Origin of the sequence: Streptomyces sp. NPDC102279 (genome assembly GCF_044766365.1) — a bacterium.
Taxonomy (GTDB): domain Bacteria; phylum Actinomycetota; class Actinomycetes; order Streptomycetales; family Streptomycetaceae; genus Streptomyces.
In genome coordinates this window covers 456,579-571,921 of the sequence record NZ_JBIWLU010000005.1, presented here as the reverse complement: position 1 = coordinate 571,921, position 115,343 = coordinate 456,579, and the positions used below count along the sequence as shown (strand labels likewise).

At 71.5% G+C, this 115,343-nt stretch carries 89 protein-coding genes, 2 tRNA genes and 1 riboswitch (1 of these 92 only partly in view); of the genes, 37 read left to right on the top strand and 54 right to left on the bottom strand.

Annotated elements, in window-relative coordinates:
* Positions 1-5 precede the first annotated feature (5 nt).
* Positions 6-1,211: a 4-hydroxybenzoate 3-monooxygenase gene (locus ACIRQH_RS15355; protein WP_404226099.1), complete on the bottom strand. Its 1,206-nt coding sequence runs from the start codon at positions 1,209-1,211 to the stop codon at positions 6-8.
* A gap of 144 nt (positions 1,212-1,355) precedes the next feature.
* Positions 1,356-1,438, bottom strand: a tRNA-Leu gene (locus ACIRQH_RS15350).
* A 415-nt stretch (positions 1,439-1,853) separates the two neighbouring features.
* On the opposite strand from ACIRQH_RS15350, the gene ACIRQH_RS15345 reads away from it, so the two are divergent.
* Together ACIRQH_RS15345 and ACIRQH_RS15340 are read left to right on the top strand one after the other, a co-directional pair.
* Positions 1,854-2,624 (top strand): ABC transporter ATP-binding protein, encoded by a 771-nt coding sequence (locus tag ACIRQH_RS15345; protein ID WP_355872296.1) that lies wholly within the window; start codon positions 1,854-1,856, stop codon positions 2,622-2,624.
* Positions 2,625-2,748: 124 nt separating this feature from the next.
* Positions 2,749-5,277 (top strand): ABC transporter permease, encoded by a 2,529-nt coding sequence (locus ACIRQH_RS15340; protein ID WP_388874350.1) that lies wholly within the window; start codon positions 2,749-2,751, stop codon positions 5,275-5,277.
* An 89-nt stretch (positions 5,278-5,366) separates the two neighbouring features.
* Here the strand turns inward: ACIRQH_RS15340 and ACIRQH_RS15335 are convergent, their stop codons facing one another.
* The 9 genes from ACIRQH_RS15335 to ACIRQH_RS15295 all read right to left on the bottom strand — a co-directional run bounded on the left by ACIRQH_RS15335 (position 5,367) and on the right by ACIRQH_RS15295 (position 16,137).
* The gene (locus tag ACIRQH_RS15335; RefSeq protein WP_388874353.1) at positions 5,367-6,656 is read right to left on the bottom strand and encodes a class I SAM-dependent methyltransferase; all 1,290 of its coding nucleotides are present in this window, start codon (positions 6,654-6,656) and stop codon (positions 5,367-5,369) included.
* Between the two features lie 267 nt (positions 6,657-6,923).
* Positions 6,924-8,318, bottom strand: a complete 1,395-nt coding sequence (locus ACIRQH_RS15330) for an NAD(P)/FAD-dependent oxidoreductase (protein WP_358817571.1) — start codon at positions 8,316-8,318, stop codon at positions 6,924-6,926.
* Between the two features lie 431 nt (positions 8,319-8,749).
* On the bottom strand, positions 8,750-9,691 hold the full coding sequence (locus tag ACIRQH_RS15325; protein ID WP_388874357.1) for an exopolyphosphatase: 942 nt from the start codon (positions 9,689-9,691) through the stop codon (positions 8,750-8,752).
* Positions 9,688-10,245, bottom strand: a complete 558-nt coding sequence (locus tag ACIRQH_RS15320; RefSeq protein WP_388874360.1) for a DUF501 domain-containing protein — start codon at positions 10,243-10,245, stop codon at positions 9,688-9,690. The genes ACIRQH_RS15325 and ACIRQH_RS15320 overlap by 4 nt, the downstream gene beginning before the upstream one ends.
* Before the next feature lie 40 nt (positions 10,246-10,285).
* Entirely contained in the window at positions 10,286-10,762 is a 477-nt protein-coding gene (locus ACIRQH_RS15315) for a septum formation initiator family protein (RefSeq protein ID WP_356172253.1), read from the bottom strand.
* A 158-nt stretch (positions 10,763-10,920) separates the two neighbouring features.
* Entirely contained in the window at positions 10,921-12,207 is a 1,287-nt protein-coding gene (gene eno / locus ACIRQH_RS15310; RefSeq protein WP_358817568.1) for a phosphopyruvate hydratase, read from the bottom strand.
* 352 nt (positions 12,208-12,559) lie between these two features.
* Positions 12,560-13,258: a transglycosylase family protein gene (locus ACIRQH_RS15305; protein WP_388874366.1), complete on the bottom strand. Its 699-nt coding sequence runs from the start codon at positions 13,256-13,258 to the stop codon at positions 12,560-12,562.
* 4 nt (positions 13,259-13,262) lie between these two features.
* A riboswitch (cyclic di-AMP (ydaO/yuaA leader) is annotated at positions 13,263-13,453 on the bottom strand.
* A gap of 183 nt (positions 13,454-13,636) precedes the next feature.
* Entirely contained in the window at positions 13,637-14,605 is a 969-nt protein-coding gene (locus tag ACIRQH_RS15300; protein ID WP_404226095.1) for a transglycosylase family protein, read from the bottom strand.
* Positions 14,606-14,865: 260 nt separating this feature from the next.
* Positions 14,866-16,137 (bottom strand): cytochrome P450, encoded by a 1,272-nt coding sequence (locus tag ACIRQH_RS15295; protein ID WP_388874372.1) that lies wholly within the window; start codon positions 16,135-16,137, stop codon positions 14,866-14,868.
* A 156-nt stretch (positions 16,138-16,293) separates the two neighbouring features.
* Here ACIRQH_RS15295 and ACIRQH_RS15290 point away from each other — a divergent pair, with 156 nt between their 5' ends.
* Complete coding sequence (locus ACIRQH_RS15290; protein ID WP_404226093.1) at positions 16,294-17,499, top strand: globin domain-containing protein; 1,206 nt, start codon at positions 16,294-16,296, stop codon at positions 17,497-17,499.
* Positions 17,500-17,511: 12 nt separating this feature from the next.
* Here the strand turns inward: ACIRQH_RS15290 and ACIRQH_RS15285 are convergent, their stop codons facing one another.
* From ACIRQH_RS15285 to ACIRQH_RS15260, 6 genes are all read right to left on the bottom strand, one after another.
* The gene (locus ACIRQH_RS15285; protein ID WP_404226091.1) at positions 17,512-18,543 is read right to left on the bottom strand and encodes a nucleoside triphosphate pyrophosphohydrolase; all 1,032 of its coding nucleotides are present in this window, start codon (positions 18,541-18,543) and stop codon (positions 17,512-17,514) included.
* Positions 18,544-18,625: 82 nt separating this feature from the next.
* A complete protein-coding gene (locus ACIRQH_RS15280) occupies positions 18,626-19,285 on the bottom strand; it encodes a SurA N-terminal domain-containing protein (protein WP_404226088.1) in 660 nt (219 codons plus the stop codon).
* A 137-nt stretch (positions 19,286-19,422) separates the two neighbouring features.
* The gene (locus ACIRQH_RS15275) at positions 19,423-20,250 is read right to left on the bottom strand and encodes a glycoside hydrolase domain-containing protein (protein WP_358817561.1); all 828 of its coding nucleotides are present in this window, start codon (positions 20,248-20,250) and stop codon (positions 19,423-19,425) included.
* A 272-nt stretch (positions 20,251-20,522) separates the two neighbouring features.
* On the bottom strand, positions 20,523-22,004 hold the full coding sequence (locus ACIRQH_RS15270; protein ID WP_358817607.1) for a serine/threonine-protein kinase: 1,482 nt from the start codon (positions 22,002-22,004) through the stop codon (positions 20,523-20,525).
* A gap of 38 nt (positions 22,005-22,042) precedes the next feature.
* Positions 22,043-22,648: a hypothetical protein gene (locus tag ACIRQH_RS15265; protein WP_358817560.1), complete on the bottom strand. Its 606-nt coding sequence runs from the start codon at positions 22,646-22,648 to the stop codon at positions 22,043-22,045.
* Positions 22,649-22,846: 198 nt separating this feature from the next.
* Positions 22,847-24,874, bottom strand: a complete 2,028-nt coding sequence (locus ACIRQH_RS15260; protein WP_388874384.1) for an N-6 DNA methylase — start codon at positions 24,872-24,874, stop codon at positions 22,847-22,849.
* Between the two features lie 330 nt (positions 24,875-25,204).
* Between ACIRQH_RS15260 and ACIRQH_RS15255 the strand changes: the two genes are divergently transcribed.
* Entirely contained in the window at positions 25,205-25,954 is a 750-nt protein-coding gene (locus tag ACIRQH_RS15255) for a hypothetical protein (protein ID WP_388930774.1), read from the top strand.
* Between the two features lie 71 nt (positions 25,955-26,025).
* Here ACIRQH_RS15255 and ACIRQH_RS15250 read toward each other — a convergent pair whose 3' ends face one another.
* Positions 26,026-26,751: an HNH endonuclease family protein gene (locus ACIRQH_RS15250; protein WP_404226175.1), complete on the bottom strand. Its 726-nt coding sequence runs from the start codon at positions 26,749-26,751 to the stop codon at positions 26,026-26,028.
* A 170-nt stretch (positions 26,752-26,921) separates the two neighbouring features.
* On the opposite strand from ACIRQH_RS15250, the gene ACIRQH_RS15245 reads away from it, so the two are divergent.
* A complete protein-coding gene (locus ACIRQH_RS15245; RefSeq protein ID WP_164370925.1) occupies positions 26,922-27,104 on the top strand; it encodes an Rv0909 family putative TA system antitoxin in 183 nt (60 codons plus the stop codon).
* Positions 27,105-27,370: 266 nt separating this feature from the next.
* Here the strand turns inward: ACIRQH_RS15245 and ACIRQH_RS15240 are convergent, their stop codons facing one another.
* A complete protein-coding gene (locus ACIRQH_RS15240) occupies positions 27,371-28,333 on the bottom strand; it encodes a hypothetical protein (protein WP_404226086.1) in 963 nt (320 codons plus the stop codon).
* A 108-nt stretch (positions 28,334-28,441) separates the two neighbouring features.
* Here ACIRQH_RS15240 and ACIRQH_RS15235 point away from each other — a divergent pair, with 108 nt between their 5' ends.
* Positions 28,442-29,032: a TetR/AcrR family transcriptional regulator gene (locus tag ACIRQH_RS15235; protein WP_404226085.1), complete on the top strand. Its 591-nt coding sequence runs from the start codon at positions 28,442-28,444 to the stop codon at positions 29,030-29,032.
* Between the two features lie 93 nt (positions 29,033-29,125).
* Here ACIRQH_RS15235 and mfd read toward each other — a convergent pair whose 3' ends face one another.
* The 3 genes from mfd to ACIRQH_RS15220 all read right to left on the bottom strand — a co-directional run bounded on the left by mfd (position 29,126) and on the right by ACIRQH_RS15220 (position 36,362).
* Complete coding sequence (gene mfd / locus ACIRQH_RS15230) at positions 29,126-32,677, bottom strand: transcription-repair coupling factor (RefSeq protein ID WP_388874396.1); 3,552 nt, start codon at positions 32,675-32,677, stop codon at positions 29,126-29,128.
* Positions 32,678-33,012: 335 nt separating this feature from the next.
* On the bottom strand, positions 33,013-35,577 hold the full coding sequence (locus ACIRQH_RS15225; RefSeq protein ID WP_358817554.1) for an FtsX-like permease family protein: 2,565 nt from the start codon (positions 35,575-35,577) through the stop codon (positions 33,013-33,015).
* Entirely contained in the window at positions 35,574-36,362 is a 789-nt protein-coding gene (locus tag ACIRQH_RS15220; RefSeq protein WP_355872349.1) for an ABC transporter ATP-binding protein, read from the bottom strand. Before ACIRQH_RS15220 ends, ACIRQH_RS15225 begins: the two co-directional genes overlap by 4 nt.
* Before the next feature lie 473 nt (positions 36,363-36,835).
* On the opposite strand from ACIRQH_RS15220, the gene ACIRQH_RS15215 reads away from it, so the two are divergent.
* From ACIRQH_RS15215 to ACIRQH_RS15205, 3 genes are all read left to right on the top strand, one after another.
* The gene (locus ACIRQH_RS15215) at positions 36,836-38,338 is read left to right on the top strand and encodes an MFS transporter (RefSeq protein ID WP_358817605.1); all 1,503 of its coding nucleotides are present in this window, start codon (positions 36,836-36,838) and stop codon (positions 38,336-38,338) included.
* Positions 38,339-38,935: 597 nt separating this feature from the next.
* Positions 38,936-39,310 carry a DUF485 domain-containing protein gene (locus tag ACIRQH_RS15210; protein ID WP_388874501.1) on the top strand — a complete coding sequence of 125 codons (375 nt, stop codon included), beginning with the start codon at positions 38,936-38,938 and terminating at the stop codon, positions 39,308-39,310.
* A complete protein-coding gene (locus ACIRQH_RS15205) occupies positions 39,310-40,944 on the top strand; it encodes a cation acetate symporter (protein ID WP_404226172.1) in 1,635 nt (544 codons plus the stop codon). The genes ACIRQH_RS15210 and ACIRQH_RS15205 overlap by 1 nt, the downstream gene beginning before the upstream one ends.
* A 299-nt stretch (positions 40,945-41,243) precedes the next feature.
* Here the strand turns inward: ACIRQH_RS15205 and ACIRQH_RS15200 are convergent, their stop codons facing one another.
* The 3 genes from ACIRQH_RS15200 to ACIRQH_RS15190 form a co-directional block, all read right to left on the bottom strand.
* Complete coding sequence (locus ACIRQH_RS15200) at positions 41,244-42,131, bottom strand: cellulose-binding protein (RefSeq protein ID WP_404226082.1); 888 nt, start codon at positions 42,129-42,131, stop codon at positions 41,244-41,246.
* 353 nt (positions 42,132-42,484) lie between these two features.
* Positions 42,485-45,358: an SUKH-4 family immunity protein gene (locus ACIRQH_RS15195; protein ID WP_404226080.1), complete on the bottom strand. Its 2,874-nt coding sequence runs from the start codon at positions 45,356-45,358 to the stop codon at positions 42,485-42,487.
* 7 nt (positions 45,359-45,365) lie between these two features.
* Entirely contained in the window at positions 45,366-46,427 is a 1,062-nt protein-coding gene (locus ACIRQH_RS15190; RefSeq protein ID WP_404226170.1) for an SMI1/KNR4 family protein, read from the bottom strand.
* A 228-nt stretch (positions 46,428-46,655) separates the two neighbouring features.
* Between ACIRQH_RS15190 and ACIRQH_RS15185 the strand changes: the two genes are divergently transcribed.
* The gene (locus ACIRQH_RS15185; RefSeq protein WP_358817551.1) at positions 46,656-47,159 is read left to right on the top strand and encodes a YwqJ-related putative deaminase; all 504 of its coding nucleotides are present in this window, start codon (positions 46,656-46,658) and stop codon (positions 47,157-47,159) included.
* 80 nt (positions 47,160-47,239) lie between these two features.
* Entirely contained in the window at positions 47,240-47,773 is a 534-nt protein-coding gene (locus ACIRQH_RS15180; protein ID WP_358817550.1) for an SUKH-3 domain-containing protein, read from the top strand.
* A 698-nt stretch (positions 47,774-48,471) separates the two neighbouring features.
* Here ACIRQH_RS15180 and ACIRQH_RS15175 read toward each other — a convergent pair.
* On the bottom strand, positions 48,472-49,854 hold the full coding sequence (locus tag ACIRQH_RS15175) for a sensor histidine kinase (RefSeq protein WP_388874411.1): 1,383 nt from the start codon (positions 49,852-49,854) through the stop codon (positions 48,472-48,474).
* Between the two features lie 166 nt (positions 49,855-50,020).
* Here ACIRQH_RS15175 and ACIRQH_RS15170 point away from each other — a divergent pair, with 166 nt between their 5' ends.
* The 7 genes from ACIRQH_RS15170 to ACIRQH_RS15140 all read left to right on the top strand — a co-directional run bounded on the left by ACIRQH_RS15170 (position 50,021) and on the right by ACIRQH_RS15140 (position 55,725).
* Positions 50,021-50,881 (top strand): helix-turn-helix domain-containing protein, encoded by an 861-nt coding sequence (locus ACIRQH_RS15170; protein WP_404226077.1) that lies wholly within the window; start codon positions 50,021-50,023, stop codon positions 50,879-50,881.
* Between the two features lie 14 nt (positions 50,882-50,895).
* A tRNA-Gln gene (locus ACIRQH_RS15165) sits at positions 50,896-50,971 on the top strand.
* 126 nt (positions 50,972-51,097) lie between these two features.
* The gene (gene glmU / locus ACIRQH_RS15160; RefSeq protein ID WP_388930759.1) at positions 51,098-52,546 is read left to right on the top strand and encodes a bifunctional UDP-N-acetylglucosamine diphosphorylase/glucosamine-1-phosphate N-acetyltransferase GlmU; all 1,449 of its coding nucleotides are present in this window, start codon (positions 51,098-51,100) and stop codon (positions 52,544-52,546) included.
* Positions 52,547-52,671: 125 nt separating this feature from the next.
* Complete coding sequence (locus ACIRQH_RS15155; protein ID WP_358817546.1) at positions 52,672-53,646, top strand: ribose-phosphate diphosphokinase; 975 nt, start codon at positions 52,672-52,674, stop codon at positions 53,644-53,646.
* A 202-nt stretch (positions 53,647-53,848) separates the two neighbouring features.
* Positions 53,849-54,442 (top strand): 50S ribosomal protein L25/general stress protein Ctc, encoded by a 594-nt coding sequence (locus ACIRQH_RS15150; protein ID WP_358817545.1) that lies wholly within the window; start codon positions 53,849-53,851, stop codon positions 54,440-54,442.
* Between the two features lie 73 nt (positions 54,443-54,515).
* Positions 54,516-55,127: an aminoacyl-tRNA hydrolase gene (pth, locus tag ACIRQH_RS15145; protein WP_358817544.1), complete on the top strand. Its 612-nt coding sequence runs from the start codon at positions 54,516-54,518 to the stop codon at positions 55,125-55,127.
* A 100-nt stretch (positions 55,128-55,227) separates the two neighbouring features.
* Positions 55,228-55,725, top strand: coding sequence for a hypothetical protein (locus tag ACIRQH_RS15140; RefSeq protein WP_388874419.1), 498 nt, complete (start codon positions 55,228-55,230; stop codon positions 55,723-55,725).
* Between the two features lie 113 nt (positions 55,726-55,838).
* Here the strand turns inward: ACIRQH_RS15140 and ppc are convergent, their stop codons facing one another.
* On the bottom strand, positions 55,839-58,571 hold the full coding sequence (ppc, locus tag ACIRQH_RS15135; RefSeq protein ID WP_358817542.1) for a phosphoenolpyruvate carboxylase: 2,733 nt from the start codon (positions 58,569-58,571) through the stop codon (positions 55,839-55,841).
* A 350-nt stretch (positions 58,572-58,921) separates the two neighbouring features.
* Between ppc and ACIRQH_RS15130 the strand changes: the two genes are divergently transcribed.
* Together ACIRQH_RS15130 and ACIRQH_RS15125 are read left to right on the top strand one after the other, a co-directional pair.
* Positions 58,922-59,935 carry a fatty acid desaturase gene (locus ACIRQH_RS15130; RefSeq protein ID WP_358817541.1) on the top strand — a complete coding sequence of 338 codons (1,014 nt, stop codon included), beginning with the start codon at positions 58,922-58,924 and terminating at the stop codon, positions 59,933-59,935.
* Positions 59,932-60,612, top strand: a complete 681-nt coding sequence (locus tag ACIRQH_RS15125; RefSeq protein WP_355872386.1) for a TetR/AcrR family transcriptional regulator — start codon at positions 59,932-59,934, stop codon at positions 60,610-60,612. The genes ACIRQH_RS15130 and ACIRQH_RS15125 overlap by 4 nt, the downstream gene beginning before the upstream one ends.
* Here ACIRQH_RS15125 and ACIRQH_RS15120 read toward each other — a convergent pair.
* Both ACIRQH_RS15120 and ACIRQH_RS15115 read right to left on the bottom strand, forming a co-directional pair.
* A complete protein-coding gene (locus ACIRQH_RS15120) occupies positions 60,609-61,016 on the bottom strand; it encodes a glyoxalase (RefSeq protein ID WP_358817540.1) in 408 nt (135 codons plus the stop codon). The genes ACIRQH_RS15125 and ACIRQH_RS15120 overlap by 4 nt on opposite strands.
* Positions 61,016-61,831 carry a trans-aconitate 2-methyltransferase gene (locus ACIRQH_RS15115; RefSeq protein WP_388874427.1) on the bottom strand — a complete coding sequence of 272 codons (816 nt, stop codon included), beginning with the start codon at positions 61,829-61,831 and terminating at the stop codon, positions 61,016-61,018. Before ACIRQH_RS15115 ends, ACIRQH_RS15120 begins: the two co-directional genes overlap by 1 nt.
* 159 nt (positions 61,832-61,990) lie before the next feature.
* On the opposite strand from ACIRQH_RS15115, the gene ACIRQH_RS15110 reads away from it, so the two are divergent.
* Positions 61,991-62,488 carry a MarR family winged helix-turn-helix transcriptional regulator gene (locus tag ACIRQH_RS15110; protein WP_164373996.1) on the top strand — a complete coding sequence of 166 codons (498 nt, stop codon included), beginning with the start codon at positions 61,991-61,993 and terminating at the stop codon, positions 62,486-62,488.
* Here ACIRQH_RS15110 and ACIRQH_RS15105 read toward each other — a convergent pair.
* Entirely contained in the window at positions 62,447-63,214 is a 768-nt protein-coding gene (locus ACIRQH_RS15105) for a response regulator transcription factor (protein WP_358817538.1), read from the bottom strand. The two genes, ACIRQH_RS15110 and ACIRQH_RS15105, sit on opposite strands and share 42 nt — an antisense overlap.
* Before the next feature lie 255 nt (positions 63,215-63,469).
* Here ACIRQH_RS15105 and ACIRQH_RS15100 point away from each other — a divergent pair, with 255 nt between their 5' ends.
* Entirely contained in the window at positions 63,470-63,964 is a 495-nt protein-coding gene (locus ACIRQH_RS15100) for an N-acetyltransferase (protein WP_358817537.1), read from the top strand.
* Between the two features lie 74 nt (positions 63,965-64,038).
* Here the strand turns inward: ACIRQH_RS15100 and galK are convergent, their stop codons facing one another.
* The 3 genes from galK to galT are packed head-to-tail and all read right to left on the bottom strand — an operon-like array spanning position 64,039 to position 67,244.
* On the bottom strand, positions 64,039-65,181 hold the full coding sequence (gene galK / locus ACIRQH_RS15095; RefSeq protein WP_388874509.1) for a galactokinase: 1,143 nt from the start codon (positions 65,179-65,181) through the stop codon (positions 64,039-64,041).
* Between the two features lie 12 nt (positions 65,182-65,193).
* The gene (galE, locus tag ACIRQH_RS15090; RefSeq protein ID WP_358817536.1) at positions 65,194-66,159 is read right to left on the bottom strand and encodes a UDP-glucose 4-epimerase GalE; all 966 of its coding nucleotides are present in this window, start codon (positions 66,157-66,159) and stop codon (positions 65,194-65,196) included.
* A complete protein-coding gene (galT, locus tag ACIRQH_RS15085) occupies positions 66,156-67,244 on the bottom strand; it encodes a galactose-1-phosphate uridylyltransferase (RefSeq protein WP_358817535.1) in 1,089 nt (362 codons plus the stop codon). Before galT ends, galE begins: the two co-directional genes overlap by 4 nt.
* Before the next feature lie 179 nt (positions 67,245-67,423).
* On the opposite strand from galT, the gene ACIRQH_RS15080 reads away from it, so the two are divergent.
* The 4 genes from ACIRQH_RS15080 (at position 67,424) to ACIRQH_RS15065 (ending at position 71,012) form a co-directional block, all read left to right on the top strand.
* On the top strand, positions 67,424-69,124 hold the full coding sequence (locus ACIRQH_RS15080) for a sodium:solute symporter family protein (RefSeq protein ID WP_358817534.1): 1,701 nt from the start codon (positions 67,424-67,426) through the stop codon (positions 69,122-69,124).
* Positions 69,125-69,164: 40 nt separating this feature from the next.
* The gene (locus ACIRQH_RS15075; RefSeq protein ID WP_358817533.1) at positions 69,165-69,494 is read left to right on the top strand and encodes a hypothetical protein; all 330 of its coding nucleotides are present in this window, start codon (positions 69,165-69,167) and stop codon (positions 69,492-69,494) included.
* Positions 69,495-69,672: 178 nt separating this feature from the next.
* Positions 69,673-70,059, top strand: coding sequence for a hypothetical protein (locus tag ACIRQH_RS15070; protein WP_388874434.1), 387 nt, complete (start codon positions 69,673-69,675; stop codon positions 70,057-70,059).
* Positions 70,060-70,115: 56 nt separating this feature from the next.
* Positions 70,116-71,012: an NAD(P)-dependent oxidoreductase gene (locus tag ACIRQH_RS15065; RefSeq protein ID WP_388874437.1), complete on the top strand. Its 897-nt coding sequence runs from the start codon at positions 70,116-70,118 to the stop codon at positions 71,010-71,012.
* 78 nt (positions 71,013-71,090) lie between these two features.
* Here the strand turns inward: ACIRQH_RS15065 and ACIRQH_RS15060 are convergent, their stop codons facing one another.
* From ACIRQH_RS15060 to rsmI, 10 genes are all read right to left on the bottom strand, one after another.
* The gene (locus ACIRQH_RS15060; RefSeq protein ID WP_388874440.1) at positions 71,091-71,801 is read right to left on the bottom strand and encodes a LuxR C-terminal-related transcriptional regulator; all 711 of its coding nucleotides are present in this window, start codon (positions 71,799-71,801) and stop codon (positions 71,091-71,093) included.
* Positions 71,802-72,049: 248 nt separating this feature from the next.
* A complete protein-coding gene (locus tag ACIRQH_RS15055) occupies positions 72,050-73,993 on the bottom strand; it encodes a PQQ-binding-like beta-propeller repeat protein (protein WP_404226068.1) in 1,944 nt (647 codons plus the stop codon).
* 79 nt (positions 73,994-74,072) lie between these two features.
* A complete protein-coding gene (locus ACIRQH_RS15050; protein WP_404226066.1) occupies positions 74,073-75,947 on the bottom strand; it encodes a PQQ-binding-like beta-propeller repeat protein in 1,875 nt (624 codons plus the stop codon).
* 355 nt (positions 75,948-76,302) lie between these two features.
* A complete protein-coding gene (locus ACIRQH_RS15045; RefSeq protein WP_388874447.1) occupies positions 76,303-78,108 on the bottom strand; it encodes an ABC-F family ATP-binding cassette domain-containing protein in 1,806 nt (601 codons plus the stop codon).
* 124 nt (positions 78,109-78,232) lie between these two features.
* The gene (locus ACIRQH_RS15040) at positions 78,233-79,135 is read right to left on the bottom strand and encodes a 4-(cytidine 5'-diphospho)-2-C-methyl-D-erythritol kinase (protein WP_358817526.1); all 903 of its coding nucleotides are present in this window, start codon (positions 79,133-79,135) and stop codon (positions 78,233-78,235) included.
* Positions 79,132-80,094 carry a 16S rRNA (adenine(1518)-N(6)/adenine(1519)-N(6))-dimethyltransferase RsmA gene (rsmA, locus tag ACIRQH_RS15035; protein ID WP_404226062.1) on the bottom strand — a complete coding sequence of 321 codons (963 nt, stop codon included), beginning with the start codon at positions 80,092-80,094 and terminating at the stop codon, positions 79,132-79,134. The genes ACIRQH_RS15040 and rsmA overlap by 4 nt, the downstream gene beginning before the upstream one ends.
* Before the next feature lie 171 nt (positions 80,095-80,265).
* Positions 80,266-81,729 (bottom strand): ubiquitin-like domain-containing protein, encoded by a 1,464-nt coding sequence (locus ACIRQH_RS15030; protein ID WP_404226168.1) that lies wholly within the window; start codon positions 81,727-81,729, stop codon positions 80,266-80,268.
* Between the two features lie 496 nt (positions 81,730-82,225).
* Positions 82,226-83,119: a TatD family hydrolase gene (locus ACIRQH_RS15025; RefSeq protein WP_358817524.1), complete on the bottom strand. Its 894-nt coding sequence runs from the start codon at positions 83,117-83,119 to the stop codon at positions 82,226-82,228.
* A gap of 67 nt (positions 83,120-83,186) precedes the next feature.
* Positions 83,187-83,654, bottom strand: coding sequence for a hypothetical protein (locus tag ACIRQH_RS15020; protein ID WP_388874454.1), 468 nt, complete (start codon positions 83,652-83,654; stop codon positions 83,187-83,189).
* 239 nt (positions 83,655-83,893) lie between these two features.
* On the bottom strand, positions 83,894-84,751 hold the full coding sequence (gene rsmI / locus ACIRQH_RS15015) for a 16S rRNA (cytidine(1402)-2'-O)-methyltransferase (RefSeq protein ID WP_388874456.1): 858 nt from the start codon (positions 84,749-84,751) through the stop codon (positions 83,894-83,896).
* A gap of 95 nt (positions 84,752-84,846) precedes the next feature.
* Between rsmI and ACIRQH_RS15010 the strand changes: the two genes are divergently transcribed.
* The 7 genes from ACIRQH_RS15010 (at position 84,847) to ACIRQH_RS14980 (ending at position 98,145) form a co-directional block, all read left to right on the top strand.
* A complete protein-coding gene (locus ACIRQH_RS15010) occupies positions 84,847-86,586 on the top strand; it encodes a dolichyl-phosphate-mannose--protein mannosyltransferase (protein WP_404226058.1) in 1,740 nt (579 codons plus the stop codon).
* A 749-nt stretch (positions 86,587-87,335) separates the two neighbouring features.
* Positions 87,336-89,924 carry a S8 family serine peptidase gene (locus ACIRQH_RS15005; protein ID WP_404226056.1) on the top strand — a complete coding sequence of 863 codons (2,589 nt, stop codon included), beginning with the start codon at positions 87,336-87,338 and terminating at the stop codon, positions 89,922-89,924.
* Positions 89,924-92,878: an FG-GAP repeat domain-containing protein gene (locus ACIRQH_RS15000; RefSeq protein WP_404226054.1), complete on the top strand. Its 2,955-nt coding sequence runs from the start codon at positions 89,924-89,926 to the stop codon at positions 92,876-92,878. The genes ACIRQH_RS15005 and ACIRQH_RS15000 overlap by 1 nt, the downstream gene beginning before the upstream one ends.
* A 385-nt stretch (positions 92,879-93,263) precedes the next feature.
* Positions 93,264-94,892, top strand: coding sequence for a penicillin-binding transpeptidase domain-containing protein (locus ACIRQH_RS14995; protein ID WP_388930739.1), 1,629 nt, complete (start codon positions 93,264-93,266; stop codon positions 94,890-94,892).
* Positions 94,893-94,996: 104 nt separating this feature from the next.
* On the top strand, positions 94,997-96,667 hold the full coding sequence (locus tag ACIRQH_RS14990; protein ID WP_358817503.1) for a penicillin-binding transpeptidase domain-containing protein: 1,671 nt from the start codon (positions 94,997-94,999) through the stop codon (positions 96,665-96,667).
* Positions 96,668-96,772: 105 nt separating this feature from the next.
* Positions 96,773-97,303 carry a YbaK/EbsC family protein gene (locus ACIRQH_RS14985; protein ID WP_388874470.1) on the top strand — a complete coding sequence of 177 codons (531 nt, stop codon included), beginning with the start codon at positions 96,773-96,775 and terminating at the stop codon, positions 97,301-97,303.
* Entirely contained in the window at positions 97,300-98,145 is an 846-nt protein-coding gene (locus ACIRQH_RS14980) for an EamA family transporter (RefSeq protein ID WP_388874473.1), read from the top strand. The genes ACIRQH_RS14985 and ACIRQH_RS14980 overlap by 4 nt, the downstream gene beginning before the upstream one ends.
* Before the next feature lie 39 nt (positions 98,146-98,184).
* Here ACIRQH_RS14980 and ACIRQH_RS14975 read toward each other — a convergent pair whose 3' ends face one another.
* The 4 genes from ACIRQH_RS14975 to ACIRQH_RS14960 all read right to left on the bottom strand — a co-directional run bounded on the left by ACIRQH_RS14975 (position 98,185) and on the right by ACIRQH_RS14960 (position 102,044).
* Positions 98,185-99,345 carry a serine hydrolase domain-containing protein gene (locus tag ACIRQH_RS14975; RefSeq protein ID WP_404226166.1) on the bottom strand — a complete coding sequence of 387 codons (1,161 nt, stop codon included), beginning with the start codon at positions 99,343-99,345 and terminating at the stop codon, positions 98,185-98,187.
* 74 nt (positions 99,346-99,419) lie between these two features.
* Entirely contained in the window at positions 99,420-100,223 is an 804-nt protein-coding gene (locus ACIRQH_RS14970; protein WP_358817500.1) for an ABC transporter ATP-binding protein, read from the bottom strand.
* Positions 100,211-100,972: a cobalt ECF transporter T component CbiQ gene (gene cbiQ, locus ACIRQH_RS14965; RefSeq protein ID WP_358817499.1), complete on the bottom strand. Its 762-nt coding sequence runs from the start codon at positions 100,970-100,972 to the stop codon at positions 100,211-100,213. Before cbiQ ends, ACIRQH_RS14970 begins: the two co-directional genes overlap by 13 nt.
* Position 100,973: 1 nt before the next feature.
* Positions 100,974-102,044, bottom strand: a complete 1,071-nt coding sequence (locus ACIRQH_RS14960; RefSeq protein WP_358817498.1) for an energy-coupling factor ABC transporter permease — start codon at positions 102,042-102,044, stop codon at positions 100,974-100,976.
* A 306-nt stretch (positions 102,045-102,350) separates the two neighbouring features.
* On the opposite strand from ACIRQH_RS14960, the gene ACIRQH_RS14955 reads away from it, so the two are divergent.
* Entirely contained in the window at positions 102,351-102,707 is a 357-nt protein-coding gene (locus ACIRQH_RS14955; protein WP_164374020.1) for an SsgA family sporulation/cell division regulator, read from the top strand.
* Positions 102,708-102,711: 4 nt separating this feature from the next.
* Here the strand turns inward: ACIRQH_RS14955 and ACIRQH_RS14950 are convergent, their stop codons facing one another.
* Both ACIRQH_RS14950 and ACIRQH_RS14945 read right to left on the bottom strand, forming a co-directional pair.
* Complete coding sequence (locus ACIRQH_RS14950; protein ID WP_358817497.1) at positions 102,712-104,928, bottom strand: MMPL family transporter; 2,217 nt, start codon at positions 104,926-104,928, stop codon at positions 102,712-102,714.
* A 160-nt stretch (positions 104,929-105,088) separates the two neighbouring features.
* Positions 105,089-105,679: a TetR/AcrR family transcriptional regulator gene (locus ACIRQH_RS14945; protein ID WP_358817496.1), complete on the bottom strand. Its 591-nt coding sequence runs from the start codon at positions 105,677-105,679 to the stop codon at positions 105,089-105,091.
* Between the two features lie 237 nt (positions 105,680-105,916).
* Here ACIRQH_RS14945 and ACIRQH_RS14940 point away from each other — a divergent pair, with 237 nt between their 5' ends.
* Positions 105,917-109,189, top strand: a complete 3,273-nt coding sequence (locus ACIRQH_RS14940) for a S41 family peptidase (protein ID WP_388930730.1) — start codon at positions 105,917-105,919, stop codon at positions 109,187-109,189.
* Positions 109,190-109,265: 76 nt separating this feature from the next.
* Here ACIRQH_RS14940 and ACIRQH_RS14935 read toward each other — a convergent pair whose 3' ends face one another.
* The 4 genes from ACIRQH_RS14935 to ACIRQH_RS14920 form a co-directional block, all read right to left on the bottom strand.
* Entirely contained in the window at positions 109,266-109,451 is a 186-nt protein-coding gene (locus ACIRQH_RS14935) for a hypothetical protein (protein WP_358817494.1), read from the bottom strand.
* A gap of 141 nt (positions 109,452-109,592) precedes the next feature.
* The gene (locus ACIRQH_RS14930) at positions 109,593-110,477 is read right to left on the bottom strand and encodes an SDR family oxidoreductase (RefSeq protein WP_358817493.1); all 885 of its coding nucleotides are present in this window, start codon (positions 110,475-110,477) and stop codon (positions 109,593-109,595) included.
* Complete coding sequence (locus tag ACIRQH_RS14925) at positions 110,474-111,421, bottom strand: alpha/beta hydrolase (protein ID WP_358817492.1); 948 nt, start codon at positions 111,419-111,421, stop codon at positions 110,474-110,476. The genes ACIRQH_RS14930 and ACIRQH_RS14925 overlap by 4 nt, the downstream gene beginning before the upstream one ends.
* Complete coding sequence (locus tag ACIRQH_RS14920; RefSeq protein WP_388874482.1) at positions 111,418-112,950, bottom strand: flavin-containing monooxygenase; 1,533 nt, start codon at positions 112,948-112,950, stop codon at positions 111,418-111,420. The genes ACIRQH_RS14925 and ACIRQH_RS14920 overlap by 4 nt, the downstream gene beginning before the upstream one ends.
* Before the next feature lie 298 nt (positions 112,951-113,248).
* Between ACIRQH_RS14920 and ACIRQH_RS14915 the strand changes: the two genes are divergently transcribed.
* Complete coding sequence (locus ACIRQH_RS14915; protein WP_404226164.1) at positions 113,249-113,881, top strand: MerR family transcriptional regulator; 633 nt, start codon at positions 113,249-113,251, stop codon at positions 113,879-113,881.
* A gap of 63 nt (positions 113,882-113,944) precedes the next feature.
* Here ACIRQH_RS14915 and xth read toward each other — a convergent pair whose 3' ends face one another.
* Positions 113,945-114,748 (bottom strand): exodeoxyribonuclease III, encoded by an 804-nt coding sequence (xth, locus tag ACIRQH_RS14910; protein WP_358822709.1) that lies wholly within the window; start codon positions 114,746-114,748, stop codon positions 113,945-113,947.
* A 139-nt stretch (positions 114,749-114,887) separates the two neighbouring features.
* On the opposite strand from xth, the gene ACIRQH_RS14905 reads away from it, so the two are divergent.
* Positions 114,888-115,343, top strand: partial view of a GNAT family N-acetyltransferase gene (locus ACIRQH_RS14905; RefSeq protein ID WP_358822710.1) — the 5' portion only. It continues 21 nt past the right edge of the window; only the first 456 of its 477 coding nucleotides appear in the window; it begins with the start codon at positions 114,888-114,890; the stop codon falls past the right edge of the window.

Sequence of the window (115,343 nt, the reverse complement as noted above, 5' to 3'; positions counted from 1 at the left end):
TTCTCCTACGACCTGGGCGTCCCGCCCGGTGCCGCGGCCTCGAAGGGGAAGCCCGTGTAGCCCTCCGCGAGGTCCGCCGCGGCCGACCGGGAGGCGGCGAACCGCTCCAGGCGGGCGAGCTGGAGGCGGTCCTCGAAGGGGCTCGCGGCGGGGTCGCGGTGCAGCAGGGTCGTCATGTCGTACGAGAACCGCTCGGCCTGCCAGACCCGGCTCAGACAGGTCTCGGCATAGGAGTCGAGCAGGGCGGCCGATCCGGTGTCGCGGAGACGGACGAGGGCGCGGGCGAAGGTCACGACGTCGCCGACGGCGAGGTTGAGGCCCTTGGCGCCGGTCGGCGGCACGATGTGGGCGGCGTCCCCGGCGAGGAAGAGCCGGCCGTGCCGCATCGGCTCGTGGACGTGGCTCCGCATGGGGGTGACGGACTTCGCCGTGATGTCGCCCCGGCGCAGCCGCCACCCGTCGGTGGTCTCCAGGCGCCGCTCCAGCTCGTCCCAGATCTCCTCGTCGCCCCAGGCCGCGGGGTCGGTGCCCTCGGGCACCTGGAGGTAGAGCCGGGACACGGCGGGCGAGCGCATGCTGAGCAGGGCGAAGCCGCGGTCGTGGCGGGCGTAGACGAGTTCGTCGTGCGAGGGCGGCACGTCGGCGAGGATGCCGAGCCAGGCGAAGGGGTAGGTCCGCTCGAAGACGCGGATGAGCGCGGCGGGCACGGCCTTGCGGGCGACGCCCCAGAAGCCGTCGCAGCCGACGACGTAGTCGCACTCCAGGACGTCCTCGCGTCCCTCGTACCGGAACCGCACGCGGGGCCGGTCGCCCTCGGCGCCCTCCACGGCCAGCGCCTCGGCGCCGAAGAGCAGCGGCCCGCCCTCCTTGAGCTGGAGCGCGATGAGGTCCTTGCACACCTCGGTCTGCGCGTACACCATCACCGACCGTCCGCCGGTGAGGGCGGGGAAGTCGATGCGGTGCCGCTGTCCGGCGTACCGCAGCTCGATCCCGTCGTGGCGCAGCCCCTCCCGGTCCATCCGCTCCCCGGCGCCGGCGGCCCGGAGCACGTCGACGGTCCCCTGCTCCAGGATTCCGGCCCGCTGCCGCTGCTCCACATAGGTGCGGTCCCGGCTCTCCAGGACCACGGCGTCGATCCCGGCGCGGTGCAGCAGCCGGGCCAGCAGCAGCCCGGCCGGACCGGCCCCGACGATCCCCACGGTGGTACGCATCGGCACGCCCCTTCGCCTCCCTCTGTTCGTATGGTGAAATTTCCTTCACCTTTCCTCTCGGGGAGTCTCCGCCGCCGCACGACCGCTGTCAACGGTTCGCCTCGGGGCGCGGGAAGGTACGGGAGGGTGCGAGGAGATCGGAGGTGCCCGGAGCCGGACTTGAACCGGCACGCCCGCGAGGGGCAGCGAGGTTTAAGCTCGCCGTGTCTGCATTCCACCATCCGGGCAGGCCATGGGCTCCGCATCGAGATTCCGAGCCTATCGGGGCCCGTCCCCCGAACAGCGGGCGGGCGGACCGATGTTGTCTTATTTTATTGACGTCTGAGGGTGCATCAGCACCCGGTACGGGCCATCAGCACTTGCCAGCAGCCTTCCGGACCGTCTCGGCCCCCGTATACGGAATGACGGAATTTCACCGTCCGGGCGAAGCCGGCCCGAGGGTGGCGGGCGGTCCTGCGGCGGAGCGCGACCCGGAGGACCCTCAGGGCAGACCCGTCATCCCCAGGTATGACACAACGGCTCGCGGTGCGACCGGAGTCTGCCCCCGGAACCGGAACAGCGGCTGACTCCGGGGCGCGGATCAGCACGGACGATGGAATCCGTCCCTCGCACATCTCGTCGTCCCGACAGGAGCACCCTCCCGTGACCACCACTCCCCTCGCCGGCACAAGCACCGCGGTCGCAGCCCGCGCCACGGAACTGTCGAAGGTCTACGGGCAGGGCGAGACCCAGGTGGTCGCCCTCGACCAGGTCTCCGTCAGCTTCCGCCAGGCCGAGTTCACCGCGATCATGGGCCCCTCCGGCTCGGGCAAGTCCACGCTGATGCACTGCGTGGCCGGCCTGGACACCTTCTCCTCGGGCTCGGTGCGCATCGGCGACACCGAACTCGGCTCCCTCAAGGACAAGCAGCTCACGAAGCTGCGCAGGGACAAGATCGGCTTCATCTTCCAGGCGTTCAACCTGCTGCCCACGCTGACCGCCCTGGAGAACATCACGCTCCCGATGGACATCGCGGGCCGCAAGCCCGACAAGCAGTGGCTGGACACGGTGATCCGGATGATCGGCCTCGCCGACCGGCTGGGCCACCGGCCGTCCCAGCTCTCCGGCGGCCAGCAGCAGCGCGTCGCGGTGGCCCGCGCCCTCGCCTCCCGGCCCGACATCATCTTCGGCGACGAGCCGACCGGAAACCTCGACTCGCGCTCCGGCGCCGAGGTCCTCGGCTTCCTGCGCAACTCTGTACGGGAGTTGGGGCAGACCGTGGTGATGGTGACCCACGACCCGGTGGCCGCCGCCTACGCGGACCGGGTCGTCTTCCTCGCCGACGGCCGGATCGTCGACGAGGTGTACGAGCCGACGGCCGACTCCGTCCTCGACCGTATGAAGCAGTTCGACGGCAAGGGCCGCACGAGCTGACCCCCGGCCGGGCGTCCCACCCGGACACCCCCGGTACCCCGCACCTCCTCGGCGGCCCCGCACCCCTTCCGCGCCCGCTCGCGGCTTCCCGCGCCCTCCTGCGACTCCTGGACTGAGAAGACCCATGTTCCGTACCGCCTTGCGCACCGTGTTCGCGCACAAGGCCAGGCTCCTGATGACCGTGCTCGCCGTACTGCTCGGCGTGGCGTTCGTGTCGGGGACCCTGGTCTTCACCAACACCATCTCGGACGCCTACCAGAAGAGCTCCGCCAAGGGCTTCGACCAGGTCGACGTCGCCATCCGCCCGGAGAGCGCCGAGGACAAGGGCGACACCGTCGGCGCGACCCACAAGCTGACCCGTCCGCTGCTCGACAAGGTGGCCGGGGCACCGGGCGCCGCCTCCGCGATCGGCGTGGTCGACGGCTTCACCGCCATCGCCGACAAGGACGGCAAACTCATCGGTGGCGGCTTCCAGTCCCAGGGCGGCAACTACTGGGGTGAAAAGGACCCCCGTTACCCCCTGACGGCCGGTCACGCGCCGCACGGCACCGGCGAGGTCGCGATCGACGCCGAGACCGCGAAGCGGGCCGGCTACCACGTCGGCGACACCGTCCGGCTGTCGGTCGACGGTCCCGTCCTCAAGCCCGTCGTCACCGGCATCTTCACCACCGACGACGGCAACGTCGCGGCCGGCGGCAGCCTCGCCCTGTTCGACACGGCGACCGCCCAGAAGCTGTTCCACTCCGTCGGCTCGTACGACGAGATCGACGTCGAGGCCGCCGCCGGCACCAGCCAGACCGCGCTGCGCAACGCGCTCGACGACGTCGTGCCGAAGGAGGTCGCCTCCACGACCACCGGCAGGCAACTCGCCGACGACCAGGCCGAGATGATCTCCTCGTCGATGAGCGGCATGAAGACGGGCCTGCTGGTCTTCGCCGGGATCGCGCTGTTCGTCGGCACGTTCATCATCGCGAACACGTTCACCATGCTGGTCGCCCAGCGCACCAAGGAGCTGGCCCTGCTGCGCGCGGTCGGCGCCTCCCGCCGCCAGGTCACCCGGTCCGTACTGCTCGAGGCCTTCGTGGTCGGCGCGGTCGCGGCCGTCACCGGACTCGCCGCGGGCATCGGCATCGGCGCGGGCATGCGCTCCCTGATGGGCACGCTCGGCGCCACCGTCCCGGACGGCCCGCTCGTCGTGTCCCCCGGCACGGTCGCCACGGCGCTGCTCGTCGGTGTCCTCATCACGATGCTCGCCGCCTGGCTGCCCGGCCGCCGTGCCGCGAAGATCCCACCGGTCGCCGCGATGAGCAGCGTGCACGCGAAGGCGACGACGAAGTCCCTGGTACTGCGGAACACGATCGGCGCCCTGTTCGCGGCCGCCGGTATCGCCGTCGTCCTCGCGGCCACGACGATGGACGGCTCGGACGGCCAGGCCCCCATGGGCCTCGGCGCGGTCCTGCTCATCATCGGCGTCTTCGTCCTCACCCCGCTGCTGTCCCGCCCGCTGATCGCAGCGGCGGCGCCCGTCCTGCGGATCTTCGGCATCTCCGGGAAGCTGGCCCGGCAGAACTCGGTGCGCAACCCGCGCCGTACGGCGGCCACCGCCTCCGCGCTGATGATCGGCCTCACCCTGATCACCGGTATGACGGTGATGGCGGGCAGCCTGCAGAAGTCGATCGACAAGATGGCCAGTTCGGCGATCAGCGCGGACTACGTCGTCTCGATGGCGAACGGCAACACGCTCTCCCCGGACGTCGAGAAGAAGCTCACCGGGGTCGACGGGGTCACCGACGTCAGCCCGCTGCGCAACGCGCCCTCCCGCATCGACCGGCAGACGGAGTACCTGACCGGCGTCAACGGCGCGGCGATCGGCAAGCTCACCGATCTCACCGTCAAGAGCGGCTCGTTCACGGTCGGCGGCCCGCGCGTGGTGGTCGACGCGGACACCGCCGCGTCCCACGGCTGGAAGGCCGGCTCCGCCTTCCGCGTCTCCTACGAGGACGGCAAGCGGCAGAACCTGACCGTCGCCGGGGTCTACGAGGGCAACGAGCTGATCCAGGGCATCATGGTGGACAACGCCACGCTCGCCCCGCACCAGAGCCGTGTCTCCGACATGCAGGTCATGGTGAAGACGGCGGGCGGCGCCTCGGACGCGGCCAAGAACCGGCTGGAGAAGGCCCTCGGCGACAACCCGGCGATCACGGTCCAGGACAAGAAGGATCTCTCCGACAGCATCGCCCAGATGTTCACGCTGATGCTCAACATGCTCTACGGGCTGCTCGCGATGGCGGTCATCGTCGCCGTCCTCGGGGTCATCAACACCCTCGCGATGTCGGTCTTCGAGCGCTCGCAGGAGATCGGGATGCTCCGTGCGATCGGCCTGGACCGCAAGGGCATCAAGCGGATGGTCCGCCTGGAGTCCCTGGTCATCTCGCTCTTCGGCGGTGTCCTCGGCATCGGTCTCGGCGTGTTCTTCGGCTGGGCGGCCGGGCAGCTGATCGGCAGCAAGATGCCGACGTACGAACTGGTCCTGCCCTGGGGCCGGATGGCGGTCTTCCTCCTCCTGGCCGCGGCGGTCGGTGTCCTCGCGGCGCTGTGGCCGGCCCGCCGCGCGGCCCGCCTGAACATGCTGACGGCCATCAAGTCCGAGTAGCGGCCCGGATGCCACGAAGGGTGAGGGCCCCCGTTCCTGACACGGAACGGGGGCCCTCACCCTTCGGTCCTGCGCGGTCGGTCCCCGGGTCAGTTCCAGGTTCGCGCCCGCAGCGGCATCCCGGACTCTCCCGTTCCCTCCGGTGTCTTCACCGCCAGGACCTGGTTGACGCCGATGTTGTTGCGCTCGAAGGCCAGGGCGCTGGCCGCCATGTACAGCCGCCAGACGCGGGCCCGGCCGGGACTCGTGAGGCGGACGGCGCGGGTCCAGTCGGCCTCCAGGTTGGCGACCCAGCGGCGCAGCGTGAGCGCGTAGTGCTCACGGATGGACTCCACGTCGCGCACCTCGAACCCGGCCCGCTCCAGCTGGGTCACGGTCGTGCCCACGGGCGCGAGCTCGCCGTCGGGGAAGACGTAGGCGTCGATGAACTCGTCGACGGCGTACGCCGACTCGTCGCGCCGCGGCCGTCGGCCGATCTGGTGGTTGAGGAGCCGTCCGCCGGGCCTGAGCAGCCGGTTCAGCACCTCGGCGTACTCCAGATAGCGCTCGGCGCCGACGTGTTCGGCCATCCCGATGGAGGAGATCGCGTCGTAGGGCCCGTCGGTGACCTCCCGGTAGTCCTGCACCCGGATCTCCACCCGGTCGGTCAGGCCCTCCTCGGCGACCCGCTTGCGGGCGTAGGCGGCCTGCTCCTGCGACAGCGTCACCCCGACCACGCTCACGCCGTGCTCACGGGCGGCGTGAATGGCCATCGAGCCCCAGCCGCAGCCGACGTCCAGGAGTCGCTGACCGGGCTTCAGGTCGAGCTTGCGGGCGATGAGTTCGAGCTTGTCGCGCTGGGCGCCCTCCAGGGTGCCGCCGTCCTGCCAGTAGGCGCACGAGTAGACCATCGAGGGGCCGAGGACGATCTCGTAGAAGTCGTTGCCGACGTCGTAGTGGTGGCTGATGGCGCGTCTGTCGCTGCGTTTGGTGTGCAGGTGCCGGCGTCTGCGCATCTCCTCCGCGGGCGGCGCGGGCGGCAGCGGCGGCCCGGCCAGCTTCACCAGCCCGCGCACCGCGGCGCGCACCTCCGGGTCGCGCAGGGCCTCGCCGAGCCCCCGTGCGTCCTCGCCGCGCTCCCAGACCAGCCCGGACATGTGGGCGAGCACGGTGTAGAGGTCGCCCTCCACGCTCAGATCGCCGGAGACCCAGGCCCGCGCGAGACCCAGCTCGCCCGGCTTCCACAGCAGCCGGCGCAGGGCACGGCGGTTGCGTACGACGAGCGCCGGAGCGCCGGGCGGCCCGGCTTCGGAACCGTCCCAGGCACGGATACGCAACGGGAGCGGGACTCCCATCAACTGTTCGACAAGGCTCTTCAGCCGCGGCGCGGCGTCCTGCATGACCTACACCTCCGAGACAACACTCCCGAACGCTCCGACACCACGTAAACACCTACCCGCCCCTCGCGCAGTCCCCTCCACGCGTCACGGGTTGGCAAAATACGTGTACGCACCATGCTTTCTGTGCCGGTTCGCCCGCGCTGTCCTCCCCGGCCCCGGCTCCGGCCCCGGCGACCCTCCCGCGGGAACGCCGAAGGGGCCGCCCGCACCACGGATGGCGGGCGGCCCCTTCGGGGCGTTCGGTGACCGGAGGTCAGGAGGCCTCGGTCAGGAGGCCTTGGCCTTCTCCTCGGACTTGGCGGCGGACGCCGGGGCGGCGGCGGCCGGAGCCGGCTTGGCGGCCTCGTAGAACTCCTCGCGCGGCGTCTCCATGGCGCCGAGGGAGACCACCTCGCGCTTGAGGAACATGGCCAGCGTCCAGTCCGCGAAGACGCGGATCTTGCGGTTCCAGGTCGGCATGGCCAGACCGTGGTAGCCACGGTGCATGTACCAGGCGAGACGGCCCTTGAGCTTGATCTTCATCTTGCCCATGACGATCATCGCGACGCCCTTGTGGAGGCCGAGACCGGCCACCGCACCCTTGTTGGAGTGCGCGTACTCCTTCTGCGGGAAGCCCCGCATGCCGGAGACCACGTTGTCGCCGAGGACCTTCGCCTGACGCAGCGCGTGCTGAGCGTTCGGCGGGCACCAGGCGTTCTCGACGCCGGCCTTGCGGGCGGCCATGTCCGGCACCTGGGCGTTGTCGCCCGCTGCCCAGATGTAGTCCGTGCCCTGCACCTGGAGGGTGGTCCCGGTGTCCACGTGGCCGCGCGGACCGAGGGGCAGACCGAAGCGGGAGAGAACGGGGTTCGGCTTGACGCCGGCCGTCCACACGATGGTGTTGGAGTCGACCTCGAGGCCGTTCTTCAGCACCACGTGGCCGTCGACGCAGGAGTCCATGGAGGTGGAGAGGTAGATCTCCACACCGCGGCTCTCCAGGTGCTCCTTGCCGTACTGACCGAGCTTCGGACCGACCTCGGGGAGGATCTTGTCCGCGGCGTCGACGAGGATGAAGCGCATGTCCTCGCGGGAGACGCTGCTGTAGTACTTGGCCGCGTCGCGGGCCATGTCCTCGACCTCGCCGATCGTCTCGGCGCCGGCGAAACCGCCGCCCACGAAGACGAAGGTCAGCGCCTTGCGGCGGACGTCCTCGTCCGTGGTGGAGTCGGCCTTGTCGAGCTGCTCGAGGACGTGGTTGCGCAGGCCGATGGCCTCCTCGATGCCCTTCATACCGATGCCCTGCTCGGCGAGGCCGGGGATCGGGAAGGTGCGGGAGACCGCGCCCATCGCGATGACCAGGTAGTCGAAGGGCAGCTCGTACGCCTCGCCCACGAGGGGGGCGATCGTGGCTACCTTGCGGTCCTGGTCGATGGTGGTGACCCGGCCGGTGAGGACCTCCGCCTTCGGCAGCACGCGTCGCAGCGGGACGACGACGTGCCGAGGGGAGATGCTGCCGGCGGCGGCTTCGGGGAGGAAGGGCTGGTAGGTCATGTACGACCGGGGGTCGACGACCGTGACGGTCGCCTCTCCGTAGCGCATCTTCTTGAGAATGCGCCGAGCTGCGTACAGGCCTACGTACCCACCGCCTACTACGAGGATCCTGGGACGCTCCGTGGTGCTCATGCCATCGAGTATCCACCCGGTCATGGGGGGTCGCTCGTGCGCCCCTTCACAAGCTTGGGCGGGTGCTCTGCTACACTGCGCGGCCCACATGGGCGAGGTCATGGTCCGCGAGGGCGACCGGCGTACGGTTCGTACCCTTGTCAACACCGCGTGAGCTGCACTCCGACCCGTTCGACCCAGGGGACAACTCCCCTGTTTCACCGGCCGGAAACGTGCCCGCAACGCTCCGTCGAAGTCACTCCGGAGGCGACCCGACCCCACCCGGAGGCCCAACCGGCCCCTTCCACGCCCAGCAGGGGTTTTTTCCTTGTGAAGAACTTCACGAACTTTCTCGGCGAGGTTCCTCCGAGGGGCCCTCCGGACCCCCTAGGACCCGCTCATACGCTAGCCGACCTGCTCAGCCGAGGCTACTGATCGGTAATAAAGGAGACCTAGGCCACCGACCACGCGATGCCGTCGAGGATGTCGTGCTCGCTCACGACGACCTCCCGGGAGCCGGTGCGCTCCATGATCGACAGCAGCACGAGGGCGCCCGCGCCGATCACGTCGACGCGCCCCGGATGCATGGAGGGGACCGCCGCGCGCTCGGCGTGGGTGGAGCGCAGCAGCCACTCGGTGATCTCGCGGACCCGCTCGACGGGGATCCGCGAGTGGTGGATGGCCGCGGGGTCGTAGGCGGGCAGCTCCTGCGCGATCGCCGAGACCGTGGTGACCGAGCCCGCCAGGCCGACGAGCGTGCGCGCCTCGCGCAGCGGGACGGTCTCGGCGGCGAGGTCGAGGGCCGCCTCGATGTCGGCGCGCATGGCCGCGATCTGCTCGGCGGTGGGCGGGTCGGTGACGCCGCCGTCCCGTACGAGGTGCCGCTCCGTCATCCGTACGCAGCCGACGTCCACGGAGCGCGCCGCGCGCACCGCGTCGGCGCCGACCACGAACTCCGTCGAACCGCCGCCGATGTCCACGACCAGGTAGGGCTTGGCGAGGTCGTCGCTGCCCTTCAGCTCCAGGGTCGCGCCGGTGAAGGAGAACTCCGCTTCCTGGTCCCCGCTGATGACCTCGGGCTCGACGCCGAGGATGTCGAGGACGCCGCGTACGAAGTCGTCGCGGTTCTCGGCGTCCCGGGAGGCGGACGTGGCCACGAAGCGGAGCCGCTCGGCGCCGTGCTCCTTGATGACCCGGGCGTACTCGCGGCACGCGGCGAACGTCCGCTCCAGTGCCTCCGGCGCGAGCCGTCCCGTCCGGTCGACGCCCTGGCCGAGCCGGACGATGGTCATCCGGCGGTCGAGGTCGACGAGTTCCCCGGTCCGCGGGTCCGCGTCGGCGACCAGCAGCCGGATCGAGTTCGTACCGCAGTCGACGGCTGCGACGCGGGTCACCGGCCGGCCTCGTCGACGGGCTGCGCGGGCTCCGTGGTGCCGGGGACCGTCACGCACGCCCCCTTGCGCCACCACTCCGGCAGCATCGCGATGGTCTCGTCGCCGAGCGGGTTCACGCCCGGTCCCGCGGCCAGTGAGTGGGCGGCCAGGACGTGCAGGCACTTCACCCGGTCCGGCATGCCGCCCGCGCTCGGGAAGCCCGCCAGGACCTCGATGGCGTCACGGCGCGCGATGTAGTCCTCGTGGGCGGCGCGGTAGGCGGCGGCCAGCTCGGGGTCGGTCGCCAGCCGTTCCGTCATCTCCTTCATGACCCCGTTGGCCTCCAGCGTCCCGATCGCGGACGCGGCCCGCGGGCACGTCAGGTAGTACGTGGTCGGGAAGGGCGTGCCGTCGGGGAGGCGGGGCGCCGTCTCCACCACGTCGGGCTGACCGCAGGGGCAGCGGTGCGCGATCGCGCGCAGCCCGCGCGGCGGCCGGCCGAGCTGCTGCTTGAAGGCCTCGACGTCGGCGTCGGTGGGCTCGGTGCGCGGGGTGGTCGGCGGTGGCGTTTCCATGCCGTGAGTCACGTGTCTTTCTGGTCAGTTCAGGGGTTCGTCACTGGTCGGCGGCGTCGGACTTGTCCACGCCGTCCCAGACGTTGGTGTACCAGGGGCGGTCGGCGGCACCCTGGCCGGCGCGGGCCTGCTTCGCCGCGTCCGGGTCGACCACGACGTAGCCGGTCTCGCCGGGCATCACGTAGTGCAGCCGCTGCCGGATCTGCTGCTCGGCGTACGCGTCGTCCTGCCAGCGCGCCTTCAGGTCGCGCAGCTGCTCGACCCGTTGACGGGCCTGCTCCTGACGGTGCTCCAGGTCGGCGACCTCGGCACGCTGGGAGACGTACTGCCGCATGGGATAGGCGAGCGCGACGATCAGGGAGCACAGGACGAGTGCGAGGAGCGCGGCCCGGCCGGTGAGCCGGGAGCGGCGGGCCTGCCGTTTGGTCTGGGAGCGGTAGACCCGGGCCGCCGTCTGCTCGCCGAGCAGCTTGAGCCTGGTCGAGGTGGAGAACCGGTCCCGGTCCTTCACGGCCATGAGTCCCGCCTCCCCAGTACCGGCCCGCCGTGGTGCGGGCCCGTCACGTGCGTACGTCCCCGCACACGGTACGGGACCGAGTACGGGGACGTACGTACGACGCTTCCCAAGCAAGTGGTGCTCAGCCCTAGAAGCGGGGAACCGCCGAGCGCAGTGTGTCAGCCCTTGAAGCGGGGAAATGCGCTGCGGCCGGCGTACACCGCGGCGTCGTCGAGGATCTCCTCGATGCGCAGCAGCTGGTTGTACTTGGCGACACGGTCCGAGCGGGCCGGGGCGCCGGTCTTGATCTGGCCGCAGTTCACGGCGACCGCGAGGTCGGCGATGGTGACGTCCTCGGTCTCGCCGGAGCGGTGGGACATCATGCACTTGAAGCCGTTGCGCTGGGCCAGCTCGACGGCGTCCAGGGTCTCGGTCAGCGAACCGATCTGGTTGACCTTGACGAGCAGGGCGTTGGCGGAGCCCTCCTCGATGCCGCGGGCCAGGCGCTCCGGGTTGGTGACGAAGAGGTCGTCGCCGACGATCTGGACCTTGTCGCCCAGCTTGTCGGTGATGACCTTCCAGCCGGCCCAGTCGTCCTCGTACAGCGGGTCCTCGATGGAGACGAGCGGGTACGCGGAGACGAGCTCCTCGTAGTACTCCGTCATCTCGGCGGCCGAGCGGGACTTGCCCTCGAACTCGTACTTGCCGTCCTTGTAGAACTCGGACGCGGCGACGTCGAGCGCGAGACCGATCTGCTCACCGGGGATGTAACCGGCCTGCTTGATGGCCTCGACGATGAGGTCGAGGGCGGCGCGGTTGGACTCCAGGTTCGGGGCGAAGCCGCCCTCGTCGCCGAGACCGGTCGACAGGCCCTTGGTCTTCAGCACCTTCTTGAGGGTGTGGTAGACCTCGGCGCCCCAGCGCAGGGCCTCGGAGAAGGACTCCGCGCCGATCGGGGCGATCATGAACTCCTGGATGTCCACGTTCGAGTCGGCGTGCGACCCGCCGTTCAGGATGTTCATCATCGGAACGGGCAGCAGGTGCGCGTTCGGGCCGCCCAGGTAACGGAAGAGCGGCAGGTCGGACGCCTCGGAGGCGGCGTGCGCGACGGCGAGCGAGACGCCGAGGATGGCGTTGGCGCCGAGCGAGCCCTTGTTGTCGGTGGCGTCCAGGTCGAACATGGCCTGGTCGATCAGGCGCTGCTCGGTGGCGTCGTAGCCGACGAGCTCCGGGCCGATCTGCTCGATGACGGCGAGGACGGCCTTCTCGACACCCTTGCCGTGGTAGCGGTTGGGGTCACCGTCGCGGAGCTCGATGGCCTCGAAGGCACCGGTGGAGGCGCCGGACGGAACGGCGGCACGACCCGTGCTGCCGTCGTCGAGGCCGACCTCGACCTCGACCGTGGGGTTGCCTCGGGAGTCCAGGATTTCCCGGGCTACGACGACGTCGATGGACGGCACGAGCATCTCCTTCTGGGATGTGACGCGGGTACGCAGGGCTTGGCGAGTCCCTAGTCCTGCGGGATGAGCCTAACCGGCCCAGGGGGATCGGCCAGCCGATCGACCATCCCTTGGGCAGAACTCACGGTACATATTGTTCCCGATCGGAACAAAAAAAGAAATGAAAAACCCCGCTCCGGCGCGTACGGGGGAACACGCGCCGGAGCGGGGAGTCCGTGGGGACGGGGACCCTCGGTGGGGATCAGGCCCGGAGAGCGGGCCCGCGAGGGGGCCGTCCCGCAGCCGGGCGGAGCCGCGGGGCCGGGTCGTGGTCGCCGTCCGCCGAGGGCGACCACGTCCGGCCGGTGTGCGGCCTCGCTCAGCGGAGGTGCAGCTGCTGGCCCGGGAAGATGAAGTCGGCGTCGTCCACGATGTCGTGGTTCAGCTTGAACAGCTTCTGCCAGCCGCCCTTGACGTGCTTCTTCTCGGCGATCGAGCTGAGGGTGTCGCCCTTGACGACCTTGTACTCGCCGTCACCCTTCTTGACCTTCTTGCCGGTCGGGGTGGTGACGGTCTTCTTGGCGGCCGGGCGCTCCTGCGAACGGGAGGCGGGCTGCTCCGACGTACGGGTGTCCGAGCCGGCGGACGCCGAGGAGCCGGAGGAGGTCGAGGGGGTCGAGGGGGTGGAGCTGCCACCGCTGTACGCGGCGCTCGACAGGCCGGTGCCGCAGGTCGGCCAGGCACCCTTGCCCTGCGCGGCGAGGACCTTCTCGCCGACGGTGATCTGCTGCGACTTCGAGGCCTGGTCGGCGGTGGAGGCGTAGGCGGTACCGCCGTACGCGGCCCAGGTGGAGGACGAGAACTGCAGGCCGCCGTAGTAACCGTTGCCGGTGTTGATCGACCAGTTGCCGCCGGACTCGCACTGGGCGACGGCGTCCCACTCGGAGCCGGTCGCGGCGGAGGCGTTGCCCGCGGCCATCAGCGGGGCGGCGATGGCGACACCGGTGACACCGGCGAGCGTGGCGACACGGGTGGCCTTGTTCGGGCGGCGGTGCTTGCCCTTGCTGGAAAACAGCATCGAGTGATCCCCTCACCGACGCCTGCGAGGTGAGCTGTCGGGTTCGGGCCGGTTGAGTTGCCCGGCCGCACGTCCCGGTCCCGTCTCGGGACCACGGCGCGCGGCTTTACCCCAAGCCGTCCCCGGGTGTCTCTCAACTCCCGGTCACGGCACTTACCTTGGGTCCCCCGCTCCTGCCTACGGCGCTTGACGCGACGACTGTTCCCGTACGGCCGCTGGCAGGATTCGGCGTTGCGACCGTCGGGGCCCGCTGTGGCGAGCGGTCACGACCGTAAGCAGTCGATCGCCTGATTTTCAAAGACGATCAGGGCTTCTGAGACTCATGTCTCACTCGCACCAAACCGGACATTCCCCAGCGAACCATGACGCGAACTCCCGCTACTTTTCGACCGTTTCGCTATCAACAGCAAGGCTCTGACCGGGAAGGATGAGGTCGGGATCGATGCCCACGGTCTTCTCGTTCGCGGCGTACAGGTCGGCCCATCCGCCCGTGACGTCAAGGTCGTCGGCGATCGTCCAGAGGCTGTCGCCGGCGCGCACGACGTAGGTGTCGTCGCCGGCGTCGCGCGCGTCGTCCGAGCCGCGCGAGGCGTGCCGTCCGGACGCGCTGTCCGTACGGCCGTCGGTGGCGGCGTCCGTCGCGTCCTCGTCGGCGCTGCCACGGTGCCGCCCGGGCGCGGCGGACGCGTCCCCGGAGGCCTCCGAAGAGGTGCCGCTCCGACCGGACTTGTCCGACTTGCCCGACTTGGATGCATCGGCCGTCGCCTTGTCCGAGCTGTCCGCGTCCTGCGAGTCGCCGGACTTCGCGGTGTTCTCGGTCACCTCCGGCGAGGCGGTGTCACTCGAACCGGATGAATCCGACGATCTCGACGATTCAGTCGAAGGGGAGGAACTGGGCGACGTGGACAGGCCACTCGAACCGGAGTCGCCCGCGTCGTCACCCATGCCCGTGTCGACGTCGACCTCGGCCGAACTCTTGCTGAGCCCGGAGAGCGGTCCGCAGGTCGGCCAGGCGACGAGGCCCTGACTGTCGAGCACCTTCTCGGCGACGGCTATCTGCTGCGAGCGGCTGGCCTGGTCGGGGCTCTGGGCGTACTCGCGACCGCCGTACCGCTCCCAGTTGTCCTGGGTCAGCTGGAGTCCGCCGTAGTACCCGTTGCCGTTGTCGGCGCTCCACGCGCCGCCGCTCTCGCACTCGGCCACCCGGTCCCAGGTGGTCCCGTCGGCCGCGCTCGCGCTCGACGCCCCGAGGAGCGGGATCGCGATGGCCGACCCGGCCACCCCTGCGGCGACGATGAGAGCCGGGGCCTGACGGGGGCGCCGGTGACGGCCGTTCCCGGAGAGCATGCGGAAGCCTTTCGCGTGACAACGGGGTGACTACGGCACCTACGACGAAGTGACGATCGCCGGGGCCGCATTGATGGGTGAACGTATATGGACTCGAACGCTTGTCACAAGTCGATGCAGCGCAGATCACGTGAAGATCACAGATATGACGGCGTGTCAGTTGACGGCGCCCGTCGAGGCGGTCGGCCGGACGCCCTCCCGGCACCCGCGGGGACACCTCCGACACGGCCGGCGTGCTCCCCGGATGAACCGGTTCCGGACTATCCGACCGGGGTGAACTCCACAGGAAGCGTCCGCAATCCGCGCATAATGAGCCCGCCACGCCACCGCAAATCGGCCGAATCTCCGGCGAGTTGGAGGTCGGGGAGCCGGGTGAGGAGGGTGGCGAGCGCGGTCTGCCCCTCCAGGCGGGCGAGCGGCGCGCCCACGCAGTAGTGGATGCCGTGGCCGTAGCCGAGGTGCTGATTGTCACGCCGGGACAGATCGAGGGTGTCCGGCTGCTCGAAGCGCTCGGGGTCGCGGTCCGCCGCGGCGAGGACGACGAGCACGGGGTCGCCGGCGGCGATGTCCTGGCCGCCGATCCGCACGTCCTCGGTCGCGAACCGCCAGGTGGCCAGCTCCACGGGCCCGTCGTAGCGCAGGAGTTCCTCCACCCCCGTCTCCAGCAGGTCGCTCTCCCCGGCCGCGAGGGAGGCCTGGAGCCGGGCCCGCTGCTCGGGGTGGGTCAGCAGGGCGTACAGCCCGTTCCCGATCAGGTTGACCGTCGTCTCGAATCCCGCGAAGAGCAGGATGAAGGCCATGGCGGCGGCCTCGTTCTCCGTGAGGTGCTCGCCGTGGTCGGAGGCGCGGATCAGTGCGGAGATGAGGTCCTCGTCGGGCGCCGCTTCGACGGTCAGCGCCTCGCGCTTGCGGTGGATCAGCTCGGCGAGATATCCGCGCATCTTCTTGACGGACCGGGCGACCCCGCCCCGCGGACCGCCGCCGTGCCGGATCATCATCCCCGCCCAGTCCCGGAAGTCGTCCTGGTCCTCGCGGGGGACACCGAGCATGTCGCAGATGGCGTAGATGGGGAGCGGGAACGCGAACTCGTGGATGAGGTCCGCCGACCCCTTCTCCGCGAACCGTCCGATGAGGTCGTCCGTCAACTCCTGCACCCGCGAGGAGAACTCGGCGACGCGCCGGGGGGTGAACGCCTTGCTGACGAGCCGGCGCAGCCGCGTGTGGTCCGGCGGGTCGATGTTCAGCAGATGCGTCATCAGCTCGGCCTTGCGCTCCCCCGGGATCCCCGTCCTGCCCTTCGCGTGCGCGGACTCGTCGTGGTGCGCGGGGTTCTTGGACAGCCGCTGGTCGGCGAGGGTCTGCCGGGCGTCGGCGTACCGCGTGACGAGCCAGGCCTCCACCCCGCTGGGCAGCCGCGTCCGGTGCACGGGCGCGTGCTCCCTGAGCCAGGCGTACGCCGGGTAGGGATCGGTGGCGAACTCCCAGGTGAAGAGTTCGGGGGCGGGGCTCGCGGGGGTCTCGTGCTCGGTCACTCCCCGACGGTATCCGCCGAGGGCCGCAACGCAGGGGCGGGCCCGTGCGTGGGGGCCGCGTGCGGGGGCGGGGAAGCACTCGTCAGGTTCGCCCGGGGCTGTCCGTATATCGGAGGCTGTTTGACTCGGCCGCTCGGCAGCTCCCACATTCACGCAGTGGACCCCGAAATACTCAAGTCCAGCTTCGCGGTCGTGGAGCGGCGGGCCGAGTTCGCCGTCAAGTACTTCTACGCGCACCTGTTCCGGCACAACCCGGAGCTGCGCGAGCTGTTTCCGACTGACTTCCCGGAGGACATGGAGCGGCAGCGGGACCGGCTGTTCGCGGCGCTCACCTTCGTCATGGACCGGCTCGAAGACCCGGAACTGCCCACCTACTTACGCGATCTCGGGCGGGACCACCGCAAGTACCTGGCCCAGCCGGACCACTACGCGGCGGTGGGAGCGAGCCTGATCGCGGCGTTCGCGGCCGTCGCCGGATCGGCCTGGAGCGGCGAGGCCGAGAAGGCCTGGTCGGAGGCGTACGGGGCGATCGCGAACATCATGCTCCAGGGCGCCTGGGAGGCCCAGCACCAGGGCGAGCCCGGCTGGTGGGACGCGGAGATCGTCGCCCGCACCCGGCACGGCGACGACCTCGTGGTCCTCACCCTGCGGCCACGGCAGCGCCTCACCTACGCCGCCGGCCAGTACGTCAGCGTCAACATGTCGCATCTGCCGGGCATCTGGCGCCCCTACTCCCTCGCCAACGCACCCCGGCCCGACCGCACCCTCGACCTGCACGTCAGCCGGGTCGAGGGCGGGGTGCTCTCCACCGCTCTCGTCCGCCAGACCCGCGTGGGCGACGTCCTGCGGCTCGGCGCACCCGGCGGCGGCCTCACCCTGCGGACCCCGGCGGACCGGCCACTGACCCTCATCGCGGCCGGCACCGGCTGGGCGCCGGTGAAGGCCCTGCTGGAACAGCTCGAACCCGCCCACGAGGCCCGCCTGTTCCTCGTCGCCCGCGACATCGCGTACCTCTACGACCAGCCCTCCGTGGACCACCTGCGGGCCCGGCTTCCACGGCTCACCGTCACCCACATCACCCCCGCGCCCGGCCGCCCCAAGGCCCAGGCGACCGAACGGCTGCTGACCGCGCTGGGCAACCGGGCCGGCTGGACCCGGCACGACGTCTACCTCGCGGGGCCGCCGGACCTCGTCGAGGAGGTCGCCGACACGCTGCCCTCACTCGGCACACCGGACGGCCGGCTCTTCCACGACGTGCTGCCGCCGACCGGCGGGAGCCGTCCGCTGGGCCCGGCGGAATGGCTCCTCGACCGCCCGCGGCCGAGCTGGCACAACCCGACCGGCCGCGCCCCGGGAGTCTGAACCCCCGGCCCGTCAGGCGTCTTCCTGCTCGTCCTCCTGCTCCTCCGCCGGGGCCGCTGCCCGCTCCCGCGCGAGGATCGCGTCCCGGTACGCACGGGCCGCCGCCCGCAGCGCCGCCTCCGGATCCACTCCCCCGGCCTCGGCACGCGCCGCCAGGGACAGCAACTCGTACCCCACGCCCTCGCCCACGGGGAGCGGCACGTCGAGGCCCGCCGTGCGCACCCGGGACGACAGCTTCGCCGCCAGGGCCAGGCCCGGCTGGCCGAGCGGGACGCCCTCGGTGACGGAGGTGCGCCGCTTCTCCTCCGCCTTGGTGCGCAGCCAGTGCTCCTTGACCTCCTCGGGCGTCGTCGCCGTCGCGTCGCCGAAGACATGGGGGTGACGGTGGATCAGCTTGGCGACGATGCCGCCCGCGACGTCGTCGATCGAGAAGGGCGCGTCCTCGTCCTCCTCGGCGATGCGGGCGTGGAAGACGACCTGGAGGAGCACGTCGCCCAGCTCCTCGCGCAGCTCGTCCCGGTCGCCGTCCTCGATGGCCTCGACGAGTTCGTACGCCTCCTCGATGCCGTACTTCGCCAGGCCCTCGTGGGTCTGGCGGGACGACCAGGGGCACTCGATGCGGATGCGGTCCATCACCTGGACCAGGTCGAGGAGACGGGCGCCCGGCAGGTCGTACGAGGCGGGGAGCAGCTCCAGGTCCGGCATCCGCACCCGGCCGGAGCCGGCCAGCCGGGCCAGGCCGTCGGTGAGCCGGGGCTCGCCCTCGCCGGTGGCGACGACGACCAGGGACCGGCCGCCCGCGCAGGCGTCGAGGAGGTCCTCGGCGGCCGGGGACACCTCCTCCACGCTGATGCCCGCCTCGCGCAGATACGGCACCTGGGGATGCGCGCCGTCGGCGCACAGCACCCGGTCCGCGCCGTGCAGCGCCTGCCAGGCGGGCCACGACAGCAGTCCGGGAGCGACCCGGTGGCTGGTGGTGAGCAGGACGATACGGCCGGGATCGGTGGCGGTGGGGCCGCCCTCGGAGCTGCTGGTTGCGTTCACCCCCCGAACGTAACCCACGCCGCCGACGGCCCCGGAAGTTGTCCACAGGCCTGCCCGGGGGCCGGTGCCGCCCCCGCCCGGGTCACGTCGTCTGCTGGGTCCCCGCCGACGTGACCTCGCGCAGCCACGGCGTCTTCGCGTCGACCCGGCTGCTCTTCTGGACGTCCCAGGCGCCGTAGCGCGGGTTCAGGTCGACGTGGAGCTGCTTCGAGGCGGTCGACATCGCCTTCCAGAAGACGGCCTTGCCGTCGGTGGTGTTCATGTCGGCGCCGAGCGCGGCGGCGAGCTTCTGCGCCTCGATCTCGGTGCGCAGGCTGTCGTCGAGACGCTTGGGCGCGACCCCGTAGTTCTGCAGCCAGGCCGTCTCCAGGGCCTTCGAGCCGCCCGCCTGCTGTTCGAGGGCCGACCGCATCTGCTGGGAGTCCTTGCGGGTCACGTTCACCCCCTCGTTCTTCGCCGCCCGGTCGAGGACCTGGTCCAGGACCATGCCGTGCAGGGTGTCGCGGGTGAGCGTGCCGGTCTTGGCGATGGCCTGCTCGTACTGCGCCTCGTCCTTGGTGGCGGCGCGCTGCGCCGAGCGCACCTCGTTCACCCGGCTCTCCAGCTGCGCGACGGTGATCCGCCGGCCTCCGACGACCGCGGCCGCGCCGGGATGGGCGTCACTGCCGCAAGCGGTGAGCAGGGGGGCCGCCGCGACGATCGCGGCGGAGAGGACGAGCGCGGTGCGACGGCGGCGGTGCAAGGAAGCCTCCCGAGGAGATTGTGCGGCGGTGCACAAAGTCTTGCGGTGATCGATGGTAGGCAGTGACCGGCCTCCCGGCCAGCCATTCGACCAACGATTCACGACGACTTCGGGCACCGCCGCACGTCACATCGCGATCAGCCCGTGATCGCGACGGGCGCGTCCCACGCGTCCCGGTCCACGGTGATCGTGTAGGCGCCGCGCGTCTCCTTGCTGTTGACCATGTACTGGTGCGCACGGCTGTGGTTCGTGAACTGGGTCGAACCCCACGGCCAGTCGGTCGTCGTGGTGTTCTGCTTGTCCCACAGCGCGTACCAGAGGTTGCCCGGCAGGTCCGTCTTGTCGCTCGCGGTCGCGATCGCCTTGGCGCTGGAGCTGGTGAACCCGTAGTAGCCGGTGCGGTACGTCTTGGCGTGCAGGGTCTTGTCGAAGGCCCGCACGTACGTCAGCACGGCGTCGTTGCACGCCTTGTTCGTGACGTCGTACGACTCCATGTCGAGGTAGATCGGGCTGCCGGCCTTCATGCCGAGGGCCGAGGCCTTGGCGACCGCGTCCGCGCCGTCGCTAGCGCCGAGCGAGGCGGCCGTCGAGGCGGTCATCTTCTCGGGGCTGCTCCCGGTCTGGCAGGACGGCTGCGCGCCGACGTACAGCGGGACCAGCTTCCAGCCGAGCGCGCTGACCGACTTCACCCAGGAGGCGGTCAGGTTGGGCTGCGCGCAGCCGCGGTTCCTGCCGCCCACGTAGACGGCGGCGGCTCCGTAGAAGCCGGTGTGCCAGGCCTTCATCGCGGACAGCGAGGGCGCGGCGCAGGCGTCGAAGGCGCGGCCGGTGAAGGTGCGCTGCGCGGGCCACGTGGTCGCGGCCATCGAGTTCTGCGCGGCGATCCCCGCTCCGGCGACGACCGCGGCACCGGCCGCGGCCCAGGCCACGTATCTGCGCTTCTTGGAATGCCGATGGCTGGACATGAAAATTCCCACCCCATGGTTCAACTGGGTCGACTGGTTCAACTGGCAAGACGGTTCGAGCGGCACGACGGGTACGGCCGTGGGGCCGGTGCGGTGTGCCGGGTGCGTGGGTCGCACGGCCGCGGCGCGTCCGGACGGCGGGCGCGCACGCGCGCGTGGCGCACGGGAGATGGCAACCTACCCGGCGCGCCCCCTCCGTCCGGGAAACCCCGTATCCGGATCATCACAAGCTTCGGCCAAGGTGGCGCAAAGTCAACGGTGTCCGGGCCCGCTCAGCCCCGCACCTGCCCGAGCCACTGGAGCGTGCGCCGGATCTCCCCCGCCATGGGGTGCCCGGGCCCCCGCAGCCGGTCCACATCGTGCAGGAGCCGGGCCAGCGTGTCGTGGGCGGCGGCCCGGTCCCCGAGCGCGAGCAGCAAGTGGCCCATCCTGCGGCGCACTTCGAGGGAGATCTCCGGGTCCCCGGCGACGTACTGGTTCTCGTAGTACGGCAGCAGCGCGCGGTACTCCGCCAGCGCCGCGGCGGGTTCGCCGAGCTGTTCCAGACACTGGGCGGCGTCGTAGCGGAAGCGCAGCGACTGCGGGTCGGCGTGGCCCGCCTCGGAGGCGCGTTCGTCGGCGAGACGGCGCAGTTCGGGCAGGGCGCGGCGGTACTGGCCGTCGTCCATGAGCGTGGCCGCGTACTGCTTGCGCAGGGTGCGCACCACGGGAGAGTGCTCCCCGTGCTCGGCGGCGGCCGCCGGGAGGATCGAGCCGAGGATGTCCACGGCCTGCGTGATGCGGCCCTCGCCGAGCAGCCGCTTCACCTCGTCCACCGCGCCCGCCACGTCGGGCTTCTCCACCGCGGGCGCGGCCTGCGGCTGGGACGCGGGCGTCCGTGCCCGGTCGGGCCAGGGGGCGTGCGGGCGCAGGAACGGCCGCGTGGGGTCCAGCGGGGCGCCGGTGGGCATGCCGCGCGCCGGCAGCAGCGGGAGGAGCGATTCGTACGTCTCCTGCGCGGAACCCGGGCGGTGCTGGGGGTCCTTGGACAGCAGGCGCAGCACCAGGTCCTCCAGCGCGGGCGGCACCTCCGGGCGCAGCCGGCGCACCGGCAGCGGCGGCTCGTACAGGTGGCGGTGCAGCACGCCGAGCGCGGTCGAACCGGAGAACGGCACGTCCCCGCTGAGCAGTTCGTGCAGCAGCACACCGAGCGCGTACAGATCGGTGTACGGGCCGACCGCGCCGCCCATCGCCTGCTCGGGGGCCATGTAGGCGGGGCTGCCGATGGGCGAGCCGGTGTGCGTCAGACGCGTGGTGTCGGTGTCCATGACGGAGGCGACGCCCAGGTCGAGAACGGTGACCGTGCCGTCCTGCTTGACCATCACGTTCCGCGGTTTGAGGTCGCGGTGCACGATCGGGACGGCGTGCACCGCGCTCAGTACGGCGCACAGCTGGGCGGCGACCGCGACGGCCCACTGCCACGGGTAGGGGTCGTGCTCGGCGAGGTGGTCGGAGAGGTCCGCCCCGTCGACGTACTGCATGACGAGGAACAGCTCCTCGCCCGCGTTGCCCGCGTCGTGGACCGTGACCAGCCCGGGGTGGTCGACCTGCGCGGTCACCCGGCACTCGCGCACGAAACGGCGGCGCAGCTCGTCGGCCTCCTGGCCCGCCACCTTGTCCGGGCGCAGCAGCTTGACCGCGACCCGCCGGTCCAGGCGCTGGTCGTAGGCCGTCCAGACCTGGCCCATGCCGCCCTGGCCGATGAGCGTGGACAGTTCGTAGCGGTCGGCGATCACCCGGCCCGTCGCCACGCTCACCTGCCGTCCCCGCCGTCGGTGCGGCCGTCGCGCTTGCGGAGGTAGTCGCTGAGTTCGTCGAGCTCGGCACGCACCTGGTCGATCCGCACGGGCGCGGGCCGCTGCGGCGGAGGCGGCACGACGGGCGGCTGCGCCACGGGCCCCTGCTGGTGCGGGACCGGCGTCCCGTACGGCGATCCCGAAGCGGCGGTCTGCGGGTAGCCGTAGTGCGGGCCGGGGTGGGCGGCCTGGTGGAGCGGCACCGGGTAGCCGGGCGGGGTGAGCCGGCTGTAGTGGCGGATGTCCGCGAACAGGAAGTACCCGGTGCAGGCCGCCGCGTTGAGCAGCAGGATGATCATCCCGACGTTGCCGTTCGGGCTGCTGAAGTCGTCGGTGTGGTCGGTGCTGAGGTAGGCGAAGCTGATCCCCATCGCCAGGAGCGAACCGAGGAAGATCCACCAGTCCAGGGGCCGGCGGGTCACCAGCGCGACGCGCAGCGTGGACCCCCACGCCAGGAAGCCGATGCTCAGGAGCGGCAGCGCTCCGAAGATCACGCGCAGCACGACCAGCAGCCCGGTCGGGGGTCGCTTCGGCGGAGGCGGCGCGTAGCCGTGGCCGTGCATGGCTGCTCCTGGAGGCCTGATGGGGACGGACGTACGAGTTGGAAGTCCGAGCGTATAGGCCGACAAGGACAACCGGTCCCGGGTTGTACCGAACCGTTGTCGCGCTGATCACTTCACATGTTCCGGCGCTCTCGGCGAGCTCGTGCGGGAAGCCGCCGTTCCGCCCGCCCTGAGCGGCCGTGCCGTCGTCCGCGCGCGTCAGTCGGGGGCGACCGTCCCGTCCGTCAGGCCGTCGTACATGCCCCGTACGAGCTGCTCCCCGAGACGGCCCGCGCGCCGCAGCGCGTCCTCGAACTCGGCCAGGGCGCGGAAGCGTTCGCCGTACAGGAGCTGATCCTCCAGGGGCAGTCGCGGCAGGTGCAGCCGCCGTACGTCGAGCCGGGTGGCGGTGGACGCGTAGCTGCTGGCCTGCCGGTTGTTGGCGGTGCCGCGCAGGAAGCCCGCCAGGAACCACGGGTCCAGCGCGGTCCGGTCGGGGCGCAGGAGCGTGAGGTTGCGCCCCAGTACCGCCCCCGCCGTGTCCGCGTCGACCACGCGTGCGACGGAACCGCCCCCGAGCACGGGGACCACGACGTCGCCCGCCTCGACCGGCACGGTCTCCTCGTCGCCCTCGGGGAGACTGCCGGAGGGGGCGGTCCCGGCGAGCACGTCGTGGTCGGTGAGCACCCTCGCGCGCGCGGGGGCACTGCTTCCGCCCGTGCGCAGCAGAAGGGCTCCCCCGCGCGCGAGTTCGCCGACGGTGATGAGCGGCCAGCGCACGGCGGGGGTGTGCCGCGCCTCGGGGGGCGTGAGACCGGCGGCGAGCCGCAGGGTGTCACCGAGGTCCTCGCGTACGCTCGCGAGCCGCTCGGAGCCGCCTCCCGCGGCGGCCGGCGGCAGATGGCGGGCCGGCGCCAGGTCCACGTCGTCGTCGAGGAGTTCGATGACGGGCACCGAACGGCTGAACCCCGGCTCCTCCCGCGCGCTGCCCGCGCGCTCGAAGGGCCGCCACGCGTCGAGCACCGCACCGCGCACGGCGGCCCAGTCGAAGGCGCGGCCCTCCCCGGCGGACGCCCCGGTGTCCACGAGCAGCAACTCGGGCTGCGCGGGGGCCTTCTCGGGACGGCGCAGCACCCAGACGTGCAACGGGATGTTGTACGGGGGCGCAGCACCGATCGGCAGCGCGATCACGGCCCGCAGAGCGCCCCGGCGCAGCAGGTCGGCGCGGATACGGCGGCCGGAGCGGCGCGAGGCGGCGGCGGGCGGCATGAGGACGACCGCGGTACCGCCGTCCTTGAGGTGGGCCAGCGCGTGCTGCACCCAGGCCAGTTCGGACTCCGTACGGGCCGGGAAGCCGTACTCCCAGCGGGCGTCGTAGGCGAGTTCGTCGTGTCCCCAGTTGCGCTCGTTGAACGGCGGGTGGCACAGCACGACGTCGGCGCGGAGGGCGGGATACGCGTCCGCGCGGAGACTGTCCCCGGCGGCGGTCCGCACGGCGGCCTTGCCCTGGAGCGCCAGCCGCAGCGCGGAGAGCGCCGCGAGCTCGGGCGCGCTGTCCTGCCCGAACAGCTCCTGCCCGGGGCGGGCGGCCACGGCACGCAGCAGGGCGCCGGTCCCGCACGCCGGGTCGAGTGCGGTGCGCGCCGGTCCCGCGAGGTCCGCCATCAGCGTGGCGAGGCCGGCGGGGGTGAGCGTGTACTGACGGGGGTTGGCGTCGAGGTGGCGTCCCAGCAGGAACTCGTACGTCTGCCGCGCGCCCAGCTCGGCGGCCAGTTCGGCGGCGCCCCGCAGCAGGGGGGCGGAGGTGAGCAGCTCCGGGCCGGCCGGGGTGTTCACAGCGCGTTCGCGCGGGGGGCCGAACCTCGGGGTGATCACCTGGTCGAGGGCGGCGGGCAGCAGCGCGGCGAGCCGTTCGTCGGAACCTGCGCCCAGTTCGAGCCAGTCGGTGGGGCGGTCGTGGATGAGCAGGAGCACGCAGCCCGCGTGGACGAGGGCGGTGACGGGGCCTGCGGGGTGACCGGCGAGCTGCTGCCAGACGCGTTCGCGGAGCGGAACCTCGGCGAGTTTGCCCTGGTCGCGCAGCCAGGCCTCGACCTCGGTGAGGGCGAAGGAGGGGCTGGTCTCGGTGCCGCCGACCGGTTTGGGGAAGTCGGCGTGGCGGCGGCGCCAGTTGCTGACGGCCGCGCGGCCGACCCCGGCGAGCCGTGCGATTCCGGCGGCGGTCACCTCTGTCGCGTTGTGCTGCACCCGCCCGGCTCCCCTCGTTCTGGTCGGCGCCCCCTGTGACCCCGGCGGCCCGTCGTCGCCCCCGCACCGCACTCCCGTAGTCCCGTTAGTTCCGGTGTTTCGGAATTTCGGTGCTTCGGAATTTCGGTGTCCCGGTGTGTGACGCCGAGCATACCGGCGCATGCAAGATCTACCCCTTCACAGGCGTGTACACAACCTCTTCCGTGAACCGTGTTGACTCGGTTCACAGGCTCTGCTGTTATTGACCCATCGAACGGCCAGGCCGCCGGAGCGATCCGGTCGTCCCTGCCTTTGCCGACACCGCCACCCACACCACGCCAAGGAACTCTTATGCGTCGCACCGCACTTGCCGCTCTCTGCCTCGCCGCCGCGGCCACCGCCGGTCTCACCGGTTGCCTGCCCGGCGAGACCAAGGCGGACAGCAAGCCGAAGGGTCCGTTCGCCGGTCTGTCCGGGGGCGAGATCGCCGACCGGGCCGTGAAGGCCACGAACGGCGCCGCCTCACTCCGGATGAAGGGCGACGTGCCCGACGACGAGGACGGCGGCACCATCCGTATCGACATGGCCCTCAGCAAGAAGGGCGACTGTGCCGGCACGCTGGGCATGGGCGGCCAGGGCAAGGCCGATCTCATCAAGACCGGCGACACCGTCTACATGAAGTACGACGAGGCGTTCCTGCGCGCCCAGGGCAAGGGCGACTCCAAGGCCGACACGGACGCGGTCGTGAACATGCTGGCCGGCAAGTGGACCAAGATGTCCGCGACCGGCTCCGACGCCAAGGACATCGCGGGCTTCTGCGACCTCGACTCGGTGCTCGCCGGCGCGGAGGACGTGAACTCCAATGCCACGCGCGGCAGGACGACCACCGTCGACGGGACCGAGGCGATCATCCTGCACGAGAAGGACGGCAAGGACCGGTACACCCTGTACGTCGCCACGAAGGGCAAGCCCTACCTGCTGCGGGTCGACAGCACCTCGGCGAAGGACCCGGGCACGATCACCTTCGGCGACTACGACAAGCCGGTCCCCGCCGCCAAGCCGACCGGCGACGTCCTCGACATCGACAAGCTCGGCAGCTGACCGGCTCGGACACCTTGTGCGGCACCTGTCCGGCACCCGGCCCGCAACCGGCACGGCGCCCGGCACGATCGCTAGTTCGCGGTGAACCTCTTCGGGGCGTCGGTCGGATTGCCGCCCGAGGGGAGCTTCTGGCCGGAGCAGCCGGACAGGACCTTCTTCATCGCGGCCTTCTCGGAGGCGGTGACCCACAGCCCGTACTTCTTCTTCACGGCCACCTGCCCCGCGACGTACGTGCAGCGGTAGCCCTTGTTCGGCGGGAGCCAGGTCGCCGTGTCGCCGTCGCCCTTGCTGCGGTTGGCACTCGCGCCGACCGCGGCGAGGTTGAGCGGGTCGTTGGCCAGCGCTATCCGCTTGCTCGCGTCCCAGTACTTGGCGCCCTTCTGCCAGGCGTCCGAGAGCGCGACGAGGTGGTCGATGTCGACGAGGCTGCGCCCGCGGGTGAAGGTGACGTCCTTGCCGCCGTAGGGGTCCGGTTCGAGGACTCCGTTCGACACCTTGCACTTGCCGTCGCTGAACTTCACGTCCTTGAGGTCCCGCTTGAGGATGTCGTCGCGGGTGTCGCACCGGTTCGAGTCGGTGTCGGCCCAGGCCGTACCGAACCGCTCCCTGCTGTAACCGGTCTTGGGGGCGCGCCCCTTGACGGTGAGCGAGTCCACCGCGGAGAGCGCGGCTCCGCCACCGCCACCGCCCGCCGTCTCCTGCGGTCCCGCGGAACCCATGGCGTCCTTCTTGCAGCCGCTGACCCCGGCACCGAGCACGATCAGCACCGCCGCGGCAGCAGCCGCCCCACCCCTCATACGCACGACAAACGCCCTCCCCTTCGCCTCCCCGGGTCCGCCCTGCCCGGACGTGCTTCCCCTCTGCCCAACCTATCGGGGCCTACTCCCTGGTCATACCCGACCCAACGGGCAATTGGCGCACGCCCGGCGTATCGTCGGTGGTGAGTCACCCCCGGAAGGAGCTCTGGATGGGCATCTTCGACAGGTTCAAGAGCAACCGCGCGGCGCAGGACAAGGCGAAGGACATGTCCGACGCCGCGGAGAAGCAGGTCAACAAGAAGACCGGCGACAAGTACACGGACAAGGTCGACGACGCGCAGGGCAAAGCCGAAGGCGCGATGGGTATGGACCGTGACCGCGACCGGCCTTGACAGGTCTTGACCGGCCCGGACAACAGCCATATCCGGAGCGGTGCCCGCTCGGGCACCGGCCGACCTCGCCAGTCCGCCGCGCACCGAGGTGACGGTGTCTCGGACGGCCCCAACAGGTCAGTGATCCCACGGTCGGTGTGAACCGACCGATGGCCCTGACCCGCCTCGTGCGCCCCGTACGTCCCGCCCCACCACGGTGTCCCACCGGGTGGGGCCGGCGTCGTCGCGGCCCGGACGCGAGACGGGTCGCGGGTGGCTCGTACGTCTCACACCTTCCCGATCCCCAGCGTCGTCTCCGAGGGCAGCAGCCCCGAGCCGATGACGGCCACCCAGAACTCGCCCAGCGCTGACGCGAGACACTCGACGGCCTCCGGACCGATCGACTGCCATGGCCCGGCGGCCAGTTGGTCGGTGCGGTCCTCGACCTGGCGGCGCAGCGCACGGCCGGCGTCCGTCGCGACACCCTTTTCGTCCACCAGGCCACGGGCGGCGAGCCGCTCCCGGCCGGCCGCCCATTCCCGCGGGCTCCAGCCGCGGCTCTCGAAGCGCTCGACCGGGGCCGCGCCGATCGCCGCGAACGAGACGAGGGACTCGACGGGGTCGAGACCGGCGACGAGCAGGGCCGCGAGATGGCCGTCGCCACGGTGTTCGCGCAGGATCGTCGCCGCGTGCCACAGCTGGAGGTGCGGGGCCTCGGGCCAGTCCAACGCGGCGTTGGCCGCGGCGAGCGGGCGGCCCGCCATGTCGGCCGCCTCGGCCGCACGCCGGGCCAGAGCCGCCGCCTCGGCCATCACGGGTCCGGCGACACCGTCACCCATCAGAGCCCGATAGGCCCGGTCGACGGATCGTTCCCGCGCGGCGAGCACCTCCTTCGGACCCGCCGTCCGCCAGGCCGACTCGACGTGTTCGCCGACCATGCGCGGGCTGAAGCTGTAAAAGGCGGAGGCCACCCGCTCCGGCCCGACGGGGCCCAACGGGGCGGCACGGTAAGGGAAGTAGCTGGGCCAGCGCTCCTCGGTCCCGAACCCGAGCGCGACCGCCTCCTCGAAGCTCTCCGGCGCGTAGTACAGCACGGCGTGCAGGGGCTCCAGCAGGTGCCACAGCCGACGCACCTGGCCGAGGTCGACCCCGCCCGCGCCGGCGCTCCCCTCCGCCGCGGCCACCGCGCCACCCCCGGCGCTCCCCTCGGACCGATCCGTCCCGTCGATCCCGCTGACGCTCCCCGACATGACCGCACCCCTTGTCACGTGACGACCCGCTCCACAACTTGACACCGACAAGATTGCCCGACCGTGCCACAACTTGTCAATGACTAGATTCCGCGTACGCTGCTGCCCATGAGCCCCGTCCCGCCCAGCGACTCCGCGCGCCCCTATCACCACGGGGACCTGCGGCGCGCCATCCTCGGCGCAGCGCTCGACGTCATCGCGGCCGAGGGGCCCGCGGCGCTGAGCCTGCGCGACCTGGCCCGCCGCGCGGGTGTCTCGCACGCCGCCCCCGCGCACCACTTCAAGGACCGCACCGGCCTGCTCACGGCGATCGCGGCGGAGGGCTACGCGCTGCTGGCGGCGGCGCTCGACGCGGCCGACGACCTGCGGGACGCGGGCGTGCGCTACGTCCGCTTCGCGCGGGAGCACCCCGCCCACTTCCAGGTCATGTTCTCCCCGCAGCTGCTCCGCGGGAACGACCTGGAGCTGACGGCGGCCAGGGCCCTCGCGGGCGAGCGGCTGCGCGCCGCCGTCTCCTCGGTCTCCGCCGAGGGCCGGGGGGACGACGCCCGGCTCGCCGGCGTCGCGGCCTGGTCACTCGCCCACGGCTTCGCCACGCTCCTGCTCAGCCACAACCTGGACGGCCCGGTGGGCGACCAGGACCCCGACGAGGTCTTCCACGCCCTGACGGGCATGCTGTTCCGCCCCGGCCGGCCCTGAACCGGCCGCGAGGCCGACAGGCGCTGGGCCTTCGGACGGCGGGAGCCCGGCCGTCGCGGACGGCCGGCCGCGCGCTCCCGCCGCCGGGCCGGGCTACGACCCGAGGATCGAGGCGAGGAACTCGCCGGTCCAGCCGAGGAGTTCGCGGCCGACCAGTGGCTTCCCGCCCACCTTCGCCGTCTTCGGGCGGGGGACCAGGAGCTGGTGGGCGGCCGGCTTGATGACCGTCCCCGGGTAGAGGCGCTTGAGACGCAGCTCCTGGGACTCCCTCAACTCCACCCGCGCGAAACGGATGTTGTTGCCCTGGAGGACGATCTCCCCGACCTCGCAGCTCCGCGCCAGCATCCGCAGTCCCGCGACGAGGAGCAGGTTCTCGACCGGCTCGGGCAACTTGCCGTAGCGGTCGACGAGTTCCTCGCGTACGGCCTTGACGTCCTCCTCGGTGTTCGCGGAGGCGATGGACCGGTACGCCTGCAGGCGCAGCCGCTCACCCGGCGCGTAGTCGTGCGGGACGTGCGCGTCGACGGGCAGCTCGACCTTGACCTCCAGCATCGGCTCCTCCTCCACCCCGCCCTCCAGCGCGGCGCGGTAGTCCGCGACGGCCTCGCCGACCATGCGGACGTACAGGTCGAAGCCCACGCCCGCGATGTGCCCGGACTGCTCACCGCCGAGCAGGTTGCCCGCGCCGCGGATCTCCAGGTCCTTCATCGCCACGTACATGCCCGCGCCCATCTCGGTGTGCTGGGCGATCGTCGCGAGCCGCTCGTGCGCCGTCTCCGTCAGCGGCTTCTCCGGCGGGTACAGGAAGTAGGCGTAGCCACGCTCGCGGCCACGGCCGACCCGGCCGCGCAGCTGGTGCAGCTGCGAGAGACCGAAGTTGTCGCCGCGCTCCACGATCAGCGTGTTCGCGTTCGAGATGTCGATGCCCGACTCGACGATCGTCGTCGAGACGAGCACGTCGAACTTCTTCTCCCAGAAGTCGACGACCACCTGCTCCAGAGCCTGTTCCGACATCTGGCCGTGGGCCGTCGCGATCCGCGCCTCGGGCACGATCTCGCGCAGCCGGGCCGCCGCTCGGTCGATGGACTCGACGCGGTTGTGGATGTAGAACACCTGGCCCTCGCGCAGCAGTTCACGGCGGATCGCCGCGCCGATCTGCTTCTCCTCGTACGGGCCGACGAAGGTCAGCACCGGGTGCCGCTCCTCCGGCGGGGTGGTGATCGTGGACATCTCGCGGATGCCGGTGACCGCCATCTCCAGGGTGCGCGGGATCGGGGTCGCGGACATGGTCAGGACGTCGACGTTCGCACGCAGCTTCTTGAGCTGCTCCTTGTGCTCGACGCCGAAGCGCTGCTCCTCGTCGACGATGACCAGGCCGAGGTCCTTGAACTTGGTCTCCGAGGAGAACAGGCGGTGGGTGCCGATGACGAGGTCCACCGAACCCTCGCGCAGCCCCTCAAGGGTCGCCTTGGCCTCGGTGTCCGTCTGGAAGCGGGACAGGGCGCGGACGTTCACCGGGAACTGCGCGTAGCGCTCGGAGAACGTGCCGAAGTGCTGCTGCACCAGCAGGGTCGTGGGCACCAGGACCGCCACCTGCTTGCCGTCCTGGACGGCCTTGAACGCGGCGCGGACCGCGATCTCCGTCTTGCCGTAGCCGACGTCGCCGCAGATCAGGCGGTCCATCGGGACCGTCTTCTCCATGTCGTCCTTGACCTCGGCGATCGTGGTGAGCTGGTCGGGCGTCTCCACGTACGGGAAGGCGTCCTCCAGCTCGCGCTGCCAGGGGGTGTCGGCGCCGAACGCGTGCCCGGGGGCGGCCATCCGCGCCGAGTACAGCTTGATCAGGTCGGCGGCGATCTCCTTGACGGCCTTCTTGGCGCGCGCCTTGGTCTTGGTCCAGTCGGCGCCGCCGAGGCGGTGCAGGGTCGGGGCCTCGCCGCCGACGTACTTGGTGATCTGCTCCAGCTGATCGGTGGGGATGTAGAGACGGTCGCCGGGCTGGCCGCGCTTGGCGGGGGCGTACTCCACCACCAGGTACTCGCGGGTGGCGCTCTGGACGGTGCGCTGCACCATCTCGATGTAGCGGCCGACACCGTGCTGTTCGTGGACGATGTAGTCGCCGGACTCCAGGGTCAGCGGGTCGATCGTCTTGCGGCGGCGGGCCGGCATGCGGGCGCCGTCCTTGCCGGCCGCCTTCTGGCCGGAGAGGTCGGTCTCCGTCAGGACGGCGAGCCGGAGCGCCGGGTCCACGAACCCGTAGTCGATGGAGCCGCACGACACGTGCACGACCGAGGGGCCGATCTCGGTGAGATCGATGTCCAGGCGGGCGGGGATACCCTCGCCGCCGAGGACCTCGGCGGTGCGGGCGGCCGGGCCCTGCGCCTCGGTGACGTAGACGGCGCGCCAGCCCTCGGACAGCCAGCCCTTGGTGTCGGCGAGCGCGCGGGCGGTGTCCCCGCGGTAGGTCTCGGGGGCGTGCATGCCCAGCTTCAGGGTGTCCCCCGCCGCACCCGGGGCGAAGTCGGCGAGTTCGCCGTCGGCGGCGAACGGCGACACGGACCACCACATCATGTCCAGCGCGCGCGCCCGCTCCCGTACGTCCGCGATGGACCACAGCGAGGCGGCGCCGACGTCGATGGGCGCCTCGCCGCCGCCGGCGGTGGCCGCCCAGGACGCCTGGAGGAACTCCTGCGAGGTGGCCACGAGGTCCGCGGCCCGGGTGCGTACCCGCTCGGGGTCGCAGACGACGGCCATCGAGCCCTTGGGCAGGACGTCGAGCAGCAGTTCCATGTCGTCGACGAGGACGGGGGCGAGGGACTCCATGCCCTCCACGGCGATGCCCTCGGCGATCTTGCCGAGGAGCTCGCCCAGCTCCGGGTGGGCCGCGGCGAGTTCCGCCGCCCGTCGCCGCACGTCCTCGGTGAGCAGCAGTTCGCGGCAGGGCGGCGCCCACAGGCCGTGTTCGGCGACCTCCAGGGACCGCTGGTCGGCGATCTTGAAGTAGCGGATCTCCTCGATGTCGTCGCCCCAGAACTCCACCCGCAGGGGGTGTTCCTCGGTGGGCGGGAAGACGTCCAGGATGCCGCCGCGGACGGCGAACTCGCCGCGCTTCTCGACGAGTTCGACACGGGAGTACGCGGCTGCCGCGAGCGCTTCGGCGGTCTCGCCGAGGTCGGCGGTGCGGCCGGTGCGCAGGATGACGGGCTCCAGGTCGCCGAGGCCCTGCACCTGCGGCTGCAGCACGGAGCGCACGGGCGCGACGACGACGGACACCGGGCCGGTCTCCGGGTCGTCGGGGCGGGGGTGGGCGAGCCGGCGCAGCACCGCGAGGCGGCGGCCGACGGTGTCCGACCGGGGCGAGAGCCGCTCGTGCGGCAGCGTCTCCCACGAGGGGTAGTCGACGACGCCCTCCGGGGGGAGCAGGGAGCGCAGGGCGGCGGCCAGGTCCTCGGCCTCGCGGCCTGTCGCGGTCACGGCGAGGACGGGGCGGCCTGCCTCCCGGGCCAGTGCGGCGATCGCGAAGGGGCGCGCGGCGGGCGGGCCGACCAGGTCGACGTGCATCCGGTTGCCGTCGGTGGCGGCCTTCACCGCTTCCTTGAGGGCGGCGTCCTTGACGACGGCGTCGAGCAGACCGTGCAGGCTCATGAAGGGCTTCCATCCCGGGGAGTGGGCAACGCGAGGCGCCCGACACGTGGGACGGGCCGGGGGTATCCAGCGTACGACTCCGCGCCGACTCTCGCGTGGCCGTTCCTCGCGGGGCCCGTCACCCAGCGTGACGCACCCCGGGGCGGGCGGGTCGCGTCACGGTGTTCCCGCCCAGCGGCCGGGGCCTCGCCGGTGGGCCGGGCCCGGTCGCGGGGCGGGTCCCGGACGTGCCGAGGGCCCGGTCCGAGGAGCGTGCTGCTCCTCGGACCGGGCCCGTCCGCCGCGACCCCCGTGCGCGGTGGTCCGGTGCGGCCGTCCCCGGCCGTGATCGCCGGCTACTCGGTGGCGATGGCGTTCAGGACGTTCATCCGGCCCGCCCGGAACGCCGGGATCAGGGCGGCGAACAGGCCCACGAAGGCCGAGCCGATGAAGACCCCGATGATCGTCGGCCACGGGATGTCCAGCACCTTCAGACCCTCCAGGGCGAGGAGCTTCTGGGCGGTGGCGCCCCAGCTCATGCCGAGCCCCAGTCCGAGGAGGGCGCCGAAGAGGGCGATGACGACCGACTCCAGGCGGATCATGCGGCGCAGCTGGCGGCGAGAGAGGCCGATGGCGCGCATCAGGCCGATCTCGCGGGTCCGCTCGACGACCGACAGCGCCAGGGTGTTGACCACTCCGAGGATGGCGACCACGATCGCGAGGCCCAGCAGGCCGTAGACCATGTTCAGAAGCTGGCCTACCTGGTCCTTGAGCTCCTGCTTGTAGTCGGTCTGGTCGCGCACCTGGTACTGCGGGTACGGCTCCATGGCCTTCTTCAGGGCCGCGTAGGCCTGCTTCTGCTGCCCTTCCCTGGCCTTGGCGAACATGATCTCGTTCGGCGGGATCTTGCTCGCCGGCACGTACTTCTTCATCGTCTCGATGCTGGTGTAGCGGGCGCCCTGGTCGATGGCGACGTCGTCGTCCGTGATGGCCGCGACCTCGAGCTTCGCCGTGGAGCCGCCCTTGAAGGCGACGCTCAGGGTGTCGCCGACCTTGACGTGGTGCTTCTTGGCGTAGTCCGAGCCGACCGACATGGCGTTCGTGCCGTACGCCGCCGACAGCTCACCGGCGGTCGTCTTGCGCCGCAGGTCCTGGGCGTACGAGGGGTCGGCCGCGGTGATCTCGTAGTCGTCGACCTTGCCGTCCGGCGAGGTCATCCTGGCCGCGAGGTCCTTGTAGCGGGTGACGTGCTCCAGGCCCGGGGTGTCCTGCATGGCCTTCTCGGCCTGCGGGACGATCCGCTGCTGTCCCTGGACGATGAAGTCCGCGCCGACCGACTTGTCGAGCTCGTCGGTCGCGGAGGCCACCATGGACGAGCCGACCACCGACAGACAGGCGACCAGGGCCAGGCCGATCATGAGGGCCGCGCCGGTGGCGCCGGTGCGGCGCGGGTTGCGCAGTGCGTTGCGCTCGGCGAGCCGGCCGACCGGGCCGAACATCCGCAGCAGGACCGCGCTGATCACCCGGACCACGCCGCCGGCCAGCAGCGGGCCGACGATCACGAAGCCGATCAGGGTGAGCACGACGCCCGCGCCGAGCACGAGCGAACCGTCGCTCGCCTTGTCCGCGGTGGCCGCGGTGTACAGGGCGAACGCTCCGGCACCGGTCAGCGCCAGGCCGATCAGTCCGCGGACGAGACCGGCCCTGCCGTCGGCCGGGGTGCCGGCGTCGCGCAGCGCGGCCATCGGGGAGACCTTCCCGGCGCGCCGGGCCGGGAGATAGGCGGCGAGGACGGTGACGACGACGCCGAGGATCATGCCGATGACCGGGGTGGCCGTCTTGACGGTCAGGTCACGGGTGGAGAGGTCCATGCCCATGGACGACATGAGCTTCATCAGGCCGACCGCGAGGCCGACGCCGGCGGCGACGCCGAGGACGGAGCCGATGAAGCCGAGCAGCAGCGCCTCGACCAGTACGGAGCGGTTGACCTGCTTGCGGGAGGAGCCGATGGCGCGCATCAGGCCGATCTCGCGGGTGCGCTGGGCGACGAGCATCGAGAAGGTGTTGATGATCAGGAAGATGCCGACCAGGAACGCGATCCCGGCGAAGCCGAGCATGGCGTACTTGATGACGTTCATGAACTCGCCGACGCCCTTGCGGTTCTCGTCGGCGTTCTCCTTCTGCGTCTGGATCTTGTAGGACCCGTCGAGCGCGGTGGAGACGTTCTGCTTGAGGCGCCCGTCCGGGACGCCCGGCGCCGCGGTGACGTTGATCTGCGTGAACCGGCCGGTGGAGCCGAGGAGTTCGCGCTGGGCCGTCGCGGTGTCGAAGTAGACGACGGCGGCACCGGGGTTGGTCACCTTGAAGGTGGCGATGCCGACGATCCTGGCCTTGAAGTCGCCGGTGACGGCGATGGTGCGCAGTTCGTCGCCCATCTTCAGGTGGTGCTTGTCGACGGTGTCGGCGTCGACCATCACCTCGGTCGGTCCGCGCGGGGCGTGACCGGAGGTGATCTCCATGGAACGCAGGTCGTTGTGCGTCCAGTTGCCGGCGATGGTCGGGGCGCCGGTCGTGGAGCCCATGTTCTTGTTGTCGCTGTTCACGACGGTCACGTTCATCGAACTGACGGCACCCTCGGCCGACTTGACGCCGTCCGCCTGCCTGGCCTGCGCCAGGGTGGAGTCCGGCACCGACTCGGGCTTGCCGTTCTGCGGGGTGTCGTCGCTCTTCGCCGCCTTCGGCAGCACGGTCACGTCGGACGAGGTGACCGCGAAGAGCTTGTCGAACGTCGTGTTCATGGTGTCGGTGAACACCAGGGTGCCGCAGACGAAGGCCACCGACAGCAGGACGGCCACGGCGGACAGCGCCATGCGTCCCTTGTGCGCGAAGAAGTTGCGCATCGAGGTCCTGAGGACGGTCATGACGTCCGCCCGCGGGAGTCGAAGTCCTTCATGCGGTCGAGGACCTGGTCGGCCGTCGGCTGGTGCATCTCGTCGACGATCCGGCCGTCGGCGAGGTACAGCACGCGGTCCGCGTAGGAGGCGGCCACCGGGTCGTGCGTGACCATCACGATGGTCTGGCCGAGGTCGTCCACCGAGCGGCGCAGGAAGCCCAGCACCTCGGAGCCGGCCCGGGAGTCGAGGTTTCCGGTCGGCTCGTCACCGAAGATGATCTCGGGGCGGGCGGCCAGTGCCCGGGCCACCGCGACGCGCTGCTGCTGGCCGCCGGAGAGCTGGTTCGGGCGGTGCTTGAGCCGGTCCGCGAGTCCGACGGTCTCGACGACCTGGGCGAGCCACGCCTTGTCGGGCTTGCGGCCCGCGATGTCCATCGGGAGCGTGATGTTCTCCAGGGCGTTCAGCGTCGGCAGCAGGTTGAACGCCTGGAAGATGAACCCGATCCGGTCCCGGCGCAGCTGTGTCAGCTTCTTGTCCTTGAGGCCGGTGATCTCGGTCTCGTCGAGGAAGATCTGGCCGGAGGTGACGGTGTCGAGGCCGGCGAGGCAGTGCATCAGCGTGGACTTGCCGGACCCCGAGGGGCCCATGATCGCGGTGAAGCGGCTCCGCTCGATGTCCACGTCGACGTGGTCGAGGGCGACGACACGGGTCTCCCCCGAGCCGTACGCCTTGACGACCTGCCGCGCTCGCGCGGCAACGGCCGTACGCCCTCCAGTGCCCCCGTGCCTGGGAATGGTTACAGCCGATGTCACGGTATGTCTCCTATGTCGGCCAACAGGGCGAGCTGCTGGGCTGCGAAGGTCTCGAACGGTCGGGAAGGACGGCGGTGTTCGCGCTGCCCCCGGTGTGGTGCGCTGCCTACGTCCGTAAGTCTGGTGCCGGCGGAGGGTCGGGCGCGCTGGTGCACGGCCCCGTCTTCTGCTGGGGAAAACCCCACCCCCCAAGGTGTGGTCCGTACCCGGCGAACCCGCCCTCCGACGACGTAAAGCCAGGTTAAGGAAGCACCCCGGCCTGTCTCGTCCTCCGCCGGGACGAACCCTCCCCGACCCGTAGTAAGGAGGTCCCCCTAGGGGACCTCCACCCTTCGGTGGACAACTCCTCGGGGTCGCGTCCACCCCCGGGCCCACCGGAGTCCGCCCTCCCGCGACCCGATCGCCGAGTGGCAAGCTGGTCCCGGCAGACGGACGCAGGGGGAAGGAGTCCCGTGGGCGAGGGGGACACCGGGATACCGGTCGTACGGGAGAAGCCGCCCGTCAGGGACCGCGCGGACGACCGGCGCCGACGTGCCGTCGTCGCCGCGCTCATGCTGGCGATGGGGCTGGCCGCACTCGACTCCACGATCGTGTCGACGGCCGTACCGCAGATCGTCGGCGACCTCGGCGGGTTCTCCGTGTTCTCCTGGCTGTTCTCGGGCTACCTGCTGGCCGTCACGGTCACGCTCCCCGTCTACGGCAAGCTGTCCGACACCTTCGGCCGCAAACCGGTCCTCGTCACGGGCGCCGCCGTCTTCCTCCTCGGCTCGCTGCTCTGCGCCACCGCCTGGAACATGGCCGCGCTCATCGCCTTCCGGGTCGTGCAGGGGCTGGGTGGCGGCGCCCTCCAGGGCACCGTGCAGACCCTCGCAGCCGACCTGTACCCGCTGAAGGAACGCCCCCGGATCCAGGCCAAGTTGTCCACGGTGTGGGCGACCTCGGCGATCGCGGGCCCCGCTCTCGGCGGCGTCCTCGCCGCGTACGCCGACTGGCGGTGGATCTTCCTCATCAACCTGCCGATCGGCGCCGTCGCCCTGTGGCTGATCGTCCGCCACCTGCACGAACCGCAGCGGGCCCCGCTGACCCGCCGGCCCCGCATCGACTGGGCGGGCGCCCTCGCCGTGTTCGCCTGCGGCGGCGTCCTGCTGACCGCCCTCGTGCAGGGAGGTGTCGCCTGGGGCTGGCTGTCGGCGCCCTCGCTCGCCCTGTTCGCCGCCGGACTCGCGCTGGTCGGCGTCGTCGTGGCTATCGAGCGGCGCGCCGCCGAGCCGATCATCCCGGGATGGGTGTGGCGCCGCCGGACGATCGCCGCGGTCAACCTGGCCCTCGGTGCCCTGGGCCTGCTCATGGTCGCGCCGACGGTCTTCCTGCCCACCTACGCGCAGGCCGTCCTCGGTCTCGCCCCGGTGGCCGCCGGATTCGTGCTCTCCGTCTGGACGTTGAGCTGGCCGGTGTCCGCGGCGCTCAGCCAGCACGTCTACCGCCGGATCGGCTTCCGCAACACCGCGATGCTCGGCATCGGCACCGCCACCCTCCTCCTGCTCGCCTTCCCCTTCCTCCCGTATCCCGGTGAGCCGTGGCAGCCCGCGCTGCTGATGCTGCTGCTCGGCGGCGCGCTCGGGCTCTTCCAGCTGCCCCTGATCATCGGCGTCCAGTCCACCGTCGGCTGGGCCGAACGCGGTACGACCACGGCCTCCGTCCTCTTCTGCCGCCAGACGGGACAGACCCTGGGCGCCGCCCTGTTCGGCGCCGTCGCCAACGGAGTGCTGGCCGCACGGCTCGGCGGCGCCGGAGACCTCGACGCGGTGACCCGGGCCCTCGACTCGGGCGCACCGGCCGGACATCTTCGGCACGCGGTCGCCGACGCCGTCCACGCCGTCTATCTCGGTGCCGCGGGGGCCGCCGCCCTCGCCTTCCTGGTCCTGCTGCTCGTCGCACCGCGCCGCTTCCCCGTCCTCAAGGACGCCACGGACTGAACGCGGGCCGGCACCGGGTCACCCGGGAGCCGGGATCCGAACACCGGCGCGCACCCGGCCCGTCGAGGAGCCGCCGGACCGGGTACCGCCCGGACCCGGCACCGCCCGGCCCCGGCACCGGCCGCACCCGGAGAAAGCGCGTGCACACCCCACCTCCCACTCGATGCACTCCGGCCCCACACCTGAAGGCCGGCGAAACCCCTCCGGAACTCCAGCGGAACTCCACAGGTGAACGCGGGTAACACCCCAGGTCACTGAAGTAAGCGCATACCGACCGACCAGTTCGGTGAAACCGCTACGCGCGCGAGCTACCTACGAGTAGCGTGCGCTGCTCACCCCCCAGCTCCCTGCGGTCCCGCACCGGACCCGAGCCACGCAAGGAGAACCGGGATGCCCGACGCATTCTCGTCCCCCGAGCACCCAAGGCCACGTCAGCAGCACCCGCATCAGCCGTACCGGCAGAACCCGCCCGACGGACAGAGTCCGCCGAACCCACCTCCCCAGCCTCCGGAAAACCCCGCGTATCCCGCGTACCGGCCGCCTCGAGCGCGCCCCCCGTACCAACCGGACCCGCCGTACCGACCGGACCAGCCGCAGCTGACCTATCCCTGGCAGCCCCGGCCGAAGCCGCCCGAGCCGGTCCGGCGGCGGGTGCCGCGCCATCGCGCGCTCGGACAGCACAGCGACATCAGAGTGCTGCGCGGCGCCTACCGCCGGCAGCGCCGTGTCGCGACCCTCACCGCGCTCGGCTACTTCACGCTGTTCCTCGTCCTGTCGGCGTTCGCCCCGTCGCTGATGACGAGCACGGTGTCCGGCGGACTGTCGACCGGACTGCTCCTCGGCCTGCTCCAGGTCCCCGTGACCTGCCTGGCGATCGTGCTCTACGAGCACACCGCCCGCCGGAGCGTCGACCCGATCGCCGACCGGATCCGTAAACAGGCCGAACTGGACGCACGGCGGGAGGCGGCATGATGACCGGGTTCAGCAGTTCCGCGCAGACGATGTCGCTGGTGGCGTTCACCGCCGTGGCCACGATCACGCTCCTGTTGTGCGTGATGACCGGCCCGGACCGCGACGACCTCGACGAGTTCTACACCGGGTACGGATCGCTCTCCCCGATGCGCAACGGCCTCGCGATCGCCGGCGACTACATCTCCGCGGCGACCGTGCTCGGCACCGGCGGCGTCATCGCCCTGGCCGGCTACGACGGAGTCGTCCTCGCCCTGAGCACCGCCCTGTCCCTGATGCTGCTGATGTTCCTGCTGGCCGAACCCCTGCGCAACGCGGGCCGGTTCACCATGGGCGACGCCCTCGCCCGCCGCACTCCCGGCCGCGCCGTCCGCAACACGGCCTGCGCGGTGACCATCGTCGCGCTGCTGCCGCTGATGCTCGTCCAACTCGCGGGCGCCGGTGATCTGCTGGCCTTCATCCTCGGCTTCTCCAGCGACTCGCTGAAGACCGGCTGCGTCATCGGCCTGGGTGCGCTGATGATCAGTTACGCGGCGATCGGGGGCATGAAGGGCACCGCCCTCATCCAGATCCTGAAGATCGTGATGCTGCTCGGCTCGGGCGCCGTGGTGGCCGCCCTCGTCCTGAACCGCTTCGACTGGAACCCCGGCGCGCTCCTCGACAGCGCCGCCGCCAACAGCGGCGTCGGCGCCGCCTACCTGCACTCCGGGCTCCAGTTCGCGGGCGGCCCCAACCCCCGCCTGGACATGATCACTTCGGAGCTGACGGTCGTCCTCGGCGGCGCCTGCCTCCCGCACGTCACCATGCGCATGTACACGGCCGGCAGCGCCCGGCAGGTGCGCCGCTCGCTGTCCTGGGCGGTGCCGTGCGTCGCGCTGTTCGTCCTGATCATCAGCGTGATCGGGTTCGGGGCCACCGCCCTGGTCGGGCGGGACGTGATCATCGCGGGCGACCCGCAGGGCAACACGGCCTACCTGCTGGGGTCCCGGAGCGTCTTCGGCGCGTCCGTCTCCACCGCCGAGACCCTGCTCTTCACCACCGTCACCACGGCGATCTTCCTGACCCTGCTCGCCTCCGTCGCCGGGATGATCCTGGCCTGCGCCAACTCCCTGGCCCACGACGTGTTCGCGCACAGCCGGCTCTTCCGGGGCCGCCGCCACGACGACGAACTCTCCCCGCGCCGCGAGATGCTCCTCGCCCGCCTCTCCGCGCTGGCGGTGGGCGGACCGGCCATCCTGCTCGCCACCCTCGCCCAGCACCGCAGCCTGCAGCCCCTGATCACGCTGTCGTTCTGCCTCGGCGCCTCCGCGATCGCGCCCGCGCTCGTCTACAGCCTCTTCTGGCGCCGCTACACCCGGACCGGCCTGCTCGCCACCCTCATCGGCGGCACGCTCACGGTCCTGCTCCTCATGCCCGGCACCAACCTCGTCTCCGGCTCCCCCACCGCGGCCTTCCCGGACGCCGACTTCAACTGGTTCCCGTTCACCACCACGGGCATCGTCTCGATCCCGCTGGGCTTCGCCTACGGCTGGCTCGGCACGGTGGTCTCGGGCCGGCGCAAGGCGGAGGAACAGCGCCGTCAGTACGAGGCGGTGGAGGGCTGGATCCTGGCGGGGGCGGTGCGGAGGGGAAGGTGAGGGGCTCCGGGACCCCTCACCCGCGCACCGGGACGGACGGGCCGGGTGGGACCCCCGTCCCGGAGCGGCGGAGACGGCCTCGCGGAGCGCGCCTCCTGAGCGGTGGCTGCCTCGCGAAGCGCGCCTGCTCCGCGGCGGCGGCGGCCTCGCGGGACGGGGCTACTCCGCGGCGGTGGCGGCCTCGCGGGACGGGGCTACTCCGCGGCGGTGGCGGCCTCGCGGGACGGGGCTACTCCGCGGCGGCGGCGGCCTCGCGGGACGGGGCTACTCCGCGGCGGCGGCGGCCTCGCGGGACGGGGCTACTCCGCGGGGGCGCGCCCCGTCAGGGACGTGAGGCTGCTGCGTACGTGGTCCATGTGGGCCCGTACGTCGTCCCACCGCTCCCCGTGCTCACGCAGCACCCGCTCTGTCTCCCGGGCGATCCGCTCCTCGCGGGCCCGCGCCTCGGCGAGCACCTCGGCCGCCCGCACCTCCGCCTCCTCCTGACGGCGCCGGTCCGACTCCTCCGCCTCGGCGAGGGCACCGGCGGCCTCGGCGAGCGCGGCCTCGGCGCGGGCCACCCGGTCGTCGTGATGCGCCTCGAACGCGGCCTCCCGTTCGGCGGCGGCCCGTTCGGCCTCCGCCCAGCGCGCCGCCTGCTCCTTCTCCTGCTCGACGAGGAGCCCCTCGGTCCGCCGGCGCACCTCACGCAGAGCGGTCAGTGCCTCGCCCCGGTTCTCCTTGACCTCGCGCCGCGCGGAGATCCGTACGTCGTCGGCCTCGGCCCGTGCGGCCAACAGCCGTTGCCGGGCGCGCTCCTCGGCCTCGCCGCACACCTCCTCGGCGTACGCCCGCGCCGCCTCCCGTACCGCGCGGTCCGCCGCCTCGGCCTCCTCCACCGCCGCCCGGGCCCCCTGCCGCGCCGCTTCACGCAGCGCCTCGGCCTCCTCCTCGCCGAGCCGGAAGATCCGCCGGGCCCGCTCGCCGAGTTCGTCGTACGTCTGCGGGGCGAGGCCGGCCACGGTCTCCCGCATCCGCTCCGCCTCGGCCTCCATCTCCTTCTCCAGCACGGTCAGCCGGGCGGCCCGCTCCCAGGCGGCGTCGCGGTCCCCGGAGAGCGCCGCGGCGTACGCGTCGACCTGTTCGGGACGGTAACCACGTCCCCGTACGGCCATGAAGCCGTGCGGCGACACCGATGTGCTGCTCATCCTTTGACCCCTCTCCGCCGACCCACACAAAATGACGATTTGGCGCACATCTTGATGGATCACACGGAAGTGTTCATAACGCGACACTCCGCCCGCAGGTTCGGACGCGAAGAGGTCATTCACGCGTCATTTGAGGTCAGGGGCTCGCGGTGAGGCGGCGCGCCGGGCACGGAAAGAGGGCACCCGACCCTTCGTACGGACCCCCGCACGGCGCGTCCCCTCACGCCGCGCGCCCCGAGCCCCGCACACGCGACGAGGCGCCCGCCCCGTCACCGGGCGGACGCCTCGTCCGTTCTCCGCAGCGGTCCTGCCGCCGCCCCTCCGCTACCGCTACCGCTACCGCCGCACCGCGGCTACAGCAGCCCGTCCCACATCTGCTCCAGCAGGACCGACCACCAGCTCTCGGGCGAACCGAGCGCCGCGGGGTCGAGCGCGGCGAGCTGGGCCTGGAAGTCGACGGTCCAACGGCCCGCCTGCTCCTGGTTGAGCCCGAACCGCAGCCGCCACATCCGGCCGAGCAGCGCGAGGCAGCGCGCGAACTCGGGCAGTCCCGTGTTCACGAACTGCGGCGGCACCGGAGCACCGCCCGGACCGGCCTCCACCGGCACCGCGACGATGTTCGCCGTGCCGTACTGGACACAGATCGCCCGGCCGAAGTCGCTGCCCATGACGAGGTACGAGCCCGCGTCGGGACCGGCCGCCACCCCGCGCTCCTGCGCCAGCTCGGCGAGCGTCGGCACGGGCCGGCCCGGCTGGGCCTGCGCCCAGAAGAACGGCCCCATGTCGAGCGGCAGCCCGGCCACGACCAGGGTGTGCGCCACGATGTCGGGCACCCCCTGCCGCGACACGGCGCCCTGGTCGAACCGGAACACGCCGGGCCCGAACGCCGCCGCCAGCTCCTGCCCGATCGCCTCCGGCGGGACCGGCGGCGCGGGGTGCACCGGCGGGATCGGCGCCCGGACCGGCGCGGGACGCGCGGGCCCGTCCGCCACCTGGTGCAACTCACCCTGATGCGACAGGAGTTGATGCATCCCCTGCTGCCGGCTCGCGTGGTCGGTGCCGTACGGCGCGATGCTCGTGATCCGCGCCTGCGGCCAGGTCTCGCGGATCATCCGCGCGCAGTAGGCGCCCGGCAGTTCACAGGACTCCAGCTCCGTATGCAGTTCCAGCACCTGCTGCGGCGGCACGTTCATCGCGCGCAGTTCGTGCAGGATCTGCCACTCCGGGTGCGGAGTGCCCGGCGCGGACCGGCGGATCAGCTGCTGCTCCGAACCGTCCTGCGCGCGGTAGCGCAACACGGCCTGGTAGCCGGGCCCGACGGTCGGCTGCGCCGCCTGCGGATAGCCGTACGCGGGCGGCTGCTGACCGGGCAACGGCCCGGGGATCCCCGGCGGCGTGCCGGGAGCCTGCGGCGGGAGCGGCGCCCCGGGGCCCCCGACCGGGGGACCTCCGAACACCGTCGCCGCGTGGTGCGCCCCTCCCGGGGGCATGCCCCCGGGAGGCTGCGGCGCACCGGGAGCACCGGGAGCACCCGGCGGCTGCGGAGCGCCCGGGCCGCCAACGGGCGGCCCGGCGAACATCGTCGCGGCATGGTGCACACCGTCACCGGGAGGCGTGCCGCCCGGCGTGTTCGGCGCACCGGGACCGTTCTGCTGCCAGGGAGCGGCCGGCACACCGGGCACGCCCGGGGTGGCCGGCGGCTGCGGAGCGCCGGGACCGCCCACGGACGGCCCCGCCAGCATCGTCGCGGCATGGTGCACACCGTCACCCGCAGGCGTGGCTGCGGGAGGCCGAGGCGCGCCCGAGGGGCCGTCGGGCCCGTCGGGGCCGAGCTGCGGCACGAGACTCGTCGGCACGTACCCGCCCGCGGGGGCACCGGGAGCACCCGGCCCGGGCGGCGGCACGCTGCCCGGCCGCGCACCCGGCACACCCGGAGCGCTCGGCGGATGCGGCGTCCCCGCCCCGGCTGCGCGCGCCCCGCGCGGCGGCTGGGCCTTGCTGGTCGCGGCGTCGGCGATGTCACCGGCGTGCGGCGGCAGCGACCGCGCCGGCGCCGCGGGCGGCGTACCGGGAGCACCCGGAGCCTGCGGAGCGGCGGGCGGCGGCGTGCCGGGCCCGTGCGGGAACCCGTACGCGGGCGGCGTCCCCTGCGGACCACCGGGAACGGGCGCACCGGGCGGCGGAGTGCCCGGACCCGCGCCCGGACCCTGCGGATAGCCGTACGAGGGCGCCGCGGGCGGCGGACCCGCGGGCTCGCCGTGTCCCTGCGAGGCGCCGGACGGCGTACCGGAACCGGGCTGCTCGACCTTCGGGGCCATGGCGGTGCGCGGAAGCTGACTGCCCCCGGACATCAGAGCCGTCTTGGCCTCCGGCGGCGCGGCGGGCGGCGGGGTGCCGGAATCGTCGGAGCCGGTCAGCGGCGGCGCGAACACGGTCGCCGGCAGCGGTACGGAACGATCGTCGCCCGCATCGGCGTTCGTGTCCGTCCCGGCCCACGGCGTCGCGTCGGCGGGCACTCCCGGCGTCGTGTCGCGCAGGCCCGGATCCGCGTCGTCGGAGGTCGCTGCGGCCGGCCACGGCGTGGCACCACCCGGAGCGGACGGCACACCCGGCGGCGGAGTGGCCGACGAGGGAGAGGACGGCGGAACCGGAGCCGACGGCGCGGAAACAGCACGCTCCCCCGGCGCGGAAGGAGCGCCGCGCGCCCCCGAATGCCCCGATGCACCCGGAAGCGAACTCCCGCCCCCCGAAGCACCGTTCACGGACCCGTCCCCCGAAGCGGCGGCAGCGGCGGCCGGACGGGAACCCGCCCCGTCCGACACCGACGACCCCGCCCCCGCACGCCGGTCCGGAATACCCATCCGGTCCGCGGCCTCCTGCAACCACTCCGGCGGACTCAGCAGGAACGACGTCTGGTTCAAATCCACCCGCGCCGCAGGCTCCGGCGCCGGTTCCGGAGCACCGTCCGGCACCCCGTACTCCTCCTCGTACCGGCGGATCACCTCACCCACCGGCAACGCGGGCCACAACGTGGCCTCCCCGCTGTCCCGGGCGATGACCAGCCGCTGCGCGCCCCCGTCGGAACGCGGCCCCTCGGCCCGGTCCTCCGCCCACACCACGAAACCGAGCTCGAACTCCCGCACCCGCACCTCACGATGCTGGTAGCCGGGCACGTCCCCGTTGATCCACTCCTCGGCGCGCTCCTGCGCCTGCGCGAACGTCACCATCGCAAGCTCACTCCCCCACCGAAGAAACGGAGGACACCGAAGCCGCCGCCGGCCCCTCGGAGTCCGACGCGACGGGCACCGCGTACGCGAAACCGCCGTCCACCATCAGATTGGCCACCGTCTCCAGCTCCGGCGGATTGCCCGCGAGCCGGGACAGGAACGCGTCGAAGTCCTCACCGCACGGCAGCAACAACCGCTGCACCCGCTCGGCCGGCGGCCACGCGTCCTCGTCACGGGCATCGTCGAACGCGCAGAACCAGACCGACCCGATCCGGTCACCCTTCACCTTCACCGCCAGCAGACCACCCTGCACGAACCCCACACCCAGGTAGTCCTTGGTCAGATGGTCGCGCAGACACTTGTTGACATACACCAGGTCGTTCACCGCGGCCTCGTCCCGCACCGTGAAGAACGGCTGGTCCACCAGCAGCCCCAACTCCGCGTCGAGCGCGGCACCCACCGGCGCACAACCGCCCGCCGCCTTCAGGAACGACCGATAGGCGCCCGGCAACCGGTAGCCGAGATCCTCCTCGACCCCCTGCACCTGCTCCTCCGTCACCGCCACCGACGACCTCGGCAGCCCGAAGTGCGCGGGCCGCGTCTCCTGCAAGGGCCGCGTCCCCCGCTTCTCCTGGTCCACGGCCGTCGTCGCCACACCACCGTGATGCCGCAGCAACGCCTTGACCTCGACCGGCACCAGCTCCAGCCGCCTGGTCCCCGCCACGTGGTGCCACGTCCACCCGTGCGGCGTCGCCACCGACGGGATCGTGTCCCACAGATCGTGCCCGGCCGCGGCCAGAGCGGCGTTCGCCGACACATAGTCCGTCAGCCGCAACTCGTCGACGCCGAACCCCTCCGGGGGCTCGGCGATCTCCGCGGCAGCACGCGCGTAGAGCGAGAAGTCGGGATAGCCGTGCTCGTCGATCCGCACACCCCTGGGATGGCGGGACGCCCGGACAGGATCCGGAAAATGCACGACTTGCCCGGCATAGGCCGCGTTCGGCGGCACGGCTTGCCCCCCGGCCTGGCGGCTGGGAGGTGCCCCCAGCCCGAGCCGACCTGTCGTCATCGCTGTTGCCCCCTGCGGCGTTCTCAGTAGCTGGATGGAGCCCGGATGTCGACAGCCTATGCGGTCGTACGACACCGGTCACCGGGCCTCCGGTTCCGTGACCAGCCGTCACCCCGCCGTGACCCACAGCCGAAGACCGGGCGTGTCGCGACGCCCCAGCTTCCGCACAGGCCACGGCATTTGGCAGTCTGTCTCCGCACCGGGGGATGCACGGGAGGGAAAAAGATCATGAGCGCGACGCATACGGGCACGTCCGGGGATCCCCGGGTCGGCTGGAGCAGCACCGAGGCACCGCACACCCCCGTCCTCCTGCACCGACGCGACGGCATACTCCCCACCGTCGCCGCAGCCCTCTCCGTCCGCGGCGCCACCCTCACCGGCACCGCCGCCCGCGGCGACCAGCCACCCGCGCTTCACCCTCTGGTCCAGGACTTCCTCGACACCCTCACCAACGCCCAGCGCGACCGCTTCACCGGCCGCTGCGCCGAGGCCATCCTCATCTCCCGGCACATCGCCTCCGCCGACGCCGACCGCAGCAAGCGCGCCGCCCGCAAGCCGATGACCAACGGCGAAGCCCGCAAGGCCCTCAAGCAGGCCAAACTCACCGCCCGCCGCATCCGCGAGGACGGCGACCCCCTGCACGGCAGCTTCGCCGCACCCTGCCGCTCCTGCACCGCCCTCAGCGACCACTTCGGCGTCCGCATCGTCGACCCGTCGGCACAGGACGCCTGAACATCCCCCACCCCCGCGCACGTATCCACCAACGGCGTCCCGCGACGCAACCGTCCCATCCCCCGACGAACGAACGGCAGATGCAAGCAGAACGCTCCTCCTCCAAGCTCACCGCTCCCCCCGGGCCCGGGGGACCCACGTCGACACGCTTCCCCGAACCCGTGGACTCCGCGCTGCGCACCGCGGGATGGCAGCCCGGCCGCTGGGACATAAAGCAGGCCGAGTACTGGGCGGACGCCCTACGAGGCCACGCGTCGCCCGCCGGACACCGGCACGCCGTGTTCCCGGCGGCGGTCGAGGCGTGGGCGGAGTTCGGAGGGCTGCACGTCACCGCCGCGGGCCCCGGACGCCAGGTCGCACCCGCCGCACTCGACCTCGACCCGCTGCACGGACTCCACCTCGCCCGCACCCTCGCCGATCTCGGCCGCGCCCTCGACACCGAGGTCTGCCCCCTCGGCGAGGAGTCCGACTCCCGCGCCCTGCTCGCCATCGACGCCGAGGGCCGCGTCTACGCCCTCGACCACACCGGCGACTGGTACGTGGGCGCGCACATCGACGCGGCCCTCGCCACCCTCCTCGCCGGCACACCCCCCACCCGCCTCACAACGACGTAGCCCCCCAACCTTCCCTCGCCCCATCCACCCCGGCCCCCGCCCCTCAAACGCCGGAGGGGCTGATTCCCCCCCCACCCAAGGGCCCGCACCCAGCCACGCACGACCCACACTCGACGTCCGGAGCGAGGGGCGTCGCTCAGCCACCCACCCCTGCGGTCGACGTCCGAGCAAGGGACGGCACCCAGCCGCCTGAGCCCCGCAGCCGGCGTCCGGGACGGGGAGCCACCCACCCCCAGCACGCGACGGACCGCACCCACCCACCCACGACCCGCACTCGGCGTCCCGGGCGAGGGGCCACGCTCAACCACCCGCCCCCCGCACTCGGCGTCCGGCGGGAGGGCCGGCACTCAGCCACCCACGACCCGCACTTGGCATCCCGGGCAAGGGCCACGCTCAACCACCCGCCCCCTGCGGTCGGCGTCCGGCGGGAGGGGCCGTGCCGGTACATCAGATGCCCGTCGCTTACGTCCGGATCGAGCAGCGATCCCCTTCGACCGACGTCTGATTCAGCGGCGACGGGCGGATGTACCGGCACGGCCCCGACCCCCCACCGGACGGGCACCGCAACCCAGCACCGGAGCGGAGCGGTCTGGTCCGGACCGGCACTGCACAGCACGGCACGGCACGGCAACCGAAACCACAGCCGCAACCCACCACCACCACCGGACGGACACGCCAACCGCAACCCACCCGGAGGGCTACGCCGGGATCACCGCCGACACGCGGAATCCCCCCGCGTCCGTCGGCCCCGACACGAACACGCCCCCCAACGCCGCCACCCGCTCCTTCATCCCCAGCAACCCGTTCCCCCCACTGGGCAACCGCACCGACGACCCCGCCCCCACCTCCGGCGGACACTCGTTCTCCACCTGCATCGCGATCTCGGACATCCGATGCGCCAGCCGCACATACGTCTTCGCACCCGCCGCGTGCTTGTGGACGTTCGTCAACGCCTCCTGCACCACCCGGTAGGCGGTCTGCTCGATCTCCCGCGCATACGCCCGCACGTCCCCCTCGACCGACAGCGCCACGACCATCCCGGCCGCCGCCGACTGCCCGATCAGCTCGTCGAGCTCCGCGAGACACGGCCCCTCCACGACACCGCCCGCACCCGCACCAGCCCCGGACCCGGACCCGTCCGCCGCCCGCGAGGCCGCCACAGCCGCCGCCGCGCCCACCGCCGCCAACGGCACCGCCGACACCGCCGGGACCGAGGAAGAGGAAGAGGAAGAGGAAGCCGACGGCACCCGCGCGTCCCGCCCGTTCCCCGTCCGGAGGACACCCAGCATCTCCCGCAGCTCCGTGAGCGCCTGCCGCCCCATGTCCCCCACCAGCGCGGCGTTCTTCACGGCCTTCTCGGGATCCTTGCGGGCGATCGCCTGAAGAGCGGCCGCGTGCACGACCATCAGGGACACACGATGCGCGACGACGTCGTGCATCTCCCGCGCGATCCGCGTGCGCTCCTCGTTACGGGCCCACTCCGCCCGCTCCTCCGCCCGCTCGGCGAGCAACTGCAGCTCACGCTCCAGCGAGTCCGCCCGCTCCCGCAGGCTCTCCATCAGCCGGCGCCGCGCCCCCATGTACAGACCGAGAAGCACGGGCGGCGCGGTCATGCCGATCGCGGTCGTGATCGACGCGAAGGGGACGAACCAGTCCCCCATCGTCACGTCGCCGCTCATCACACCCTGGTGGGTCCGCACGAACGTCACGATCAGCATGCCGGCGAAGGACATCGCCGCCAGCGCGGCGGTGATCCGGCGCGGCAGCTCGGAGGCGGCGAGCGTGTACAGCCCGACGAGGCCCATCAGGAACCCCATCTGGGCGGGCGTGATCGCGATCGACACCAGCACGACCGCGATCGGCCACTTCCGGCGCACCAGCAGCACGGACCCGGCGATCACCCCGAACACGACGCCGATCGGGACGGGCAGCCCCGCGTCGTGCGCGAACCTGACCCCCTCGCCGCCGCACTCGGCCGCGGACGCCAGCGCGAGCCCCGCGTCCAGCACGGCACTGCGCCACCTGACCCACCACCACGGGCCGGTCCCGGCCGCGGTGTGCTCTTCCCCCGTCGTGGTCATGACTCCAGCCTACGGGCGGGCCCCGCCCCTTTTCCGGTGAGTTTCACCTACTGGCCTACACCACCCACCCCCTCGAACAGAAGCGAAATCAGCAGTTATCCCTCGAACTGTTGGCTGACTCACTGTTCGGCCCCGGAACGTCCGATTCCGTCCGGACGATATGCACATGGCACATGCAGAAAGCAAGCACGCAGATTTCGACGGCCTTCGGGACCAGGCGGTCGCCCTGCGGCGGGCCGGGCTCAGCCTCCGGCAGATCCGGGAGGAACTGCACATCCGCAACAACGAGACCCTCCAGCGGCTGGTGGCAGGCCAACCGCCCCCGGAGTGGACGAAGCGCCCCAACGCGAAGGACGCCCTGCGAGAGCGGGCTCGCGAGCTTCGAAGGCAAGGCTGGACGTATAACGAAATTCAGGCCGAGTTGGGCTGCTCGAAGAGTTCCGTATCACTCTGGGTGCGGCATCTCCCCCGACCGGAGCCTCGCTGCACCCCGGAGGAACAACGTGCACGCATGAACGCGGGGCTGGCTCGCCTGCGAGCCGAGCAGGATCAGGTGCGCAAGGAGACCAAGCGTCAGGCTGCGGAGTCCATCGGAGGACTCTCCGACCGGGAACTGTTCATGGCCGGGGTCGCCCTCTACTGGGCCGAGGGCCAGAAGAGCAAGCCCTACCAACGCCGCGAAACAGTTGCCTTCGTCAACAGCGATCCAGGAGTCATTCAGCTCTACCTTGCCTGGCTGGACCTGCTCGGCGTCTCCCGAGAACGGCTGCGCTTCCGTGTCATGATCCACGAGACCGCAGATGTGGACATGTCGGAGAGGTACTGGGCCGACCTCGTCGGAATCGATGCCTCCACTCTCCTCCCGACAACGCTCAAGAAGCACAACCCCAAGACCGTTCGCAAGAACGTCGGCGACGCGTACCGCGGCTGCTTGGTCATCCGCGTGTTGCAGGGAGCCGATCTCTACTGCCGCATCGAAGGCTGGTGGGGCGGAATCGTGGCCCATACGCAGACCCGACTCGGGTAAGGTCTCAAGGGCCATCCCCCGTGGTGTAACTGGCAGCACACTAGTTTTTGGTACTAGTAGGACAAGGTTCGAATCCTTGCGGGGGAGCCACAGCGCACAGGTCGCTGGTTCGGGCCCTGACACCACAGTCAGGGCCCGCTCTCATATCCCTCCTGATACGCCCCGGTATCCTGCGGATGTCCACACCCCAAGCATCCGAAGCCGAAGGGCATTCCCGTGAGCGCCAATCGCCCGGCAGCCGTCGTCGTTCTCGCAGCGGGTGAGGGCACCCGTATGAAATCGGCCACACCCAAGGTCCTGCACGACATCTGTGGCCGTTCCCTCGTCGGTCATGTGCTCGCCGCGGCGGGTGAGTTGGACCCCGCGCACCTGGTCGTCGTCGTGGGTCACGCCCGCGAGAAGGTCGTCGCCCACCTCACGGAGATCGACCCGGCCGTGCGGACCGCGGTGCAGGCCGAGCAGAACGGCACCGGGCACGCCGTGCGGATGGGCCTGGAGGAGCTGGGCGGCGGCGTGGCCGGCACCGTCGTCGTGGTCTGCGGGGACACCCCCCTGCTCAGCGGCGGGACGCTGCGCGCGCTCGCCGAGACGCACGCCGCCGACGGCAACGCCGTGACGGTGCTGACCGCCGAGGTGCCCGACGCCACCGGCTACGGCCGCATCGTGCGGGACGGCGCCAGCGGCGCGGTCACCGCGATCGTGGAGCACAAGGACGCGAGCGACTCGCAGCGTGCGATCCGTGAGATCAACTCCGGCGTCTTCGCCTTCGACGGGCAGCTCCTCGCGGACGCGCTGGGCAAGGTGCGGACGGACAACAGCCAGGGCGAGGAGTACCTGACGGACGTCCTCGGGATCCTGCGCGAGGCGGGGCACCGCGTGGGCGCGGCCGTGGCGGGCGACCACCGGGAGATCGCCGGCATCAACAACCGGGTGCAGCTGGCCGAGGCGCGCCGCATCCTGAACGACCGGCTGCTCACCGAGGCGATGCTGGCCGGTGTGAGTGTCGTGGATCCGGCGACGACGTGGGTGGATGTGACGGTCACGTTCGAGCAGGACGCGGTCGTGCATCCGGGGACGCAGTTGCAGGGTGCGACGCATCTGGCGGAGGGTGCCGAGGTGGGCCCCAACTGCCGTCTGAAGGACACCAGGGTGGGTGCGGGCGCCCGGGTGGACAACACGGTGGCGGACGGTGCCGAGGTGGGTCCGCAGGCGATGGTGGGGCCGTTCGCGTATCTGCGTCCGGGGACGCGGCTGGGCCTGAAGGCGAAGGTCGGCACGTACGTGGAGACGAAGAACGCGACGATCGGTGAGGGGACGAAGGTTCCGCATCTGTCGTATGTCGGGGACGCGACGATCGGCGAGTACTCGAACATCGGGGCCGCCAGTGTGTTCGTGAACTATGACGGACAGGACAAACACCACACGACGATCGGTTCGCACTGCCGGACGGGTTCGGACAACATGTTTGTGGCTCCTGTCACGGTCGGGGACGGCGCGTACACCGCGGCGGGGTCGGTCATCACGAAGGACGTGCCGCCCGGTTCGCTGGCCGTGGCCCGTGGCCAGCAAAGGAATATCGAGGGTTGGGTGGCCCGTAAGCGTCCCGGGAGCGCGGCGGCGAAGGCCGCGGAGACGGCTGCCCGGGGGACGGAAAGCGAAGGCTGACCGGAAAGCGGTGCGTCTGGGACGGCGTACCGTGATAAACGCACACCCCAGCTGAGACGGCCTCTCGCAACCCAGCTGAGACGACCTCTCGTGCCCACTGAGTAGACCTCTGAGGAGACAGTGCTGTGACCGGGATCAAGACGACCGGCGAGAAGAAGATGATGTTCTTCTCCGGCCGCGCCCACCCCGAGCTTGCCGAGGAGGTCGCCCACAGGCTGGGTGTCGGGGTTGTCCCGACGAAGGCCTTCGACTTCGCGAACGGTGAGATCTACATCCGCTATCAGGAGTCCGCCCGTGGGGCCGACTGCTTCCTGATGCAGAGCCACACGGCTCCGATCAACAAGTGGATCATGGAGCAGTTGATCATGATCGACGCTCTGAAGCGGGCGTCCGCGCGGAGCATCACGGTGATCGTGCCGTTCTACGGTTACGCGCGTCAGGACAAGAAGCACCGTGGGCGTGAACCGATCTCGGCGCGTCTGATCGCGGACCTGATGAAGACGGCGGGCGCGGACCGCATCCTCACGGTGGATCTGCACACGGATCAGATCCAGGGGTTCTTCGACGGCCCGGTGGACCATCTGTTCGCGCTGCCGATCCTGGCGGACTACGTGGGTGCCAAGGTGGACCGGTCGAAGCTGACGGTGGTCTCGCCGGACGCCGGCCGGGTGCGGGTGGCGGACCGCTGGTGCGACCGTCTGGACGCGCCGCTGGCGATCGTGCACAAGCGTCGTGACAAGGACGTGGCGAACAAGGTCACCGTGCACGAGGTGGTCGGTGACGTGAAGGGCCGGGTGTGCATCCTGGTCGACGACATGATCGACACGGGTGGCACGATCTGTGCCGCGGCGGACGCGTTGTTCGCGCACGGTGCGGAGGACGTCATCGTGACGGCGACGCACGGTGTGCTGTCGGGTCCCGCGGCGGACCGTCTGAAGAACTCGAAGGTCAGTGAGTTCGTGTTCACGGACACGCTGCCGACGCCGGGCGAGCTGGAGCTCGACAAGATCACGGTGCTGTCGATCGCGCCGACGATCGCGAACGCGGTGCGTGAGGTCTTCGAGGACGGTTCGGTGACGAGCCTGTTCGAGGAGCAGTAGGCCTCGGTTCCGCCGGTCCTCTAGATCGATTTCTTGTACGGCCTCCCCGCCCCGTAAGCTGTCACAGTTGCTCGGCGAGGGAGGCCGTTCCGCTGTCATCGGCGGGTACGGCGGTCCGTTATCGACGCGCTCTTCGTAGCAGGCCGATGGTTTGGCCGGGTGACCTCTTTCGCCAGGTTTCCCAGTTCTACGAGGAGTGAACATGTCCGAGGTCAAGCTCGCCGCCGAGAACCGCACCGAGTTCGGCAAGGGTGCCGCCCGTCGCATCCGCCGTGAGAGCAAGGTTCCCGCGGTCGTCTACGGTCACGGCACGGAGCCGGTCCACATCACGCTGCCGGGCCACGCGCTGCAGCTCGCGCTGCGTACGCCGAACGTCCTGCTGAGCCTGGACATCGAGGGCAAGACCGAGCTGGCGATCCCGAAGGCCGTCCAGCGTGACGCCATCAAGGGCTACCTCGAGCACGTCGACCTGCTTCTCGTGAAGAGCGGCGAGAAGGTCACCGTCGAGGTGTTCGTGCAGACCGAGGGTGAGCTGGCCCCGGGCAGCTTCCTGCTGGAGCACGTCCTGAACACGCTGACCGTCGAGGCCGAGGCCACGCACATCCCGCAGTCGGTCACCGTCTCCATCCAGGGCCTGGAGGCCGGTGCCTCCATCCACGCCAAGGACATCCCGCTCCCCAAGGGCACCACGCTGGCGATCGACGAGGACGCGGTCGTCCTCCAGGTCCTCTCCGCGCAGGCCGAGGAGCCGGCTTCCGAGGACGACTCCGCGGAGACCGCGTCCGCCGAGGCCTGATCCTCGCCGCCATCCGCAGCTGTGCCGGCCGCCGCTCCTGTCAGGGGCGGCGGCTGTCGCGTATCAAGGACACATGGGAGAGACGGACGTGACGACCGACGCCACCGCGCCCTGGCTGATCGTGGGCCTGGGCAATCCGGGCCCGGAGTACGCCATGAACCGGCACAACGTGGGCTTCATGGTGGCCGATCTGCTGGCGGGGCGGATCGGGGGGAAGTTCAAGCGGGCCGGCAAGGCGCAGGCGCAGGTGATCGAGGGCCGGATCGGGCCGCCGGGTCCGGCGAACCGGCGGGTGATCCTGGCCAAGCCGATGTCGTACATGAACCTGTCGGGTGGTCCGGTGACGGGGCTGCGGGACTTCTACAAGGTGCCGACGGGGAACATCGTGGCGGTCCATGACGAGCTGGACATCGACTACGGCGTGCTGCGGCTGAAGCTGGGGGGCGGCGACAACGGTCACAACGGGCTGAAGTCGATGACGAAGGCGATGGGCGCGGACTATCACCGGGTGCGGTTCGGGATCGGGCGGCCGCCGGGGCGGATGCAGGTGGCGGATTTCGTGCTGAAGGATTTCGCGTCGGCGGAGCGCAAGGAGCTGGACTACTTCGTGGACCGGGCGGCGGACGCGGTGGAGGCTCTGGTGATCGAGGGTCTGGAGCGGGCGCAGAGCACGTACAACTCCTGAGGTCGGGCCGGGCGGCCGAACGGCTCGGACGGCGGTCGATGTGCGGGTACAACTGTGGACTTGTCCCCGCCGGAGTTGACCGAGCGCTCAGCCATGGCCAATGATCCCCGCCATGCCTGCTGTCACCTCCCGTCAGAGCGCGTACGCGGCGCTGCGTCTCGGGCGGCTCGCGGCGATGGGCGCGGTCACGCTGCTCATCCTGGTCGCGGGTGTCTGGGCCTCCTGGGGCACCGCTCAGCACGTGATGCTGGGCAAGGGGCGGGAGCGGGGCACGCTGGCGGTGGTGTCGTGTGCGGACGGGACGTGCTGGGGGCCGTTCACGCCGCTGTCGCCGGGTTACCGGGCGCGGGACCGGGTGAGTATCGACCAGGAGCCCGCGGTGCGGAAGGGCCGGACGTACACGGTGACGGTGAAGCCGGACAGTGACGAGGTGGTCCGCAGCGGTCCGGCGGGTCTGCTGTACGCGTGGTCGCCGCTGGCCGGTGCCCTGTTGCTGGCGTCGGTGGTGGTCGCGGGCGGGCTGCGGCTGACGCGGCTGGGCTGGGTGATGGCGGGTGCGGGTCTGGCCCTGCTGACGGCCGCGTTCGTGGCGTTGTAGCCGCTCTGAGGCAGGTCCTCACCCCCCAGGAGACGCCGAAGGCGCCCTCCCTGTCCGGACGGACGGGGAGGGCGCCTTCGTGTTCCGCCGGGCGGTGCCGCCCGGCGGGGGGCTCAGCCGGTGTTGCGCAGGCCCGCGGCGACGCCGTTGACCGTCAGGAGCAGGGCCCGCGAGAGCAGCGGGTCGGGTTCCTGGCCGGCGGCGGCCTCGTCGCGCTGGCGCTTGAGGAGGGCGACCTGGAGGTAGGAGATCGGGTCCAGGTAGGCGTCGCGGATGGAGAAGGTCTGCTGGAGCACCGGGTTGGTGTCGAGCAGCTTCTTCCCGCCGGTGATGCGCAGCACCTCGCGCACGGTGACCTCGTGCTCGGCCTCGATGACGGCGAACACGTGCTTGAGTTCGTCGGGGACGAGGGTGTCGACGTAGTGGCGGGCGATCCGCAGGTCGGTCTTCGCGAGGGTCATCTCGACGTTGGAGAGGAAGTTCCGGAAGAAGTGCCACTGCTCGTGCATCTCGTCGAGCATGGTGTCCAGGCCGGCTTCGCGCAGTGCCTTGAGGCCGGAGCCGACGCCGAACCAGCCGGGCACGATCTGCCGGGACTGGGTCCAGCCGAAGACCCAGGGGATGGCGCGCAGTCCGTCGAGCGAGACGCCCGAGCCGGGGCGGCGGGAGGGCCGCGAGCCCAGGTGCAGGTCGGCGAGCTGGTCGACCGGTGTGGAGGCGAGGAAGTACGTCGGCAGGTCCGGGTCCTCGACGAGCCGCCGGTAGGCGGAGTGGGCGGCGTCGGAGACGACGTCCATCGCCGCGTCCCAGCGGGCCAGCGCCTCGTCGGACTGGCGGGGCGCGGTGTGCAGAGCGGATGCCTGGAGGGTGGCGGCGACCGTCAGTTCCAGGTTCTCGCGGGCGAGCGAGGGGACCAGGTACTTGTCGGAGATGACCTCGCCCTGCTCGGTCACCTTGATCTCGCCCTCCAGGGTGCCCCAGGGCTGCGCGAGGATCGCGTCGTGCGAGGGGCCGCCGCCGCGGCCGACGGTGCCGCCGCGGCCGTGGAAGAGGCGCAGGCGTACGCCGTAGCGGTGGGCGACGTCGCGGAGCCGGCGCTGGGCGCGGTGGATCTCCCACTGCGAGGTGGTGATGCCGCCGAACTTGGAGGAGTCGGAGTAGCCGAGCATGACCTCCTGGACGTCTCCGCGCAGCGCCACGAGGCGGCGGTAGGAGGGGTCGGAGAGCATGTCCTCCAGGATGGTGTCCGCGGCCTTGAGCTCGTCGGTGGTCTCCAGGAGCGGCACGATGCCGATCTTCGCCCAGCCGGCGTGCAGGTCGAGCAGTCCGGCCTCGCGGGCGAGGACGGCGGCGGCGAAGACGTCGTCGGCGCCCTGGCACATCGAGATGATGTACGACTCGATGACCTCGGGCCCGAAGATCTTCAGGGCCTTCTTGACGGTCTCGAAGACGCCGAGCGTCTTGTTGCCGGCGGCGTCGAGGGGGGCCGGGGTCGGGGCGAGCGGGCGGCGGGAGCGCAGTTCCTTGGCGAGGAGCTTGGCGCGGTAGTCGCGCGGCATGTCCACGTAGCGCCAGGACTCCTCGCCGAGGCGGTCGAAGAGCTGGCCGAGGGCGTGGTGGTGGGCGTCCGCGTGTTCGCGGACGTCCATGGTGGCGAGCTGGAGGCCGAAGGCGGCGAGGGTGCGGATGGTGCGGTTCATCCGGCCGTCGGCGATGAGTCCGCCGCGGTGTTCGCGCAGGGAGGCCTGGATGAGGATGAGGTCGCGCAGGAGTTCGGCGGTGCCGAGGTAGTCGCGGCCGTCCTCGTGGGCGGTTCCCTTGGCGAGGCGGAGCTTGGTGTTCTCCAGCTTCTGGCGGATGCAGGTGGCCTTGAGCCGGTAGGGCTCCTCGGCGTTGAGGCGCTTGTAGCGGGGGCTGATCTCCGGGAGGCGTCCCAGGTCGTTCTGGAGGGATTCGAGGAGGTCGTCGTTGGCGCCGGTGTAGCGGATGGAGTTCGACAGGAAGCCGCGGAGTTCGTCGATGAGGTCCAGGGCGTCGTTGATGCCGTGTTCGTGCTGGAGGATCAGGACGTCCCAGGTGACGTCGGGGGTGACGTTCGGGTTGCCGTCGCGGTCGCCGCCGATCCAGGTGCCGAAGGTGAGCGGCCTGGTCTCGTCGGGGAGGACGACGCCGACGCGTTCGAGTTCGGCGGTGAGGTCCTCCAGGACGTCGCCGACGGCGCCGGCGTGCAGTTCGTCCAGGTAGTAGATGGCGTTGCGGGCCTCGTCGGCGGGTTCGGGGCGGACGACCCGGAGCTCGTCGGTCTGCCACACGAGGTCGATGTTCTCGGCGAGGCGGGTGTCGTGGCGGCGACGGTCGGCCTCGATGACCGGGGTCTCCAGGAGGGCAGCGATGCGGCGCAGCTTGTTGAGGACGGAGCGGCGGGCCGCTTCGGTGGGGTGCGCGGTGAAGACCGGGCGGACGTTGAGGTTCTTGACCGTCTGGCGCAGGTGCTCGGGGTCGGCGTCCTTGAGCCGGTCCGCGGTGCGGGCGAGGAGGCTGCCGTCGGCGGCGCGCCGGGCGCGCAGCTCGCGGCCGCGGTGCACCTGCTCGGTGACGTTGGCGAGGTGGAAGTAGGTCGAGAAGGCGCGGACCAGCTTGGCGGCGGTCTCCAGTTCGGTGCCGCGCAGCAGCTCGGCGGCGGCCTCGCCGTCCTCGCGGGTCAGGCGGCGGACCTTCTCGACCAGTTCCAGGAGCTCGTGGCCCTCCTGCCGTACGAGGGTCTCACCGAGCAGATCGCCCAGGCGGCGGATGTCGGCGCGCAGCTCGCTGCTGGTCGTCGTGGTCTGGTCGTCGGCACTGCTCACAGGTGCGGCTCCTTGCAGTGTTGAAGCTCGTCTGAAGAGTGGGGAATCTCGTCTGAAGCTCGGCTGGGAGGGAACCCGGGTGTTCGACCGCGCGGCGGCTGCCGCTCGGCGAGGAGGCATCCGGGAAGAAATCAGAACGGACCGCGCTGTCCGACCGACTCCAAGGATAGGTGTCCATGCGGACGCGCAGGCTGTCGGGCTCTTGCCGCCGGGCTGCGCGCTGACATACTTACGACGCCGTAGGTTACGGACCCGTAGGGACTCCCGTCGGTCGACGGGTGGACCCTGGGGGCCGCGCCCGGACTCTCTTCCCCGCCCTTCATCACCTTCGAACCCCACAGGGGACGCCCATGACCACGAGTTCCGATGTGATCGACGACGCCCCACAGGCGGACGACGACGGCACCCGGCTTCCCGCTGCCACGCTGGGCGGTGAGAAGAAGGGGTCCCTCGAACAGCTCACGCTTCTCGGCTTCATCGCCGTTCCGTTCGTCGCGCTGCTCGCGGCGGTGCCGCTGGTCTGGGGGTGGGGGGTGAGCTGGCTGGATCTCGGCCTGCTGGTCTTCTTCTACTACCTGGGTTGCCACGGCGTCACGATCGGTTACCACCGCTACTTCACGCACGGCTCCTTCAAGGCGAAGCAGCCGCTGCGGATCGCGGTCGCGATCGCGGGCTCGATGGCGGTGGAGGGGCCGCTGGTGCGCTGGGTCGCCGACCATCGCAAGCACCACAAGTTCTCGGACGCGGAGGGTGACCCGCATTCGCCGTGGAAGTACGGCGAGACGGTCCCGGCGCTGCTGAAGGGCCTGTGGTGGGCGCACATCGGCTGGATGTTCGACGAGGAGCGCACGTCGCAGGAGAAGTACGCGCCGGACCTGGTCAAGGACCCGGTGATCCGGGCGATCTCGCGTCAGTTCCTCTTCTGGACCCTGCTCTCGCTGGCCCTGCCGCCGCTGATCGGCGGTCTGGCGACGATGTCGTGGTGGGGGGCGTTCACCGGGTTCTTCTGGGGCTCCCTCGTCCGGGTGGCCCTGCTGCACCATGTGACCTGGTCGATCAACTCGATCTGTCACGCGGTCGGCAAGCGCCCCTTCAAGTCGCGCGACCGATCGGGCAACGTGTGGTGGCTGGCGGTGCTGTCGTGCGGCGAGTCCTGGCACAACCTGCACCACTCCGACCCGACGTCGGCGCGGCACGGTGTGGACCGTGGCCAGATCGACTCCTCGGCGCGGATCATCCGCTGGTGCGAGCAGCTCGGCTGGGCGTACGACGTGCGGTGGCCGTCCCGCTCGCGTCTCGATTCCCGCCGGAACAGCGACGGGAACGGCTCCCGGCGCGAGACGGAATCCGCTGAAGCGGCATGATTGACGGCGTGGCGACCGACTCCAGCAGCACCTCAGGCAGCAGTGAGAAGCCGCGGCGCGCGCGCCGCACCCGTATGACCGGCGCGGAGCGCCGTCAGCAGCTGCTGGAGATCGGCCGCACCCTGTTCGCGGCGAAGGGGTTCGAGGGCACGTCGGTGGAGGAGATCGCGGCGAAGGCCGGGGTGTCCAAGCCGGTGGTGTACGAGCACTTCGGCGGCAAGGAGGGCCTGTACGCGGTGGTGGTGGACCGGGAGATGCGCCGGCTGCTGGACATGGTGACGAGTTCGCTGACGGCGGGCCATCCGCGGGAGCTGTGCGAGCAGGCGGCTTTCGCTCTTCTGGACTACATCGAGGAGTACACGGACGGTTTCCGGATCCTGGTCCGTGACTCCCCGATCCCGCAGTCGACGGGTTCGTTCGCGTCGCTGATCTCGGACATCGCCACCCAGGTGGAGGACATCCTGGGCCGCGAGTTCAAGAGCCGCGGCTTCGATTCGAAGCTGGCTCCCCTGTACGCGCAGGCCCTGGTGGGCATGGTCGCGTTGACGGGGCAGTGGTGGCTGGACGTCCGCAAGCCCCGCAAGGCGGAGGTGGCGGCGCATCTGGTGAACCTGGCCTGGCACGGTCTGGACGGGCTGGAGCCGAAGCCCCGGCTGATCGGGCACCGGAAGGCCTAGGGCTGTTCTCCCGGGCGGGACCGCTCCCCTGTGGCGGTCCCGTCCGGGAGGGGTTCGAGGAATTCGAGGCGGTTGCCTACGGGGTCCTCGGAGAAGAAGCGCCGGTGGCCGGGCAGCGCGTCGTCCCAGGTGACGGGTGCGCCGGTGGCGGCGATCCGTGCGGCGCAGGCGTCGATGCCGGTGACCCGGAGTCCGGGGTGCGCCTTCTTCGCGGGCCGGAAGCCGGTTTCGACGCCGAGGTGGAGCTGGACGGCTCCGGCCCGGAACCAGCAGCCTCCGCGGGCGGCGAGGGCGGGCGGTTTGGGTGTCTCGGTCATCCCGAGGCCGTGGACGTAGTAGGCGCGCAGCCGGTCCTCGGAGCCGGGTGGGGCGGCCAGCTGGACGTGGTCGACGGCGGTGAGCATCAGCCCTTCTTCCGGGCGACGACGAAGAGCCGGCGGAACGGCAGGACGGTGCCGTAGGACTGCTCGGGGTAGGCGTCGCGCAGCAGGTCACGGTAGGCGGTGAGGAAGCTGTCGCGGGCCTCGGGGTCGTCGGCGAGGGTGGTGAGGACGGGCCGCAGCCCGGTGCCCTTGGCCCAGTCGAGCACGGCGTCGGGTCCGTTCAGGAGTTGCATGTACGTCGTCTGCCAGATGTCCGTGGTGCAGCCGAGGGCTTCGAGGCGGTCGAGGTAGACGAGCGGGTCGTGGACGGAGTCGGTGGCGCGCAGGACGTCCGCGAGGCGGTTCTTCCAGCGGGCGGAGCCGGCGAGGTCGCGCATGAGGACGTGCAGGGGCGCGTCGATGTTGTCGGGCATCTGGACGGCGAGGGTGCCGCCGGGCGCGAGGGCGTCGAGCCAGCCGGGGAGCGCCTCCAGGTGTGCCGGCACCCACTGGAGGGCGGCGTTGGAGGCGATGAGGTCGTACGTCTCGGTGGGCGCCCAGTCGGTGAGGTCGGCGTGGGCGAAGTCGAGGCGCCCGCCGCCCAGGGTGGGCCCGGCGTACTCCTCGGTCCTGGCGAGCATCTCGGCGGAGTTGTCGTAGCCGGTGATGTGGGCGGTGGGCCAGCGTTCGGCGAGCTGGACGGTGACGTTGCCGGGGCCGCAGCCGAGGTCGGCGATGCGGGCGGGGTCGGCGGGGAGGTCCGTGACCCGGGCGAGCAGGTCGGCGAAGGGGCGGGCGCGGTGCGCGGCGTGGCGCAGGTACTGGTGGGGGTCCCAGGTGGGGGCGGCGGCTGCCATGGGCGGGTCTCCTCGCAGGTCGGCGGAGCGGTCGCGGGCGCCGGGCGGGATGCCGGGGGCGGCCGTTCCGTTGCTCCAGCCTCACCCATAAAGTCTCTTGACGTCAAGAGACTCCACATCAAGAGACTTCATGTCGACACAACCACTACACTGATCGTCATGGAGGACGAGGTCGATCGGCTGGTCGCTGCGTGGCGCCGGGAGCGCCCGGACCTCGACGTGGAACCGCTGGAGGTACTCAGCCGGGTGAGCAGGCTCGCCCGGCATCTGGACCGCGCGCGCCGGCTGGCGTTCTCCGAGCACAGCCTGGAGCCCTGGGAGTTCGACGTCCTGACGGCACTGCGGCGCGCCGGATCCCCGTACCAGCTCTCCCCCGGACAGCTCCTCACGCAGACGCTGGTCACGTCGGGCACGATGACGAACCGCATCGACCGCCTGACGAAGAAGGACCTGGTGGAGCGTCTCCCGGACCCGAGCGATCGCAGAGGCGTGCTCGTCCGGCTCACCGAGGAGGGCCGCGACCGTGCCGACCAGGCGCTGGCCGGGCTGCTCGAACAGGAGCGGGCAATCCTCGCGGAGCTGAGCCGCGGGCAGCGCGGTGAGCTGGCCGGGCTGCTACGCCAGTTGACCGCCCCGTTCGACAACATCCCCGGTTAGGTCGACGGGGCCGACGCCGGCGCGCCGGGCGAGGGCCACGGCGGCGAGGGTGGAGTGCACGCCGAGCTTCCCGAGCACGTTCTGCATGTGGGTGCGGACGGTGTGCGGGGAGAGGAACAGCCGCTCCGCCACGGCCTTGCGGCCCAGTCCGGCCACCATGCAGCGCAGCACCTCGCGCTCACGGGGTGTCAGCGACTCCACGAGCCGCTCGCTCTCGGTGCGGTGCTTGCGCGCGGCGGTCAGCTCCCGCAGCACCCCGGTGAGCAGGGCGGGCGGCAGATGCGTCTCGTCGCGCAGGACACCCCGTATGACGGTGAGCAGCCGGGACAGCGAACAGTCCTTGGCCACCCAGCCGGAGGCGCCGGCCTGCAGGGCGAGCGCGGCCCGGCGCGGGTCGTCCTTCTCCGCCAGGACGACGGTGCGGACGCCCGGCTGCCCGGTGTGCACGCCGGCGACCAGCGAGATGCCGTCCACCAGGCCGTCCTCGTTGCTCGCCTGGACGGGCACCGCCGGACGCATGCCGGGCAGATTGCCGCCCAGGTCGGCGTCGACGAGCAGCACGTCGAAGCGGCGGCCCTCGGCCGCGGCGCGTTCGAGGCAGCGCAGCGCGGCGGGCCCGCTGCCTGCCGCGGACACGTCGACATCGGGCTCGGCCGCGAGAGCTGCGGCGAGCGACTCGGCGAAGATGCGGTGATCGTCGACGACCAGTACTCGGATGCGAACCACTCAAACCCCCACTGTCGGGGGACGGTCGGTACGGGTACGGTGCCCGAAGTGATCCCGAGTCAGCTTGCGACCCGGAAGCGGGGTGCCGCAGCCGCACGGCCGCCGCCGTGCTGGAAGTGCTACCCCCACTTCGGGCGTCGTACCCGACTGTCTCGCCCCCTGATCAGCACCGGCCCCCACCGGCACTGCTCATCAGGGTACGGGCGGGGGCGGGGAGCGGAAGGCAATTTGCAGAACTGGTTGGCCAGCGCGTTTATGGTGAGCCGTATGTTTCGTATCGAGACAGGAGACGACAAAGACCGTCGGGATCTGCTCCGTCGGCGGCTGCTGGAGACCAACACGGCGGCGTCCCCGGTGCTGCGCGCGCTGCGCGGGACCCCGGGCGAGCGTCAGCGTCCGCTCCAGCTGTGGGCCCTGGACGAGGCGGGTGACCTGGCCGGCGGGCTGGTGGGGCACACGTGGACGACCTGGCTCCACGTCACCTACCTGTGGGTCGACGGCCACCGACGCGGCACCGGTCTCGGCAGCCGGCTCCTCGCCGAGGCCGAACGGGCCGCCAGCAAGCGCGGCTGCGACGCGGCCCGCCTGGAGACCTGGGACTTCCAGGCCCCCGACTTCTACCGCAAACAGGGCTACGAGGTGGTCTCCGTGATCCCCGACTACCCGCCGGGAATCACGGAGTACACCCTGACGAAGCGCTGGACGGGTTCCGGCCCGTCCGGCGAACGTTCCAGCCCGTCCGGCGTCTGAGGAGCGGGGCCCCAGGGGGCTGAGCCCCCGGGTACCGGACGGGCAGGGGCAACGGGGGAGAAACGAGCCGGGGTTCAGCCGATCCGCCGGGCCCCCGCCGAGGGAACGGCCGGGAAGATCCGCGGGCTCGTGAAGCCCGCCGCCGTGAACGCCTCCACGACCGCCTTGCCGACCGAGTCCACGTCGGTGGATTCGAGCAGCACGATCGCGGAGCCCCCGAAACCACCACCGGTCATCCGTGCGCCGAGCGCTCCCGCGGCGTTCGCAGCCGAGACAGCGAGATCCAGCTCGGGACAGGAGATCCGCAGGTCGTCCCGGAGCGAGGTGTGGCCGTCCGTCAGGACGGGCCCGATGGCGCGGACGTCGCCGGCGTCCAGCAGCGCGATGACCCGCTCCACCCGGTGGTCGTCGGAGACGACGTGCCGGACGTAGCGGCGCACCCGCTCGTCGGACAGCCGGCCGAGCGCCGCTTCGAGACCTTCGAAGGTGACGTCCCGCAGGTGGGAGACGCCCAGTTGACGGGCCCCCTCCTCGCAGCCCGTGCGCCGCTCCGCGTACGCCCCGTCTCCCAGCGCGTGCTTGACGCGGGTGTCGACGACGAGGAGTTCGAGCCCCTGCGAGGCGAGGTCGAAGGGGACCTGCCGGATCGACAGGTCCCGGCAGTCGAGGTGCAGGGCGTGGCCCTCGGTGCAGCACGCCGACGCGGTCTGGTCCATGACGCCGCACGGCACGCCGACGAAGTCGTTCTCGGCGCGCTGCGCGACACGGGCCAGCTCGGGGCGGCTGAGGCCGAGGCCGTACAGCTCGTCGAGGGCGACGGCCGTGACGACCTCCAGGGCGGCGGAGGAGGACAGGCCGGCGCCGGTGGGGACTGTGGAGGCGAGGTGGATGTCCGCGCCGCCGACCGCGTGGCCGGCCTCGCGCAGCGCCCACACGACACCCGCCGGGTACGCGGCCCAGCCGGTGTCCGAGCGCGGCACGAGTTCGTCGACCCGCAGCTCGACGACGGGGCCGTCGATGTCCGCCGAGTTGAGCCGCAGCACCCCGTCGGACCGGCGGGACACCGCCGCGACCGCCGTGTGCGGCAGCGCGAGCGGCATCACGAACCCCTCGTTGAAGTCCGTGTACTCGCCGATCAGGTTGACGCGGCCCGGTGCCGCCCACACGCCCTCGGGCGCGGCCCCGTACAGCTCCTCGAAGCCCTCACGTACCCCCACCTGCTCCACCTGCTATCCCTTCGCTACGTTCTGTGCGAACTCCCACGCGTCCGCGACGATGCCCGCGAGATCCGCGCGGGACGGGTTCCAGCCGAGCCGCTCCCGGGCGGTCTCCGCGGAGGCGACGAGCACCGCCGGGTCGCCGCCGCGGCGCGGTGCCACGACCTCGGGGATCGGGTGTCCGGTCACCCGGCGCACGGTCTCGACGACCTCGCGGACGGAGAAGCCGTTGCCGTTGCCGAGGTTGCAGATCAGGTGCTCGCCGGGCGAGGCGGCGGCGACCGCCAGCAGGTGCGCCTCGGCGAGGTCCGCGACGTGGATGTAGTCGCGGATGCAGGTGCCGTCCGGGGTCGGGTAGTCGTCGCCGTAGACGGAGATGGCGTCGCGGCGGCCCTGGGCGACCTGGAGGACCAGCGGGATGAGGTGCGACTCGGGGTCGTGCCGCTCACCGCTGTCGCCGTACGCGCCGGCCACGTTGAAGTACCGCAGCGAGACCGCGGCCAGTCCGTGGGCGGCGGCCTCGCCGGTGATCATGTGGTCGACGGCGAGCTTGGAGGCGCCGTAGGGGTTGGTGGGGCGGGTCGGCGCGGACTCGACGATCGGGGTGGTCTCCGGCTCGCCGTAGGTCGCGGCCGTGGAGGAGAAGACGAGCCTGCGCACCCCGGCGTCGCGCATCGCGGCGAGCAGCGCCATGGTGCCGCCGACGTTGTTGTCCCAGTACTTCTCGGGCTTCACCACGGACTCGCCGACCTGGGAGAACGCGGCGAAGTGCAGGACGGCGTCGTACGAGGAGTCCAGCCACTTGGCGGCGTCGCGGATGTCGCCCTCGACGAAGGCGGCGCCGGCGGGGACGCCCTCGCGGAATCCCGTCGAGAGGTTGTCGAGGACGGTGACCTCGTGGCCCGCCTCGAGCAGGTGGCGGGCGACCACGCTGCCCACATAGCCGGCTCCACCGGTGACCAGGTACTTCCCACTCATGAACTCGCTACCTCTCGCAGTCGCTGAGCCGCGGTCTCCGGCGGCACGTCGTTGATGAACACGCTCATGCCGGACTCGGAACCCGCGAGGAACTTCAGCTTGCCGGAAGTGCGGCGAATGGTGAAAAGCTCGAGGTGGAGTGCGAAGTCGTCGCGGTTGACGCCCTCGAACTCGTCGAGCGGGCCGAAGGGGGCCTGGTGCCAGGCCGCGATGTACGGCGTCGGGGACCCGCTCGCCCCGTCCTTCGCACCGTCCGGCCCGTCGAAGATCCGGTCGAAGCGCCTCAAGAGTTCCAGATAGACCTGGGGGAACTCTGTGCGTGCCCCCTCGTCGAGGCCGAGCAGGTCGGGGACGCGGCGGCGCGGATACAGGTGGACCTCGTAGGGCCAGTGCGCGGCGTACGGCACGAAGGCGACCCAGTGGTCACTCGACAGGACGACCCGTGAACCGTCCGCCAGCTCCTTCGCGACGACTTCGTCGAACAGGTTCCCGCCGCCGGTCGCCTCCTTGTGCGCCGCGAGGGACCGCAACATCAGGGCGGTACGCGGCGTGGTGAAGGGGTAGCCGTAGATCTGCCCGTGAGGGTGACCGAGTGTCACGCCGATCTCGGCGCCGCGGTTCTCGAAGCAGAAGACCTGTTCCACGGAGGGCAGATGCGACAGTTCGGCCGTGCGGTCCGTCCACGCCTCCAGCACGAGTGCCGCCTGCGGCTCCGTCAGATCGGCGAAGGACGCGTCGTGGTCGGAGGTGAAGCAGACGACCTCGCAGCGGCCCGCGTCGCCGGCCAGCGAGGGGAAACGGTTCTCGAAGACCACGACGTCGTACGAGGAGTCGGGGATCTCGCTGAGCCGCTCGCCCGAGGACGGGCACAGCGGGCACTCGTCGGCCGGCGGGTGGTAGGTGCGGCCCTGGCGGTGCGAGGCGATCGCGACCGCGTCACCGAGCAGCGCGTCGCGGCGCACCTCGGAGGTGGTGACGGTCGGGTCGAGCGGACGCCGGTCCACCGCGTCGCGGACCTGGTCGTCCCGTGCGTCGTAGTAGATGAGCTCACGACCGTCGGCGAGCCGGGTCGAGGTCTTCTTCACTGTCGGACTCCCCATCCACACCCGATCAAACCTTCAAACATAACCGAACATAACAAACCACAAGGCACCAGCGCCGTCAACATCACAATCAAACAAAGGACACCATCGGAAGTGTTCATTTCTTAGAAGCGGCGGCGTAGGTTCCGGTTCGATACGTTCACGCGACGAAGCGAGTTCTGATGCAGTCCCCCACATATCTCCCGCCATCGGGCAGCGTGCTGGCCGCCGAGCTGCGGCTCCCCACGAACGCACTCGACTACACGATCCTCGGCATCTACTTCGTGGTCGTCCTCGGCATCGGCTTCGCGGCCCGCCGTTCGGTCAAGACGAGCCTCGACTTCTTCCTCTCCGGGCGCTCGCTCCCCGCCTGGATCACCGGCCTCGCGTTCATCTCGGCCAACCTCGGCGCCACCGAGATCCTCGGCATGGCGGCCAACAGCGCCCAGTACGGCGTCTACACCGTGCACTGGTACTGGATCGGCGCCATCCCGGCGATGGTCTTCCTGGGCCTCGTGATGATGCCGTTCTACTACGGCTCCAAGGTCCGCTCGGTGCCGGAGTTCCTCTACCTGCGCTTCGACAAGTACGCGCACCTGCTGAGTTCGATCCTGTTCGCCTTCGCAGCGATCCTCATCGCCGGCGTCAACCTGTACTCGCTCGCGATCGTCGTCGAGGCGCTCCTCGGCTGGCCGCAGTGGGTGGCGATCGTCGTCGCCGGTGTCTTCGTCCTCGCCTACATCACCCTCGGCGGACTGTCCTCGGCGATCTACAACGAGGTCCTCCAGTTCTTCGTGATCCTCGCGGCGCTGATCCCGATCGCCGCGCTCGGCCTGAAGCGGGTCGGCGGCTGGGACGGCCTGACGGACTCGCTCGACAAGTCCCACGGCCACGACTTCACGACGGCCTGGGGCGGGACCGGCATCGGCAGCGTCAACCCGCTGGGCGCCAACTGGCTGACCATCGTGCTCGGTCTCGGCTTCGTGCTGTCCTTCGGCTACTGGACGACGAACTTCGCCGAGGTGCAGCGCGCGCTGTCCGCCAAGAACCTCTCCGCGGCCCAGCGCACCCCGCTCATCGCGGCCTACCCGAAGATCTTCATCGTCTTCCTGGTGATGATCCCGGGTCTGGTGGCGGCCGTCCTCGTCCCGAAGATCGGCACGAGCGGCTCGGATCTGCAGTACAACGACGCGATCCCGTATCTGATGCAGGAGTTGCTGCCGAACGGTGTCCTCGGCATCGCGGTGACGGGTCTGCTGGCCGCGTTCATGGCGGGCATGGCGGCCAACGTCTCTTCCTTCAACACCGTGTTCACGACCGACATCTGGGCGCGGTACGTGGTCAAGGACCGCGAGGACGCCTACTACGTGCGCTTCGGCCGCGGGATCACGGTGATCGGCGTCCTGGCCTCGATGGGCACGGCCTTCCTGGCCTCGTCGTTCTCGAACATCATGAGCTACCTCCAGACGCTGTTCTCCTTCTTCAACGTGCCGATGTTCGTGGTCTTCATCGTCGGCATGTTCTGGAAGCGCGCGTCGGTGAAGTCGGGCTTCTGGGGACTGCTGGCCGGTACGACGGCCGCGATGGTGAACTACTTCGTCTTCTACAAGCAGGGCATCATCGGCTTCCCGTCCGACCAGGGCGCCAACTTCGTCTCCGCGATCGCCGGCTTCGTCGCCGGTGCCGTGGTCATGGTCGCGGTGTCGCTGTTCACCGCCCCGAAGCCGGCCGAGGAGCTGGAGGGCCTGGTCTACGGCACCCGCTCCCCCGGCATGGCCGAGCCGCCGGCCGCCGGCGACGACGCCTGGTACCGCAGGCCGGCGCTGCTGGGCTGGGGCGCCGTGATCCTTGCGGCCGCCTGCTACATCCCGTTCTCGCTCTGACGAGGTCCGACGGGTTCTGACGAGGGAGAATCAAGAAATCATGTCCGACCATTCGGAACGCGACGTCCAGCGCGAGGTCACGGAGCTTCAGAAGCAGTCCGCGACCGCCGCCCGGCTGTTCGACATCCGCCGCATCATCGGCGGCCTGTTCGTGCTCTACGGCATCATCGTCACCATCGCCGGCATCACGGTCTCCGACGCCGACCTGCGCAAGGCGGACGGCGTCAACATCAACCTGTGGACCGGCCTCGGCATGCTGCTCCTCGGCCTGTTCTTCCTGGCCTGGCTCTGGCTCCGCCCCCTGTCCGCACCGGTCCCGGACGTCACACCGGACGCCACGCCGGAAGGGACCACCCCGCCGGCCGAGTAGCTCCGCCGGACCAACCCCCCCTTGTCCGGGGCCGGAGTTCCCAAGGGAACCCGGCCCCGAGGCATCCACCGGCGACACGCCTGGTCCGGAGGGAACCCCAACTCCGCCCGGACCAGGCGCTGTACGCGAGTACCTCGCCGACCGGCTGGCCGCCCGCGCCGGATCCACCGAGGCCGCGGTGGCGGTCCTCGACCGGCTGCTCGTCTCCGAATCGGCCGAGGTCACGCTGATGCGCGAGGCCAACGGATCCGCCCTGCGGGGACCGGGCGGCACCCGGCGCGACGACGAGCGGATCGACGGACTGTGGGAGCGGCTGGCCGCCGACCTGAATTCCGTCCCGGAACACGAACGCGAGCGCCGGCGCCGGGCGGGCATCCGGCGGGGACACAGCGTCGACTCCACCCACCCGCCGACCCTGCTGCGCCAGACGGCCCTGCTGATCGGACCGCCCGTTGCGGCCGCGGTCGTCTCCGACGCCGACCGTGAGGGACGCATCGCCGCGGAGCTCGCCGGCGTCCGCAGGAGGGTGGCCCGGCGGATCCTGCTGGACGGCTACGGCGCCTGACCCGCCGAAGGGCGGTGCGTCGCGCATGAATCGTGCCCAGCGGGAAGGCTGACCCCATGAACGAGACACTCACCGTCAGCGTCCTCGGTACCGGGATCATGGGGGCCGCGATGGCCCGGAACGTCGCCCGGGCCGGCCACACCGTCCGGGTCTGGAACCGTACCGCCGCCAAGGCCGAGCCGCTGGCCGCCGACGGGGCGTACGTCGCGGCGTCGCCCGAGGAGGCCGTGCGGGGCGCCGATGTCGTCCTGACCATGCTGTACGACGGGCCCGCCACCCTCGACGCGATGCGGCAGGCGGCGCCCGGACTGCGTGACGGGGCGGTCTGGGCGCAGTCGACGACCGCCGGGATCGACGCCGTGGCGGAACTCGCCGGCTTCGCCCGCGCGCACGGGCTCGCCTTCTTCGACGCCCCCGTCCTCGGGACACGCGCCCCCGCCGAGGCCGGTCAGCTGACCGTGCTGGCCGCGGGCCCGGTGGCGGCGCGGGACGCGGTGACGCCGGTCTTCGACGCGGTCGGCTCGCGGACCGTGTGGACCGGGGAGGACGGAGCGGCGGGCAGCGCCACCCGGCTCAAGCTCGTCGCCAACAGCTGGGTCCTCGCGGCCACCGCCGCGACCGGCGAGGCCCTCGCCCTGGCGAAGGGACTCGGCGTGGACCCGCAGGACTTCTTCGGCCTCATCGCCGGCGGGCCGCTCGACATGGGCTATCTGCACGCCAAGGCCGGGCTCGTCCTGGAGGAGCGGCTGTCCCCCGCGGCGTTCGCCGTCACGACCGCCGAGAAGGACGCCCGGCTGATCGTCGCGGCCGGGCGGGAGAACGGCGTCCGGCTCGATGTCGCCGAGGCCACCGCCGAACGCTTCGCCCGCGCCGCCGCTCAGGGCCACGGGGACGAGGACATGGCCGCCGCGTACTTCGCCAGCTTCGACGGAGGCGAGCCCCCGGCCCCGTAGTCCCTCTCGGGCCACCGGGGGCCGCCGGGCCGAGGACCTCAAGTCCTCACCGCCCCACGGCCCCACGGCCCTGCGCCCTCAGGGGGTGTCGTTCTCCGAAGGGTGGGGTGCCGCCGGTGCGGGGATCGGGCCCGCGCGGTCGAGCAGTCCCGTGCGGGCCGCGAGCGCCGCCGCTTCGAGACGGGAGCCGACCCCCAGTTTCATCAGCACCCGCTGGACGTGGGTGCGGGCCGTGGAGGGCGCGATGCCCATGCCGGCCGCGATGAGCCGGGTGTCCTCCCCGTCCGCGACCCGCACGAGGACCTCCACCTCGCGCGGCGTGAGCATCTGGAGCAGGCGCTGGCCCTCGTCGTCGGGCTGGGCCGCCGGGTTGAGCAGTTCGCTGAAGGCGCCCTGGAGCAGCTGCGGCGCGACGGCGGCCTCGCCCGCCCGCGCCTTCATGATGGCGCGCTCGACCCCTTCGATGCGCTCGTCATGGCGCACGTAGCCGGAGGCGCCCGCGGCGAACGCGGCGGCGATACCCCGAGGGTTGGGGACCGGACCGAGTACCAGGACCGCCACCTGGGGGCGCTCCCGCTTGATCCGCACCACCGGGTCGAAGATGCCCGGCTCGGCCGGCGTCGCGGTGCCGATCAGGCAGACCTCGGGCGCCCGGGTGATCACCAGCTCCGCCGCCCCCGCGGCGGGTGCCGCCGCGGCGAGCACCCGGTGCCCGCGCAGCTTCAGTGCCGAGGCCAACGCCTCGGCCAGCAGTCGGTGGTCATCGACCACCATGAGCCGCACTCCCATCAGGCAACCCCCCAGTCCCCCCAAGCATCCCCACTGGTTCCCCGTGGATGAGAAGCCCCCCGGCTCTCCATCCCCCGGAAGCTACACGCTTGTTCGACGTTGCGCTTCCCCTACTGGAGAGAAGTGCCCCGGAATATCGAATTCTCTCCCAATAGGGAGTGATGCGGGGTACGCGTACGGCCCCGCCCCTGAACAGGGACGAGGCCGTATACGCGACGACAACCGAAAGAAAGAGTCTGCTTCGTGGGCTACTTGGTTCCGAAGGCGATCGCCAGGTACTCCTTGTCGCCCGTTGTCGACGGCTTGTCCGCGAAGACCTGGGACATGTACAGGTGCCCGTCGTGGAAGAGGATCTCGGCGTACTCCGGGAGCATGCTGGACTCGGCGTCGCGCACCGACTGGTCCCCGGGGTTCTCCAGGAGCTTGGTCTCCTTGAACGAGGCCCCGTCGATCGTGACGACCTGCCCGCCCTTGTCGTACGGCGGCCGCTTGTACGCGAGGAGGTTGGTGCCGTCCATGCGCAGCGGGGTGATCGTGTAGCCGTCGCCGGCGTCCGCGCGCTGGCCGGTCTGCTTCCCGGTGGCAAGGTCGAAGGCGACGATCTCGTTGGTCCGGCTGTACTCGCCGGAACCGTCGTGCTCCTCGGTCGGGATGTACAGCTTGTCGTTGCCGACGGCGAGCGAGGAGCAGTACTCGATCCTGGTGATGCCGTCGCAGCGGGCCGCGTACGTCTTGCCGGGCGCGGAGATCTTCGTGCGCAGCGTGCCGGTCTTGTTGTCGATGGAGAAGAAGTCCGAGATGCCGCTGCCGTCCCCGGCGGAGTCGCCGACGTCGGCGGCGACGACCAGCGGGTCGGTGGAGACGACGCTCGCGTACTCGATGCCGGGCGACATCTTGTACTCGGAGATCACCTTCCCGGTCTTCGGGTCGATGGTCTGGATGTGCAGCTGGCGCGAGCTGCCGTACTCGCCGCACTTGCGGACCGCGACCAGCTTCGGACCGCCGCCGTAGCCGGAGTCGTAGCAGCTGTCCGTGGACTTCGGGGCCCACAGCGACTTGGCGGTGGAGATGTCGAACGCGCCGCCGCCGCTGGTGCTGCCCGCGGCGACCGTGTTGCCGCTGACCGTCACGTTGTCGAGGTTGATCGGCTGGTCACCGGACTTGATCGTCCGCGTCCAGAGCTTCTTGCCGGCGTCGAGGTCGATCGCGGCGAGCTGGCTGCAGCCGTGCGACGGTTCCGCCTTGGTGGGCATGGCGGGCTCGTAGATGATCGCCGTGCGGTCGGAGTCGGTGGTGTGCCGGCTGGCCTGGCAGACCGGGCCGGGGAGCTTGATCGTCCAGGTCTTGCTGCCGGAGTCCGGGTCGTAGCCGTTGATCTCGGCGACACCGCTCTTGGCGTACACCTTGTCGGTCAGCCAGGAGCCGACCGTGGTCACGCTGGTGTCGTCCTTGGGCACGGCCGGCGCGGGGATCTGGAACAGCGGGCTGGAGGCGGTGCTGGCCGGCACCTTCTCCTTTCCGTTGGACGAGGTGCCGCCGGTGCCCTTGCCGTCGCCGCCCTTGCCACCGGTGCCGCCGCCCGAGTCGGCGGAGGTCTTCTTGTCGTCCTTCTTGCCGGAGGAGCTCGCGTACCAGACACCACCGCCGATGATCAGCGCGACGACCACGACGGCCGCCACGATGATGACCAGCTGGGCGTTGAACTTCCCCCCGCCGGAGCCCCCTTGGGGAGCCTGCGGCTGCATCGGCATGGTCTGCTGCTGCGGGTACCCGTAGGGCCCGGGCCCGCCGGGGGCGCCGTACGGGTTCTGCGGCCGGCCCGGGTAGCCGTAGCCCGGCTGGGCCGGGGGCGGCGTCTGCGGGTAGCCGTAGGGCTGCTGTGGCGGGGCCGCGGGCGGAGCCGTCTGCGGGGGCGGCGGCGTCTGCGGGTAGCCGTAGCCGGGGCCCTGCGCGGGCGGCGGAGGCGGCGTGGGTGCGCCGAAGCCACCGGGGGGCGGGCTCTGCGGGGCGCCGAACCCACCGGGGGGCGGGCTCTGCGGGGCGCCGAACCCACCGGGGGGCGGGCTCTGCGGGGCGCCGAACCCACCGGGCGGCGGGTCCTGGGGCGCCCCGAATCCGCCCTTCTGGGGCTCCTGCGGCTCGGGCTGGTCCGACGGGGGCTGGTTCGGCGGTGGCGGGGGCGGCTGGCTCATGGCGTGGGTACCTCGGGGGACGAAGGGGCGGCGGGCCGGCGCGCGCGGGGAGCGCGCGGGAACGGGAGGCGGGCTGCGGTCACTTGCCGTAAGCCAGCATCAGCTTCTCCTTCGCCTCGTCGTTGCCCGTCAGCCGGGTGGTGGAGATGTAGAAGCGCCCGTCCACGTAGGCGACGGCCTTCGAGAAGAAGCTGCTCTCGATGTTCGCCGTGCCCTGCGGGTTCTGGAGGAGGGTGGTGGGCTTGTGGCTGCCGGCCGTCGGGACGGACACGACGCGTCCGCCGCCGTCGTACGACGCCTCGACGTAGGCGACGAGACTGCCGCCCTCGGTCCTCATCGGCATCATCGTGGCGTCCGCGGGGGACTTGACCCGCCACTTCTCCTTGCCGGTCGCCAGGTCGAACGCGACGACCTCGTTGGCCCCGGTCTTCTCGTCGGTCGGGAGGTACAGCGTGTTCGCGTCGGCGACGGCGCCGAAGCAGCCCGTCAGGTCGCGGCTGAGGATCGCGAAGCCGCACTCGGGCGCGAAGCCGTCGTCGCTCTTGAGCTGTGCGCGGATGGCGCCGTCGCTGTCGCTCAGGACACTGACGTTGACCGTCTTCTTCGCGTCGTTGGTCAGGTAGAGGACGACCGGGTCCACGGAGTAGGCGCGCTGCACCTTCCACCCCTTGGCGATCCTCGTGGTCCACTTCGCCTTGCCGGTGGCGGGGTCCAGCTCCTGCACCTCGTCGTGCTCGGTGTCGCTGCCGGCGCCGCAGGAGGAGACGGCGAGCAGCCTGCTGCCGCCGGCGAACCCGGCCGGGTAGCAGCCGGCGCCGTACTTCTCCTTGTCCCACAGCTTCTTGCCGCTGGAGACGTCGTACGCCGTGCCGGACATCGAGCGGCCGACGGTCAGGGTGTCGCCGGTGATGGACAGTTCGATCGAGAGCGCGCTGTCGAACAGCCCGCCGTCGGCGACCTTGCCGCTCCAGCCCTTGGCGCCGGTGTTCAGGTCGACCTGCTGGAGCTGGTTGCACTTGGCGCTGCTGCCGGCGCCGCTCATGTACGCGATGACGACCTTGTCGTCGGACGTCTTCTGCGGGGTGACGGCGCAGATCTTCTGCGGGAACGTCAGCGCGTCCCAGGCCGGCCTGCCGTTGCCGACGTCGAACGCGAAGACCTGCTTGTACGCGGCCTTGACCGCCGCCTTGCCGGTGATCCACAGGCCGGGGGCGTCGGCACCCGAACCGGGCGCGTCCGGTGCCGACTTGTACCAGAGCACCTTCGCCTCGCCGGGCTTGCGGCCGTCGTTCAGGTTCTCCTCGTCCTCGCCGCCGTCACCGCTGCCGTCGCCGGGGTTGACCGGGTCGTCCGACGCGGACGTCTTCGGGCTCGGGCTCTCCTCGGCCACCGGCTTCTTCCCGTCGCCACCATCGCTGGTGACAGCCCATACGGTGCCGCCGACGACGAGCAGTGCGGCCACGGCCGCCGCGACGACGAGCGCGGGCCTGCCCTTGAACGGGTTCTTCGAGCCGCCGGGCGGCGGGGTGCCGGGTCCGCCCGGATACGTGGGCTGCTGCGGGTAGCCGTAGCCCGGCTGCTGCTGCGGGTATCCGTAGGGGCCGGGCTGACCGTAGGGCCCGGGCTGCGCGTACGGGCCCGGTTGCTGAGGCTGTTGCGGCTGCCCGTACGGGCCGGGCTGCTGCGGCTGCCCGTACGGTCCCGGCTGCTGCGGGTATCCGTAGCCGGGCTGCGGGGGCGGCGGCGCGCCCTGCGGCGGCGGCGGCGTGTTGGGGGGCGTGGCCGGCGGCGGACCGGCGGGAGGGTTCTGCGGCGGATTGCCGGGCGGGTTCTGCGGTGCGCCGAAGCCGCCCTGTGCGCGCGGGTCCTGCGGTGTGCCCGAACCGCCCGTCGGCGGCTGGTCCTGCGGTGCTCCGAACCCGCCCTGCGGCGGCTGACTCGGCGGCTGACTCATCAGCGCTTCCCCCTCTTCACTGATGTGGCGCCCCATCGGCGGCGTTGGATCTCCGCCACACCCGGTGGTTCTCAGACTGTTCTCAGACGGCTCTTTCTATCACTGCGGGGGGCGCGGGCAGGGGGCCGGTGCGCGCCCTGTTCCCAAGGGAGGACCGGGCTGTGATGCCGTCGTTACGCGTCTTCACGGGGCCTTCACGCCGGACGCGCAGGGGAGGTTCATCATCCGGTGAGGCGGTTCCTCCCCGGTTCGGGAAGGGGCGCTCTCCCGAACACGGGGGCGCCCACCGGGAGGCGCACGCCGTCCCGGTGGGCCGTGCGCGCCCGACGATCACGCCGGGCGGGCGCCCCCGGGGTCACGCGTCCTCGGCCAGCTCCAGCCAGCGCATTTCCAGCTCCTCGCGCTCCGCGGTCAACTCACGCAGTTCGGCGTCGAGTTGGGCGACCTTCCCGAAGTCCGTGGCGTTGTCGGCGATCTGCGCGTGCAGCTTGGTCTCCTTCTCGGACATCTTGTCCAGCTGCCGCTCGATCTTCTGGAGTTCCTTCTTGGCGGCCCGCGCGTCGGCGGCGGAGGCGGCCTTGACGGGGGCGGGGGCGGCGGCGAGGACGGCGGCCGCGGCCACCTCCTCCATCTTCTTGCGCCGCTCCAGGTACTCGTCGATCCCGCGCGGCAGCATGCGCAGCGTGCCGTCGCCGAGGAGCGCGAAGACGTTGTCGGTGGTGCGCTCGACGAAGAAGCGGTCGTGGGAGATCACGATCATGGAGCCGGGCCAGCCGTCGAGGAGGTCCTCCAGCTGGGTGAGGGTCTCGATGTCGAGGTCGTTCGTGGGCTCGTCGAGGAAGAGGACGTTCGGCTCGTCCATCAACAGGCGCAGGATCTGGAGCCGCCGGCGCTCACCACCGCTGAGGTCGCCGACCGGCGTCCACTGCTTCTCCTTGTTGAAACCGAACGTCTCGCAGAGCTGCCCCGCGGTCATCTCCCGCCCCTTGCCGAGATCGACCCGGTCACGGACGGCCTGGACCGCCTGCAACACCCGCAGGTTCGGGTCGAGTTCACCGACCTCCTGGGAGAGGTAGGCGAGTTTGACGGTCTTGCCGGTGATGATCCGGCCGGCGACGGGCTGCTGTTCGCCGTCGCTGCGGGCGGCGTCCGCGAGGGCGCGCAGGAGGGACGTCTTGCCCGCTCCGTTCACGCCCACGAGTCCGACCCGGTCGCCGGGCCCCAGCTGCCAGGTGAGGTGCTTGAGCAGCACCTTCGGCCCGGCCTGCACCGTCACGTCCTCCAGCTCGAAGACGGTCCTGCCGAGCCGCGAGTTGGCGAACCTCATCAGCTCGCTCTGGTCGCGGGGCGGCGGCACGTCGGCGATCAGTTCGTTGGCGGCCTCGACGCGGAAGCGCGGCTTGGAGGTACGGGCGGGCGCACCGCGCCGCAGCCACGCCAGCTCCTTGCGGACCAGGTTCTGCCGCTTGACCTCCTCGGTCGCGGCGATGCGCTCCCGCTCGGCGCGGGCGAACACGTAGTCGGTGTAGCCGCCCTCGTACTCGTATACCGAGCCCTTCTGCACATCCCACATCCGGGTGCAGACCTGGTCGAGGAACCACCGGTCGTGGGTCACGCAGACCAGCGCGGAGCGGCGCTCGCGCAGGTGCTGGGCGAGCCAGGCGATGCCCTCGACGTCCAGATGGTTGGTGGGCTCGTCGAGGATGATCAGGTCCTGCTCCTCGATGAGCAGCTTCGCGAGCGCGATACGGCGCCGCTCGCCACCCGAGAGCGGGCCGATCACGGTGTCGAGGCCCTGCGGGAAGCCGGGCAGGTCGAGACCGCCGAAAAGACCCGTCAGCACGTCCCTGATCTTGGCGTTGCCCGCCCACTCGTGGTCCGCCATGTCACGGATGACCTCGTGACGGACGGTGGCCGTGGGGTCGAGCGAGTCGTGCTGGGTGAGCACCCCGGTGTGCAGGCTGCCGGAGTGCGTGACCCGCCCGGTGTCCGCCTCCTCCAGCTTGGCGATCATGCGGATCAGGGTGGTCTTGCCGTCGCCGTTCCGGCCGACCACGCCGATGCGGTCCCCCTCGCTGACGCCGAGGGAGACCCCGTCGAGCAGTGCACGGGTGCCGTACACCTTGCTGACGGACTCGACATTGACCAGGTTGACGGCCATTTCTCTCCTGAACAAGGGGGACGATCGACCCTCAAGGGTAGTCCGCGGGCCGGGTGTCCCCTCCCGCGCGCTCCCCCGGCCCGCTCCCGGCCCGCTCACGGCCCGCCCGGGGCCGGACCGCGGATCAGCCGAGAATCATCGCGCCGGGTGCCGGGGACCGTGTGACGCGGACCGATCGGCAGGTGCCCGACGCGCTCAGCGCCTCGGCGGCCGTCCGCGCGGTCACCGCGTCCGGGGCGAGGAACGCCGTGGTCGGTCCCGAGCCGGAGACGAGCGCGGCGAGCGCGCCGGCCGAGCGGCCCGCGACGAGGGTGTCGGCGAGGGCCGGGAACAGGGAGAGGGCCGCGGGCTGGAGGTCGTTGGAGACGGTGCTCGCGAGGGCCGCGGCGTCCCCCTTCGCCAGCGCGTCCAGCAGCTCCTGCGAGGCGACCGGCTCCGGCACGCGGACGCCCTCGTGCATCCGGTCGAACTCCTGGAAGACCGCCGGGGTCGACAGCCCCCGCTCGGCCATCGCGAACACCCAGTGGAAGGTCCCGCCGACCTCCAGGGCACGCAGCTGCTCACCCCGGCCGGTGCCCAGTGCCGCCCCGCCCACCAGGCTGAACGGCACGTCGCTGCCCAACTCGGCGCAAATGTCGAGGAGTTCGTCGCGCGAGGCGTTGGTGCCCCACAGCGCGTCGCAGGCGAGCAGCGCGCCCGCCCCGTCGGCACTGCCGCCCGCCATTCCGCCGGCGACGGGGATGTCCTTGGCGATGTGGAGGTGGACGGCGGGGTCGACGCCGTACCGGCGGGCGAGTTCGAGAGCGGCACGGGCCGCGAGGTTCGTACGGTCCAGGGGAACCTGGCCGGCGTCCGGGCCCGCGCAGGTGACGCGCAGTTCGTCGGCCGGGGTGACCGTGACCTCGTCGTAGAGACCCACCGCGAGAAACACGTTGGCCAGGTCGTGGAAGCCGTCGGGGCGTGCGCCGCCGACCGCGAGCTGGACGTTGACCTTCGCAGGGACGCGTACCGTCACCGTCTCCGTCACGGCTGGGTCGACTCCTCGTGCTCGGCGTGCTCGGCGCGCTCGGCGCGCTCGGATTCGGGGCGGTACCGGCGGGCGTTCCTGGTGTCCGCGCCCTTCGCCTCGCCGCGGTTCTCCGCGATCCGGGCGAACTCCTCGACCGTCAGCGACTCGCCGCGGGCCTGCGGGGAGACACCGGCGGCGACGAGCGCGGCCTCGGCCGCGGGGGCCGAACCGGCCCATCCGGCGAGGGCGGCGCGCAGCGTCTTGCGGCGCTGCGCGAAGGCCGCGTCCACCGCCGCGAACACGTCGTTCTTCGGGGCGGTCGTGGAGATCGGCTCGGCACGCCGGGTGAGCGACACGAGTCCGCTGTCGACGTTGGGCGCCGGCCAGAAGACGTTGCGTCCGATGGAGCCGGCGCGCTTGACCTCCGCGTACCAGTTCGCCTTCACGGACGGCACGCCGTACACCTTCGAACCGGGCGCGGCGGCGAGCCGGTCGGCGACCTCCGCCTGGACCATCACGAGGGTGCGCTCGATGGTCGGGAAGGTGTCGAGCATGTGCAGCAGGACGGGCACGGCGACGTTGTACGGGAGGTTCGCGACCAGGGCGGTCGGGGGCGGCCCCGGAAGTTCCCGGATCTGCAGGGCGTCCGAGTGGACCAGCGTGAACCGGTCGGCCCGCTCCGGCATGCGCGCCGCCACCGTCGCGGGCAGGGCGCTCGCGAGGGTGTCGTCGATCTCGACGGCGACGACCCGGTCGGCCGTCTCCAGCAGGCCCAGCGTCAGCGAGCCGAGGCCGGGTCCCACCTCCACGACCACGTCGTCGGGCCGCACCTCCGCGGTCCGTACGATGCGGCGCACCGTGTTCGCGTCGATCACAAAGTTCTGGCCGCGCTGCTTGGTGGGCCGTACGCCGAGGGCTGCCGCGAGTTCGCGGACGTCGGCGGGGCCCAGGAGGGCGTCGGGGGTGGGGCTGGTCACGCCCCAAGGGTACGGGTGCGAACCGGCCCACCGGGCTCACGCCCCTCGCCGGGGCCGCGACCGCCGGGACGGAGACCCCGTCCGGCTCCCTCGCGCGAGGGCCCGGGCGTCGGGTCCGGGGGAGCCGTCCCACGGGCGGGGACGACTCCGCGGCGGGCGCCCGGGGTGGTCTCAGCCGTGGAGGCGGGCGCCGCAGTGGGGCCAGGGGCTCGCCCCACTGCGCACGTACAGCTTCTTCGCGCGCAGGGTCTGTTCGGCGGCGGATGCGTCCTGGGGGCGTCCGCTGCCGCCGAGGGTCTGCCAGGTGTGCGTGTCGAACTGGTAGAGGCCGCCGTACGTGCCGGACGGATCCACCGCGCCGGGACGGCCGCCGGACTCGCACACGGCGAGGCCCGACCAGTTCAGGTGGTCGGCGCCGCCGACGGAGACCGGGTGCGGCTTCGTACCGACCCTGACCAGCTGGACCCGCGGCTCCCGCACCACCTCGGCGCGGATGCGGCGCGGCCTCTCGCGGACGCCGTTGACGGTCCGCAGGGCGTACGTCACGCGCCGCGCCCCGAACCGGCCGGGCCGTTCGACGACCTCGCTGCCCTTGAACAGCGAGGCGTCCTCGGTGCGCCGGACCTCGAACGGAATCCGTTCCTCGCGGACCTCCCGGGTTCCGGTGACCCGCAGGACGGTGACCGTCTGCCCGTCGCGCGGGAAGCTCCCGGCCGGCACGGACGTGGTGTCCTGCCCGTGCAGGGCGATCCCGGCCGCCTCGACGGCCTCGCCCACGCTCGCCGCGTTCGTGCGGATGGTCCGGGCACGGCCGTCGGCCATGATCGTGACGGTGCGCTCGGTCCGTACGTCGAGCTCCAGCCCCGCGCGCCCGATCGGCTGGGAGCGCGAGGCCGACAGGTACGCGCCCTCGGCCCGCACCCCCAGCTGTCTGAGCGCCCCCTCGACGGTGTGCGCGGTGGTCCACACCCGGTGCTGGGTGCCGTCGATCGTGAGGCTCACCGGGCGTCCGTAGTGCACCGCGACCTCGTCACCGCTCGTCAGAGGTGTGCCGGCGGCGGGCGCGACCACGTCGTGCGCGCCCACCTTCACGCCCTCGTCGGCGAGCAGCTCGGTCACGTCGTCGGCGAAGGTGTGCAGCGTGCGGGGTCTGCCGTCGACGCTGAGCTCGATGGCCTTGTCGCTGGCGACGAAGGCGGAGGTGCCGCCGGCCAGGAAGGCGACGACCAGGGCCTGCGGGAGCAGCCGGCGCAGCGCGTCGGGCCGGTCGGTGGCGCGCTTGCGCCGGGCCGCGCGGCGCGCGTCGGCCCGCCCGCCGGCCGGACGGACCCCGTCGCCCGCGCCGGGCCGGACGCCGTCGCGGTCGGGCACGGTGACGACCACGGTGTCCGCGGGCGCGATCGCGTCGGTGAGGACGACCGTGTCCGCCCCGGCGAAGCCGGTTCCGTCGGCGACGGTGTCGGCCTGCGCGAACCCGTTCCCGTGCACGGTCGTGCCGGCCTGGGCCTGCACGGTCGTGCCGGCCTGGGCGGCCGCGTCGGCGTACTGGCGCGGGAGACGCGGCTCGGCGGCGGCGGGGTCACCGGGCTCGGGGAAGGCGCCGTGGGCCCCGGGCGCACCGGGCGGGTGCGGCATCGCGGTACCCGGGGTGCGCGCCTCGTACGCCGGGCGGTAGGTGTCGGCGTACCCGTGGCCGTACGGCTCCCAGCGCACGTACTCGACGTAGCCGGAGCCGGACACGGACCCCGGGCCGGAGTAGTCCCCGTACGCCTCGTAGACCTCGTACGCCGCACCGGGTCCCCCCGGTTCGCCCGCCGCCTCCCGCGCACGGACCGTGTCGCGCTCGTCGCGCCCACCGAGCGCGTCCGGCCCGGCGGGCGTGCCGGCGGCCACGGCGGCGCCGGTGGCGTCGACGACCGTGGTGGCGTCGGTGCCACCGGTCGGTCCGTACGTCTCGTACTGCTCGTACCGCGAGCTGCTCACGACGACACGCTCCAGGGGTCCGGATCGGGCGACCAGAACCTAGCGGAGCGGTCGTCACTCTCCCAAGCAACGCGGCTACGCTGTGTCGCGATACTCCCCCACCGGAGACCGGCGTCCGACCAGGGGAAACCCCCGGAGCCGTTATCGCTCAGTAATCGAATGCGCGCGCGGTGTTGGCGGACAGCGAAGTCGCGAGGGTGTCCTCGTCGATCCCGCGCACCGCGGCCATGGCGCGCACCGTCACCGGAACGAGATACGGCGCGTTGGGCCGTCCGCGGTACGGAGCCGGGGTCAGGAAGGGCGCGTCCGTCTCGACGAGGACGAGGCCGAGCGGGGCCACGGCGAGCGCGTCGCGCAGCGGCTGGGCGTTCTTGAAGGTCATGTTTCCGGCGAAGGACATGAAGTAGCCGGCGCGGGCGCAGACCTCGGCCATGGCGGCGTCGCCGGAGTAGCAGTGGAAGACGGTCCGTTCGGGGGCGCCCTCCTCCTTGAGGATGCGCAGCACGTCGGCGTGGGCGTCGCGGTCGTGGATGACCAGGGCCTTGCCGTGCCGCTTGGCGATCTCGATGTGGGCGCGGAAGGAGCGCTCCTGGGCCGCCCTGCCCTCGGGGCCGGTGCGGAAGTTGTCGAGGCCGGTCTCACCGACGCCCTTGACGTGCGGGAGCGCGGCGAGGCGGTCGATCTCCGCGAGCGCGTCGTCCAGCGCGGCGTCGCCGCCCGGCTGCCGGGCACCCTGCCGGGACCCGGCTCCCCCAGGGTCGCCGTGCACGATGCGGGGCGCCTCGTTGGGGTGGAGGGCGACGGTGGCGTGGACGGCGTCGTACGCGGCAGCCGTCTCGGCCGCCCAGCGGGAGCCGTTCAGGTCGCAGCCGACCTGGACGACGGTCGTGACGCCGACCGACGCGGCCTTGGCGAGGCCCTCCTCGACCGTGCCGGACTGCATGTCGAGGTGGGTGTGCGAGTCGGCGACCGGGACGCGCAGGGGCTCGGGGAGCGGGGGCGCGGCGTTCTTGTCGGAGGCGCCGGAGACGGAGGAAGGCATGCCCCGATCCTACGAAGGGGGCATGCCGTCCTTCACGTCGCGGCCGTCGCCGCTCCGGGCCGCCGGTTCAGCCGGCCTTGCGGTGCTGGAACGGGTGCAGCAGGTCCGACAGGTGCCAGTGGTGCGGTTCCTTCGGCGTCCCGGAGGAGTCGCCCGGTGCGGCCCCCTCCGCTCCGTCCTCGGGCTGTCGCGGTACCGGCCGGGGCTTGGCCACGGAGTGCAGGGAATCGAGGACGGAGGACACCTGTCCGGCGCGCATGATGCGCACCACGTGGCTGTCGCAGTACAGGCAGGAAGGGCGGCTGAGCGGCGACGGCACGATCCGGCCGTCCGCCACGTAGGTCACGAACTCGGCGCCGTCCGCGTCGCGGTGGTGCTCGATCGCGTAGGACTGCTCCCAGCCGTGCCCGCAGCGCATGCAGGCGAAGGAATACGATTCGTGGACAACGGCCGTCGCCGCACTGCGATGCCCGGTCTGTTCGGTGACCTGACCCGCGGCGACGCCGCCGCCGGTCCGTCCTGTGGTCTCACTCATTCCGACTGCTCCTCTTGTCCGCTGGACAAGCACCTCCGGCACCTCCATCGACGGGTTCCCCCTGGATTCCGCCGATGCGCCGCAGGCGAGGGACGGGTGCGTCCCTTCATCCAGTGGACGCTTCTCCCGGCGCGAACGCATCCGTCCTGTCGACTGTTGGAGCCGTTTTGGCCGTTCCTTGTCGGAACGGCCCCGCCACGCGGCCTGAGCTTTGCTTTTGAAGCTGCTCCTTTGCCCTTCTATGGGGTGGTTCGAGCAGCGTTCTTTGCCGCGACGACGGCATCAAAGACGTCACGTTTGGGAATTCCGGCTTCCGCGGCGACGGCGGCGATCGCCTCCTTGCGACGCTCCCCCGCCTCCTCGCGCACCTGCACCCTGCGCACCAGCTCGGTGGCGTCGAGCTCCTCCCCGCTCTTGTCGGGGGCGCCCTCGACGACCACGGTGATCTCACCGCGGACCCCCTCGGCGGCCCAGGCGGCGAGTTCGCCCAGCGGGCCGCGCTTGATCTCCTCGTACGTCTTGGTCAGCTCGCGGCAGACGGCGGCGCGGCGCTGGGTGCCGAGGACCTCCGCCATCGCGGCGAGGGTGTCGTCGAGCCGGTGCGGGGCCTCGAAGTAGACCAGCGTCCGGCGCTCCTCGGCGACCTCCCGGAGCCGGGAGAGACGCTCACCGGCCTTCCGCGGCAGGAAGCCCTCGAAGCAGAACCGGTCGACGGGCAGCCCGGACAGGGCGAGCGCGGTGAGCACGGCGGACGGGCCCGGTACGGCGGTGACCTTGATGTCCTTCTCGACCGCGGCCGCCACCAGCCGGTAGCCGGGGTCCGACACGGACGGCATCCCGGCGTCGGTCACCAGCAGCACCCGCGCCCCGCCGACGAGCGCCTCGACCAGCTCCGGGGTCCGGGCGGCCTCGTTCCCCTCGAAGTAGGAGACGACGCGGCCGGAGGTCTGGACGCCGAGGGCCTGGGTGAGCCGGCGCAGCCTGCGGGTGTCCTCCGCGGCGACGACATCGGCTCCGGCCAGTTCCGCGGCGAGCCGCGGCGGCGCGTCCGAGATGTCGCCGATGGGGGTGCCTGCCAACACAAGGATTCCTGTCACACGCCCATCCTCGCAGGGGTACCGTCCTACAAGCTCATCCGGCCGGAAGGGCCCGTGCGCGGGACTCCCACAGACGCGTTCCCTACGATGGCGCGGTGACCAGTACCGCGTCCTCCACGGACACACGGCAGGGCCAGGCCGCCGACGACCAGCGGCCGTCGTGGCAGCGGCGGCTGCGCCGATTCGGCTACACGGCGCCGCCCAGAAGCGATGTGCGCGACCGGCTCGTACCGCGGTACCCCGAGCCGGGGTCGCGGATCTGGGCAGCCCTCGGTCTGGGCCAGGGGGTCGCCGACCGCTTCCACCGCTGGTCGGGGTGGGGTGGCCCGCTCCTGGTGACCCTGATCGCCGGGCTGCTGCGGTTCTGGCACCTGGGCAGCCCGAAGGCGGTGATATTCGACGAGACGTACTACGCCAAGGACGCCTGGGCCCTCATCCACCGCGGGTACGAGGTCAACTGGGCGAAGAACGCCAACGACCTGATCCTCCAGGGCAACGGCAACGTCCGGATCCCCAGCGACGCCGCCTATGTCGTGCACCCGCCGGTCGGCAAGTACGTCATCGGGCTCGGCGAGTGGATGTTCGGGTTCAACCCCTTCGGCTGGCGCTTCATGACGGCGCTGCTCGGCACGCTGTCGGTGCTGCTGCTGTGCCGGATCGGCCGGCGGCTGTTCCGGTCGACGTTCCTCGGCTGTCTCGCGGGCACGCTCATGGCGGTCGACGGCCTGCACTTCGTGATGAGCCGCACCTCGCTGCTCGACGGCGTGCTGATGTTCTTCGTGCTCGCGGCCTTCGGCTGCCTGGTCATCGACCGGGACCAGGCGAGGGCCCGGCTGGCCGCCGCGCTGCCCGTCGACGAGGACGGCACGGTCCGCCCCGACGCGGACACCGCCGAGTCCACCCGCCTCGGCTGGCGGCCCTGGCGCTGGATGGCCGGCCTGATGCTGGGTCTGGCCATCGGCACGAAGTGGAACGGCCTGTACGTCCTCGCCGCGTTCTGCGTGATGGCGGTTCTGTGGGACGTGGGGTCGCGCCGGGTCGCCGGCGCCCGCCACCCCTACACGGCGGCCCTCAAGCACGACACCGGCATCACCTTCCTCGCGACGGTCCCGGTCGCGGTCGCCGTGTACCTGATCTCCTGGACCGGCTGGATCCTGTCGCCGACCGACGGCAGCGGCGGCTACTTCCGGAACTGGGCGGCGACCGACGGCAGGGGCGGGAACTGGACGTTCCTCCCCGACTGGGTGCGCAGCCTGTGGCACTACGAGCACGAGGTCTACAAGTTCCACGTCGGCCTCTCCTCGCCGCACACCTACCAGTCCAACCCGTGGAGCTGGCTCGTCCTCGGCCGCCCGGTCTCGTACTTCTACGAGTCCCCGCTGCCCGGCAAGGACGGCTGCCCCTCCGACGCGGGCGACAAGTGCGCCCGCGAGGTGCTGGCCCTCGGCACGCCCCTGCTGTGGTGGGCGGCCTGCTTCGCGATCCTCTACGTGCTGTGGCGCTGGGCGTTCCGCCGCGACTGGCGGGCGGGCGCGATCGCCTGCGGCGTCGCCGCCGGCTACCTCCCCTGGTTCATGTACCAGGAGCGCACGATCTTCTTCTTCTACGCCGTCATCTTCGTGCCGTTCCTCTGCCTGGCCGTCACGATGATGATCGGCGCGATCCTCGGCCCACCGGGCTCGACGGAACGCCGCCGCCTGGTCGGAGCGGTATCGGCAGGCGTCCTGGTCCTCCTGATCACCTGGAACTTCATCTACTTCTGGCCCCTGTACACGGGCACGGCGATCCCCATCGACCAGTGGAGATCGCGAATGTGGCTGGACACGTGGGTCTAGCCGCACAGACGTAGCAAGGGGTCCGGCACACAGCCGGGCCCCTTTGTTCGTCGTCGGCCGCCGGCGGTCGTCGTCGGCCTTCGTCGCACGGCCCGAGGACGGCCCGGCTCAGGGCCCGGCGGCGGATCTGCAGTCCCCCGAAGATCAGCCGCGTGCACCCCGTCTGACCTGTGTGGACGCCCTCGGAGCGCGCCGCTCAGCCGGCACACCGCCGTGCCGGTAACCCGTCCGTAACGGACCCGCCCCAGGATGGCGGCTCTGCGCCTCGCTCAAGTCCTCTGGTGGCGGGACGCCGCGTGGGGCGGCGTAGAGCACTGGGCGAGGCGCAGAGCCGCATTGCCGGTGTGCCGGCCTGCCGGCCGATGGCGGTACCGGGGCAGTCGGCGCGACGTACAGGGCCGACCGACACACGGATGGCCGGGACAGCGCCCATCGTGACAGCCCTGCGTAAGCGCATCCGCCGGCGCGATCGTGCGACCGCATGGGCCCCGGGTGCTGGCTGAGTGGCCGCGTCGGGCCTGCAGGACACCGCCCGCGCGCCTGGTCCGAGCCGCTGCACTCGCGAGATACAGGCACTCGACGAGCGGGGTCGGGTTGGCGCGTGGCGCTCCGGCCGTGGTGCCCGCCGGCCAGAAGGTGCGCACCAGGAGCACGTTCGACCGGGCAGGCCACAAGGCCAGTAATGGCTCAGTAACGACGGCTTCCTAGCGTGCGGGCACCCCCCGAAACCCTCCTGGAGGAGTGCTTCGATGCACCTGCCCCGACCGCCACGGCGCAGATCCGCCGCATGGGCGGCTGCCGCGTTCACCGCGACCGCCCTCGCCGCCGGCGTGATGCCGGCCGTCGCCGCCGACACCCCGTCCCCCGCAGCCACCGCGAAGGTCGACGCAGCGCTGCGCAGCGCCGTCGCCGAGGGCGGCGACGCGAAGTTCTTCGTCGTCCTGAAGGACCAGGCCGACCTGTCCGGCGCCAAGAAGCAGAAGACGCACGCCGCGAAGGCCAAGGCCGCCTTCAAGGAGCTGCGCGCCGAGGCCGACGACAGCCAGGCCTCCCTCAGGTCCTTCCTCGACAAGAGGAAGGTCGGTCACAAGGACTTCTGGATCGCCAACGCGATCCAGATCACCGGTGACGAGGCCCTCGTCGACGAGCTCGCGAAGCGCTCGGACGTGGCGTCGATCATCAAGGACCAGAAGTTCAAGCTCGACGACATCGAGACCTCCGACAAGAAGGTCACCACGTCGCGCACCACGTCGGCGAAGACCGACTCGTCCGCCACCGGCGACGACACCCCCGAGTGGGGCATCGCCGACATCAAGGCCGACCAGGTCTGGAACCAGTACGCGGACCGCGGTGAGGGCATCGTCATCGCCAGCGTCGACTCCGGTGTGCAGTACAACCACCCGGACCTGGTGAAGCAGTACCGCGGCAACAACGGCGACGGCACCTTCACCCACGACTACAACTTCTACGACCCGTCGGGCACCTGCCCCTCCGACGGCACCCCGTGCGACAACAACGGCCACGGCACCCACACGATGGGCACGATGGTCGCCAAGAACGGCATCGGTGTCGCGCCGAACGCGAAGTGGATCGCCGCCAAGGGCTGCGCGACCGCGGCCGGCGAGTGCTACCCGGAGGACCTGCTCGCCTCCGGTCAGTGGATCCTCGCACCGACCGACCACAACGGTCAGAACCCGCGCCCGGACCTCGCGCCGAACATCGTCAACAACTCCTGGGGCGGCGACGACTCGACGTTCTACAACGACATCATCAAGGCGTGGAACGCCGCGGGCATCTTCGAGGCGTTCGCGGCCGGCAACGACGGCGACGGCACGACCTGTTCGACGACCCACCCGCCCGGCTCGGAGGCCTCCACCTACGGCGTCGGCGCCTACGACTCGACCGGCAAGATCGCCTCGTTCTCCGGTTTCGGCCCCTCTCCGGCGGACGGCTCGGCCAAGCCGAACATCTCGGCGCCGGGCGTCAACGTCGAGTCGACGTGGCCCGGTTCGTCGTACAACGCCGAGTCCGGCACGTCGATGGCGACGCCGCACGTCGCGGGCGCCGTGGCGCTGCTGTGGTCGTCTGCCCCCTCGCTGATCGGCAAGATCGACGAGACGCGTGCGCTGCTGAACGAGGGCGCCCGTGACGTCGACGACACGCACTGCGGCGGCACCGCCGGCATGAACAACGTCTGGGGTGACGGCAAGCTCGACATCCTCGCCTCCATCGACAAGGCCCCGCACACCGCGGCCACCGTCACCGGCAAGGCCACCGACAAGTCGACCGGCGCGGCTCTGGCGAACATCACCGTGAAGGCCACCGACGACGCCGGCTCGGTCCGTACGGTCACCACCGGCACGGACGGCGCGTACCGTCTGCCGCTGGCCCCGGGCACGTACTCGTTCGCCTTCAGCGGCTACGGCTACGCGAACGGCTCGGCGACCGGTGTCACGCTCGCCGCCCAGCAGGCCTACACCCAGGACATCGCGCTGACCGCGGTTCCCTCGCACCAGGTCTCCGGCACCGTCCTCGACGTCACCGGCAAGGCCCTCGCCGGTGCGAAGGTCGAGCTGAACGGCTCGCCGCTGGACGCCGTCACGACGAACGCCCAGGGCACGTACTCCTTCGCCAAGGTCGCCGAGGGCTCCTACAACCTGGCGGTGAAGCCCGCGGCCCCGGTCCTGTGCAACGGCGTCTACAGCGGTGCCGCCACCGTCGGCGCCGCCGACCTGGCGAAGGACGTGCAGGTCCCGAACCGCTCGGACACGTCGGGCAACAGCTGTGCCCCGGCCGCGTACTCCTGGATCGCGGGCTCCAACAAGGTCGCCCTGTCCGGTGACGAGGACTCCGCGAAGGTCGCGCTGCCCTTCTCCGTGAAGCTGTACGGCGTCTCGTACTCCTCGGCCTCGGTCACCACCGACGGCCTGGTCAACTTCCTGTCCTCGCGTGTCGGCGACTACAGCAACACCGCGCTGCCGACGACCGGCGCCAACGGCGTGAAGGGCATCGTCGCCCCGCTGTGGGACGACCTCACGCTGGACAAGAAGTCCTCCGTGCAGACAGCCACCACCGGCGCCAAGGGCAACCGCAAGTTCGCCATCGTGTGGAACAACGCCGCCTACGCGAACGGCACGTCGGGCCGCGCCACCTTCGAGGCCGTCTTCGACGAGGCCACCGGCGCCGCGACCCTCCAGTACAAGTCCGTCGCGGACAAGGGCGCGGGCGCCACCGTCGGCATCGCGAACCAGTCCGGCAGCGATGCCCTGCAGTACTCCTTCAACCAGTCCGTGATCGCCGACGGCACCGCCGTCCGCTTCACGCAGGGAGCCAAGTGATGAGAGCCCACCACTCGCGGCGGGCCGTCCAGCTCGCCTCCGCCCTGGTCGCGGCGGGTCTGTGCCTGACCGCCGCCCCGCAGGCACTGGCCGCCGACGACAGCGGCAGCAGCGGCTCAGCGATGAAGCTGACCAGCACCGAGGCGAAGAAGCTGGCCGCCAACGTGGCCCTCGACCCGTACGTCAAGGCCGAGGACACCACCGGCACGCAGAAGGACGACGCCGCCTCGGCTGACTCTGCCTCAGGCTCCGGCAGCACCGGCGGCTCGAAGCCGGACGGCGCGGCCACGGACGTCGATCCGACCACCAGGGTCACGACGACCGCGAAGTCCACGCTGGAAGGCGTGCGCGGCATGGGCGCCACGGTGCCGATCGGCAAGAACGGCGACTACTTCTCCGTCAACAGCATGGGCTACGTGCAGCGCCACGCCGCCGACGGCAGCGAGACGTGGGCCCGCACCAGCAGCTCGTTCTACACGGACTGGCAGGTCAAGCCGCTCCAGGTGTGGCGGGTCGAGCCGTACCCCGCGCAGATCCTCATGGGCTACAACGCGGTCTCGCCGTTCGCGCCCAACTCGGACTCCGGCTACTCGACCGGCGACCTGACCGGCGACGGCGTCCCGGACCTGGTGTTCTCGGCGCTGGTCGGCGCGACCCCGTACCCGCGGGCGTTCACCTCGCCGGGCTCGGACCTGAGCACCGGCACGTTCGTGACCGTCCTCGACGGCAAGACGGGCACCACCGTCTGGTCGAAGCTCTACAACCACGCCTCCATGGTGAAGATCGTCGACGGCACGCTGCTGATCGCCGACGCGCCCCGTATGAGCGGCGACGCGAAGGTCCCGGCCGGCGCGACGGCCACCCTCACCGGCATCCGCTTCTCGTCCGCGGACGGCAGGCTGACCCCGGCGAAGACCTGGACGTACGACACCAAGGAAGCCCGGTACGCGAACTGGGGCGACATCCAGGACCTCGGCAAGGGCAAGATCGCCGCCTCCTGGAACCTCGCCAAGGACGACGGCGTCACCGCGCGCGGCCGCACCGCCGTGCTCGACACCGCCGACGGCTCCGTCACCTGGCAGACCGACAGCATGCTGTACAACCGTCAGCTGCGCCTGGACGCCGGCCGCAAGCGGCTCGTCGCGATCGAGCAGGCGGACGCCACGGACGCGGTGCACTACGAAGTCGCCGCGTACGACCTGAAGACCGGTGACCGATCCACCCTCGACGGCCGCGACAACGTGGTGCCCACCGCGCTGACGGTCGGCGACCTCGGTGCCAAGGCCGGCGACGAGTACGCGGTCGCCGAGTCCTCGCTCGACGAGAACCTGTACGTCAACGCCAGCACCGTCCGCGTGCTCGACGGCGCCGACGCGGGTAAGCCGCTGTGGTCGAACACCACGAAGCGGGACGCCGCCAACGGCAGGAACGGGCCCAGCATCTGGAGCCTGCGGGTGACCGACGGCCGGCTGGTCACCTCCGCCCAGGACGACCGCGATATCGACGACCCGGAGAACCGCGGCGGCACGCGCTACGCGTCCCTGACCGTGTTCTCCGGCAAGGGCACCGTCAAGTGGCAGCAGAAGGGCGTCGCCGCCGCGCCGATGTACCAGGACGTCTACGCCGACGGCCAGGGCACGCACGTGCGCGTGGTCGACCAGGGGCAGAACATCCGCACCTTCAAGCTCGGCACCGGCAAGGCGGAGAACGTCACGCCGCTGCAGGGCGACATCGCCCTGGCCAAGGGCGCGGACCTGAACAAGGACGGCAGGACCGACCTGATCATGGGCGGTTCGTCCGACGGCGTGTGGGCCTACTCGGGTCCGTCCCTCGTCGACGGCGGCAAGCCGCGGAAGCTGTGGCAGGCCACCGTCCCCGGCGAGGTCCACGACATCGAGACGGGTGACGTCAACGGCGACGGCAGGACCGAGATCGTGGTCGCGGCCGACACCGCGACGGTCGTCCTCGACGGCAGGACCGGCAAGACGCTCGCCACGATCGACGGCGGCGGCCAGTTCGTGCGCTCGGCCGAGCTGGCCGACCTCGACGGCGACGGCGAGCTGGACATCCTGGTCCCGACGGACGCGCTGCGCGCCTACCACGGCGACGGCCACGCCCTGTGGACGTACAGCGCCCCCAAGGACGCCGGCGACGTGCGCTTCGCCGACCCGTCCACGGGCGACGGCCAGGTGTACGCCTCGTACGCGAGCCTGGGCTCGTTCGACGTGACCACGCCGGTGACGAACGCGGTCGCGCTCAACGCCAGGACCGGCAAGGCCCGTTGGGCCGCCGCGCCGAAGGCCCCGGACACCGCGGTCGGCGGAATCCGCACCGTCATCCCGAACCAGGGCGTCTTCGCCTCCAAGGAGATCCCGTACGCCGACGGGCACGCGGTGGTCTACACGTGGGCCGTCAACGCGCCCCTCCAGGGGTTCTCGGACAACTCCCTCTTCTCGCAGAACCTCTTCGAGATCCGCGACGGCCGCACCGGCGAGGTGCTGCACACCTGGATGTCCGGCGGCCTGTGGACGCACAACAGCTTCTTCGCCAAGGACGGGGCACTGTACGAGGGCGGCGTGGCGTCGTTCCGGCGCTTCCGTGCGAACGGTGACGACACGCAGCAGGGCGTCTTCCCGACGTCGTTCGGCGGCGGCTTCCTGACCGGTCCCGGCGGGCGTGAGCTCCTGGTCGCCGGTGTGGAGGGCGGGGTGTACCTGTGGGACCCGACCATCTTCGAGTCCGAGGACAGCTGGGCTCATGAGGTCGGCAGCACCGCGACCCTCGGGGGCGCCCGGAACTCCTTCGCGGGCGACCTCGACGGAGACGGCGTCGACGAGGTGATGTCCCTCAACAGCGACGTCCACGGCTTCGACCGCACCACCGGCGAGTTCGGCGGCGGCTACTACGTGCCCAACAACTACATCCACCAGGTCACCACGTACAAGCTCTCCTGAGCCCGTCGCGCCGACCTGAACCGGCCGCAGGCCGGACGGACCCCCTGGGCCTCGCCCAGGGGGTCTCAGGATGCTCGGTCACCGTCACGCCCCGATCAACGCGAGACCGGCAGAAGGCAGGAATCCAGCCACCCCGCCGTTGCGTCTGCACCGGAGGGCGCGGCCGGCGGCCGCACCCTCCTGGCGTTGCCGGACCCGGCCCTGGCCCCCTGCACCCCGCCCCTCCCCGATGGATGCCGTTCACACACATGACCGGGTGCCCCGGGCTAACGATTCGGAGAAACCGCTGTCATGGCAGCCCCACCCGCATCTACAGTTCGGGGAGAGCGGCTTTTCTGAACGCGTTCAGAAGTTCGGGGAAGGGTTCACGGGGAGGGATCGCGCGATGCGCAAGGGGGCCAAGGCTGCCGTCATCGGCAGTGTGTTCGCCGTCGTACTGGGAGGCGCCGGGTACGGCGCGTACAACGTCGTCACCGCGATCAGCGGGGACACCGGGGCGGGGTCCGCCGGGCCCGAGCCGGTCAGGACCGGGCCGCCGAGCGGCTCCGAGGTCAAGGAGACCAGCCGCGCGTTCTTCGCGGCCTGGGAGAAGGGCGACGCGGCCGAGGCCGCGGGGGAAACGAACTACGAGGCCGGCGCCGAGAGCCTGCTCACCGGGTACAGCGACGCCGCACACCTCACTCATGTGCGGATCACCCCGGGCACGGCATCCGGGGCGACCGTGCCGTTCTCCGTGAAGGCGACGGTGTCCTACGAGGGCAAGAGCAAGCCCCTCGCATACGACTCCCGGCTGACCGTGGTGCGCGGGGAGACGACCGGCAAGGCGCTGGTGGACTGGAAGCCGTCCGTCGTCCACCCGCAGCTGAAGGACGGGGACACCCTGGTCACGGGCGAGTCGGCCAGCGCGGCGATCGAGGCCGTGGACCGGAACAACGTTGTCCTGACGAAGGACAGGTACCCCTCGCTCGGACCCATCCTGGACGCGCTGCGCGACAAGTACGGCGACAAGGCGGGCGGCACGCCCGGCATCGAACTGGCGATCCACCACGGGACCACCGAGGCCCCCGACACCACGCTGGCCACCCTCGCCGAGGGACGGCCCGGCAAGGTCCGTACGACGCTCAGCGCGAGCGCTCAGGGCGCCGCCGAGAAGGCGGTCGAACGGTACGCGGAGTCGTCCGTGGTGGCGGTGAAGCCGAGCACCGGCGAGGTACTGGCCGTCGCCAACCACCGCCAGGACGGTTTCAACGCCGCGTTCCTCGGCAAACTCGCCCCCGGATCCACGATGAAGATCATCAGCGCGGCGACCCTCATCGACAACGGCATCGCGACGTCGACCGGACCCGCGCCCTGCCCGCCCACGGCGACGTGGCAGAGCCAGACCTTCCACAACCTCAAGGGCATGCAGCCGCAGGAGAACGCGACGCTGTCCGACAGCTTCTCCCGCTCGTGCAACACGGCGTTCGTGAAGTACGCGGACGAGGTGAAGGTCGACTCGCTGACGAACGAGGCCGAGCAGCGCTTCGGACTCGGCAAGAACAACTGGAAGACCGGCATCGAGTCCTTCGACGGCTCGGTGCCCGCCTCCGGCGGCCCGGACACCGCGGCCAACATGATCGGCCAGGGCCAGGTCCAGATGAGCCCGCTCAACATGGCCTCGGTGACGGCGACCGCCATGACGGGGGCCTTCCGGCAGCCGGTCATCGTGGCGCGCTCCCTCGACGGCCGCGAACTGGCCACCGCCAAGGGCCTGTCCGGCGGGACGGTCACGCAGCTGCGCACGATGATGAACCGCACGGCGGTCAGCGGCACCGCCGCCCAGGTGATGGCCGGACTCGGCGGCAGCATCGGCGCCAAGACCGGCTCCGCCGAGGTCGACGGACAGACCGTCTCCAACAGCTGGTTCACCGGCTACCGCAACGACATCGCGGCCGCCGCCATGACCCAGGAGGGCGGACACGGCGGCGACGCGGCCGGCCCGATCGTCGCAGCAGTGCTACGAACGGGTGGCTGAGGCCACTTCGCACAGGGCGGGACCCTAGGGTGGGGAACCTCGTTGAGGAGCGAGAGGCGCGGGGGCGCCACAGGGCACCAGGGGACAGCGGAGGACGAACAGCTGTGGGCAAGAGAAGACGGGTCGCCGAGCGGCGCAGGACGAGACAGCCCGCCGTGATCGGCGGAGTGATCGCGGTGGTCGTCGCCGGCGGCGCTTTCGGCGCCTACAGCCTGTACGGGGGCGCCGCCGCCGGGGACGACACGTCCGGCGGCGCCGCGCACACGACGGTGAAGACGGGCCCGCTGTCCGCGACCGAGGTCCACACCGCGTCCAGCGCCTTCCTCACCGCCTGGCAGAAGGGCGACGTCGCGAAGGCGGCCGCCTCCACCGACGACTCGGCCTCCGCGACGGCCGCCCTGACCGGCTACGGCAAGGACGCCCACATCACCGGCGTCACCCTGACCGGCGGCAAGCGGTCCGGCGCCGACGTCCCGTTCACCGTCAAGGCCACGGTCAGCTACAAGGGCACGTCCAAGCCCCTGACGTACTCCTCGAAGCTGACCGTCGTACGGCGGGCCAAGGACGGTGCCGCGCTGGTCGGCTGGAAGCCGTCCGTCGTCCACCCGGACCTCCAGGACGGCGACCGGCTCGTCACCGGCGCCTCCGGGACACCGCCCGTCACCGCCCTCGACCGCGACGGCGGGAAACTGACCACCGCCAAGTACCCCTCCCTCGGCACCGTCCTCGACGGGCTGCGCGAGAAGTTCGGCAAGACGGCGGGCGGCAAGGCCGGCATCGAACTGCGCGTGGTCCGCAAGGCCGCGAAGAAGGGCGCCCAGAAGACGCCCGACAAGACACTCGTGACGCTCAGCGAGGGCACCCCCGGCAAGGTGACGACGACGCTCGATCCGTCCCTCCAGGCGGAGGCCGAACGCCGGGTCGCCGCCAAGGAGAAGGCGTCGGTGGTCCTGCTGCGCCCCTCGACCGGAGAGATCCTCGCCGTCGCCAACACCTCCCACGGCTTCAACACCGCCTTCCAGGGCTCCCTCGCGCCCGGCTCCACCATGAAGGTCATCACCGCCTCGCTGCTCTTCGACAAGGGCCTGGCCTCCGCGGACAAGCCGCACCCCTGCCCCAAGACGGCGACGTACGGCGGCTGGAAGTTCCACAACGACGACGACTTCGAGATCAAGGACGGCACGTTCAAGGCGAGCTTCGCGCGGTCCTGCAACACCGCCTTCATCACGCAGGCGAAGAAGCTCGAGAACGACGACCTGACGAAGCAGGCCCAGCAGGTCTTCGGGCTGAGCATGAACAACTGGGCCGTCGGCGTCCCCTCGTTCGACGGTTCGGTGCCGGTGCAGAGCGCGGCGCAGATGGCGGCGTCCCTGATGGGCCAGGGCGGTGTCCGGATGAACCCGCTGAACATGGCGTCCATCGCCGCCACGGTCAAGACGGGCACCTTCCACCAGCCGTACCTGGTCTCCCCGACGGTCGACCACCGCACCCTGGCCAAGGCCTCCCGCACCCTGTCGGCGTCCACGCTCTCGCAGCTGCGCGAGGTCATGCAGTACACCGCCGCCGCGGGCACCGCCGCCGAGGCCATGTCCGGCCTCGGTCCGGACTACGGCGCCAAGACCGGATCCGCCGAGGTCGACAACCAGAAGCAGCCGAACGGCTGGTTCACCGCGTGGAAGGGCGACCTGGCGGGCGCGGGCGTCGTCCAGCAGGGCGGCCACGGCGGCGACACGGCGGGCCCCATCGTGGCGGCGCTGCTGAAGGCGGGAAGTTAGTCCACGCACCGGCGCGGGCGTCCTCCGCGGCGCCCCGCCGTGGCGTTCCCGGCGGGACGGGAACCCGGTCGCGTGCCGCGTACACCGACCGCTAGCGTGCTGCGCATGACCGCCACCGATGACAACGCCGCGGGAGCCTCATCCCGTGGTGAGGACACCGTTCACCCCCGGTTCGCCGAAGCACTGCGGGAGTTGGGGCTCGACGAGCTGACCGGGCGGGTCCGGCGCTTCCCGGACGCGACCCGCACCGCCGCCGAGGCCGCCGCCGCGATCGGCTGCGACCTGAGCCAGATCTGCAAGTCCCTGATCTTCGCGGCGGACGGCGTCCCCGTGCTCGTGCTGATGGACGGCGCCTCCCGGGTCGACATGGAGCGCGTACGGCTGGCGCTGGGCGCCGAGAAGGTGACACGGGCCCGCGTGGACCTCGTACGGGAGACGACGGGGTACGCGATCGGCGGGGTGCCGCCCTTCGGGCACCGGACGAAGACCCGTGTCCTGGCCGACCGTTCACTGCTCGGCCACGACACCGTGTGGGCCGCGGCGGGCACCCCGTACACCGTCTTCCCGATGGACCCCGAGAGCCTGGTCGCGCACGCGGGCGGCACGCTGGTGGACGTGCGCGAGCGCGCCGAATGACACCGCTCGTCACCGCGGCGGTGCTGCTCGCCGCCGTCACGCACGCGTGCTGGAACGCGATCGCGCACCGCATCACCGACAAGCTCGTCGGCTTCACGCTGATCGCCGGCGGGGGCATGCTGATCGGCCTGGCCATGGTGCCGTTCGTGGCCTTCCCGGCGTCCGCGGCGTGGCCGTACCTGATCGCCTCCGCCGTCATCCACGTCGCGTACTACATCCTGCTGATGCGCTCCTTCCGCCTCGGGGACTTCGGGCAGGCGTATCCGATCGCGCGCGGCACCGCGCCCCTGATCGTCACTGTGCTCGCGGCGGTCTTCGCGCACGAGGTGCCCGACGGATGGGCGGCCTCGGGCGTCGCCCTGTCCTGCGCGGGGCTGACCGGAGTCGCGCTGTGGGGGCTGCGCGGCCGGCGCCCCCACTGGGCGGCGATCGGCGCGGCCCTCGCGACGGGCGCGTCGATCGCCGCGTACACGGTCGTCGACGGTCTGGGCGTACGGGCCTCCGGCAGCTCCCTCGGGTACATCGCCTGGCTGATGGCGATCGAGGGTGTCGTGATCCCCGCGTTCGCGATCCACCGCTGGCGCGGCGACACCGTGGCGGTGCTGAAGCCGGTCGCCGCCGTCGGGTTCCTCGGCGCCGCTCTCTCGGTCGCGGCGTACGGGCTGGTCCTGTGGGCCCAGACGCGGGCCGAGCTGGCGCCGATCGCGGCCCTGCGGGAGTCGTCGATCATCGTGGGCGCGGCCATCGGCGCGGTGTTCTTCAAGGAGCGGTTCGGGGCGCCCCGGATCGCCGCGGCCGGCCTCCTGGTCGTCGGCATCGGGCTGATGCTGCACACCGGATAGCCCTCTCGGCCGGCCGCCGGTGGCCGCCGCCCACCGGGTCTACGCGTCGACGGCCGCCCGCACCGCCCGTACCAGCGCCTGCGCCCGCGCGTCCGCCGTCACGCTCGTACGGAAGCCGTTGGTGACGTAGCCGAAGGCGATGCCCGACTCCGGGTCGGCGAAGCCGAGGGCGCCGCCGCGGCCGGGGTGGCCGAACGAGCCCGGCGAGAGCAGCGGCGAGGCCGGGCCGTGGAGCATGTAGCCGAGGCCGAAGCGGGTGTTGACCACCAGGACCCGGTCGGGCCCCGCCGAGTGCTCCGCCCGCGCGTCCGCCGTCGTCTCCGGCGAGAACAGGCGGACGCCGTCCACCTCACCGATCAGCGCGGCGTAGAAGCGGGCCAGGCCGTCGGCGGTGGCGATGCCGTTGGAGGCGGGCAGGACGGCGGCCCGGTAGGCGGGGTCGTTCTCGTCGGGCATCGGCGTGATCGCGGCGAAGGCGCGGCGGGTGAGGCTGTCCGGGTCGGCGTACGCCTCCACGACCGCGCGCTTGGGGCGGGTCCGCAGGCCGCCGGACGCCGGGGGCGCCTCGACCTGTGCGACCCGGCCCACCCGGCCTGCCTGCTCCGGCGGGAGCCCGACCCACAGATCCAGTTCCAGCGGCCCGGCGATCTCCTCGGCGATCCACGCGCCGATCGTGCGCCCGGTGACCTGCCGCACCAGCTCGCCCGTCAGCCAGCTGTACGTCTGCGCGTGATAGCCGTGGTCGGCCCCCGGCTGCCAGACCGGTGTCTGCGCGGCCACGGCCGCCGCCGCGATGTCGGGGTCCGCGGCCTCGGCGGGAGTGAGCGGCCGGTCGAGGACCGGCACGCCGGCGCGGTGCGCGAGGAGGTGCCGGACCCGGGTGTGCTCCTTGCCGCGTGCCTTGTACGCGGCCCAGTGGGCGGCGACGGGTGCGTCGAGGTCGAGGAGGCCGCGCTGGGCGAGCAGCAGGATCACGGCGGCGGCGACGCCCTTCGTCGCGGAGCGCACGATCTGCGCGGTGCCGTGCTGCCAGGGCTCGGTGCCGTCGACGTCCCGGGTGCCGCCCCACAGGTCGACGACCTTGTGCCCGTCGCGGTACACGGTGACGGCGGCGCCCCGGTCCCCGAGGGCCGCGAAGTTGCGGGCGAACGCCTCCCCGACCGGCTCGAATCCCGCGGCCACGGTGCCGTTCACGTCCACGGGCCCGTCCGCGCCGGTCGTCGCCGGGGTCGCGGTGTACGGCCCGGCCGGCGGTCCGGCGTCCTCTTGTCTCGTCACGCTCCCATTGTCACGGAGCGCGGATCGAAGCCGAAGGGCAGCTCCAGGCGGTGCGTGCGCATCAGCCCGTCGTCGGAGAGCAGCTCGCCGGTCCGGCCGTCGGCGACGATCACGCCGTCGCTGAGGACGAGGGCGCGCGGGCACAGTTCGAGGGCGTACGGCAGGTCGTGGGTGACCATGAGGACGGTGACGTCCAAGGAGCGCAGGATGTCGGCGAGTTCGCGCCGGGAGGCGGGGTCGAGGTTGGAGGAGGGCTCGTCGAGGACGAGGATCTCCGGTTCCATCGCCAGCACCGTCGCGACGGCGACCCGGCGGCGCTGTCCGAAGGACAGGTGGTGCGGCGGGCGGTCGGTGAAGGCCTCCATGCCGACGCGCTCCAGGGCGGTGCGGACGCGTTCCTCCAGCTCGGCGCCCTTCACTCCCGCGGCGGCCGGTCCGAAGGCGACGTCCTCGCGGACGGTCGGCATGAACAGCTGGTCGTCCGGGTCCTGGAAGACGATGCCGACCCGGCGCCGGATCTCCGCCATGTGCCGTTTGCCGACCGGGAGTCCGGCGACGTGCACCGTTCCGGCGCCGCCGGTCAGGATGCCGTTGAGGTGCAGGACGAGAGTGGTCTTTCCGGCACCGTTCGGGCCGAGCAGCGCCACGCGCTCGCCGCGTCCGACGGTGAAGTCCACGCCGAAGAGGGCCTGGTGCCCGTCGGGGTAGGCGAAGGCGAGGCCGGAGACCTCCAGGGAGGCGGGCACGGCGTCGCCGCCGGGGGGCGGCACGGGGGTTTCGGCAGAGATCACAGCGTCCATCCCAGCACACAGACGACGAGGGCGGCGCACGGGAGGGCGAGGGCGTACGACCACTGCGCCCGGGACGCGGTCACCTCGTCGATGACGGGCATGGTTCCGGTGTAGCCGCGGCTCACCATGGCGAGGTGGACGCGCTCTCCGCGTTCGTAGGAGCGGATGAACAGCGCGCCCGCCGACTTCGCGAGCACGCCCCAGTGCCGCACCCCGCTCGCCTCGAAGCCGCGGGACTCCCGCGCGATGCGCATGCGCCGCATCTCGTCGGTGATGACGTCGCCGTAGCGGATCATGAAGGAGGCGATCTGCACGAGGAGCGGCGGGAGCTTCAGGCGCTGCAGGCCGAGGAGCAGTTCGCGCAGTTCGGTGGTGGAGGCGAGGAGCACGGAGGCGGCGACGCCGAGGGTGCCCTTGGCGAGGACGTTCCAGGCGCCCCACAGCCCGTTGACGCTCAGGGACAGGCCGAGGACGTCGACCCGCTCGCCCTCGGCGACGAACGGCATCAGCACGGCGAAGGCCACGAACGGGATCTCGATCAGCAGCCGCTTCAGCAGCACTCCGGCCGGTACCCGGGCGCGCTGGGCGACCGCGGCGAGCAGCAGGGCGTACAGCGCGAACGCCCACATCGCCTCGCGGGGCGTGGAGACGACCACGATCACGAAGGCGAGGGTGGCGGCGAGCTTGGTGTGCGGCGGCAGGCCGTGCACGGGCGAGTGTCCGTGCCGGTAGAGCTTGTGGGTGTGGCCCGCCCCCATGTCAGACGCCCTCGGGCAGGGAGGTGGGCGAGGCGTCGGACGTACGGCGCCTGCGCAGCGCCCAGAAGATCCCGGTGCCCGCGACGATGGTGACGCCGACGCCGATGACACCGGCGAGTCCGCCGGAGACGCGGGCGTCGGAGACGTCCTTGACGCCGTATCCGGCGAGCGGCGAGGAGTCCTCCGTGGCGTGCTTCTCGGCCTTCGCGTCGATGCCCTTGTCCTTGGCGACCTTCTCCAGGCCGTCGGGGCTGGCGGAGGCGTAGAAGCTGACGAACCCGGCGAGGACGAGGGAGGTGACCAGCCCGGTGATCCAGACCTTGCGGTGGGAGGAGCGGGCGGCGACGGGCACCGGCTCGGCAGTGGCGGCGGGCGAGGCGGGTGTGTCGACGAGTTCGCCGTTCACCCGCAGCTTGAGCCGCTGCTGGAGGCCGCGGGCGCCGTACACGAGGTCGGGGCGTACGGCGACGACGGCGCCGACGGTGAGCGCGGTGATGACGGCCTCGCCGATGCCGATGAGGACGTGGACGCCGATCATCGCGGTGGCGACCTTGGTGACCGCGATGTCGGTGGTGCCGCCGACCGCGTAGATGAGGGTGAACGCGACGGCGGCGGCCGGGACGGACAGCAGCGCGGCGACGAAGGACGCGACGGTGATCGAGCGCCGCGTGCGGGGCAGCACCTTCACCAGGCCGCGGAAGAGGGCGTACGAGACGACGGTGGTGACGATCGCCATGTCGGTGATGTTCACGCCGAGCGCGGTGAGGCCGCCGTCGGCGAAGAGGATGCCCTGCATGAGCAGGACGACGGATACGCAGAGGACCCCTGTGTAGGGGCCGACGAGTATCGCGGCCAGGGCACCGCCGAGCAGATGTCCGCTGGTCCCGGCGGCGACCGGGAAGTTCAGCATCTGTACGGCGAAGATGAAGGCGGCGACCAGGCCGGCGAGCGGCGCGGTCCGCTCGTCGAGTTCGCGGCGGGCGCCTCGCAGGCTGACGGCGATGGCGCCGGCGGCGACCACTCCCGTGACAGCGGAGACAGGGGCGTTGATGAATCCGTCAGGCACATGCACCGTTCGATGATAGTGCCCAGTTGCGAACTACTTGCAAGAGCGAGGGACCCTCGAATAGTTGACGGACGGCCGGCTCCGCCCTCCCCGCGGCGACCGTCTTCCCCTCCTCGCGGCCGGGCGTGACCCGTGCCTCACGGTGTTCCGTACATGCGCTCGCCGTGACCGGGAAGAAGGTCATGAAGGACACGACGCACATGAAGGGGTGGTCGCGGGCGGCCGGAGAGCGGTTTCCGTGAGATGTGCGACATTGGAATGGTGACGGATTCACACATTCCGCACAGGTTACGCAGCGTGAGGAGTCGGTTCATGTACGCCGTCGAACAGTACGCACGCGCCCACATCGTCACCGACACGGCCGACTCCGCCGAGGACGAACACCGGGCCGTCCCGGTGGCCCTGCGCTACGACCCGGAGAGCGATCCCCCGCAGGTGCACATCACCCTGCCGGGCCCCAAGGAATGGGTCTTCGCCCGTGAACTCCTGGAGCAGGGCCTGCGGGTCCCGGCCAGCAGCGGCGACGTCCGCGTCTGGCCGTGCGGACGCGTGCAGGCGGTCCTGGAGTTCCACTCGCCGAAAGGGGTGGCGGTCGTGCAGCTCGACGCGAAGGCCCTGATCCGCTTCCTTCGTCGCACATACACGGCCGCCACCCCGGTGGCTCACTGACGGATCAGACGCGGGTCAGTTCCCGGTCGTCGTCACCGTCGCGGCGCTTCTCCTCCAGCGCGCGCAGACCCTCGCCCTCCACGTCCACGTTCGGCAGCGCGCGGTCCAGCCACTTCGGCAGCCACCAGGCGCGCTTGCCGAGCAGGGCGAGCACCGCCGGGACGATGGCCATGCGGACCACGAAGGCGTCGAAGAAGACGGCGATCGCGAGGCCGAAGCCGATCATCTTGATCATCGACTCGCTGGAGCCGATGAACCCGGAGAACACGGCGATCATGATGACGGCGGCCGCGGTGACGACCCGCGCTCCGTGCCGGAACCCGGTGACGATCGCCTGGCCCGGCTTCTCGCCGTGGACGTAGGCCTCGCGCATACGGGTCACGAGGAACACCTCGTAGTCCATGGCCAGACCGAAGACGACACCCACCATGAAGATCGGCATCATCGACATGATCGGGCCGGTCTCCTCGACGCCCAGCAGGCCGGCCAGCCAGCCCCACTGGAAGACCGCGACGACCGCGCCGAGGGCCGCCATCACGCTGAGCAGGAAGCCGAGGGCCGCCTTCAGCGGGACGAGGATCGAGCGGAAGACGACGATCAGCAGCAGGAACGCGAGACCGACGACGAGCGCGAGATACGGGATCAGCGCGTCGTTGAGCTTCTGCGAGAAGTCGATGTTCATGGCCGTGGAGCCGGTGACGAGCACCGTGGCGTCGGTGTCGGCCTTGATCTCACCGCCGGCGCCGCGGATGGCGTGCACCAGGTCCTCGGTCTTGACGGAGGACGGCTTCGAGTCGGGGACCACCGTGATCATCGCGGTGTCGCCGGACTTGTTGGGCACCGCGGGCGACACGCTGACGACGCCCTTGAGGCCCTTGATCTCGTCGGTGACCTTGGTGAACGCGGCCTTGGGGGCGTCGCTCGCCTTCGCGTCGACGACGACCATCAGCGGGCCGTTGAAGCCGGGCCCGAAGCCCTCGGAGAGCAGGTCGTAGGCACGGCGCTGCGTGGTGGACGTGGGCTGCGAACCGTCGTCGGGCAGGCCCAGTTCGAGGGAGGCCGCCGGGATGGCCGCCGCGCCGAGACCGATCACACCGAGCAGCAGCACGGCGAGCGGACGGCGGACGACGAAGCTCGCCCAGCGGGTGCCCATGTTGGGCTTGCCCTCCTTCTTGGCGGCGCGCCCGCCGCCGAGGAGCCTGCTCTTCTTGCCGGCCGGCTGGACCCTGCGGCCCGCGTAGCCGAGCAGCGCGGGGATCATGGTCAGCGCGATGAGGACGGCGATGGCGACGGTGCCCGCGGCGGCCACACCCATCTTCGTCAGCATCGGGATGTTGACGACCGACAGACCGACCAGGGCGATGACGACGGTCAGGCCCGCGAAGACCACGGCGGACCCCGCCGTGCCGACGGCCCGTCCGGCCGCCTCCTCGCGTTCACGGCCCTCGGCCAGTTCCGCCCGGTAGCGGGAGACGATGAACAGGGCGTAGTCGATGCCGACCGCTAGGCCGATCATCATCGCGAGGGTGGAGGTGGTGGAGCCGAGGTCGAGGGCGCTGGCGAGCGCGGTGATCGTCGAGACGCCGATGCCGACGCCGATCAGCGCGGTGAGCAGTGGCAGCCCGGCCGCGATCAGCGAGCCGAAGGTGATGACGAGGACGACCGCGGCGATCGCGATGCCGATGACCTCGGTGGACCCGGTCTCGGGTGTCGCCTGGAGCGCGTCACCGCCGACCTCGACGGTCAGCCCGGCGTCCCGCGCGTCCTGCGCCGCCGCGTTCAGGGCGTCCTTCGAGGCGTCCTCCAGCTCCATGCCGGAGACCTTGTACTTCACCGAGGCATAGGCGATCGACCCGTCCTTGCTGACGGCGTGGGTCTTGAAGGGGTTGTCGACGGAGGTGACCTCGGAGCCGGTGCCGAGCACCTTGACGGCCTTCTCGACGGTCGCCTTGTTGTCGTGGTCCGCGACCTTCTCGCCGGCCGGAGCCTTGAAGACGACGCGTGCGGTCGCTCCGTCGGCGCTCATGCCGGGGAAACGGTTCTCCAGCAGGTCGAAGGCCTTCTGCGCCTCGGTGCCGGGGATGGAGAAGGAGGATGCCCCGGCGACGGGCGCTGAGGCCGCGCCGACACCCGCGAGGGTCAGCAGCGCCACCCACATCAGGGCGACGAAGTGCCGTCGCCGGAAGGCGAATCGGCCGAGTTTGTAGAGGAACGTGGCCACGAGGGCGAACTCCCGGTCAGGTCGTGGGATGGCAGGGGCTGGTGTGACCACCCGAGTGGGGGCAGGGGTGATCAGCCCGACGACGTGAGCGGCGCGTCAGGTGCAACTACAGGGGCTTGGAGAGGGTGAGGAAGGCGTAAGGGGATGGAGGGCCGAAGAATCAGGCGCCGAGAGCGGGGAGAACCACGGCGTCGATGTACGAATGCAGGAACGCCTGGGTCGGCGGGAGTTCGTCGATCATGGTGCGGGCCGCGAAAGCGCCGATCAGCATGTGCATCACGAACTGCATCGCGGGGTTGTCCGCACGGACCTCACCTCGGTCGACACCGCGCTGGAGCACCCGGCGCAGCTCTTCCATCTCCGGCTCGACCAGCCATTCCCGGAACGCCTTCAGCAGATCCGGGTTCCCGTGCGCCGCCATGGCCAGACCCCGCATCAGCGCGGAGTCCTGCTCCATCTGGCAGTCGTCCTGCCGGGCGGCGAGTGCCTGGAAGTCGCCCCGCAGGCTTCCCGTGTCCATGTCGGAGAACTTCAGCGGCTTCTGGTGCCGCAGCGCTTTCACGACGAGCTCGGCCTTGCCGCCCCACTGGCGGTAGAGCGTGGCCTTGCTGGCACGGGTACGGGCGGCGACGGCGTCCATCGTGAGGGCGTCGTAGCCGACTTCCCGAAGCAGGTCGAGCACGGCCGCGTACAGCTCGGCCTCGCGCTCGGGCGTGATCCGACTGCGACGCACCGTTGCGGCCTCAGTCATCCCGGTCACCTCTGCTTCGTACGACACGGATTCGTATGTCTTCGAAGATACCCCCGCAGTCAACGAAACGAAACCGTTTCGTACGTGGGCTGGGTCACGCCGGTACCGCGGAACCGGGGCCCCGGCAGGGAACCGGACGGCCGCGGCGGCGCATCGGACGGCCGCGGTGCGGAACCGGCACCGGATTCCCCCGTTCCACAAGTTGCCGGGGCCTCTCCGGGGGAAAAGCATGGGGAGGTGAGCGACGAGCACGAGAACGCGACCACGGACGAGCACTCCCCCGGCTACCTGCGCTTCCCGCACCTGAGCGGCGACCGGCTCTGCTTCGTCACCGAGGACGACCTGTGGGTCGCCCCGCTCGACGGCCGCGGGCGGGCCTGGCGGCTCACCGTCGACCGCACCAAGGCCGGCCACCCCCGCTTCTCGCCGGACGGCCGGACCATCGCCTACACGAGCTGGCGCAGCCTCGTCCCCGAGATCCACCTGGCACCGGTCGACGGCGGCCCGGGCAACCGGCTCACCTACTGGGGCAGCGCGGACACCCAGGTCTGCGGCTGGTCACCGGACGGCGACATCCTCGCCGTCGCCTCGCACGGACAGCCCTTCTCCTACTTCACCTGGGCCCACAGCGTCCCCACCGACGGCGACCCCGGCGGCAAGCTGCCCTGGGGGCCCGTCTCCGACATCGCCGTCGCCGACATCGACGGCGAGCGCAGGACCCTGCTGCTCACCGGCACGCCCCCGCACGAACCCGCCGTCTGGAAGCGCTACCGGGGCGGCGCCATGGGCCGCATCTGGCTGCACGGCCGGCAGCTCCTCGCCGACATCGGGGGCCACCTCTCCTGCCCGATGTTCGTCGGCGGCCGGATCGCCTTCCTCTCCGACCACGAGGGCGTCGGCAACCTCTACTCCTGCGCCCACGACGGCTCCGACCTGCGCCGGCACACCGACCACGACGCCTTCTACGCCCGGCACGCCGCGTCCGACGGCACCCGGGTCGTCTACCAGTGCGCGGGCGACCTGTGGATCGTCGACGACCTGTCCCCCGCCTCGGTCCCGCGCCGCCTCGACGTCCGGCTCGGCGGGCCGCGCGCGGGACGGCGCCCGTACCAGGTGCCGGCCGCCCAGCACGTGGACGGCATCTCCGTCGACGAGACGGGCCGGGCCAGCGCCGTCGTCGTCCGCGGCAGCCTGTACTGGCTCACCCACCGCGACGGCCCCGCCCGCACCATCGCGGACACTCCCGGCGTCCGCGTCCGGCTCCCGGAGATGCTCGGCTCGGGCGGCCAGGTCGCCTACGTCACCGACGCCGAGGGCGAGGACGCCGTCGAGATCGCCTACCTGCCGCGCGCGACCGGCGACCGCGAACCGCGCCGCCTCGTCTCCGGCGACCTCGGCCGCGTCCTGGAACTGGTCTCCGACCCGCAGGGCGAGCGCCTCGCCGTCGCCTCGAACGACGGACGGCTGCTCCTGCTGGACGCGACGGAGGAGTCCACCGGTGAGGTGACCGAGCTGATCCGGTCCATCAACGGCCCGGTCGCCGACCTCGCGTTCTCCCCGGACGGCGCCTGGCTGACCTGGTCGCACCCCGGGATCGGCCGTTCCCTGCGGCAGATCAAGATGGCCCGCATCAAGGACCGCCTGGTCGTCGACGTCACCAACGGCCGCTTCGAGGACGAGAACCCCGTCTTCACCCGGGACGGCCGCTACCTCGCCTTCCTGTCCTGGCGCGGCTTCGACCCCGTCTACGACGTGCACACCGGGGACCTGTCCTTCCCGCTCGGCTGCCGCCCCTACCTCGTCCCGCTGTCCTCCGCCACACCCTCCCCGTTCGCCCTGAACCCGGACGGGCGGCCGGTCGCCGGGGGCCTAGACCCGGTCGAGGAGGAGTCGGACGACGGCACGGCGGCGACCGTCGAACTCGAAGGCCTGGAGAGCCGGGTGACCCCCTTCCCGGTCACCGCCTCCAAGTACTCGGCGCTCTGTCCGGTCGCGGGCGGCGGTCTGGTCTGGCTGCGCTGGCCGATCTCCGGCGCGCTCGGCGAGACCTTCGCCAACCCGGACGACACGACGGGCCGTCCCACCCTGGAGTTCTTCAACATCACCAAGGCGAAGAAGTCCGAACTCGTCGACCACCTCGACTGGTTCGCGGTCAGTGGCGACGGCTCCCGGCTCGTCGTCGTCGACGAGGGCGACCTGCGCGCCGTCCCCGCCACCGAGTCCGGCGACAGCGACTCCACCGTCTGGATCGACCTGCGCCGCATCCTGCACGAGGTCGACCCGCCCGCCGAATGGCGCCAGGCCTACGACGAGGCGGGCCGGATCACCCGCGCCTACTTCTGGGACCCGGACATGTGCGGCATCGACTGGGACGCGGTCCTCGCGCAGTACCGCCCCCTGGTCGAACGGGTCGCCTCCCCCGACGAGTTCGCCGACCTGCTGCGTGAGGTCCTCGGCGAACTGGGCACCTCGCACGCCTACGTCAGCGCCGCCCGCCGCAACGAGGGCCCCGCCCACTACCAGCGCCGGCAGGGCCTGCTGGGCGCCAACCTCGTTCGCCGCGACGGGAACTGGATGCTCAAGCGGATCCTGCCCGGCGACTCCTCCGACTCCAAGGCGCGCTCCCCGCTGGCGGGCACCGGCATCCGCGCGGGCGCCGTCCTCACCCACGTCGACGGACGCCCGGTGGACCCGGTCACCGGCCCCTACCCCCTGCTCGCGGGCGCGGGCGGCACCACGGTGGAACTGACCTTCCGGCCGGCCGAGGGCGAGGGCCGCGCCCGCCGGGTCGCGGTGGTCCCGCTGATCGACGAACGCCCGCTGCGCTACCAGGACTGGGTGGCCAAACGGCGCCAGGTGGTCCGGGAGTTGAGCGGCGGCCACTGCGGCTATCTGCACATCCCGGACCTGGGCGGCTCGGGCTGGGCCCAGTTCAACCGCGACCTGCGGATGGAGGTCTCCCGCCCGGCCCTCATCATCGACGTACGGGGCAACGCGGGCGGCCATATCAGCGAGCTGGTCGTCGAGAAACTGACCCGCACCATCCTCGGCTGGGACCTCACCCGCAACGCCCAGCCCGTCTCGTACGCCTCCAACGCCCCCCGCGGGCCGATCGTGGCCCTCGCCGACGAGGCGACCTCCTCCGACGGCGACATGATCACCGCCGCGTTCAAACTGCTGAAGCTCGGACCCGTGGTCGGGCAGCGCACCTGGGGCGGTGTCGTCGGCATGACCGGCCGGCACCAGCTCGGTGACGGCACCGTCATCACGGTGCCGATGAACGCCGCCTGGTTCGACGCGTACGGCTGGTCCGTCGAGAACCACGGCGTCGCCCCCGACCTGGAGATCCTGCGCACCCCGCTCGACTGGGCGGAGGGCCGCCACGCCCAGCTCGACGACGCCATCCAGCTCTCCCTGGACCTGCTGCGCAGCCAGCCGGCCGCGTCCCCGCCGGACTACTCGAACGTCCCGGACAGGACCCGCCCGAAACTCCCCCCGCGCCCGGACTGACTGCGGTCCGACCAACGCGGAGTTGGGGTGCCCTCCGTGCGGAGGGCACCCCAACTCATGCAGGACGGAAGGTCGATCAGGCGTCGAAGTCCTGGTCGAAGCGGTCCTGCGCCTCCTGCCGGGCACGGTCCGTGGCCGGCATGGCGTGGTCACGCTCCTGCGAGGAACGCTCGCTCGCCTCGTCGCGCGCGGCGCCCGGCTTGCCCTTGGCCTTCTGCTGAAGACGCTCGGCCTTGTCCTTGAACTGGTCCTGCATGCCCATGAGATTCACTCCCGTAGTGGGTGAGGGGGGTTGAGCCCGATCCCGTTGTGAGCGACGGGTGTTCGGGCCTCGACCAGACTGACACGCAGGGACGAACCACGCATTTCGATCAGTCACGCTCCGTGAAACCCCCCAGGTGGATCAGGGTGCCGACGCCTCCCGCTCGTGCTCGTCGGCCGCCCCGCCGGCCCCGACGAGCCCCGTCCGCACCGTGCCGAGCCGCGGCTCGAACCGCCGCATCTCGCGCTGCCCGACGGCCCCGATGATCCCGGGCAGGTACCCGCGGATGCCCTGCATCCCGCGCAGCCACCACTGGGCGTACACATGGCTGGAGCGGCGCTCGATGCCGGCCACGATCCGGTCGACGGCCGGACCCAGCGGATACGTCTTGTTCGACGGCCACGGCAGCCGCTGCCGCAACTCCCGCATCACCTCGTCCTGGTCGGCGCCCCGCACCATGTCCGTGTCCGTCCACGACAGGTACCCGACGCCCACCCGGACGCCCTTGTAGCCGACCTCGGCCCGCAAACTGTGCGCGTACGCCTCCACGCCGGACTTGGACGCGCAGTACGCCGTCATCATCGGAGCCGGCGTGATCGCCGCCAGCGACGCGATCTGCAGCAGGTACCCGCGGCTCTCCATCAGCACCGGCAGGAACGCCCGTGCCGTCACCGCCGACCCGATCAGGTTCACCTCGATCACCCGCCGCCAGGCGACCGGGTCGGAGTCCACGAAGGGACCCCCGCTCGCCACCCCGGCGTTCGCGACGACGATGTCGACCTTGCCGAACCGCTGCTTGACCTCCTGCGCGACCCGCGCCATCGCCTCGTGGTCGGTGACGTCGGCGTACCAGTGGTCGCTCTCGCTGTGCAGCCGCTCCGAGACCTGCTTCAGCGCGTCCGCCTCCAGGCCGACCAGCGCGATCTTCGCCCCGCGTGCGGAGAGCTTGCGCGCGAGCAGCTCCCCGACGCCGCGCGCCGCCCCCGTGACGACCGCGACCTGTCCTTCGAGACTCACCTTGCTCATGCGCCCTCCCTGATCTCTTCGATCTCTTCGATCTCTTCGGCGGTCTGCGTGTACGTCGTGACGAGTTCCCGGATCCGGGCGCTCACGTGCTCCGGTGCCTCGATCGGCGTCATGTGCCCGACCCCCGCGAGTTCGGTGCTGCCGACGCAGTTCGGCAGGGCCGCCACCAGGGCCCGCGCGTGCACGACCGGGGTCAGCCGGTCCGCCGTCCCCGCGATCACCGCCGTCGGCACCCGCAACTCCCGTACGCCGTGGTCGAGATCGAGCGACTCCAGCACGGCCGACCAGGCGTGCCGCACGGTCCGCGGGCAGGCGTGCACGATCCGCGCGCAGGCGTCCACCATCAGCGGGGACGAACCGGCGCCCATGGTCGCGTACTTGAGGATCCGGCGGGCGACCGGTGTGACGGGCCCGAGCGGCGCGCGGGAGCCGAGCACGGCTCCGGTGACCCTCGTCCGGAGCCGGCCGGCCCGCAGCGGGACGACCCGCGACTCGGCGACCAGCCGTGTGCTCCCGGTGCTGCACAGCAGCGCCGCCGCCGCGTGCTCCGTGAACCGGGGCCGGGTGGACGCCGCCATCAGGGTCATCCCGCCCATCGAGTGCCCCACGAGCACGGCCTTCTCACCCGGTGCCAGCGTGGCGGCGAGCACCGCCTCCAGGTCGTCGGCGAGCGCGTCCGTGCTGCACAGCTCGCTCGCCGGGCTGCGCCCGTGACCGCGCTGGTCGTAGGCGACGACCCGGTGGTCGACGGCGAGGTCCCGGATCTGCGCCGCCCAGAAGGCCGTCGAACAGGTCCAGCCGTGCGCGAGGACCACGGCGGGCGCGCCCTCGGGGCCGTGCACCTCGACGTGCAGGGTCGCGCCGTCCGCGGAGTGCGCGACCAGTTCCCGTACGGGCGGGGGAGGCGCGTACACCCCGTGCGCGTCATGCGTCAGCCGGCTCATGCCTCCGCCACCGCCTTCTTCTTGCGGGTGCCCGTCACAGCCGGTCCGGGTTCGGGCTCCGCCGCCCGCACCACCTCGTACTCCGCGAGGTCGACCCGCCGTGTGGCGCCCCGGAACTCCGTCGTGGTGCCGGGCCACACGGTCGTGTTGACGCCGTTGGCGTCGAGGTACCAGCTGGTGCAGCCGCCGGTGTTCCACACGGTGCGCTTCATGCGTTCCTGCACGCGGTCGTTCCAGGCGTCGACGGCGGCGGGCCGCGCGTCGAGCGCCGCCCGTCCGCCGAGGACGTCCAGCTGCCGTACGAAGTCGGCCATGTAGTTCAGCTGGGACTCGATCATGAGGATCATCGAGGAGTTCCCGAGCCCGGTGTTGGGCCCGATGATCGTCATCCAGTTGGGGAAGCCGGCCGCGGTCGCGCCGCGCAGCGACTTCATGCCGTCCTTCCACGCCTCGGCCAGCGTCCGGCCGTCCGCCCCGACGACGCGGTCGGCGATCGGCATGTCGGTGACGTGGAAGCCGGTCCCGAAGACGATCGCGTCGGCCTCGGCCCTGCTGCCGTCGGCCGCGACCAGCGTGGAGCCCTCGATCCTTGCGAGCCCGGAGGCCACGACGTCCACGTTCGGCTTCGTGAGCGCCGGATAGTAGGCGTTCGACAGCAGGATGCGCTTGCAGCCGATCCGGTAGTCGGGCGTCAGCTTCGCGCGCAGCGCCGGGTCCTTCACGGCCCGCGCGATGTTCCGCTTGGCCAGCCGCTCGACCAGGCCCAGTTCGTCGGGCCGCTTGGTGAACGCCTGCACCTGCAGTTCCCGGATGCCCCACAGCAGCCCGCGCCGGGCCTGCGTGGTGAACGGCAGCTGCCGGTGCAGCCACCGCTCGGCGCCGGTGATCGCCCGGTCGACCCGCGGCATCACCCACGGCGGGGTGCGCTGGAACAGGGTGAGCCGGGAGACGTCCGGCTGGATCGCCGGCACGATCTGGATGGCCGAGGCCCCGGTGCCGATCATGGCGACGCGCTTGCCGCGCAGGTCGTAGTCGTGGTCCCAGCGGGCGGAGTGGAACACCTTGCCGGTGAACGTGTCGATCCCCGGGATCTCCGGGATCTTGGGGTCGGACAGCGGCCCGGTCGCGGAGACCACGAGGTCCGCCGTCAGGTAGCCGCTGCTCGTCTCGATCCCCCAGCGCAGCTTCTCGGCGTCCCAGGTCATCATCCGCACCTCGGAGTTGAAGCGCAGGTGCGGCCGCAGCCGGAAGACGTCCGCCACGTGTTCCAGATAGGCCCGGATGTGCTCCTGGCCCGAGAAGGTGCGCGGCCACTCGGGGTTGGGCGCGAACGAGAACGAGTACAGGTGCGACGGGACGTCACAGGCGCACCCGGGGTAGCTGTTGTCCCGCCAGGTGCCGCCCACGCCGTCGGCCCGCTCCAGGACGACGAAGTCGGTGATGCCCTCGCGGCGCAGCCGCACCGCGGCTCCCAGCCCGCCGAACCCGGACCCGATCACCGCCACCCGTACATGCTCGTGCTCGGTCATCCCGACGCCTCCCTAGCCCGCACGACTCTGCCAGTGAACACTGGCGCAATCGGAGCGTAGAACAGCTTCGTACTGATGGGTAGGGGTCGCGGGCGGGAAAGTTACCGGGGGTACGACGTAGGGTGCGCAGGTGGCCGAGGGATCAGGAAAGCGGGGCGCCGGGGCGCGAGCACGGGGCGCGCGGACGCCGGAGGGCGGCGCGCGTGGCGCCGGCTCTCGGGCGCGCGCGGTCCGCGAGCAGGGCCCGGGCCCGCTCGCCGACGGCGGCTCCCCGGACCCGGCCGGGCACGAGTACCGCATGGAGGAGCTGGCCGAGAAGGCCGACATCACCGTGCGCACCCTGCGCTTCTACCGGGAACGCAAACTCATACCGCCGCCCCGGCGCGAGGGCCGCATCGCCTGGTACGACGACACCCACCTGGCCCGCCTGCGCACCATCTCGGCGCTCCTGGAACGCGGCCACACCCTCAACGGCATCGCGGAGCTGGCCGAGGCCTTCGACCACGGGCGCGACGTGGGCGAGCTGCTCGGTCTGGGCGAGCCCACCGAGGAGACCCCGGTCCGCCTCTCCCCCGAGGAACTCGCCGACGTCTTCGCCGGGCAGGCGACCCCGGAGAACCTCGCCGCCGCGCTCGACCTCGGCTATCTCGGCACGGACGGCGGCGAGATCGTGCACATCAGCCGCCGCCTGCTGGACGTCTCGGCCGCGCTGGTCCGCGAGGGCATCCCGCTCGCCGACGTCCTGCGGGCGGCCCGCCGCGTACGCGACCACACCGACGCCCTGGCCGAACTCTTCACCACCCTGGTCCTCACCGAGGACCGCACCCCGCAGGACCTCCAGCGTCTGCGCCCCCTCGCCAAGAGCGTGGTGGAGGCGGAACTGTCCATGGCCCTGGACCGCCGGCTACGGGGCAAGGACCACAAGGACTGAGGCGCGCCCGGGTCACCCCCGCCGGCGTCCGGGGTGCGCGACGCACCCCGGACGCCGCTCGGCTCAGAGGTCGTAGACGACTGTCACCGGCGCATGGTCGGACCAGCGCTCCTCGTGCGTGGCGGCGCGCTCCACGAACCCCTTGACCGCCTTGTCGGCGAGCCCCGGCGTGCAGACGTGCAGGTCGATCCGCCACCCTGAGTCGTTGTCGAAAGCCCGCCCCCGGTACGACCACCACGAGTAGGGCCCCTCGGCGTCCGCGTGCAGGGCGCGGACGACGTCCACGTAGCCGCCGTCGCCCGCGTCGAGGACCCGGCCCAGCCAGGCGCGCTCCTCGGGCAGGAAGCCGGAGTTCTTCCTGTTGGCACGCCAGTTCTTGAGGTCGGCCTCCTGGTGGGCGATGTTCCAGTCGCCGCAGACGACGACCTCGCGCCCGTCGGCGGCGGCCCGCTCCCTGAGCCCCTTGAGGTGGCCGAGGAACTCCGCCATGAAGCGGATCTTCTCGTCCTGCCGCTCGGTGCCGACCTCGCCGGAGGGCAGATAGAGGCTCGCCACGGTGACGCCGGGAAGGTCCACCTCGACGTAGCGGCCGGAGGAGTCGAACTCCTCGGACCCGAAGCCGACACGGACGGCGTCCGGCTCCCGGCGTGTGTAGAGGGACACACCGGCACGTCCCTTGGCGGCTGCGGGGGCGTGCACGACGTGCCAGCCCTCGGGCGCGCGCACCTCCTCGGGGAGCTGCCCGGGCTCGGCCCGCACCTCCTGGAGGCACAGCACGTCCGCGGAGGTCTCCGCGAGCCACCCCACGAAACCCTTCTTCGCGGCGGCCCGGAGCCCGTTCACATTCACAGAGGTCACAGTCAGCACCCAGGCACGATACTGAACCGGTGCGCCCGACCCGAACTCGATCACCCGCCCGGCAGGGCGTGAGGCACCGCTCGCGCCGGTCCCGCACGACGCGTCACCACCCCGTCACCCATCACCGCATAGATGTACGGTATTCCGCATGAACATCCGCCAGGTCCCCTTCGACCACCCCGACGCCGTCAAGCTCAACGACCAGGTGCAGGCCGAGTACGCCGAGCGCTACGGCGACGACGGCGACGCCACGCACCTCGACGCGTGGATGTTCGCCCCGCCCGTGGGTCTCTACCTGATCGCGTACGACGAGCGCGACCGGCCGGTGGCGACGGGTGGCTGGCGCACCCAGGACGAGAACGCCGAGGCCTACTCGGACGGCGACGCCGAACTCAAGCGCATGTACGTGGTCCCCGAGGCCCGCGGTCTCGGTCTCGCCCGGCGCGTCCTGGCCGCCCTGGAGGAGGACGCCCGTACGGCGGGCCGGGTCCGCATGGTCCTGGAGACCGGCGCCAAGCAGCCCGAGGCGGTGTCCCTCTACGCGTCGAGCGGCTATGCCCCGTGCGCGAAGTTCGGCTACTACCGCTTCCACGACCTGAGCCTC

Coding starts and splice junctions, on each gene's coding strand:
- ACIRQH_RS15355 (WP_404226099.1), bottom strand. CDS start 1,211: ATGCGTACCACCGTGGGGATCGTCGGGGCCGGTCCGGCCGGGCTGCTG.
- ACIRQH_RS15340 (WP_388874350.1), top strand. CDS start 2,749: ATGTTCCGTACCGCCTTGCGCACCGTGTTCGCGCACAAGGCCAGGCTC.
- ACIRQH_RS15335 (WP_388874353.1), bottom strand. CDS start 6,656: ATGCAGGACGCCGCGCCGCGGCTGAAGAGCCTTGTCGAACAGTTGATG.
- ACIRQH_RS15330 (WP_358817571.1), bottom strand. CDS start 8,318: ATGAGCACCACGGAGCGTCCCAGGATCCTCGTAGTAGGCGGTGGGTAC.
- ACIRQH_RS15320 (WP_388874360.1), bottom strand. CDS start 10,245: ATGGAAACGCCACCGCCGACCACCCCGCGCACCGAGCCCACCGACGCC.
- ACIRQH_RS15315 (WP_356172253.1), bottom strand. CDS start 10,762: ATGGCCGTGAAGGACCGGGACCGGTTCTCCACCTCGACCAGGCTCAAG.
- eno (WP_358817568.1), bottom strand. CDS start 12,207: ATGCTCGTGCCGTCCATCGACGTCGTCGTAGCCCGGGAAATCCTGGAC.
- ACIRQH_RS15305 (WP_388874366.1), bottom strand. CDS start 13,258: ATGCTGTTTTCCAGCAAGGGCAAGCACCGCCGCCCGAACAAGGCCACC.
- ACIRQH_RS15300 (WP_404226095.1), bottom strand. CDS start 14,605: ATGCTCTCCGGGAACGGCCGTCACCGGCGCCCCCGTCAGGCCCCGGCT.
- ACIRQH_RS15275 (WP_358817561.1), bottom strand. CDS start 20,250: ATGTCCAGCCATCGGCATTCCAAGAAGCGCAGATACGTGGCCTGGGCC.
- ACIRQH_RS15265 (WP_358817560.1), bottom strand. CDS start 22,648: ATGCACGGCCACGGCTACGCGCCGCCTCCGCCGAAGCGACCCCCGACC.
- ACIRQH_RS15255 (WP_388930774.1), top strand. CDS start 25,205: ATGCGTCGCACCGCACTTGCCGCTCTCTGCCTCGCCGCCGCGGCCACC.
- ACIRQH_RS15250 (WP_404226175.1), bottom strand. CDS start 26,751: ATGAGGGGTGGGGCGGCTGCTGCCGCGGCGGTGCTGATCGTGCTCGGT.
- ACIRQH_RS15245 (WP_164370925.1), top strand. CDS start 26,922: ATGGGCATCTTCGACAGGTTCAAGAGCAACCGCGCGGCGCAGGACAAG.
- ACIRQH_RS15240 (WP_404226086.1), bottom strand. CDS start 28,333: ATGTCGGGGAGCGTCAGCGGGATCGACGGGACGGATCGGTCCGAGGGG.
- ACIRQH_RS15235 (WP_404226085.1), top strand. CDS start 28,442: ATGAGCCCCGTCCCGCCCAGCGACTCCGCGCGCCCCTATCACCACGGG.
- mfd (WP_388874396.1), bottom strand. CDS start 32,677: ATGAGCCTGCACGGTCTGCTCGACGCCGTCGTCAAGGACGCCGCCCTC.
- ACIRQH_RS15225 (WP_358817554.1), bottom strand. CDS start 35,577: ATGACCGTCCTCAGGACCTCGATGCGCAACTTCTTCGCGCACAAGGGA.
- ACIRQH_RS15205 (WP_404226172.1), top strand. CDS start 39,310: ATGACCGGGTTCAGCAGTTCCGCGCAGACGATGTCGCTGGTGGCGTTC.
- ACIRQH_RS15200 (WP_404226082.1), bottom strand. CDS start 42,131: ATGAGCAGCACATCGGTGTCGCCGCACGGCTTCATGGCCGTACGGGGA.
- ACIRQH_RS15195 (WP_404226080.1), bottom strand. CDS start 45,358: ATGGTGACGTTCGCGCAGGCGCAGGAGCGCGCCGAGGAGTGGATCAAC.
- ACIRQH_RS15190 (WP_404226170.1), bottom strand. CDS start 46,427: ATGACGACAGGTCGGCTCGGGCTGGGGGCACCTCCCAGCCGCCAGGCC.
- ACIRQH_RS15185 (WP_358817551.1), top strand. CDS start 46,656: ATGAGCGCGACGCATACGGGCACGTCCGGGGATCCCCGGGTCGGCTGG.
- ACIRQH_RS15180 (WP_358817550.1), top strand. CDS start 47,240: ATGCAAGCAGAACGCTCCTCCTCCAAGCTCACCGCTCCCCCCGGGCCC.
- ACIRQH_RS15175 (WP_388874411.1), bottom strand. CDS start 49,854: ATGACCACGACGGGGGAAGAGCACACCGCGGCCGGGACCGGCCCGTGG.
- ACIRQH_RS15170 (WP_404226077.1), top strand. CDS start 50,021: ATGGCACATGCAGAAAGCAAGCACGCAGATTTCGACGGCCTTCGGGAC.
- ACIRQH_RS15150 (WP_358817545.1), top strand. CDS start 53,849: ATGTCCGAGGTCAAGCTCGCCGCCGAGAACCGCACCGAGTTCGGCAAG.
- pth (WP_358817544.1), top strand. CDS start 54,516: ATGGGAGAGACGGACGTGACGACCGACGCCACCGCGCCCTGGCTGATC.
- ACIRQH_RS15140 (WP_388874419.1), top strand. CDS start 55,228: ATGATCCCCGCCATGCCTGCTGTCACCTCCCGTCAGAGCGCGTACGCG.
- ACIRQH_RS15130 (WP_358817541.1), top strand. CDS start 58,922: ATGACCACGAGTTCCGATGTGATCGACGACGCCCCACAGGCGGACGAC.
- ACIRQH_RS15125 (WP_355872386.1), top strand. CDS start 59,932: ATGATTGACGGCGTGGCGACCGACTCCAGCAGCACCTCAGGCAGCAGT.
- ACIRQH_RS15120 (WP_358817540.1), bottom strand. CDS start 61,016: ATGCTCACCGCCGTCGACCACGTCCAGCTGGCCGCCCCACCCGGCTCC.
- ACIRQH_RS15115 (WP_388874427.1), bottom strand. CDS start 61,831: ATGGCAGCCGCCGCCCCCACCTGGGACCCCCACCAGTACCTGCGCCAC.
- ACIRQH_RS15110 (WP_164373996.1), top strand. CDS start 61,991: ATGGAGGACGAGGTCGATCGGCTGGTCGCTGCGTGGCGCCGGGAGCGC.
- ACIRQH_RS15100 (WP_358817537.1), top strand. CDS start 63,470: ATGGTGAGCCGTATGTTTCGTATCGAGACAGGAGACGACAAAGACCGT.
- galE (WP_358817536.1), bottom strand. CDS start 66,159: ATGAGTGGGAAGTACCTGGTCACCGGTGGAGCCGGCTATGTGGGCAGC.
- ACIRQH_RS15080 (WP_358817534.1), top strand. CDS start 67,424: ATGCAGTCCCCCACATATCTCCCGCCATCGGGCAGCGTGCTGGCCGCC.
- ACIRQH_RS15075 (WP_358817533.1), top strand. CDS start 69,165: ATGTCCGACCATTCGGAACGCGACGTCCAGCGCGAGGTCACGGAGCTT.
- ACIRQH_RS15065 (WP_388874437.1), top strand. CDS start 70,116: ATGAACGAGACACTCACCGTCAGCGTCCTCGGTACCGGGATCATGGGG.
- ACIRQH_RS15060 (WP_388874440.1), bottom strand. CDS start 71,801: ATGGGAGTGCGGCTCATGGTGGTCGATGACCACCGACTGCTGGCCGAG.
- ACIRQH_RS15055 (WP_404226068.1), bottom strand. CDS start 73,993: ATGAGCCAGCCGCCCCCGCCACCGCCGAACCAGCCCCCGTCGGACCAG.
- ACIRQH_RS15050 (WP_404226066.1), bottom strand. CDS start 75,947: ATGAGTCAGCCGCCGAGTCAGCCGCCGCAGGGCGGGTTCGGAGCACCG.
- ACIRQH_RS15045 (WP_388874447.1), bottom strand. CDS start 78,108: ATGGCCGTCAACCTGGTCAATGTCGAGTCCGTCAGCAAGGTGTACGGC.
- ACIRQH_RS15030 (WP_404226168.1), bottom strand. CDS start 81,729: ATGCCGCACCCGCCCGGTGCGCCCGGGGCCCACGGCGCCTTCCCCGAG.
- ACIRQH_RS15025 (WP_358817524.1), bottom strand. CDS start 83,119: ATGCCTTCCTCCGTCTCCGGCGCCTCCGACAAGAACGCCGCGCCCCCG.
- ACIRQH_RS15020 (WP_388874454.1), bottom strand. CDS start 83,654: ATGAGTGAGACCACAGGACGGACCGGCGGCGGCGTCGCCGCGGGTCAG.
- ACIRQH_RS15005 (WP_404226056.1), top strand. CDS start 87,336: ATGCACCTGCCCCGACCGCCACGGCGCAGATCCGCCGCATGGGCGGCT.
- ACIRQH_RS15000 (WP_404226054.1), top strand. CDS start 89,924: ATGAGAGCCCACCACTCGCGGCGGGCCGTCCAGCTCGCCTCCGCCCTG.
- ACIRQH_RS14995 (WP_388930739.1), top strand. CDS start 93,264: ATGCGCAAGGGGGCCAAGGCTGCCGTCATCGGCAGTGTGTTCGCCGTC.
- ACIRQH_RS14985 (WP_388874470.1), top strand. CDS start 96,773: ATGACCGCCACCGATGACAACGCCGCGGGAGCCTCATCCCGTGGTGAG.
- ACIRQH_RS14980 (WP_388874473.1), top strand. CDS start 97,300: ATGACACCGCTCGTCACCGCGGCGGTGCTGCTCGCCGCCGTCACGCAC.
- ACIRQH_RS14970 (WP_358817500.1), bottom strand. CDS start 100,223: ATGGACGCTGTGATCTCTGCCGAAACCCCCGTGCCGCCCCCCGGCGGC.
- cbiQ (WP_358817499.1), bottom strand. CDS start 100,972: ATGGGGGCGGGCCACACCCACAAGCTCTACCGGCACGGACACTCGCCC.
- ACIRQH_RS14955 (WP_164374020.1), top strand. CDS start 102,351: ATGTACGCCGTCGAACAGTACGCACGCGCCCACATCGTCACCGACACG.
- ACIRQH_RS14945 (WP_358817496.1), bottom strand. CDS start 105,679: ATGACTGAGGCCGCAACGGTGCGTCGCAGTCGGATCACGCCCGAGCGC.
- ACIRQH_RS14935 (WP_358817494.1), bottom strand. CDS start 109,451: ATGGGCATGCAGGACCAGTTCAAGGACAAGGCCGAGCGTCTTCAGCAG.
- ACIRQH_RS14930 (WP_358817493.1), bottom strand. CDS start 110,477: ATGAGCAAGGTGAGTCTCGAAGGACAGGTCGCGGTCGTCACGGGGGCG.
- ACIRQH_RS14925 (WP_358817492.1), bottom strand. CDS start 111,421: ATGAGCCGGCTGACGCATGACGCGCACGGGGTGTACGCGCCTCCCCCG.
- ACIRQH_RS14920 (WP_388874482.1), bottom strand. CDS start 112,950: ATGACCGAGCACGAGCATGTACGGGTGGCGGTGATCGGGTCCGGGTTC.
- ACIRQH_RS14915 (WP_404226164.1), top strand. CDS start 113,249: ATGGAGGAGCTGGCCGAGAAGGCCGACATCACCGTGCGCACCCTGCGC.